The sequence below is a fragment of the Streptomyces sp. NPDC051567 genome (genome assembly GCF_044454165.1).
In the GTDB taxonomy this organism is placed as follows: domain Bacteria; phylum Actinomycetota; class Actinomycetes; order Streptomycetales; family Streptomycetaceae; genus Streptomyces.
On record NZ_JBITDK010000012.1, the window covers coordinates 112579 to 197455 of the forward strand.

70 protein-coding genes, 1 pseudogene and 1 riboswitch (1 of these 72 cut by a window edge) are annotated in these 84877 nt (G+C 73.6%); of the genes and pseudogenes, 33 read left to right on the forward strand and 38 right to left on the reverse strand.

What is annotated here, in order from left to right:
• On the forward strand, positions 1-269 hold the 3' portion of the coding sequence (fdhD, locus tag ACIA5F_RS16135) for a formate dehydrogenase accessory sulfurtransferase FdhD (protein ID WP_399353256.1). Its footprint begins 610 nt before the window's first position; only the last 269 of its 879 coding nucleotides appear in the window; the start codon falls outside the window, past its left edge; it ends in the stop codon at positions 267-269.
• A gap of 34 nt (positions 270-303) precedes the next feature.
• Here fdhD and ACIA5F_RS16140 read toward each other — a convergent pair whose 3' ends face one another.
• Both ACIA5F_RS16140 and ACIA5F_RS16145 read right to left on the reverse strand, forming a co-directional pair.
• Entirely contained in the window at positions 304-738 is a 435-nt protein-coding gene (locus ACIA5F_RS16140) for a (2Fe-2S) ferredoxin domain-containing protein (protein WP_399353258.1), read from the reverse strand.
• A gap of 9 nt (positions 739-747) precedes the next feature.
• Positions 748-1815, reverse strand: coding sequence for a bile acid:sodium symporter family protein (locus ACIA5F_RS16145; protein WP_399353260.1), 1068 nt, complete (start codon positions 1813-1815; stop codon positions 748-750).
• Between the two features lie 125 nt (positions 1816-1940).
• Here ACIA5F_RS16145 and ACIA5F_RS16150 point away from each other — a divergent pair, with 125 nt between their 5' ends.
• Positions 1941-2792, forward strand: a complete 852-nt coding sequence (locus ACIA5F_RS16150; protein ID WP_399353262.1) for a LysR substrate-binding domain-containing protein — start codon at positions 1941-1943, stop codon at positions 2790-2792.
• Positions 2793-2924: 132 nt separating this feature from the next.
• On the forward strand, positions 2925-4751 hold the full coding sequence (locus tag ACIA5F_RS16155; RefSeq protein ID WP_399353264.1) for an AMP-dependent synthetase/ligase: 1827 nt from the start codon (positions 2925-2927) through the stop codon (positions 4749-4751).
• 222 nt (positions 4752-4973) lie between these two features.
• Here the strand turns inward: ACIA5F_RS16155 and ACIA5F_RS16160 are convergent, their stop codons facing one another.
• Positions 4974-5279 (reverse strand): 4a-hydroxytetrahydrobiopterin dehydratase, encoded by a 306-nt coding sequence (locus ACIA5F_RS16160; protein WP_399353266.1) that lies wholly within the window; start codon positions 5277-5279, stop codon positions 4974-4976.
• Between the two features lie 762 nt (positions 5280-6041).
• Between ACIA5F_RS16160 and ACIA5F_RS16165 the strand changes: the two genes are divergently transcribed.
• Complete coding sequence (locus tag ACIA5F_RS16165; protein ID WP_399353268.1) at positions 6042-7469, forward strand: NAD(P)/FAD-dependent oxidoreductase; 1428 nt, start codon at positions 6042-6044, stop codon at positions 7467-7469.
• Positions 7470-7605: 136 nt separating this feature from the next.
• On the opposite strand, the gene ACIA5F_RS16170 is transcribed toward ACIA5F_RS16165, so the two are convergent.
• The gene (locus tag ACIA5F_RS16170; protein ID WP_399353396.1) at positions 7606-8451 is read right to left on the reverse strand and encodes a bifunctional 5,10-methylenetetrahydrofolate dehydrogenase/5,10-methenyltetrahydrofolate cyclohydrolase; all 846 of its coding nucleotides are present in this window, start codon (positions 8449-8451) and stop codon (positions 7606-7608) included.
• 106 nt (positions 8452-8557) lie between these two features.
• Positions 8558-8652: riboswitch (ZMP/ZTP riboswitch) on the reverse strand.
• Between the two features lie 79 nt (positions 8653-8731).
• Here ACIA5F_RS16170 and ACIA5F_RS16175 point away from each other — a divergent pair.
• The gene (locus tag ACIA5F_RS16175; RefSeq protein ID WP_399353270.1) at positions 8732-9493 is read left to right on the forward strand and encodes a class I SAM-dependent methyltransferase; all 762 of its coding nucleotides are present in this window, start codon (positions 8732-8734) and stop codon (positions 9491-9493) included.
• A gap of 214 nt (positions 9494-9707) precedes the next feature.
• Positions 9708-11282 (forward strand): RNA polymerase sigma factor, encoded by a 1575-nt coding sequence (locus tag ACIA5F_RS16180; RefSeq protein WP_399353272.1) that lies wholly within the window; start codon positions 9708-9710, stop codon positions 11280-11282.
• A gap of 82 nt (positions 11283-11364) precedes the next feature.
• On the opposite strand, the gene ACIA5F_RS16185 is transcribed toward ACIA5F_RS16180, so the two are convergent.
• The 4 genes and pseudogenes from ACIA5F_RS16185 to ACIA5F_RS16200 all read right to left on the reverse strand — a co-directional run bounded on the left by ACIA5F_RS16185 (position 11365) and on the right by ACIA5F_RS16200 (position 15664).
• Positions 11365-12663 carry an amino acid permease gene (locus ACIA5F_RS16185; protein WP_399353274.1) on the reverse strand — a complete coding sequence of 433 codons (1299 nt, stop codon included), beginning with the start codon at positions 12661-12663 and terminating at the stop codon, positions 11365-11367.
• A 327-nt stretch (positions 12664-12990) separates the two neighbouring features.
• A complete protein-coding gene (locus ACIA5F_RS16190) occupies positions 12991-14721 on the reverse strand; it encodes an alkaline phosphatase family protein (protein ID WP_399353398.1) in 1731 nt (576 codons plus the stop codon).
• A 45-nt stretch (positions 14722-14766) separates the two neighbouring features.
• Positions 14767-15045 (reverse strand): annotated as a pseudogene (locus ACIA5F_RS16195) (phage holin family protein); the annotation flags it as partial.
• Positions 15046-15259: 214 nt separating this feature from the next.
• Positions 15260-15664, reverse strand: a complete 405-nt coding sequence (locus tag ACIA5F_RS16200) for a hypothetical protein (protein ID WP_399353276.1) — start codon at positions 15662-15664, stop codon at positions 15260-15262.
• 152 nt (positions 15665-15816) lie between these two features.
• On the opposite strand from ACIA5F_RS16200, the gene ACIA5F_RS16205 reads away from it, so the two are divergent.
• On the forward strand, positions 15817-16593 hold the full coding sequence (locus tag ACIA5F_RS16205; RefSeq protein WP_399353277.1) for an MBL fold metallo-hydrolase: 777 nt from the start codon (positions 15817-15819) through the stop codon (positions 16591-16593).
• A gap of 59 nt (positions 16594-16652) precedes the next feature.
• Complete coding sequence (locus ACIA5F_RS16210) at positions 16653-17213, forward strand: DedA family protein (protein WP_399353400.1); 561 nt, start codon at positions 16653-16655, stop codon at positions 17211-17213.
• 40 nt (positions 17214-17253) lie between these two features.
• Here ACIA5F_RS16210 and ACIA5F_RS16215 read toward each other — a convergent pair whose 3' ends face one another.
• The 3 genes from ACIA5F_RS16215 to ACIA5F_RS16225 all read right to left on the reverse strand — a co-directional run bounded on the left by ACIA5F_RS16215 (position 17254) and on the right by ACIA5F_RS16225 (position 20412).
• Positions 17254-18315, reverse strand: coding sequence for an MBL fold metallo-hydrolase (locus ACIA5F_RS16215; RefSeq protein WP_399353279.1), 1062 nt, complete (start codon positions 18313-18315; stop codon positions 17254-17256).
• A 101-nt stretch (positions 18316-18416) separates the two neighbouring features.
• On the reverse strand, positions 18417-19643 hold the full coding sequence (locus ACIA5F_RS16220) for an aminotransferase class I/II-fold pyridoxal phosphate-dependent enzyme (protein WP_399353282.1): 1227 nt from the start codon (positions 19641-19643) through the stop codon (positions 18417-18419).
• Positions 19644-19839: 196 nt separating this feature from the next.
• Positions 19840-20412 carry a TIGR03086 family metal-binding protein gene (locus ACIA5F_RS16225; protein WP_399353284.1) on the reverse strand — a complete coding sequence of 191 codons (573 nt, stop codon included), beginning with the start codon at positions 20410-20412 and terminating at the stop codon, positions 19840-19842.
• A 238-nt stretch (positions 20413-20650) separates the two neighbouring features.
• Here ACIA5F_RS16225 and ACIA5F_RS16230 point away from each other — a divergent pair, with 238 nt between their 5' ends.
• Entirely contained in the window at positions 20651-21505 is an 855-nt protein-coding gene (locus ACIA5F_RS16230; protein ID WP_399353286.1) for a class I SAM-dependent methyltransferase, read from the forward strand.
• Positions 21506-21717: 212 nt separating this feature from the next.
• Here the strand turns inward: ACIA5F_RS16230 and ACIA5F_RS16235 are convergent, their stop codons facing one another.
• The 5 genes from ACIA5F_RS16235 to ACIA5F_RS16255 form a co-directional block, all read right to left on the reverse strand.
• Complete coding sequence (locus tag ACIA5F_RS16235) at positions 21718-22617, reverse strand: arginase family protein (protein ID WP_399353288.1); 900 nt, start codon at positions 22615-22617, stop codon at positions 21718-21720.
• 358 nt (positions 22618-22975) lie between these two features.
• On the reverse strand, positions 22976-25000 hold the full coding sequence (locus tag ACIA5F_RS16240) for a prolyl oligopeptidase family serine peptidase (protein WP_399353290.1): 2025 nt from the start codon (positions 24998-25000) through the stop codon (positions 22976-22978).
• Positions 24997-26346, reverse strand: a complete 1350-nt coding sequence (locus ACIA5F_RS16245; protein ID WP_399353291.1) for a M20/M25/M40 family metallo-hydrolase — start codon at positions 26344-26346, stop codon at positions 24997-24999. The genes ACIA5F_RS16240 and ACIA5F_RS16245 overlap by 4 nt, the downstream gene beginning before the upstream one ends.
• Positions 26339-27172 (reverse strand): M55 family metallopeptidase, encoded by an 834-nt coding sequence (locus ACIA5F_RS16250; protein ID WP_399353293.1) that lies wholly within the window; start codon positions 27170-27172, stop codon positions 26339-26341. The genes ACIA5F_RS16245 and ACIA5F_RS16250 overlap by 8 nt, the downstream gene beginning before the upstream one ends.
• A gap of 197 nt (positions 27173-27369) precedes the next feature.
• Entirely contained in the window at positions 27370-27843 is a 474-nt protein-coding gene (locus ACIA5F_RS16255) for an SRPBCC family protein (RefSeq protein ID WP_399353295.1), read from the reverse strand.
• A 356-nt stretch (positions 27844-28199) separates the two neighbouring features.
• Here ACIA5F_RS16255 and ACIA5F_RS16260 point away from each other — a divergent pair, with 356 nt between their 5' ends.
• Together ACIA5F_RS16260 and ACIA5F_RS16265 are read left to right on the forward strand one after the other, a co-directional pair.
• A complete protein-coding gene (locus ACIA5F_RS16260) occupies positions 28200-29831 on the forward strand; it encodes an alpha/beta hydrolase (RefSeq protein ID WP_399353297.1) in 1632 nt (543 codons plus the stop codon).
• Positions 29832-29925: 94 nt separating this feature from the next.
• Positions 29926-30342 (forward strand): RidA family protein, encoded by a 417-nt coding sequence (locus tag ACIA5F_RS16265; protein ID WP_399353299.1) that lies wholly within the window; start codon positions 29926-29928, stop codon positions 30340-30342.
• A gap of 49 nt (positions 30343-30391) precedes the next feature.
• On the opposite strand, the gene ACIA5F_RS16270 is transcribed toward ACIA5F_RS16265, so the two are convergent.
• Entirely contained in the window at positions 30392-30946 is a 555-nt protein-coding gene (locus ACIA5F_RS16270) for a HEAT repeat domain-containing protein (protein WP_399353301.1), read from the reverse strand.
• Between the two features lie 488 nt (positions 30947-31434).
• Between ACIA5F_RS16270 and ACIA5F_RS16275 the strand changes: the two genes are divergently transcribed.
• From ACIA5F_RS16275 to ACIA5F_RS16325, 11 genes are all read left to right on the forward strand, one after another.
• Positions 31435-33231, forward strand: a complete 1797-nt coding sequence (locus tag ACIA5F_RS16275) for a 3-hydroxyacyl-CoA dehydrogenase family protein (RefSeq protein ID WP_399353303.1) — start codon at positions 31435-31437, stop codon at positions 33229-33231.
• 157 nt (positions 33232-33388) lie between these two features.
• Positions 33389-34222 carry a TetR family transcriptional regulator gene (locus tag ACIA5F_RS16280; protein ID WP_399353305.1) on the forward strand — a complete coding sequence of 278 codons (834 nt, stop codon included), beginning with the start codon at positions 33389-33391 and terminating at the stop codon, positions 34220-34222.
• 496 nt (positions 34223-34718) lie between these two features.
• Positions 34719-36056, forward strand: coding sequence for a crotonyl-CoA carboxylase/reductase (gene ccrA, locus ACIA5F_RS16285; protein ID WP_399353307.1), 1338 nt, complete (start codon positions 34719-34721; stop codon positions 36054-36056).
• 14 nt (positions 36057-36070) lie between these two features.
• Positions 36071-38143 carry a protein meaA gene (locus ACIA5F_RS16290; RefSeq protein ID WP_399353310.1) on the forward strand — a complete coding sequence of 691 codons (2073 nt, stop codon included), beginning with the start codon at positions 36071-36073 and terminating at the stop codon, positions 38141-38143.
• A complete protein-coding gene (locus ACIA5F_RS16295; protein WP_399353312.1) occupies positions 38140-39168 on the forward strand; it encodes an HpcH/HpaI aldolase/citrate lyase family protein in 1029 nt (342 codons plus the stop codon). Before ACIA5F_RS16290 ends, ACIA5F_RS16295 begins: the two co-directional genes overlap by 4 nt.
• A gap of 4 nt (positions 39169-39172) precedes the next feature.
• The gene (locus ACIA5F_RS16300; RefSeq protein WP_399353314.1) at positions 39173-39685 is read left to right on the forward strand and encodes a MaoC family dehydratase; all 513 of its coding nucleotides are present in this window, start codon (positions 39173-39175) and stop codon (positions 39683-39685) included.
• A gap of 2 nt (positions 39686-39687) precedes the next feature.
• Positions 39688-40893, forward strand: coding sequence for an acyl-CoA dehydrogenase family protein (locus ACIA5F_RS16305; protein ID WP_399353316.1), 1206 nt, complete (start codon positions 39688-39690; stop codon positions 40891-40893).
• A 186-nt stretch (positions 40894-41079) separates the two neighbouring features.
• The gene (locus ACIA5F_RS16310) at positions 41080-41736 is read left to right on the forward strand and encodes a phosphatidylserine decarboxylase (protein WP_136212902.1); all 657 of its coding nucleotides are present in this window, start codon (positions 41080-41082) and stop codon (positions 41734-41736) included.
• Entirely contained in the window at positions 41723-42583 is an 861-nt protein-coding gene (pssA, locus tag ACIA5F_RS16315; protein ID WP_399353318.1) for a CDP-diacylglycerol--serine O-phosphatidyltransferase, read from the forward strand. Before ACIA5F_RS16310 ends, pssA begins: the two co-directional genes overlap by 14 nt.
• 140 nt (positions 42584-42723) lie before the next feature.
• Positions 42724-44208, forward strand: a complete 1485-nt coding sequence (locus tag ACIA5F_RS16320; protein WP_399353320.1) for an AlkA N-terminal domain-containing protein — start codon at positions 42724-42726, stop codon at positions 44206-44208.
• A 15-nt stretch (positions 44209-44223) separates the two neighbouring features.
• Positions 44224-44721, forward strand: a complete 498-nt coding sequence (locus ACIA5F_RS16325) for a methylated-DNA--[protein]-cysteine S-methyltransferase (protein WP_399353322.1) — start codon at positions 44224-44226, stop codon at positions 44719-44721.
• A 39-nt stretch (positions 44722-44760) separates the two neighbouring features.
• Here ACIA5F_RS16325 and ACIA5F_RS16330 read toward each other — a convergent pair whose 3' ends face one another.
• The 3 genes from ACIA5F_RS16330 to ACIA5F_RS16340 all read right to left on the reverse strand — a co-directional run bounded on the left by ACIA5F_RS16330 (position 44761) and on the right by ACIA5F_RS16340 (position 47523).
• On the reverse strand, positions 44761-45189 hold the full coding sequence (locus ACIA5F_RS16330; RefSeq protein WP_399353323.1) for a hypothetical protein: 429 nt from the start codon (positions 45187-45189) through the stop codon (positions 44761-44763).
• Between the two features lie 36 nt (positions 45190-45225).
• On the reverse strand, positions 45226-45726 hold the full coding sequence (locus ACIA5F_RS16335) for an NUDIX domain-containing protein (RefSeq protein ID WP_399353325.1): 501 nt from the start codon (positions 45724-45726) through the stop codon (positions 45226-45228).
• A gap of 75 nt (positions 45727-45801) precedes the next feature.
• Positions 45802-47523, reverse strand: a complete 1722-nt coding sequence (locus ACIA5F_RS16340; protein WP_399353327.1) for a BCCT family transporter — start codon at positions 47521-47523, stop codon at positions 45802-45804.
• 152 nt (positions 47524-47675) lie between these two features.
• On the opposite strand from ACIA5F_RS16340, the gene ACIA5F_RS16345 reads away from it, so the two are divergent.
• Together ACIA5F_RS16345 and ACIA5F_RS16350 are read left to right on the forward strand one after the other, a co-directional pair.
• Entirely contained in the window at positions 47676-48818 is a 1143-nt protein-coding gene (locus ACIA5F_RS16345; protein ID WP_399353329.1) for a glycerate kinase, read from the forward strand.
• A 647-nt stretch (positions 48819-49465) separates the two neighbouring features.
• A complete protein-coding gene (locus ACIA5F_RS16350) occupies positions 49466-52396 on the forward strand; it encodes a SpoIIE family protein phosphatase (protein WP_399353331.1) in 2931 nt (976 codons plus the stop codon).
• A gap of 33 nt (positions 52397-52429) precedes the next feature.
• Here the strand turns inward: ACIA5F_RS16350 and ACIA5F_RS16355 are convergent, their stop codons facing one another.
• The 6 genes from ACIA5F_RS16355 to ACIA5F_RS16380 form a co-directional block, all read right to left on the reverse strand.
• Positions 52430-53848, reverse strand: a complete 1419-nt coding sequence (locus ACIA5F_RS16355) for a phytoene desaturase family protein (protein ID WP_399353333.1) — start codon at positions 53846-53848, stop codon at positions 52430-52432.
• 96 nt (positions 53849-53944) lie between these two features.
• Positions 53945-54769: an inositol monophosphatase family protein gene (locus ACIA5F_RS16360; protein WP_399353335.1), complete on the reverse strand. Its 825-nt coding sequence runs from the start codon at positions 54767-54769 to the stop codon at positions 53945-53947.
• A 130-nt stretch (positions 54770-54899) separates the two neighbouring features.
• A complete protein-coding gene (locus tag ACIA5F_RS16365) occupies positions 54900-55544 on the reverse strand; it encodes a dihydrofolate reductase family protein (RefSeq protein ID WP_399353337.1) in 645 nt (214 codons plus the stop codon).
• A 255-nt stretch (positions 55545-55799) separates the two neighbouring features.
• A complete protein-coding gene (locus ACIA5F_RS16370; RefSeq protein ID WP_399353402.1) occupies positions 55800-56717 on the reverse strand; it encodes a tetratricopeptide repeat protein in 918 nt (305 codons plus the stop codon).
• Positions 56654-58033 carry a tetratricopeptide repeat protein gene (locus tag ACIA5F_RS16375; protein ID WP_399353339.1) on the reverse strand — a complete coding sequence of 460 codons (1380 nt, stop codon included), beginning with the start codon at positions 58031-58033 and terminating at the stop codon, positions 56654-56656. Before ACIA5F_RS16375 ends, ACIA5F_RS16370 begins: the two co-directional genes overlap by 64 nt.
• 792 nt (positions 58034-58825) lie before the next feature.
• On the reverse strand, positions 58826-59026 hold the full coding sequence (locus ACIA5F_RS16380; protein WP_399353341.1) for a trypco2 family protein: 201 nt from the start codon (positions 59024-59026) through the stop codon (positions 58826-58828).
• A 344-nt stretch (positions 59027-59370) separates the two neighbouring features.
• Here ACIA5F_RS16380 and ACIA5F_RS16385 point away from each other — a divergent pair, with 344 nt between their 5' ends.
• The gene (locus ACIA5F_RS16385; protein WP_399353343.1) at positions 59371-59832 is read left to right on the forward strand and encodes a protein phosphatase; all 462 of its coding nucleotides are present in this window, start codon (positions 59371-59373) and stop codon (positions 59830-59832) included.
• 49 nt (positions 59833-59881) lie between these two features.
• On the opposite strand, the gene ACIA5F_RS16390 is transcribed toward ACIA5F_RS16385, so the two are convergent.
• Both ACIA5F_RS16390 and ACIA5F_RS16395 read right to left on the reverse strand, forming a co-directional pair.
• Positions 59882-60187 (reverse strand): LLM class flavin-dependent oxidoreductase, encoded by a 306-nt coding sequence (locus tag ACIA5F_RS16390; RefSeq protein ID WP_399353404.1) that lies wholly within the window; start codon positions 60185-60187, stop codon positions 59882-59884.
• A gap of 114 nt (positions 60188-60301) precedes the next feature.
• Positions 60302-64147, reverse strand: coding sequence for a hypothetical protein (locus ACIA5F_RS16395; RefSeq protein ID WP_399353345.1), 3846 nt, complete (start codon positions 64145-64147; stop codon positions 60302-60304).
• Positions 64148-64331: 184 nt separating this feature from the next.
• Here ACIA5F_RS16395 and ACIA5F_RS16400 point away from each other — a divergent pair, with 184 nt between their 5' ends.
• Positions 64332-64511: a hypothetical protein gene (locus tag ACIA5F_RS16400; protein ID WP_399353347.1), complete on the forward strand. Its 180-nt coding sequence runs from the start codon at positions 64332-64334 to the stop codon at positions 64509-64511.
• Between the two features lie 204 nt (positions 64512-64715).
• Positions 64716-64844 carry a hypothetical protein gene (locus ACIA5F_RS16405; protein WP_399353349.1) on the forward strand — a complete coding sequence of 43 codons (129 nt, stop codon included), beginning with the start codon at positions 64716-64718 and terminating at the stop codon, positions 64842-64844.
• A gap of 336 nt (positions 64845-65180) precedes the next feature.
• Here the strand turns inward: ACIA5F_RS16405 and ACIA5F_RS16410 are convergent, their stop codons facing one another.
• On the reverse strand, positions 65181-66509 hold the full coding sequence (locus ACIA5F_RS16410) for an HD domain-containing protein (RefSeq protein ID WP_399353351.1): 1329 nt from the start codon (positions 66507-66509) through the stop codon (positions 65181-65183).
• Positions 66510-66622: 113 nt separating this feature from the next.
• On the opposite strand from ACIA5F_RS16410, the gene ACIA5F_RS16415 reads away from it, so the two are divergent.
• The 5 genes from ACIA5F_RS16415 to ACIA5F_RS16435 are packed head-to-tail and all read left to right on the forward strand — an operon-like array spanning position 66623 to position 71841.
• On the forward strand, positions 66623-68251 hold the full coding sequence (locus ACIA5F_RS16415; protein ID WP_399353353.1) for a type I-E CRISPR-associated protein Cse1/CasA: 1629 nt from the start codon (positions 66623-66625) through the stop codon (positions 68249-68251).
• The gene (casB, locus tag ACIA5F_RS16420; protein ID WP_399353355.1) at positions 68248-68898 is read left to right on the forward strand and encodes a type I-E CRISPR-associated protein Cse2/CasB; all 651 of its coding nucleotides are present in this window, start codon (positions 68248-68250) and stop codon (positions 68896-68898) included. The genes ACIA5F_RS16415 and casB overlap by 4 nt, the downstream gene beginning before the upstream one ends.
• Positions 68895-70283, forward strand: coding sequence for a type I-E CRISPR-associated protein Cas7/Cse4/CasC (locus tag ACIA5F_RS16425; RefSeq protein WP_399353357.1), 1389 nt, complete (start codon positions 68895-68897; stop codon positions 70281-70283). The genes casB and ACIA5F_RS16425 overlap by 4 nt, the downstream gene beginning before the upstream one ends.
• Positions 70280-71119, forward strand: coding sequence for a type I-E CRISPR-associated protein Cas5/CasD (cas5e, locus tag ACIA5F_RS16430; RefSeq protein ID WP_399353359.1), 840 nt, complete (start codon positions 70280-70282; stop codon positions 71117-71119). Before ACIA5F_RS16425 ends, cas5e begins: the two co-directional genes overlap by 4 nt.
• Positions 71116-71841 (forward strand): type I-E CRISPR-associated protein Cas6/Cse3/CasE, encoded by a 726-nt coding sequence (locus tag ACIA5F_RS16435; protein ID WP_399353361.1) that lies wholly within the window; start codon positions 71116-71118, stop codon positions 71839-71841. Before cas5e ends, ACIA5F_RS16435 begins: the two co-directional genes overlap by 4 nt.
• 476 nt (positions 71842-72317) lie before the next feature.
• Here ACIA5F_RS16435 and ACIA5F_RS16440 read toward each other — a convergent pair whose 3' ends face one another.
• From ACIA5F_RS16440 to ACIA5F_RS16480, 9 genes are all read right to left on the reverse strand, one after another.
• Positions 72318-73316, reverse strand: a complete 999-nt coding sequence (locus tag ACIA5F_RS16440; RefSeq protein WP_399353363.1) for a TIGR03842 family LLM class F420-dependent oxidoreductase — start codon at positions 73314-73316, stop codon at positions 72318-72320.
• A gap of 27 nt (positions 73317-73343) precedes the next feature.
• Entirely contained in the window at positions 73344-74744 is a 1401-nt protein-coding gene (gene hydA, locus ACIA5F_RS16445) for a dihydropyrimidinase (protein ID WP_399353364.1), read from the reverse strand.
• Between the two features lie 13 nt (positions 74745-74757).
• Positions 74758-76053, reverse strand: coding sequence for an aspartate aminotransferase family protein (locus tag ACIA5F_RS16450; protein ID WP_399353366.1), 1296 nt, complete (start codon positions 76051-76053; stop codon positions 74758-74760).
• Positions 76050-76892 carry a nitrilase-related carbon-nitrogen hydrolase gene (locus ACIA5F_RS16455; protein ID WP_399353368.1) on the reverse strand — a complete coding sequence of 281 codons (843 nt, stop codon included), beginning with the start codon at positions 76890-76892 and terminating at the stop codon, positions 76050-76052. The genes ACIA5F_RS16450 and ACIA5F_RS16455 overlap by 4 nt, the downstream gene beginning before the upstream one ends.
• A gap of 275 nt (positions 76893-77167) precedes the next feature.
• Entirely contained in the window at positions 77168-78973 is a 1806-nt protein-coding gene (gene ggt, locus ACIA5F_RS16460) for a gamma-glutamyltransferase (protein ID WP_399353370.1), read from the reverse strand.
• 190 nt (positions 78974-79163) lie between these two features.
• Positions 79164-80510, reverse strand: coding sequence for a cytochrome P450 (locus tag ACIA5F_RS16465; RefSeq protein ID WP_399353372.1), 1347 nt, complete (start codon positions 80508-80510; stop codon positions 79164-79166).
• A 42-nt stretch (positions 80511-80552) separates the two neighbouring features.
• On the reverse strand, positions 80553-81098 hold the full coding sequence (locus tag ACIA5F_RS16470) for a hypothetical protein (RefSeq protein WP_399353374.1): 546 nt from the start codon (positions 81096-81098) through the stop codon (positions 80553-80555).
• Positions 81095-82540, reverse strand: a complete 1446-nt coding sequence (locus ACIA5F_RS16475; protein WP_399353376.1) for an ATP-binding protein — start codon at positions 82538-82540, stop codon at positions 81095-81097. Before ACIA5F_RS16475 ends, ACIA5F_RS16470 begins: the two co-directional genes overlap by 4 nt.
• Positions 82537-83232, reverse strand: a complete 696-nt coding sequence (locus ACIA5F_RS16480) for a response regulator (RefSeq protein ID WP_399353378.1) — start codon at positions 83230-83232, stop codon at positions 82537-82539. Before ACIA5F_RS16480 ends, ACIA5F_RS16475 begins: the two co-directional genes overlap by 4 nt.
• Positions 83233-83423: 191 nt before the next feature.
• Here ACIA5F_RS16480 and ACIA5F_RS16485 point away from each other — a divergent pair, with 191 nt between their 5' ends.
• The gene (locus ACIA5F_RS16485) at positions 83424-84695 is read left to right on the forward strand and encodes an Ig-like domain-containing protein (RefSeq protein ID WP_399353380.1); all 1272 of its coding nucleotides are present in this window, start codon (positions 83424-83426) and stop codon (positions 84693-84695) included.
• Positions 84696-84877 lie beyond the last annotated feature (182 nt).

Consider the following 84877-nt stretch of genomic DNA (forward strand, 5'->3'; position numbering starts at 1 on the left):
CGTTCCGGGCCGGGCTGCTGCCGTTGACGGACGCGGTCCTGCTGGTGTCGGGGCGGGCCTCCTTCGAGCTGGCGCAGAAGGCCGTGATGGCGGGCGTCCCGGTGCTCGCGGCGGTCTCGGCCCCGTCCTCGCTGGCGGTGGACCTGGCGCTGGAGACGGGGCTGACGCTGGTGGGGTTCCTGCGCGGCGGGGACATGAACATCTACGCGGGCGAGGAGCGGATCGTCGTCCCGGCGCCGTCGTCCGGCCCCCTGGGTCCCCTCGTCTGAGCCCCCCGGGCCCTCCAGCCCGGGCATCTACGGCTCAGGGCCCGCCCCGGCGGCGGGTCCGGCGGGACGGGGGCTGCCCGGCCGGGGCCGGGGGGTCGATGCGGTGGAGGTCCAGGGTGGGCGGGAGCGGGGTGACGCCGGGGCCGCCGGACCCGGCCCAGGCGATGATCCCGTCGGTCGCGGTGTCGTCCAGGGCCCGGCCGAACCAGGCCGCGCGGGCGCCACGGCGGCGGGCCTCGGTGGTGGGCTGGACCACGATGACGTTGGCCTGCGCGCACGGGCCGAGGCAGTCGCTGGTACGGACGGCCAGGCGGCCCCCGGAGGCGGCGGCGGCCTCGCGCAGCCGGGCGAGCTGGCCGGCGTGGTCGGAGCCGGGGTTCTTGCGGGGGTCGCCGCAGCAGCAGCCCCGGCAGACGACCAGGGTGCAGGGGCGTGCGGCGTGGGCGGCGGTCGGACGTATCCAGGTCACCGCCGCACGCTACCCGCCCTGCGGGGCGGGGTGTCGGGCCGTGCGGGAGACCTCCGCCACATGTGCGGCGGGGAGTTGGACGAGGTCACCGGCCTCGTCGGCGGCCCGGGCCTCGGGGTCGGCGGCCCGGCGGCGGGCCAGGACCGCGCAGACCATCAGCTGCATCTGGTGGAAGAGCATCAGCGGCAGCACGGCGAGGCCCGCCTGGTCCCCGAACAGCACGCTGGCCATGGGGAGTCCGGCGGCCAGGCTCTTCTGCGACCCCGCGAGCTGGACGGCGACGCGGTCCGCGCGGCCGAACCCGAGGCGCCCGGCCCCGTACCAGGTGACCAGGAGCATCAGGGTGAGGAGCACGGCTTCCACCGCCAGCAGGGCGGCGAGGCGCGGGACGCTCACCTGGTGCCAGATCCCGGCGGCCATGCCCGCGCTGAAGGCGGCGTAGACGACGAGCAGGATCGAGCCGCGGTCGACCAGCCCGATGACCTTCTTGTTGCGGGTCAGGAAGGCGCCGACCCAGGGGCGCAGGAGCTGGCCGAGGAGGAAGGGCAGGAGGAGTTGGAGGGCGATCCGCAGGACGGAGTCGAACGAGAAGCCGCCCGCGACGCCGAGGAGGGCGGCGGCGAGGAGGGGGGTGAGGAGGATTCCGGCGAGGCTGGAGAAGGAGCCGGCGCAGACGGCGGCGGGGACGTTGCCGCGGGCGATCGAGGTGAAGGTGATGGAGGACTGGACGGTCGAGGGGACCAGGCAGAGGAAGAGCAGGCCGGTGTGGAGCTGGGGGGTGAGGAGGGCGGGGACCAGGCCGTGGGCGGCGAGACCGAGGAGGGGGAAGAGGAGGAAGGTGCAGACGAGCACGGTGAGATGGAGCCGCCAGTGGCGCAGGCCGTCGAGGCTCTCGCGGGTGGAGAGGCGGGCGCCGTAGAGGAAGAAGAGGAGGGCGACGGCTGCGGTGGCGACGCCGCCCGCGGCGGTGGCGGCCGTGCCCCGGGCGGGGAGCAGGGCGGCGAGGCCGACCGTGGCGAGCAGGGCCAGGACGTACGGGTCCAGGGGCAGCCGGGCGGGGAGGTGCGGGCGTCGCATGGCGGACTCACTCGGTCTCGGGTCGGGGGCCTCCCATCGTGGGGGGTGGGGCGGTCATCGGGAAACCCGTGCACCGCACTCACTGTCATTCCGTTCCGTGATGGCTCCGCACTACCATGGGCGCAATGTACGACCCCGTCCAGTTGCGGACCTTCCTCACCGTGGCCCAGACGCTCAGTTTCACGCAGGCCGCGGGGCGGCTCTGCGTGGGGCAGTCCACGGTCAGCCAGCACGTGCGGCGGCTGGAGGAGGCGACGGGCCGGCCGTTGTTCGTCCGGGACACCCACCGGGTGGAGCTGACGGAGGACGGTGAGGCGCTGCTGGGTTTCGCGCGGACGATCCTGGCGGCGCACGAGCGGGCGGTGGCGTTCTTCGCCGGGACGCGGCTGCGCGGGCGGCTGCGGTTCGGGGTGTCGGAGGACTTCGTGCTGACGCGGCTGCCGGAGATCCTGGAGGGGTTCCGGCACGAGCATCCCGAGGTGGACCTGGAGCTGTCGGTGGAGCTGTCGGGGACGCTGCACGAGCGGCTGGACGCGGGGCGGCTCGATCTGGTGCTGGCCAAGCGGCGGGGGGCGGGCGACGAGCGGGGCCGGCTGGTGTGGCGGGACCGGATGGTGTGGATCGGGGCGGAGGGGCTGCGGCTGGACCCGGACCGCCCGGTTCCGCTCATCCTCTTCCCGCCGCCGGGCATCACCCGGGCGCGCGCCCTGGAGGTGCTGGAACGGGACGGGCGGGCCTGGCGGATCGCGTGCAGCAGCGGCAGCCTGAGCGGGCTGGTCGCGGCGGCGCGGGCCGGGCTGGGCGTGATGGCCCACACCCGCGGGCTGGTCCCGCCGGGGCTGGTCCGGATCGCGGGCCTGCCCGAGCTGGGGCCGGTGGAGTTCGCGCTGCTGCGCGGGGCGCGGGTCTCCCCGGCCGCCGAGGCGCTGGCCGCGGCCGTCCTCTCGGGCGCGGACCGGCTCAGCCGCACCGCCTGACCCGGCGGCGGCCGGGGCCGCACCCGGCCGGGCCGGGCCTTCGGCGGGGGGTCTTGTGGCGGGGTCCGCCGACTGATCCACTGCCTGGAGGCGCGGGGTGGCGTCGCCGCGCCGCGCGGAGAGGAGCGGGGCTTGCGCGAGATCACCGTCCCGCCGGTCGTCACGGGCGCGCCCGTCGGCGGACTGGCCGACGCAGTCTTCCGCCACGCCCGCCAGGAACCGGGACGGGTGGTCCTCGGCCGCAAGACCGGCGGGGTGTGGCGGGACGTCACCTCCGGGGAGCTGGCCGCCGAGGTGCTCGCGCTCGCCAAGGGGCTGCTGTCGCACGGGGTGGGGTTCGGGGACCGGGTCGCCGTCATGTCCCGTACCCGGTACGAGTGGACCCTCTTCGACTTCGCGCTGTGGGCGATCGGCGCCCAGCCCGTCCCCGTCTACCCGACCTCCTCCGCCGACCAGGTGCGGTGGATCCTCTCCGACTCCGCGTGCACCGCCTGTGTGGTGGAGGACGAGGACCAGGCCATGACCGTCGGTTCCGTCGTCGAGGACCTCCCGCTGCTGCGGCGGCTGTGGCAGCTCGACGCGGGGGCCGTGGACGGACTCGTCGCCGACGGGCACTCGGTCGCCGAGGAGGCCGTGCACCGGCACCGGGAGGCCGTGACGCCCGACGCCGTGGCCACCGTCATCTACACCTCCGGGACCACCGGCCGGCCCAAGGGCTGTGTCCTGACCCACGCCAACTTCATGTACGAGGCCGACACCCTGGTGGGCCGCTGGGAGTCCGCCTTCCGGGCCGGGCCGGGCGAGCAGCCGTCCACGCTGCTCTTCCTGCCGCTGGCGCACGTCTTCGGCCGGATGGTGGAGGTGGCGGCCGTACGGTCGCGGGTGAAGCTCGGCCACCAGCCGGTCCTGGCGGCGGCCGAACTGCTGCCGGACCTGGCCGCGTTCCGGCCGACCTTCGTGCTGGGGGTCCCGTACGTCTTCGAGAAGGTCTTCGCGACGGCCCGCCGCACGGCGGAGGCGGAGGGGCGGACGGGGCCCTTCGACCGGGCGGTGGAGACGGCCGTGCGGTACGCCGAGGCGCGCGAGCACAAGGTCTTCGGCCGCGGGCCCGGCCCCTCGGCCGCGCTGCGGGTGGAGCACCGGCTCTTCGAGAAGCTGGTCTACGGCAAGGTCCGCGAGGCGCTGGGCGGGCGGGTGCGGCACGCCATGTCGGGCGGGTCGGCGATGCCGCGGCGGCTCGGGCTCTTCTTCGACGGCGCCGGGATCACTGTGTTCGAGGGGTACGGGCTGACCGAGTCGTGCGCGGCGGCCACCGCCAACCCGCCGGGCGCGACGAAGTACGGCACGGTGGGCCGGCCGATCCCGGGCAGCACGGTGCACATCGCGGACGACGGGGAGGTCTGGCTGTACGGGCGGCACGTCTTCGCCGGGTACCTCAACGACCCCGGCGCCACGCGGGAGGTGCTGCGCGGCGGCTGGCTGGCGACCGGGGACCTGGGGCGGCTGGACGAGGACGGCTACCTCACCATCACCGGCCGCAAGAAGGAGATCCTGGTGACCTCCAACGGCAAGAGCGTCGCGCCGGCCGCCCTGGAGGAACGGGTGCGTTCGCATCCGCTGGTGTCGCACTGCGTGCTGGTGGGCGACGACCGGCCCTACATCGCGGCGCTGGTCACCCTGGACATGGAGGCGGTCGCGCACTGGCGGTCGATGCGCGGCCGGCCGCGACCCGGACGGGCGGCGGAGCTGGCGCACGACCCGGAGCTACGGGCGGAGATCCGCCGGGCGGTGGTGGCCGCGAACACCCTGGTCTCGCAGGCGGAGTCGATCCGTGCCTTCCGGGTGCTGGACGGGCAGTTCACCCAGGAGCGGGGCCTGCTGACGCCCGGGGCGGAGCCCCGGCGCCGGGCGATCGAACGGGCCTACGCGCGGGAGATCGCCTCCCTCTACGAGCGGTGACCGGACCGGCGGCGAACGGGGTCCGGCGGGTCCCGGACGGGTTCCGGAGCGGGCCGGGCCGGTGGGGCGAGCGGCGGGAACACGGCGCGGGAGGGGCCGGTCGTCGCCCCTCGTACGACGCCGCGCGGCGGGCGGCCCCGGCCGCCGCCCGTGGGGACACCGGACGCGCGCGGACCCGTAGCCGGGGGACGGGGCCATGAGGTGCCGGTGCCGGTGCCGGGGTCAGTTCGCGCCGTGGGCGGGGGCGAGGGACTCGACCCGTTCGGCGAGCGCGAAGTCGGCCTCCGTCACGACACCTCCCGCGTCGTGGGAGTTGGCCGTCAGCCGGACGGTGTCGTAGCCGAGGGTGAGGTCCGAGTGGTGGTTCAGCTCCTGCTGGACGACGGCGATGTGGGCGACGAACGCGCTCGCCGCGAAGTGGCCGCCCAGCCGGTACGTGCGCAGGATGCGGTCCTCCGCGAAGGCCCAGCCCGGGAGGTCCCGCAACCGGTCCTCGATCTCCTTCTGCGACAGCGGCTCGCTCGGCATCGGCAGGCTCCTTCTCCCCGTGAGGTGGAGTCAAAGGTTCCCACAGCGCCCGCCGGTGCGTGCCGGGCGCGCGCGCCCGGCACGGGTGTCCTCCCCCGCCTCCGGCCCGGCCCGGACGGTCACGGCGGGCGGGCCCCGGTACGGCCGTGCACGCCCTCTTGACGCGCGATGCTCGAAAACATCCGGGGTCCCCTGTTCCGGCGCGGAGCGGCGGGCTACGCTTCCACGCAGCCCAGACCGCTCGAACGTCCTGTCGACCTACGGAGAACCCCAGGTGCGAGCCGCCCCCCGACCCGACCTCGCCGCGGCCGGGTTCCTCGCCCCGGCGGAGCGTCCGGACCGGCTCCCGGGGGCCGCCCCGGGGCCACAGGCCGGGAGGGTCCGGCAAAGAGCCCGGCCGCGTCCTTCGGGCCGCGCCCCGGCACGGTCCTGAGGGGCTGCCCGCCGCCGCCCCGCCGGGAACCGTTCCCCGCGGGGAACGTCTTCGACGTGACGTCGTCCGTCCGGCGCGCGGCCGGGCGGACGGGGCTCCGAGGACGCTCCCCCGGGCCGCCCCGCGCATCCGCCCCGCACCCCGGACGGGCGCCGGGCACCACCCGGTGACCGTGCCCGACGGCCGCCGTGGCCCCGGGCCGTGCACCCGGGCCGGACCGGCGGCGGCGCCGGAGCCCTCCGGAGACCGCACCGGGCCGGCGCCGCTCGCCGACGCCCCTTTCACGCCGATGCCCCGCGCACGGCCCTGACAGAGAGCACGACACGACGATGACCCCTTCCCGCCCGCCCCACCACGCCGTCGTCATCGGCGCCAGCATGGCCGGCCTGCTGGCCGCCGCCGTCCTCGCCGAGCACGTGGCGACGGTCACGATCATCGATGCGGACACCCTGCCGGAGGGCCCGGCGCCCCGGCGCGGGCTCCCGCAGGCCCGCCACGTCCACATCCTGTGGTCCGGCGGGGCACGTGCCGTCGAGGAGATCCTCCCGGGCATCGTCGGGGAGTGGCAGGCCGCGGGCGCGCTCCGCCGCAGCCTGCCCACCGACCTCGTCACCAAGGCCGCCCAGGGCTGGATTCCGCGCTGTACGGAGAAGCAGTTCAACATCTCCTGCAGCCGTGATCTCCTCGACTCGGTGGTCCGCGCCCGGGTGACGGCCCTGCCGGGCGTCTCCACCCTCCAGCGCGGCCGGGTCCGGGGGCTTCAGGGCACGGCGTCCCAGGTGACCGGCGTACGGGTCGACACCCCGGACGAGGAGGGCCGCGTGGTCGCCGCCGACCTGGTGGTCGACGCGAGCGGGCGCGGCTCGCGCGCCCGCGCCTGGCTCCAGGAACTCGGGGTGAGCGGCGTCCGGGAGGCCCGGGTCGACTCCGGCCTGGTCTACGCGACGCGGATCTTCGAGGCGCCCGCCGGAGCGCACGCGATGGGCTTCCCGATCGTCAACGTGCAGTCCGACCCCCGGGTGCCCGTCCCCGGCCGGACGGCCACGATCGTGCCCATCGAGAACGGCCTGTGGCAGGCCACGCTCTCCGGGACCCGGGGCGGCCAGCCGACCGGCGACCCGGACGCGTTCGTCCCGTTCGCCAAGAGCGTCCGGGACCCGATCGTGGGCGAACTCCTCGACGGCAGGAAGCCCCTCACGGACGTCGCCGTCACCCAGGGCACCGCCAACCGCCGGGTCTACTTCGAGAAGGCCGTCCTGCCGGACGGCTTCTTCGCCGTCGGCGACTCGGTGGCCACCTTCAACCCGCTCTACGGGCAGGGCATGACGGTCGCCGCGCAGGGGATGCTGGCCGTGCGTTCCCTGCTCCGCGCCCGGGGGCTCGCCGGGCCCGGCTTCAGCCGCGAGGCGCAGCGGGCGCTGGCCCCGCAGGTGGGCACCGCCTGGGAGCTCGCCACCTCGCAGGACATCCTCTATCCCGGCGCCACCGGCATGACGCCCCGGGCGGGCTCCGGGCTGCTCAACGGGTACGTGAGCCGGCTGATGACCGGGGCCACCACCCGGGAGAAACTCACCGCCGCCCTCTTCGAGGTCCTCACGATGAGCAGGACGCCCGCGCACTGGCTGCGCCCCTCCGTGGTCTGGGACGTCGTGCGCGCCTCGGAGCGGGGCGCCCTGACGGGGCCGCCGCTGAGCGCCGCCGAGCGGGCCGTCGCCGGGCTGGACCAGGGCCGGGACCCCGTCGGCCGGGCCCGGTGACGGGCGGCCCGGCGCGGGGGGCGGCCCGGTGGGTGTGAGGGGCGGCGCCGGCCGGGACCGGCGGGGGCCCTGAGGCCCACCGGGCCGGGCCGGGTGCCCGTCGCGGGGCGGGACCGGGGCCCGGCGGCGGGGCGGGTCAGAGGTCCGCGAGCGCCAGGCCGGCCTGGGCGGCGGCGGCCTGGACGGTCTGCTCCAGCAGCACGGCGATGGTCATCGGGCCGACCCCGCCCGGCACCGGGGTGATCAGCGAGGCGCGGGCCGCGGCCGAGGGGAAGTGGACGTCCCCGACGTTGCCCACGTTGTACCCGGCGTCCAGCACCACCGCGCCCGGCTTGATGTCCTCGCCCCGGATGAACTCGGCCTTGCCGACGGCGGCGACCAGCACGTCCGCCTGGCGCACGATCGCGGACAGGTCACGGGTGCGGGAGTGGCAGTAGGTGACGGTGGCGTTCTGCTCCAGCAGCAGCATCCCGACGGGCTTGCCCAGGATCGCGCTGCGGCCGACGACCACGGCGTGCTTGCCGGTCAGGTCCACGTCGTGAGCGGCGAGCAGGCGCATGATCCCGCCGGGGGTGCAGGAGACGAAGCCCGGCAGGCCGAAGCCCATGGCGGCGAAGGAGTGCATGGTGACCCCGTCGACGTCCTTGCCGGGGGCGATGGCTTCAAAGGCGGCGCGCTCGTCGATGTGGTGCGGGACGGGGTGCTGGAGGAGGATGCCGCTGACCTCGGGGTCCTCGGAGAGCGCGGTGAGGACCGCCACCAGTTCCCCGGTGGTGGTCGTGGCGGGCAGCTCCACGTGGCGGGAGGTGATCCCGGCCTTGGCGCAGCGGTTCTGCTTCATCCGGACGTAGGTGACGGAGGCGGGGTCCTCGCCGACCAGGACGGTCGCGAGACAGGGCGCCGTGCCGGTGCGCGCGGTGAGCTCCGCCGCGAGGGCGGCGGTCCGCTCCGAGACGCGGCGGGCGAGCGCGGTGCCGTCCATGAGCCGGGCGGTGCGGGCGTCGGAGGCGGTGGCCTCGGAGGCGGTCGGGGTGTCGGAGGCAGTCTGGGCGGTCGTCACGGGGGTCTCCTGAACGTCGCTGCGGATCGCGGTTCGCCCAGGCGCGCGGCAATCGGCGTACGGGAAGCACGCCGGGCCGCTCCCCGGTGGTGATCCACCCGAACGCCAGTCACGGCCCGCCGCGCAGTCTAGTCGACGTGCCGTGCGGCCGGCCGGGGCGTACCGGGTGGAGGAGCCGGTCACCGGCTGGGAGGATCGGGGCATGACGCGCACTTTTGACCACCTCGTCGCCGAGGCCGAGACGGTGTCGGTGGACGGCTGGGACTTCTCCTGGCTCGACGGCCGTGCCACCGAGGAGCGCCCCTCCTGGGGCTACCAGCGGCTGCTCGCCGAGCGGCTCGCGCGGGTGGACTCCGTCCTGGACGTCCAGACCGGCGGCGGCGAGGTCCTCGCCGGGGCCGGGCCCCTGCCCCGGCTGACGGCGGCCACGGAGTCCTGGCCGCCGAACATCGCCAGGGCGACCCGGCTGCTGCACCCGCTCGGGGCGGTCGTGGTCGCGGACACGGACGAGCCGCCGCTGCCCTTCGGTGACGGGGCCTTCGCGCTGGTGACCAGCCGGCACCCGGTGACGATCTGGTGGGACGAGATCGCGCGGGTGCTGGCGCCGGGCGGCACCTACCTCTCCCAGCAGGTCGGTCCGGCGAGCGTCTTCGAGCTGGTCGAGTACTTCCTCGGCCCGCAGCCCGAGGAGGTCCGGCGCGGCCGGCACCCCGGCGACGCGGTGGCCGACGCCACGAAGGCCGGGCTCGACGTCGTCGATCTGCGCTCGGAGCGGCTGCGGACGGAGTTCCACGACATCGGAGCCGTGATCTACTTTCTCCGGAAGGTGATCTGGATGGTTCCCGGCTTCACCGTCGGTCGGTACCGGGACCGGTTGCGCGAGCTCCACGAACAGATCGGACGCGAGGGTCCGTTCGTCGCGCACACGGCTCGTTTCCTCATCGAGGCCCGTAAAAAAGGCTGATCGAAAAGGCGGACGCGGCCACGCCGGATCGGTTGCGCGGACACAGCGTGGCGCAGGTCACTCAATTCAGCGCGTAACGAATCGACTCGGGCATGCGATGAACCGACAGGTGTCCTCGCGCGGCCCCGGAATACAGACCCCCCTCGGGTCTGTTTCCCGAGTCCGCGCGATGATGTCCCGCCCACCCCTTACTGTCCGCAACGAGAGGCTCCTTGTGTCGCTCAGCCCGTCCCGTACGTTCCCTCCGGAGATCGCCGAATCCGAGGCCCTTGTCGCGCTCGTGGAGCGTGGCCGCGAGCAGGGTCACATCAACGGTGACGACGTGCGCCAGGCCTTCGAGGCCGGCCGCATCCCGGTGGACCAGTGGAAGCGGGTCCTGCGCAGCCTGAACCAGGTTCTGGACGAGGAGGGTGTCGCCCTCCACGTCAGCGCGGCCCCCGCGACCAAGGCTGCCGCCAAGAAGCCCCGCAAGGCGGCAGCGGCCCCGGCACGTACCGTGACCAAGAAGGCGGCCGCCGCGCCGCGCCCCATCGGCGCGCGCAAGACCGCGGCCACCCCCGTCGCCGCCGCGGCGGCGATATCGGGAGAACCGGGCGCCGTGTCCGAGGACCCGGCGGACGCCACCGCGCCCAAGAAGCGCGCGGTCAAGAAGACCGCCGTGAAGAAGACCGCCGTGAAGAAGACCGCCACGGCGAAGAAGGCCGGGGCCAAGGACGCCGACGAGGGCGAGAGCCCGGCAGCCGAGGGCGAGGACTGGGCGGCCGAGGACATCGCCGACGACGCCGAGGAGGAGACCCCCAAGACCGGCGGCACCCAGGGTTTCGTCCTGTCCGACGACGACGAGGACGACGCCCCGGCGCAGACGGTCATGGTGGCCGGTGCCACCGCCGACCCGGTCAAGGACTACCTCAAGCTGATCGGCAAGGTGCCGCTCCTCAACGCCGAGCAGGAGGTGGAGCTCGCCAAGCGCATCGAGGCGGGCCTGTTCTCCGAGTACAAGCTCGAAGAGGAGGAGGACCACAAGCCCGCCTTCAAGCGTGAGCTGGAGATCCTCGTCGAGGACGGCCGCCGCGCCAAGAACCACCTGCTGGAGGCCAACCTCCGCCTCGTGGTCTCCCTCGCCAAGCGGTACACGGGCCGCGGCATGCTCTTCCTGGACCTGATCCAGGAGGGCAACGTCGGTCTGATCCGCGCCGTGGAGAAGTTCGACTACACCAAGGGCTTCAAGTTCTCCACGTACGCGACCTGGTGGATCAGGCAGGCGATCACGCGCGCCATGGCCGACCAGTCGCGCACCATCCGCATCCCCGTGCACATGGTCGAGATCATCAACAAGCTCGCCCGTGTGCAGCGCCAGATGCTCCAGGACCTGGGCCGCGAGCCCACCCCGGAGGAGCTGGGCAAGGAACTCGACATGACCCCCGAGAAGGTCATCGAGGTCCAGAAGTACGGCCGTGAGCCGATCTCCCTGCACACCCCGCTGGGTGAGGAGGGCGACAGCGAGTTCGGTGACCTCATCGAGGACTCCGAGGCCGTGGTCCCGGCCGACGCGGTCTCCTTCACCTTCCTCCAGGAGCAGCTGCAGTCGATCCTGGGCACGCTCTCCGAGCGTGAGGCGGGCGTGGTCTCCATGCGGTACGGCCTCAACGACGGCCAGCCGAAGACCCTGGACGAGATCGGCCGTGTGTACGGGGTCACCCGTGAGCGCATCCGTCAGATCGAGTCCAAGACCATGTCGAAGCTGCGCCACCCGTCGCGCTCCCAGGTGCTGCGCGACTACCTGGACTGAGCGGGCCCGCACCACGGACCGGGGCCCCGGAGGATCTTCCTCCGGGGCCCCGGTCCGTTTCCGGCTCAGGCGGTGACGCGGCTCAGGCGTCGGCGCGCTTCCGCCGGGCGGCCATCACCGCGTGGACGAGGATGCCCGCGAAGAGGAACAGCACGCCCTGGTGGACGGCGGCGTAGCCGGAGCCCGCCACCAGCCACATCGAGAAGCCGAAGGCCAGGCAGGCGACGCAGGCGTCCCGGACCAGGCGGCCCCGCCGGACGCGCTCGCCCTGGCCGGAGACGAGGAAGTAGATCTGCGCGGCGGTGGAGAGCAGGTAGGGGACGGTCGCCGTGAAGGTGGTGACCAGGACCAGGGTCTCGAAGACGCCCGCGGCGGCGGCCGTGTAGTTGTAGACGGTCAGCGCCGAGGCCAGGACGACCGTGACGCCCACGCCCACCACCGGGACGCCCCGCCTCTTCGTCCCGAAGACCTTCGGGAAGAGGCCGTCCTTGGCGGCGGCGTACGGGGTCTGCGCGCTGAGCAGGGTCCAGCCGTTGAGGGCGCCGGTCATCGAGATCACGGCCGCGCAGGCGACCAGGGTGCCGCCCCAGCTCCCGCCGAACATCGCGTTGACCGCGTCGCTGAAGGGGGCCTGGGAGGTGACCAGCGTGTCGTGGGCGACCAGGCCGAAGACGGAGAGGGTGCCCAGCAGGTAGACGGTGGCCGCCCCGGCCGTGCCCAGGATCGTGGCCCGGCCGACGTTGCGGGCCGGGTCGCGGACCTCGCCCGCGCTGACGGCGGCGGACTCGACGCCCAGGTAGCTGAAGAGCAGGATCGCCGCGGCGGCGGAGACCGCGCCGACCGCGCTCTGGTCGGTGGCCCGGAAGGGGCCGAGGTTGGCCGGGTCGAAGAAGAAGAGCCCGCCCACGGCCACGAGCAGCAGCGGGGCGAACTTCAGCACGGTGGAGACCAGTTGGACGGCGCCCACGTACCGGGTGCCGGCCAGGTTGGCGAGGGCCGGGAGCCACTGCACGGTGAGGGCGGCCAGACACATCGACCAGGTGTGCTCGCCCACGGCCGGGAAGAGCACGACGAGGTAGCCGACGGAGGCCACCGCGAGGGCCGCGTTGGAGACCCAGGTGGTGATCCAGTAGCTGTAGGCGGCGAGGAAGCCGGCGAAGTCGCCGAAGGCGGCGCGGGCGTAGACGTACGGTCCGCCGGTCTGCGGGTGCCGTTCGGCGAGGCGGCCGAAGACGAGGGCGAGGGCGATCGCGCCGAGGGTCAGCACGGCGAAGGCGACGAGGCTGATGGTGCCGAAGGGGGCCACCGAGGCCGGGAGGAGGAAGATCCCGCCGCCGATGATGTTGCCCATGACGAGGCAGGTGGCGACGGGCAGGGACATCCGAAACGTGTAGGGCTTGGAAGTTCCCTGGTCAGCTATGGTTTCGGGCGTTCGGTTGCGCCTCGTGAGCATGGCGGGGTGGTGCCTCTCGATGGTGCTGATCATCCGATTGGTGCCGGACGCCCCATATGCTCGACCAGGCGCGGAAGCCGCTCCAAATCGCCGCATATCGTCCTGTTCGCCACCTCATGACGGCAAGATCCTGCGCCCGCCCCCACCCGCGGACGAAAGATCGGCACCACCCACCCGTGAAGACCCGCCCGCCCCGGGTCCACCGGGACCCCCGCCGCACCGCTCGGACCGGCCCGGGGAACGGGGGCGGGGAGTTCAGCCGGGGGTGGTGCCACTACCGGGGGCCGTGGGGGCGGGGCGGGGGGTGTTCGGCTCGGTCAGCCAGCGGCGCAGGACGGTGTGGACCGCCTCCGCGCCGACCAGCTCCGCGCCGGGGCCCGGGTCCGGCGCCGTGCCCGGGGCGGGTTCCGGGAGGGGGGACGACAGGTCCGTCGGCCACATCAGGAACGGGTGGCCCTGTTCCCCGCCCAGGCCGCCGTGCGAGCCGATCTGCTCCTCGAACGCGTGCACCTCGCCCGTCGCGGGGTCGTACGCCGAGTTCACCATGATGTCGGCCACGTGCGGGAAGGAGTCGGTCCGGCGCACGGCCTCGGCCGCGCCCGGCCCGAAGGGCGCCAGCAGCGCCTCCGCCTCGCCCGGGACGTCCAGCCGCGCGCGGGCCCCGTCCGCGCCCAGCACCACCCCGTCCACCAGCAGGAACCCCACGCCCGGGTGGTTGGCCAGGGTCGCCAGCAGCGCGGGGTGCGCGCGCTCGATCCGTTCCCGCGAAGCCCGCCCGGGGAGGTCCGGGAAGGAGATCAGCCCGAGGTTGCCGGAGGCCAGCACCACCGGGTCGGGGCCGGGCTCCGGGTGGGCCTCCTCGCCCGTCTCCTCGACCGGCCGGTGCAGCGCCGCCCGGACCGCCGCGCGCGCCTCGGCCCCGCTGCGCGTGCCGTCGGCCCGGCGCGGGACCGGCAGCCCGCAGCCCGCGCGGACCAGGTCCTTCAAGGTCAGCCCGTACCGGCCGAGGAAGGTCTCCCCCGGGCTCTGGCCGTGGTCCGAGAGCAGCACGATCCGGTACTCCCGGGGGGCGTGCTCGGCGACCCGGGCGAGCAGTGCCAGGCTCCGGTCCAGGCGGGTCAGGATCTGGTCGGTGTCCCGGCCGCGCGGGCCCGAGTGGTGGGCGACCTCGTCGTAGGCGACCAGGTCGGCGTAGACGGCGGAGCGGCCCGCGAGCATGTCGCCGAGGACCGCGGCCACCACCACGTCCCGCTCGATCACCGTCGCGAAGGCCCGGATCAGCGGGTACAGCCCGCCCCGCGCCACCCGCGGCCGGTCCCCGCGCGTCCGGGCCCGTACCGACTGGCCGATCTCCCGGCCCACCTCGGCGGCGAAGGACAGGGCCGTGCGGACGGCGTTGGCGGGGTCGGAGAAGTACGCGAAGTAGCCCGCGCGGGAGCGGTTGCCCCGGTCCCGCCGGGCCGAGACCGAGAGGACCAGCGCCAGCTGGTCCGCGCCGCCGCTGAAGAGGTTGCCGCGGCTGGCACCGTCCCGGGCGAGCAGTCCGGCGTTCCCGGTGCGCAGGGCGGCGCGCCGCTGGAGTTCGGCGGCGCTGCGGGGCCGGTTGCAGACCATCACGTCACCGGTCTCCTTCTCGTACCAGCGGAAGGCCGGCACGTCGAAGGTGGAGCCGTGCAGGATGCCGAGCTGGCTGGCGCCGGTCTGGCTGGACCAGTCCGTGCGCCAGGGCATGACCCGGTGGCTGCGGTCCAGCCAGCCGGCCACGGTCGGCATCAGGCCGCGGCCCGCCGCGTGGCGCAGCTCCTCGTACCCGACCCCGTCGAGCTGGAGGAGGACCAGGCCGGGCGGGGAGGCGCCGGCTCCGGGGGCGCCGGTACGGGGCTGCCGGCGGCGGCGGCGGTCGGCGAGCCGGTAGAGGCGGCGCCGGTAGGCCTCGTCGTCGCGCACCGCGAGGGCGGTGGAGGTCGCGGAGGCCACGGCGGACATCACCGCGGCCACCACCACCGCGGTCTCGGGGGCCACCTGGCCGCGCCCGGACGGGATCAGACTGAGCGCGATCAGCAGCAGCGAACCGTTGAGGAAGAAGACCAGCAGCCCCAGGACCAGCGCGGGCACCAGCAGCAGGGCCCGGACCAGCACGGGCCAGACCAGGGCGCTCAGCAGGCCGAAGGCCCCGGCTCCCCAGGCGGCGGTCAGCCCGATCTGGGTGAGGGAGTCACCGTCCCCGGAGCGGAGTTCGAAGTCCGGCAGGATGCCGGCCAGGACGAGCATCGTGAGCGTGGACACCACCCACACCACGGTCACCCGCATCAGGGCGCCGCCCGTGGCCCGCCACCGTCCTCGCGACACTCCGTACCCGCCTCACCGCCTCGGCCCGCGCCCCGCCCGCGGACCCCCGTCCCGTCCCAGGCTCGCACAGCGGAGCCGGAGCGGCCGGATGGCGCACACGTGTACGTACGCGGGTGTACGTACGCGGGTGTACGTATCACGGGTGTACGTCCGGGTGCGGGCACCCTGGTCCGGGTCAGGTGCCGTCGTAGCCCGCGGTCGGCATGGACAGCCTCCGGTGGACCTCGGCCTTCATCGCCGAGGTGTAGCGCGGCTCGTCGTGCCCGGCGGTCTCCAGCCGTACGCCGCGCCGTTCGCACTCGGCGGTGAACTCCTCGACCGAGCGCAGCGCCCGCGCCAGGACGTGCGGGCTGGCGGCGACGAACAGGTCGGCCTGTCCGGCGTCGATGTCGGCCCAGAGTCCGCAGTGGTCGAAGCGCAGCCCGTAGAAGAGCAGTTGCCGGGTCACGACGTACCCCCGGTCGGCGGCCCAGCGGGCGCACACGGCGTGCTGGCCCCGGGTGTCCACGGCGAAGGGGTCGGCGTCGAGGTCCTCCAGCGGGGCCAGACTGGAGATCACGGCCACGCGCAGCTCATCCATGCGGCCCGACCCTACTCCGGTCCGCCGCCGTGCAGGAGAGGGGGGCGGGCCCGCGGTCCGGCAGGCGCGGGCCGGTGAACCTTCCGGGGCGCGGCACTACGCTCGGAGGGTCAGAGGCCGCAGGGTCCGGGGTGTCGAAGGAGGGAGGCCGGATGCCGGTGGAGGTCACCTGGTGGGGGCATGCCACGTGCACGGTCGAGGATTCCGGGGTCCGGCTGCTGACCGATCCGCTCTTCGCACGGCGCCTCGCGCACCTGCGGCGGCGGCGCGGGGCGGTGCCCCCGCCGGAGGCCGCCGTGGCGGACGCGGTACTGGTCTCCCATCTGCACGCCGACCACCTGCACCTGCCGTCGCTGGCGCTGCTGGCGCCCGGAACCCGGCTGCTGGTGCCGCGCGGGGCGCGCCGCGCCGTACCCGGCCTCGACCGGACCGCCGGGGCGGGCGCGCTGGTGGTGACGGAGGTCGCGCCGGGCGACGAGGTCCACGTCCGAGGCGGCGTACGGGTACGGGCGGTCAGCGCGCTCCACGACGGGCGGCGGCTGCCGTTCGGGCCGGTGCGCGCGCCGGCGCTCGGGTACGTGGTCGAGGGCGCGGCCCGGACCTATTTCGCCGGGGACACCGGGCTCTTCGACACGATGGCCGAGGAGGTCGGGCCGGTGGACGTGGCGCTGCTGCCGGTGGGCGGCTGGGGGCCGTACCTGGGCCGGGGGCACCTGGACGCGGGGCGGGCGGCGCGGGCGCTGGCCGCGCTGGCACCGGCCGCGGCGGTGCCGGTCCACTACGGGACGTACTGGCCGGTCGGGATGGACGCGGTGCGCCCGCACGAGTTCCACGCGCCGGGCGGGGAGTTCGCGCGGTGGGCGGGGCGGCTCGCGCCGAAGGTGACGGTACGGGTGCCCGCGCACGGCGAACGGGTGCGGCTGCCGTGACCTGGTACGAGGTGACGGCGGCGGCCGGACGGGCGGTGCCGGAGACGGCCCAGCAGGCGGTGGGCTACCCGGCGCTGTTCGTCCTGGTGGTGCTGGGCGCGCTGATGCCGGTGATCCCGACGGGGGCGCTGGTGAGTTCGGCGGCCGTGGTGGCCTTCCATCAGCGGTCACTGCCCTGGGGGGTGCTGCTGGTCTTCGGGGTGGCGGCGGCGGCCGCGTTCGCCGGGGACCTGGCCCTGTACTGGCTGGGGCAGCGCGGGGTGCGTTCGCGGGGCGGGTCGCGGTGGCTGGAGGCGCTGCGCGGCCGGGTCACGCCCGAGCGGCTGGAGCGGGCGCAGGGCAAGCTGGACGCGCACGGGACGCAGGTCCTGGTGGTCTCCCGGCTGGTTCCGGCGGGCCGGATTCCGGTGATGCTGGCCTGTCTGCTGGCGCGGCTCCCGCTGCGCCGCTTCGCCCGGGGCGACGGGCCGGCCTGTCTCGCCTGGGCGGCGACGTACGGGCTGATCGGCATCGTGGGCGGCTCCCTCTTCTCGGAGCCGTGGAAGGGCGTGGCCCTGGCGGTCGCCCTGACGCTCCTGATCAGCGGGGCCCCGGCCCTGTGGCGGCGGCTCCGGCACTGACCGGGCGCGGCGGGGCCCTCGCGGGGACCCGCCGGGTGTCTCACAGGGTGCGGGAGGCGCCGATCGGGAGGTCCCAGAGGTCCTCGCGGGGCAGTCCCGCCCGGGACCAGGCCGCGCGGGCCCGGTGGAGGGGTTCCATGACCGGTTCGGCGGAGAGGACGAAGGTGGCCCAGTGCATGGGGGCCATCCGGCGGGCGCCGAGGTCCAGGCAGGCCCGGACGGCCTCCTCCGGGTCGGTGTGGACGTCGCCGAGCCACCAGCGCGGGGCGTAGGCGCCGACCGGCAGGAGGGCGAGGTCGATGCCGGGGTGGTGGCGGCCGATCTCGCCGAACCAGTGGCCGTAGCCGGTGTCGCCCGCGAAGTAGACCTTCCTCGGGGCGGGGCTGCGGGTGTCGGTGAGGACCCAGCCGCCCCACAGGGTCCGGCAGGTGTCGGTCAGGGACCGTTTCGACCAGTGGTGGGCCGGGACGAAGTCGAAGCGCACGCCGTCCAGTTCGGCCGATTCCCACCAGTCCAGCTCGGTGACGCGGGTGAAGCCCCGGCGGCGGCACCAGCGGGCCAGGCCGGCCGGGACGAAGAGGGCCGTGTGCCGGGGCAGCCGCTTGAGGGTGGGGGCGTCGAGGTGGTCGTAGTGGTTGTGGCTGATCACCACGGCGTCCACCGGCGGCAGGTGCGCCCAGCCCACCCCGACGGGTGTCATCCGGGCCGGGGTGCCGAGGATGCGCCGGGACCAGACGGGGTCGGTCAGGACGGTCAGCCCGCCGGTCCGCAGCACCCAGCTGGCGTGTCCGGCCCAGGTGACGCAGACCGTGCCGGGGGCGACGGCGGGCAGCGGGGCGGGCGCGTACGGCAGGTCGGGGATGCCGCGCAGCCCCTCGGGGCCGGGCCGGAAGGCGCCCTCGCGGGCGAGCCGGGTGAAGGCGCGCAGGCCGGGCAGCGGGGTGGTCAGCCGGTCCGCGAAGGAGCGGGGCCAGAGGCGGAGCTCACCGATCGGGCGCGGGGCGGCGGGGCGCGCGGGCGGGGCCGGGCGGACCGCCGGGCGCGGGGCGGCGGCGGGGCGGGCGGGCCCCGCGGCGGCGGGGGCGTCCGTCTGGTCCCTCATCGAGAAGTCTCCGTTCACCGCGGGTCGGGCGTCGGGGGCGGCTGCTTCGGGCGGGGCGGTGGAGTGGCGGGGCGGTGGGGGCCGGTCCGGCGGCCGGGGGGTCAGGCCAGCGCGGCCAGGACCGATCCGAGGAGGTCCAGGGAGCGGCGTACGTGCGGGAGGGCGAGCGGGTCGCGCGCGGTGAGCGCGGCGAGCCGTTCCTCCGGGGTCGCCCCGAGCAGCGGTCCGGTCGACAACCGCACCCGCAGCGCGCCCAGCTCGTCCGCGAACCGCTGCCCGCCGGGGGCGGGGGCGCCGAGTCTGCCGCCGAGCCAGTCCTCCAGCTCCATCGCGTCGCCGACCCCGTGCCGGGCCAGTCCGGCGCGGAGCGGGGTCAGGTCGGCGTAGAGGTGCCGGCCGGCCTGCGGGGGCCGGGCCAGTGCCCCGGCGGCCAGCAGTTCCCGGTGGGCGGCGGCGGCCACCGTGCCGTGCAGGGCGGCCGAGGCCCTGGCCCGTCCGGCGACGGCTTCGGGCTCGTCCAGCGCGTACGCGGCGGCGGTGGCGACGGGTCCGGCGGTCAGGGCCCCGGTGGCGGTGAGGACGTCGAGGGCGCGGGCGCGCAGCCAGGTGCCGCGCGGGGTGCCGGGGAAGCGGAGCACGGCGGCGGGCCAGGCGGCGGGCAGCAGGGCTCCGGAGAGGTCGACCAGGACGGCGGCCCGGTCGGGGAGCATCTCGGCGGGGCTGAGGACCGGGGTGTCGCGTGGCCGGTGCACGGTGTCGCGCCAGCTCTCGTCGCTGACGACGAAGAGCCCGGCCGAGGCGGCGGCCTCGCACGCCTCGCGCAGCGTCTCGGGCGGCGCCACGGTGGCGGTCGGGTCGTCGGCGACCGAGAGCAGCAGCACGCGCGGGTCCCCGCCCTCGGCGCGCACCCGTCGTACGGTCTCCAGCAGGGCGTACGGGTCGGGCACGCCGCCGCACGCCGCCGGGGTCGGCACGTGGTAGGCCCGCCGTCCCAGCAGCCGGACCTGCGGAGTCCACCAGGCGGGGCACGGCCGGGGCAGCATCACGTCGCCCCCGTACGCGCCGAGCAGCGCGAGCAGCAGCGCCGGGGCGCCGGGCCCGGCGGCCACGTTCTCCGGGGCGGTGGCCAGCCCGCGCCGCCCCCAGTACCGGCACGCGGCCTCGCGCACGGGCTCGCCGCCGCCCGGCGGTTCGGGGGTGGCGGCGTCCGCCGCCGAGGTGAGGACGGCGGCGAGTTCGGGCGGGACGGGCAGGCCCGGCTGGGGTCCGGGCGGGCCGTACCGGACCGGACCACGGCCTTCCGCCGCCGTGCGCTGCGTCCCCGCCACCGTGTCCCGCCTTCCTGGCTCGTCCGGTTCCGTCCGGTTCCGTCCCGCTTCCGTGTCCCGCCGGGTCCGCCGGTCCGCCAGTTCGGCCTAGGGCCAGCCCTGCCCTGCCCTTTATACGATTGTTTGCCGGGGTATGCCTGTCGTCGTCCCGCTCCACCGGGGCCCACGGCCCGAGGACCCCGCGGCGCCCGCGGTCTCAGTCGAGCCTCCCCATCAGCGCGAGCAGCCGGGTCTGCGCGCTCGCGCCCGGCGGCGCCTGGAGCGGCGGGGCGAACATGCCGCTCGCCGCCAGCTCGGCCGCGTGCGGCGCGACCTCGCGGGCGCAGAACGCGACCAGGTCGTCCGGCAGCCGCTCGTCGGCGCCGATGGCGCGGGAGAGGTCCCAGGCGTGCACGGCGCAGTCGACGGTCAGTTGCGCGCAGTACTCCGACCCGGGCACGGGCCCGTACGAGAGCCCGACCGTCCGCTCCAGGGCGCCGGGCGCGGCGAGGGCGGTGTGCGCGGCGGCCGAGGCCCGGTCCCAGGCCCCGGCCGGGTCCTCGCCCAGCACGTCGCCGGAGAAGGCGTCGCCGAGTTCCCCGGCGCTGCGGCCGTCGGTGACCAGCGGCTCCACCCAGAGCTGCTCGGCGGTGACGTGGCCGACCAGCTGCCGTACGTTCCACAGCGTGCACGGGGTCGGCGCCCGCCACTGGTCGGCGCCGACGGCCCGTACGCGTTCGCCGAAGAGCCGCAGCGCCTCGGCGTGCGCTCCGAGCGGGGTGTCCGGCATGGCTCTCACCGTCCCGTACCAGGTGACCGGCCCCCCGGCCCACTCTCCTCGCCCTCGCCGCGCCCTGCCACCGCCCTCACCCGGCGCCCTTCGGCGGAAAGGCACGTGTCCACTTGTCGGAATGCTGGTCTCACCTGTCGAACCTTCCTCTACCGTGAGGCGCGCGGCACCCGGCGCCCGGAGCGCCGACGGGAACAGACGAGGACGACGGAAGACGAGACGACGAGGGAGTCGGGTCATGAGAGAGACGGCCGTCTACACGCACGGGCACCACGAATCGGTCCTGCGCTCGCACCGCTGGCGCACCGCCGCGAACTCGGCCGCCTATCTGAGCGGCGCGCTGCGGCCGGGCCTGTCGGTCCTGGACGTCGGCTGCGGGCCGGGCACGATCACCGCGGACCTGGCGGAGCTGGTGGCGCCGGGCGGCCGGGTGACCGCGGTCGACGCGTCGCGGGACGTCCTCGGCCAGGCCCGGGAGTACGTGGCGGGGCGCGGCCTGAGCGGGGTGGAGTTCGCCGTCGCGGACGTCCACGCGCTGGACTTCCCGGACGGCTCCTTCGACGTGGTCCACGCCCACCAGGTGCTCCAGCACGTCGGCGACCCGGTCCAGGCGCTGCGCGAGATGCGGCGGGTGTGCCGGCCGGGCGGGATCGTGGCCGCGCGGGACGCGGACTACGCGGCGATGGCCTGGTACCCGCGGGTGCCGGGTCTGGAGGAGTGGCTGGGCCTGTACCGCCGGGTCGCCCGCGCCAACGGCGGTGAACCGGACGCGGGCCGCCGGCTGCGGGCGTGGGCGCGCGCGGCGGGCTTCACGGCGGCGGAGGTGACCTCCTCGGCGACGGCCTGGTGCTACGCCACCGAGGCGGAGACCGCCTGGTGGTCACGGCTGTGGGCGGACCGGACGACGGCCTCCGCCTACGCGGACATCGCCGTCCGGGGCGGGCACGCCACCCCCGGCGAGCTGGCGGCCGTCGCCGCTGCCTGGCACACCTGGGGCGCCGCGCCCGACGCCTGGTTCTCGGTGCTGAACGGCGAGATCCTGTGCCGCGTGCAACGGCCGGAGCCGGAGCCGCCCGCGCGCGACGCCCCCTGACCGGGGCCGCCCGGCCCCGCCTCCCTCACCCCGGCCGGAGCGGGCCCGGCCCGAGCGGCGGCGCGGCAGCCCGGCGCGCGGGCGCTCGTCCGGTCCGTGCCCCCCCGGCAGCCGCCGCACAGGGGTTCCGCCGATCACCACCGGTCAGGATTGCGCGAAGCCCCGCGCCCGGCCGCTTCCCGGACCCGGTGGCAGGTGTCAAGTGTCAGATGTCAGGTGAAGGAACCGGCGACGAGGTCGGCGAGGAGCGCCGCGCCGCGCCCGTCCGGGTCCAGGTCGGGGTCGTAGATCGTGACGTTGAGCCCGACGCAGCGCGGGGAGCGCACCAGCACCCCGAGCAGTTCGGCGAGTTCGTCGGGGATCAGGCCGCCGGGGTCGGGGCTGTCCACGGCGGGCATCACGGACGGGTCCAGCACATCGGCGTCCAGGTGCACCCAGAACCCGGCGGTGTCCGGCGGGTGGAGCCCTTCCAGGGCCGCCCGCGCCACCGGTCCGGCGCCGTACTCGCGGATCTCCCCCACGGTGGCGGCGGAGATCCCGGCGGCGCGCAGCTCCGGGAGGTCGGGGTCCTCGTCCCGGAGCCCGAAGAGCCGTACGTCCTCGTCCCGCAGGTAGGGCGAGAGCCCCTCCAGGTCGGCGAGGACGGCCTGGCCGCGCCCGGTGCCCAGGGCGAGTTCCTCCCCGGCGGCGGCTCCCACCGGCCCGTTCACGGCCTCGTTCCCGGCGTGGCGGAAGTCGGCGGAGCCGTCGATCGCGGCGAGTCCGTACCGGCCGACGCGGCGCATGGCCAGGGAGGCGCCGAGCTGGATCGAGCAGTCGCCGCCGAGGACGACGGGGAACTCCCCGGCCCGCAGGTGCCGTTCGATCCGGTCGGCGAGGGTGACGGTGTAGGCGGCGAGGGCCTCGGCGTGGAAGACCCCGTCGCCCTCCTTCCAGTCGCCCCGGTCGTAGCGCGGCGGGACCACGACGCCGCCCTCGCGCGCGCCGAGCCGGGTCAGCAGCCCCTGTTCGCGCAGGGCTCCGGCCAGCTTGTACACCCCCGGCACGGTGCCGGGGGCGGGTGGGCGCAGGCCCAGGTTGGACGGGGCGTCGAGGAGTACGAGGGTACGCATGCCCCTCATCCTGGGTGAGGTTGCCGTGCGGGGCCAGCGGTTTCGGCGGTCAGGGCCCGGCGTTCGTGGTCGCGCCGGGCCCCGCCGACGTGGAGGAGGTCCGGGGAGAACCCCGCCCGCCGGGGGCCCGCGCCCGGCGGCGTGGGCGAGGGAGCCGCAACGGAAGGCGCCGCGCACGATGTTGTCGATGCCGACGGCGGCGCCGGTGGCCCGTTCGCGGACGAGGAACCCGGCCCGCGCCTCCCCCGCGATCAGCGGGGCCGGCCGGGCCTCGTACGCCCCGCCGGTGTCGGGCGGGGCCTGCCACGGGTGGTGCGGTGCGCGGCTCTCGCGCACGCGTGCGGCGTCCGGGCCCAGGTCAGGGTTGCAGGGGCAGGTTCGGGATGTCGTCGCGGGTGAAGCCGAACACCTGGGAGTACAGGGACAGTTCCGCCTCCAGGGCGCGGACCATGGTCGGTGCCCGCCGGAAGCCGTGGCCCTCGCCCTCGAAGGCCACGTACGCGTGCGGGACCGGGCGGCCCCGGATCGCGGCGAGGAACCGCTGTGCCTGCGCGGGCGGGCAGACCCGGTCGTCCAGCCCCTGGAGCAGCACGAACGGGGCGGTGATCAGGTCGGCGCGGGCCACCGGGGAGCGTTCGCGGGAGCGCTGCGCCAGGGTGTGCCCCGGTCCGGCCAGGCCGTCCACGTAGTGGGACTCCAGGTCGTGGGTCTCCTCGGCGAACCCCACCAGGTCCAGGACCGGGTAGATGATCGCCGCGCAGGCGTAGAGGTCGGTGGCGGCCAGGGAGGCCGCCGCCGTCCAGCCGCCCGCGCTGCCGCCGCGGACGGCGAGCCGCCGCGGGTCGGCGGTGCCCTCGGCGGCCAGGGCCCGCGCCACGGCCGCGCAGTCCTCCACGTCGGCCACGCCCCACTGTTCGCGCAGCCGCTCCCGGTAGGCGCGCCCGTAGCCGGTGGAGCCGCCGTAGTTGACCTCGACGACGCCGATGCCGCGTGAGGTGAAGTAGGCGATGTGCAGGTCGAGTACGGGCGGCACGTGCGCGGTGGGGCCGCCGTGCGCCCACACCACGTACGGGGGCAGTTCCCCGGCGGGGGCCCGCAGGACGGGGTGGTGCGGCGGGTAGATCTGGGCGTGGATCTCCCGGTCGCCGGGGCCGCGGAAGGTGCGGACGCGCGGCTGCGGGTAGTAGGCCGGGTCCACCGGGTCGGGCCGGGCGGCGCCGATCGCGCGCGCGTGGCCGGTGGCCGTGTCGACCTCCACCACCTCGTACGCGCTGCGCGGGCCGGCGGCGACCCCGTAGACCCGGGTGCCGCTCACGGCCAGCGTCGGCTGCCAGGCCGTCCACGGCCCGGCCGCGTCCACCAGCTCGCCGGCGGGGTCCAGGAAGCCGAGCACCTGGGCGCCCCGGCCGTGCAGGACGGCGACGACGCCTCCCCCGGAGCCGGTGGCGGGGAAGGTGTCGCCGGGGAGGGGGGCCAGCCAGCGCAGTCCGGGCTTCCACAGCGGGCCGCCGAACTCCTCCTCCCGGGGGCAGAGCGGGACCGCCACCGGGTGCGCGCCGGGCTCGGTGTCCACCCGGTACGGGTTCCACCAGCCGCTGCGGTCGCTCACCGCGAGGAGGCTCCCGCCGGGCGTCCAGTCGGCCTGGGCCACGGACTCCCCGGGGCCGCCCAGCACGGTGCGGGCCCCGGTGAGGGCGCCGTCCCCGGTGACCTCGGCGAGTCTCAGCTCGGTGCCGTCCCAGGGCATCCGGGGGTGGTCCCACACCAGCCAGGCGGCGCGGCGCCCGTCCGGGGAGAGCCGGGGCCCGGTGGTGAAGCGGTGCCGGTCGTCCGTCAGTTCCCGCACCGCGCCCCGGTCCCCGGCGGCCGACCCGTCCAGCGGTACGGCCGCCAGGACCCGGCGCACCTCGGCCGGGCCCGGACCGGTGAACTCCTCCAGCACGCACCAGACCTCCTCGCCGCGCACCACCGGGTCGGCCCAGCGCAGGCCGGCGCCCACCCGTGAGACGGGGGTGAGCGGCCGGGGGGCGGGGCTGCCGGGCGCGTCCGGCGCGTACGCGTACAGGCGTTGGTCGGCGAAGTGGACGAAGACCAGCAGGGGCCCGTCCGCCGCCCGCCCGGTGCCCGCCCAGGGCAGGGCGCCGTACTCGGTGAACCGGCTGCGCACGTCCCAGGGCGCGGGCAGGGCCGTGGCCGGGGGGCGGCCGTCCGCGGGGCGCCGGACCAGGGTGCGACGGCCGCCTTCCTCGGGCCGCGGCTCGGTCCACCACACCTCGGCCCCGACGGTGCCCACGTATTCGGGGTGCCCGTCGAGGGCGGCGGCGAGGGAGGCGTCGACGGGTGAGGGCCAGCTGCCGTAGGGCCCTTCCGGCGCGGCCGTCACAGGGTCCGCAGGGCGTGGTCGAGGACGCGGACGCCGAAGTGCAGGGCGTCGACGGGGACGCGTTCGTCCACGCCGTGGAAGAGGGACCAGTAGTCGAAGCCGGGCGGCAGTTTCAGCGGGGAGAAGCCGTAGCCGGTGATGCCGAGCCGGGAGAACTGTTTGGCGTCGGTGCCGCCGGCCATGCAGAAGGGCACCACGTGCCCGTCGGGGTCGAAGCGTTCGACGGAATCCCGCAGAATCCCGAACGTCCGCCCGTCCACGGGGGCTTCCAGGGCCCTCTCGCGGTGGTGGAACTCCCAGGTGACGTCGGGTCCGGTGAGTGCGTCCAGGGTGGCGGCGAACTCGGCCTCGCCGCCGGGCAGCGTCCGGCCGTCCACGTACGCGGTGGCCTGGCCCGGGATGACGTTCAGCTTGTAACCGGCGCTGAACATGGTCGGGTTGGCGCTGTTGCGCAGGGTGGCCTCGACGAGGGTGGCGGAGGGGCCGAGCGCGCGCAGGAGGGAGTCGAGGTCGGCGCGGGGGCCGGCCGGGTCCGTCTGGAGGCCCTGGAGGGCGGCGAGTTCGGTGAGGCAGGCGGTGACGGTGCGGGTGAGCCGGACCGGCCACCGGTGCTCGCCGATGCGGGCCACGGCGGCGGCGAGGCGGCTGACGGCGTTGGCCCGGTTGGGTTTGGAGCCGTGGCCCGCGGTGCCGTGGGCGGTCAGCTTCAGCCAGGCGGTGCCGCGTTCCCCGGCCGCGATCGGGTAGAGGGCCCGGCCGGGGCCGGTGTGCAGGGTGAAGGCCCCGGACTCGCTGATCCCCTCCGTACAGCCCTCGAAGAGGTGCGGGTGCCGGTCGGCGAGGAAGCCGGAGCCGTCGGCGGCGCTGTCCTCCTCGTCGGCGGTGTAGGCGATCACGATGTCGCGGCGCGGCCTCGCCCCGGTGCGCGCCCAGGCCCGGACGACGGCCAGGACCATGGCGTCCATGTTCTTCATGTCCACCGCGCCCCGGCCCCAGACGACCCCGTCGCGGACCTCGCCGGAGAAGGGGTGCACGCTCCAGTCGGCGGCCTCGGCGGGGACCACGTCGAGGTGGCCGTGGACGAGCAGGGCCTCGGCGCCGGGGTCGGTGCCCGCGATCCGGGCCACCACGTTGGTGCGGCCGGGGGTCCGCTCCAGCAGGACCGGCTCCAGCCCGGCCCCGGCGAGCCGCTCGGCGACGTACTCGGCGGCCGGGCGTTCCCGGCAGTCGCCGCCGCCCCGGTTGGTGGTGTCGATCCGGATCAGGCCGGAGGTGAACTCGACGGCCTCGTCGAGGGCGGCGCCGTCCACCGGCGTCATGACGTCCGCTGCGGGCATCTCAGCCATACTGCTCCTCCACGGCGGCCAGGACGACCGTCGTCACTGCTTTGAAGGTCCGGATTCCGTCGTACATCGTCGCACTGGTGTACGTGACCTTGCGTTCCCCGGCGCGCTCGACCCCGGGGACCAAGGTGGCGGCCATCGCCAGGTGTTCGGCGTCGAACTCCGTGTCGACCGTGAACGGGCCGCCGGAGCGCGGGCGGCGGCGGACGGCCAGGGCGGTGGCCTTGTGGGCGGCGGCCCGGATGTCGGCGGCGGTGCGGGCGGGGGTGCGGCAGCGGGCGGCGTAGCGCGAGACGTGGTCCTTGACCGCGACGGTCACCGCGTCCGGGGCGTATCCGGCGGCGTCGGCGCAGGTCAGGTCGTCTCCGGTGACGAGGACGACCGGGACTCCGTACTCGGCGACGACATGGGCGTTGAGCAGCCCCTCGCTGGCGCGGACCCCGTTGACCCAGACCCCGGTGACGGAGTTGGCGAGGTAGGTGTGGGCGAGGACGCCCTCGGCGCCGGCGCCCGTGTGGTAGCCGATGAAGGCGATCCCGTCGACGTCCCCGTCCTGGACGCCCTCGACCATGGAGAGGGACTTGTGGCGGCCGGTGATCATCTCGGCCCGTGCGTCGAGCCGCTCCAGCAGCAGGTTGCGCATGGTGGAGTGGGCCTCGTTGACGACGACCCGGTCGGCGCCGCCGTCGTAGAAGCCGAGGACGGCGGCGTTCACGTCGGAGGTGAACAGGGCCCGGCAGCGCTCCCACTGCGGTTCCCCGGGCAGGACGTCGCCGGGCCAGGTGACGCCGGTGGCGCCTTCCATGTCGGCGGAGATGAGGATCTTCATCGGGCCCCCGGACGGTCGGTTGCGCACGGCCGACCGCGGCGGACGGCCCCGCGCGGCGGTGTGATCGCGCACGCAGGGCCCCACCCTAACCGGACGGTCCCCGTGGGCCCCGGGGCCACGCCCGGGGCCCACGGGGACCGCGCGGCGGCTCGCGCCGCGCCGGGAACTCCACCCGATCCGGTGAGCCGCCGCCCGGCTCAGCTACCGGTGCCGGTGTTGGTCTCGGTGCCGGTCTCGGTGTTGGCGGCCAGGTTGGCCAGGAGCGCGTCGTAGATCCGGCCGAGGCCCTTGGGGGCGAAGGTGCGCTCGAAGAACCCGCCGACACCGCCCGCGCCGTCCCAGACGGTGCTGACGACGACCTTGGAGCTGCCCTCGCCGGCCGGGGTGACGGTCCAGGTGGTGACCATCGAGGAGTTGCGGTCCTTCTCCACGAGCCGGCCGGTGGTGGGCTCGGTGACCTCCAGCAGGCAGTCGCGGACCCGCTTGCTGGTGGCCTGGAGCTTCCAGTGGACCAGGGTGCCCTCGCCGTCCCCGCCCTCGCGCACCTCGTACGCGCTGAAGTGCTCGGGCAGCAGCTTCTCCCGGGTCCCGCTGTAGTCCGCCAGCGCGTCGAACACGGTCTCCGCGTCAGCCGCGATGATCCGCTCCGTGGTGGCTTCGACCTGCGCCATGGCTGTTCCTCCAGCTGTTGTGATCACTCAGCAGTGGTGATCGCTCGTCACGGCGAAGCCAACCACCTCGGGGGCGGGTGCCCAAATCCGGGGTGGAACAGGACGCACCACATGATCACGGGAGCATTCGCCGCCGGTCCCGCTCCGCCGACAGGCCCCGGGTACTCCATCTGCGGGCCGGACCGCCGCAGGGGGTGCGGCCCGCACGGGCGGGCCCGCGCCCGGCGGGACGGGGCGGCCGGCGTTCCCCGGGGCCGCCGAAAGGTCATCACATCGGGCCAACAACGGACACAATCCCGTCTTCCCGGCACGGTTTCCGGGACGATTCCGCCCAGAACCCTCGGCTGGGAGGCCCCATGATCCGCGTGACCCGCCCGACGATCCGCCCGGCGCGGACGGACCGCCCGACGAACCGCCTGGCGAACCCCCCGGCGGTCCGTCCCTCACGGCGGCGCGCCGCCGTCCTGCTGGCGGTCTCCACCGTCGTCGCCGCCCTCGCGGGTCCGGTCACCGCCGCCCCGGTGGCCCCCGCGCCCGCCGCACCGCGCTGGACCGACTGCGCGACCCCCCGCTACCCGACGCTGCAGTGCGCCTCCCTCAAGGTCCCGCTCGACCACGGCGACCGGGCCGGGCGGCAGATCTCCCTCGCCCTGACCCGGGTCCCGCACACCGCCGCCGTCTCCCAGGGGCCGCTGCTGGTCAACCCCGGCGGTCCGGGCGGCAGCGGCCGGAGCCTCGCCGGGTACATCGCCTCCGCCCTGCCCGAGGAGGTGGCCGCCCAGTACGACGTGATCGGCTTCGACCCCCGGGGCGTGGGCCGCAGCGAACCGGCCCTGGACTGCGGGGGCGGCCACTTCGCCCCCGTACGGCCGGACTCCGTACCGCGCGACGCGGCGACCGAGCGGGCCAACCTGGAACGGGTGCGGTCCTTCGCCGAGTCCTGCCGGAACAAGCACGCGGACGTGCTCCCGTACATCGGCACCGTCTCGGCCGCCCACGACATCGAGGCCGTGCGGGTGGCCCTGGGCGCGGAGCGGATCAGCTACTACGGCTACTCGTACGGGACCTACCTGGGCGCGGTGTACGCCCGGCTCCACCCGTCCCGGGTACACCGGCTCGTCCTGGACTCGGTGGTCGACCCGGCCGGGGTCTGGTACGAGGACAACCTCGCCCAGGACCGCGCCTTCGACACCCGGCACAAGGCGTTCCTGGCCTGGGTGGCGAAGTACGACGCCAGCTACCACCTGGGCACCGACCCGGCCGGGGTCGAGGAGCGCTGGTACGCGATGCGGCAGTCGCTGCGCGGGAAGCCGGCCGGGGGCAAGGTGGGCCCGGCGGAACTGGAGGACACCTTCCTGCCGGGCGGCTACTACAACGGCTACTGGCCGCACCTCGCCGAGGCGTTCTCCGCGTACACCGTGGGCAAGGACCCGAAGCCGCTGGTGGCGGCGTACGAGCGGTTCGGCGCGGTGGAGCCCTCGGCGGGCAACAGCTACAGCGTGTACACGGCGGTGCAGTGCCGGGACTCGGCCTGGCCGAAGGAGTGGAACCGGTGGCGCGCGGACATGTGGGACACCTACGCCGAGGCCCCCTTCATGACCTGGAACAACGCCTGGTACAACGCCCCGTGCGCGTTCTGGTCCGGGGAGTCGCTGCGGGCCCCGGACGTGACCAACACCGAGCTTCCGCCCGCCCTGCTGCTCCAGGCCACGCAGGACGCGGCGACCCCGTTCAGGGGCGCGGTGAGCATGCGGGAGAAGCTGGCGGGCTCGGTGCTGGTGACCGAGGAGGGCGGCGGCAACCACGGCGTCTCGCTGAGCGGCAACAAGTGCCTGGACGAGAAGGTGGCGGCGTACCTGACGACGGGGAAGGCGGCGGACGCGGCCTGCCCCGCCCAGCCGGAGCCGAAGCCGGCCGCGGTCACCCGCGCGGTCCCGCCCTCGGCGGGCGGCACGGCCCTGCACGGGATGCTGGGCTTCCGGGGCTGAGCCGGGTACCGGGCCCGGGCCTGTGCCGGGTCCGGACCGGGGCTTCCGGGGCCGGGGCTTCCGGGGCCGGGCCGCGCCAGGCATGATCGTCGCCATGAGCACACCCGCGCAGCACCTCACCCGTATCGCCGCCCCGGAGGGCGTCGCCCCCGGTACCGGTTACAGCCATGTCGTCCTGGGCACCGGCACGTTCGTCGCCGTGTCCGGGCAGTGCGCCTTCGACGAGAAGGGCGAGGTGGTCGGCGCCGGTGACGCGGCGGCCCAGGCCCGGCAGGTGTTCGAGAACCTCCGCCGGTGCCTGGCGGCGGCCGGGGCGGGCTTCGACGACGTGGTGAAGCTGACCTACTTCGTCACCGACGTCGCCCACCTCCCGGCCGTCCGGGAGGCCCGGGACGCCGTCATCCCGGCGGACCGCCTCCCGGCCTCCTCCGCGGTCCAGGTCGCGGCCCTGTTCCGGCCCGAACTCCTGCTGGAGATCGAGGCGTTCGCGGTCGTCCCGCAGGCGGGCTGAGCCGCCGTCCCCTGCCCCGGGTCCCGCCCCGGACCCCGCCGCCGGGCGTTCAGCCCGGGCGGCGCAGGGCCCCGGCCGCCGCCACCGCCAGCCGGGGGTGGGACAGGGCGCGGGTCAGGACCTCCCGGGCGCGGGGGTCGGCGAGGGCGCCGAGTCCCTCGACGCAGGCCAGGGCGACCCGCCCGTGCGGGTCGTGCGGCGTGAGCAGCCGGGACAGGCAGGCGATCAGGGCGGGGGCCGACTCCGGGGCGCGCAGGGCGGTCAGCAGCCGGACCGGGTGCAGGGCGTAGGCGGTGCGCAGCGGGTTGGTCGCCAGGGCCGCCGCCGCGCGGGCGGTGCGCGGGTCCCCGAGGACGGCCAGGGCCCGCGCGGCGGCCTCGCAGCGCGGCGGGTCGCGGTGGTTCAGGAGCAGCACCAGGGTCTCGAAGGCGCGCCGGTCACCGGCCAGCCCGAGCCGGTACGCGGCCAGTTCGCGGGCCCACAGGGGCCGCCCGGCCTCGGTCAGGGCGGCGGCCAGGGCGTCGGTGTCCGCCGCGAGCAGGGCCTCGTACTCCGGGGCCCGCCCGGCCGCCTCCGCCCGCAGTCGCTCCAGCACGTCGGTCACCCGCCCACCCTAGGTCCTGTCGTCGAAGTTCCGTCCGGCCGGCGGGCGGACGACGCCGCTTTGAAGACACTCCCCAGGCCAATACCTTTCACCCCATGCCCGGTTCGGGGTGATCCGTGGGGGAACAGTGCGTGCCGGGGTGGGCGGCGCAGGTCACATCTCCCGTCTCTGGCCAAGTGGTTACCGGGGAGTTACTGTCCCTTCAACACGTACGAGGGCGGCCTGGTGACGCAGCCGCCCCGTGCCGTCCGGTCCGGTGCCCGAGGCGCCTCCCGGGTGTCCCCGCGCTCCTGCGGCGGGCACCGAGGCTCCCTCACGTCACGCTCGTACCGCTCGTACCGCCCCGCGCAGTAGCCACGGCGTGGCCCCGGGACAGGGTCCGCCGCTCAGGTCGTGTCGCGAACGCGGCACGCTCTCGCCCCCGGGCATCCCGCGTGGCATCCGCACGCCGCGCCCCAGTCGTCACCCTCTCCCACTGGAGTCCCTCGATGGACCGTCCGTCCAGTCAGTCCGCCATCCGGACCGTCGCCGTCGTCGGCCTCGGCACGATGGGCACCGGCATCGCCGAGGTCCTCGTCCGGGCCGGCCGTGAGGTCGTCGGCATCGACGTCGACGGCGCCGCCGCCCGCCGGGCCGTCGCCTCCCTCGCCGCCGCCACCGCCCGCTCCGTCACCAAGGGGCTCCTGAGCGAGCCCGAGCGGGCCGCGGTCATCGACCGGTTCCGCGTCTCCACCGCGCTGGGTTCCGCGGCGGAGGCCGATCTCGTGATCGAGGTGGTGCCCGAGTCGTACGAGCTCAAGCAGCGGGTGCTGAACGGGCTGGACGCGGTCGTCCGGCCCACCGCGATCCTGGCCACCGGCACCGACGCCCTGTCGGTGACCCGGCTCGCCGCCGGGTCCCGCCGCCCCGAGCGGGTGCTGGGCCTGCACTTCTTCAACCCGGCCCCCGCGATGAAACTGGTCGAGGTGGTCTCCTGCGTGCTGACCGACCCGGCCGCCGTCGGGGCGGTCACCGCGCTCGCCCGCGAGCTGGGCAAGGAGCCCGTCGCGGTCGGCGACCGCCCCGGCTTCGTCGCCGACGGCCTGCTCTTCGGCTACCTCAACCAGGCCGCCGCCATGTACGAGTCGACGTACGCCTCCCGTGAGGACATCGACGCGGCGATGCGGCTGGGCTGCGGCCTGCCCATGGGGCCGCTCGCGCTGCTCGACCTGATCGGCCTGGACACCGCCCGGACGGTCCTGGAGGCCATGTACGCCTCCTCCGGCGACCGGCTGCACGCCCCGGCCCCGGTCCTGGGGCAGCTCGCGGCGGCCGGTCTGACCGGGCGGAAGGCCGGGCGCGGCTTCTACACGTACGAGCGGCCGGGCGGCGGTGCGGTCCTGCGGGACCCGCGGACCCCGCCGGAGGGGGCGCGGCCCGCCGGGGGCCGTCCCGTCGCCTCGGTCGGGGTGGCCGGTTCGGGGACGATGGCGGGCGGGATCGCGCAGGTCTTCGCGCGGGCGGGGCTGCCCGTGGTGCTGGCCGCCCGGAGCCGGGAGAAGGCCGGGGCGGCGAAGGCGGCGGTCGCGAAGTCGCTGGCCCGCGCGGTGGCCAGGGGCCGGCTGACCGGGGAGGAGGCGGCGCGGACCCTGGACCGGATCACGGTGGCCGGTTCCCCGGAGGCCCTCGGGGAGGTGGACCTGGCGGTGGAGGCGGTGGCCGAGGACCTGGCGGTCAAGCAGGAGCTGTTCCGGGCCCTGGACACGGTCTGCCGGCCGGGGGCGGTGCTGGCCACCACGACCTCCTCGCTGCCGGTGATCGAGGTCGCCCGGGTGACCTCGCGCCCGCAGGACGTGATCGGGATGCACTTCTTCAACCCGGCCCCGGCGATGAAGCTGGTCGAGGTGGTCCGGACGGTCCTGACCGCCGACGATGTGCACGCCACGGTCCACGCGCTCTGCGGGAGGGTGCGCAAGCACCCGGTGGACTGCGGGGACCGGGCGGGTTTCATCGTGAACGCGCTGCTGTTCCCCTACCTCAACAACGCGGTCAAGATGGTCGAGCAGCACTACGCCGGTCTCGACGAGATCGATACGGCGATGCGGCTGGGCGGCGGCTACCCGATGGGGCCGTTCGAGCTCCTCGACGTGGTCGGCCTGGACGTCTCGCTGGCCATCGCGAAGGCCCTCCACCGGGAGTTCCGCGATCCGGGCCTGGCCCCGGCCCCGCTGCTGGAGCAGCTGGTGGCGGCGGGCTGCCTGGGCCGCAAGACCGGCCGCGGATTCCGTGAGCACGCCCGGCGCTGACCCGCCGGGCCACGAGCCGGATGCGTGGGGAGGGCTGCTCGGGCCCGCCGGCCCGGACCGGCGGGCACACCCTCCCGGGGAGCACTGTGTGCCCAGTGCCTGCCCTCCCCCGCATCCCACCCCCGCGCGGCCCCCGCAGGCGCGCTCCCCGGCGCGGATGAAGTACGTTCGCTCCATGTCCCGGCCCGCCAAGACCTCGCCCCGCGCCCCCTCCGCCTCCGACGCCCCGGAGAGCGCGGCCGGCACCCGGGCGGCCGCCCAGCGGCTCAAGATGCGCCGTGAGCTGGCCACGGCGGCGATGGAGCTGTTCGCCACCAAGGGGTACGAGGCGACGACGGTCGACGAGATCGCCGCGACCGCCGGGGTGGCGCGCCGGACCTTCTTCCGCCACTTCCGGTCCAAGGAAGAGGCGATCTTCCCCGATCACGACGACACCCTGACCCGCGCCGAGGCCGTCCTGGACGTGGCCCCGGCGCACGAGCACCCGCTCGACACGGTGTGCCGCGGGATCAAGGAGGTCATGAAGATGTACGCCGCCTCGCCGGCGGTGTCGGTGGAGCGGTACCGGCTGACCCGTGAGGTGCCGGCGCTGCGGGAGCGGGAGATCGCCTCGGTGGCCCGCTACGAGCGGCTGTTCACCCGGTACCTGCTGGCCCACTTCGACGAGCAGGACCACCACGACGGCAACGACGACCCGCTGATGGCGGAGGTGGCCGCCTCTGCGGTGGTGACCGCCCACAACCACGTGCTGCGGCGCTGGCTGCGCGCGGGCGGCCAGGGGGACGTGGAGGGGCAGCTCGACCACGCCTTCTCGATCGTCCGCAAGACCTTCGGCTCGGGGATCGGCGCGGGCCGCACCCAGGGCTCCGCCGCGCCGGCGGCGCCCGCGGCGGTCCGCACGCGGGGCGAGGTGCTGGTGGCGGTGGCCCGGACGGACGCGCCGCTGGACGAGGTCATGCGGACCATCGAAGAGGCCCTGCGCACCAGGTAGGCAGCCAGGTGGGCAGGTAGGACAGGCAGGGCAGGCAGCCAGCACGTAGGTACCGGACAGCGACTTGTGTCACAGGAGGCCGTCCCCGTCACGGGGGCGGCCTCCGCGTTTGTCCGGCTTGCCCCTACTCGCGGGTAACTCTGATCGATCATCGCTCATCTGCGCAGGTCAATCGGCAGATGAGAGAAACTTTTGGCACGGGGTGCCTTGTCGAGTGACACGGGGTGCCATACGTTGAATCTCGTCCGGATGTCCCCGCGGCCCACGCCCACTCGGCACGGAACGCGCCCCGGACGCCTGCGTCACCAGGCACCCCGCACGCCCCATCACGGCGTCGCCCGCACCACCGCACCCGCCGGACCGACGGCACCCGCACCGCCCACCGCGGCCCACCACACCCCGCAGCACCACCCACACGCACCCACCCACACGCACCCCGCGCACCCCTCGCGCGTCCCTCAGCGCACCCTCTTCAGCGCTCGCCGGAGGCACTACCGTGAAGGACATCCTGGACGCGATCTCGTCGCAGTCCGCCACCGCCGCAGACTTCGCGGCCCTGCCGCTGCCCGACTCGTACCGCGCGGTCACCGTGCACAAGGACGAGACGGAGATGTTCGCCGGGCTCGCCACCCGCGAGAAGGACCCGCGCCGCTCCCTCCACCTCGACGAGGTCCCCGTGCCCGAACTCGGCCCGGGCGAGGCCCTGGTGGCCGTCATGGCCTCCTCGGTCAACTACAACTCCGTGTGGACCTCGATCTTCGAACCGGTGTCCACCTTCGGCTTCCTGGAGCGGTACGGGCGGCTGTCGGAACTCACCCGGCGGCACGACCTGCCCTACCACGTCATCGGCTCGGACCTCGCGGGCGTCGTCCTGCGCACCGGCCCCGGCGTCAACGCCTGGAAGCCGGGCGACGAGGTCGTCGCGCACTGCCTCTCCGTCGAGCTGGAGTCCTCCGACGGCCACAACGACACGATGCTCGACCCCGAACAGCGCATCTGGGGGTTCGAGACCAACTTCGGCGGCCTCGCGGAGATCGCCCTCGTCAAGTCGAACCAGCTGATGCCCAAGCCGGACCACCTCAGCTGGGAGGAGGCCGCCTCCCCCGGCCTGGTCAACTCCACCGCCTACCGCCAGCTGGTCTCCCGCAACGGCGCCGGCATGAAGCAGGGCGACAACGTCCTGATCTGGGGCGCGAGCGGCGGACTCGGCTCCTACGCGACGCAGTTCGCCCTCGCCGGCGGCGCCAACCCGGTCTGCGTGGTCTCCAGCCCGCAGAAGGCACGGCTCTGCCGGGCCATGGGCGCGCAGGCCGTCATCGACCGCAGCGCCGAGGGCTACCGGTTCTGGAAGGACGAGCACACCCAGGACCCCAAGGAGTGGAAGCGCTTCGGCAGCCGCATCCGCGAGCTGACCGGCGGCGAGGACGTGGACATCGTCTTCGAGCACCCGGGCCGCGAGACCTTCGGCGCGAGCGTCTACGTCACCCGCAAGGGCGGCACCGTCGTCACCTGCGCCTCGACCTCCGGCTACCACCACGAGTACGACAACCGCTACCTGTGGATGTCCCTCAAGAAGATCGTCGGCTCGCACTTCGCCAACTACCGCGAGGCATGGGAGGCCAACCGCCTGGTCGCCAAGGGGAAGATCCACCCCACCCTGTCCAAGGTCTACCCCCTGGCGGAGACCGGCCAGGCCGCGTACGACGTGCACCGCAACCTCCACCAGGGCAAGGTCGGGGTCCTCGCGCTCGCCCCCGGGGAGGGCCTGGGCGTGCGCGACCACGAGCTGCGCGCCCGGCACCTCGACGCCATCAACCGCTTCCGCGGCGTCTGAGGCAGGGACCGGGGATGACCGAGCGTCACACCGGGCGTCACAAGGACCGGCCCTGGCTCATGCGGACGTACGCGGGCCACTCCACGGCCGAGGCGTCCAACGAGCTGTACCGCCGCAACCTCGCCAAGGGCCAGACCGGCCTGTCGGTCGCCTTCGACCTGCCGACACAGACCGGCTACGACCCGGACCACGTCCTCGCCCGCGGCGAGGTGGGCCGGGTCGGGGTCCCGGTCTCCCACCTGGGCGACATGCGCAAGCTGTTCCAGGACATCCCGCTGGAGCGGATGAACACCTCGATGACGATCAACGCCACCGCCATGTGGCTGCTGGCGCTCTACCAGGTGGCCGCCGAGGAGCAGGGCGCGGACCTCTCCCGTCTCCAGGGCACCACCCAGAACGACATCGTCAAGGAGTACCTCTCGCGCGGGACGCACGTCTTCCCGCCCGGCCCGTCGCTGCGCCTGACCACGGACATGATCGCGTACACGGTGAACCACCTCCCGAAGTGGAACCCGATCAACATCTGCTCGTACCACCTCCAGGAGGCCGGGGCCACCCCGGTCCAGGAGATCGCGTACGCGATGTCCACCGCGATCGCCGTCCTGGACTCGGTGCGCGACTCGGGCCAGGTGGAACCGGAACGTTTCGGCGAGGTGGTCGCCCGGATCTCCTTCTTCGTGAACGCGGGCGTCCGCTTCATCGAGGAGATGTGCAAGATGCGTGCCTTCGGCCGCATCTGGGACCAGGTCACCCGCGAGCGCTACGGCATCGAGGACCCCCGGCAGCGCCGCTTCCGCTACGGGGTCCAGGTCAACTCGCTGGGCCTGACCGAGGCCCAGCCGGAGAACAACGTCCAGCGGATCGTCCTGGAGATGCTCGCGGTCACCCTGTCCAAGGACGCCCGCGCCCGCGCCGTGCAACTGCCCGCCTGGAACGAGGCGCTGGGCCTGCCCCGGCCCTGGGACCAGCAGTGGTCGCTGCGCATCCAGCAGGTCCTCGCCCACGAGAGCGACCTGCTGGAGTACGAGGACATCTTCGCGGGCTCGCACGTCATCGAGGCCAAGGTGGCCTCCCTGGTGACCGAGTGCCTGGCCGAGATCGGGCGGATACAGGAGATGGGCGGCGCGATGGCGGCGGTCGAGTCCGGGTACCTGAAGTCCCGGCTGGTCTCCTCGCACGCCGAGCGGCGGGCCCGGATCGAGACCGGCGAGGACAAGATCGTCGGGGTCAACTGCTTCCAGCAGACCGAGGAGAACCCGCTCACCGCCGACCTGGACGGCGCGATCATGACGGTGGACGGGTCGGTGGAGGAGCGGATCGTCGGGCGCATCCGCCGCTGGCGCGCCGAGCGCCAGGAGTCCTCGGACCGGCAGGGCGGCGGCGACCCGTTCGTCTTCCCGACCGTCGGCCAGTGCCTGGACCGGCTGAAAGAGGCCGCGGCCGGGACCGAGAACCTGATGGAGGCCACCGTGGAGTGCGCCCGCGCCGGGGTCACCACCGGGGAGTGGGCGAGTGCCCTGCGGGAGGTGTTCGGCGAGTTCCGGGCCCCGACCGGGGTCTCCTCGGCCCCGGTGGCGGTCACCGCCGAGGAGGGCACGCCGATGGCCGCCGTCCGCGCCAAGGTGGCCGGTACCGCCGCCGAACTGGGCTGCGGGCGACTGCGGCTGCTGGTCGGCAAGCCCGGCCTGGACGGACACTCCAACGGCGCCGAGCAGATCGCCGTCCGGGCCCGCGACGCCGGTTTCGAGGTGGTCTACCAGGGCATCCGGCTGACGCCCGAGGAGATCGCCTCGGCGGCCCTGGCCGAGGACGTGCACTGTGTGGGACTGTCCATCCTCTCCGGCTCGCACGGCGCGCTCGTCCCGGACGTGCTGGAACGCCTGCGGGCCGCGGGGGCGGGCGACCTCCCCGTCATCGTCGGCGGGATCATCCCGAACGCCGACGCCGTGGCGCTCAGGGCCGCCGGGGTCGCCGCCGTCTTCACCCCCAAGGACTTCGGCATCACGGAGATCATCGGCCGTATCGTCGACGAGATCCGCAAGGCCAACCAGCTCGCCCCCCTCATCAGCACGGAGGTTCCCGCATGACCACTCCCCACCCGTCGCCCGCCACCGCCCTGCCCGGCCTCCGCTCCGCGTCGGACACCCCCGGCACCCCGGTCGACCGGCTGCGACCGCGCCGTTCCTGTCTGGCCGTACCGGGGTCGAACCCGCGGTTCCTGGAGAAGGCCCAGGGGCTCCCGGCCGACCAGGTCTTCCTCGACCTGGAGGACGCCTGCGCCCCGCTCGCCAAGGAGGGCGCCCGCCACACGATCGTGGACGCGCTGAACAACGGCGACTGGTCGGGCAAGACCCGGGCGGTGCGCGTCAACGACTGGACCACGCAGTGGACCTACCGCGACGTCATCACGGTGGTCGAGGGCGCCGGTCAGAACCTCGACTGCATCATGCTGCCGAAGGTCCAGGACGCCCAGCAGGTGGTCGCCCTGGACCTGCTGCTGACCCAGATCGAGAGGACGATGGGCTTCGAGCCCGGCCGGATCGGCATCGAGGCGCAGATCGAGAACGCCCGGGGCCTGGTGAACGTGGACGCGATCGCCGCCGCCTCGCCGCGGCTGGAGACCATCATCTTCGGCCCGGCCGACTTCATGGCCTCGATCAACATGAAGACGCTGGTCGTGGGGATGCAGCCGCCCGGCTACGGCGCCGACGCCTACCACTACATCCTGATGCGCATCCTGATGGCGGCCCGCGCCAACGACCTCCAGGCGATCGACGGCCCCTTCCTCCAGATCAGGAACGTGGACGGCTACCGCGAGGTGGCCGGGCGCGCGGCGGCGCTCGGTTTCGACGGCAAGTGGGTGCTGCACCCGGGCCAGGTCGACGCGGCCAACGAGGTCTTCTCGCCCGCGCAGGAGGACTACGACCGCGCCGAGCTGATCCTCGACGCCTACGACTGGTGCACCTCCGAGGCGGGCGGCCGGAAGGGCTCGGCGATGCTCGGCGACGAGATGATCGACGAGGCCAGCCGCAAGATGGCCCTGGTCGTCGCGGGCAAGGGCCGCGCGGCCGGCCTCAAGCGCACCACCGAGTTCGAGATCCCGGAGGCGTAGGGCCATGCAGTTCGGACGCACGTACGAGGAGTTCGAGGTCGGGGCGGTCTACAAGCACTGGCCCGGGAAGACGGTCACGGAGTACGACGACCACCTCTTCTGCCTGCTGACCATGAACCACCACCCGCTCCACCTGGACCGCAACTACGCCGAGAACACGACCGACTTCGGCAGGAACGTGGTGGTGGGCAACTACGTCTACTCGCTGCTGCTGGGCATGTCGGTCCCGGACGTCTCCGGCAAGGCCATCGCCAACCTGGAGGTCGAGTCGCTGCGCCACGTGGCGCCGACCTTCCACGGCGACACGGTCTACGGCGAGACCACGGTCCTGGACAAGACCCCGTCGAGGTCGAAGGGCGACCGCGGGATCGTCCACGTCGAGACCAAGGGGTACACCCAGGACGGGACCCTCGTCTGTGTCTTCCGGCGCAAGGTGATGGTCCCGAACGAGACGTACGTCGAGGCGCGCGGCGGCGAGCAGCCCGGCCGGCCTCAGCTGAAGGAACAGGGGAAGTAGCCATGGCCCGACTCGCCCAGACCGCCGGCCTGACCGAGGTCCAGCGGGAGATCCTCAAGACCGTCCGGGAGTTCACCGACAAGGAGATCATCCCGGTCGCGACCGCGCTGGAGCACCGTGACGAGTACCCGCAGGAGATCGTCGACGGCCTGAAGGAACTCGGCCTCTTCGGGCTGATGATCCCGGAGGAGTACGGCGGTCTGGGCGAGTCGCTGCTCACGTACGCGCTGTGCGTGGAGGAGATAGCGCGGGGCTGGATGTCCGTCTCGGGCATCATCAACACCCACTTCATCGTGGCCTACCTGCTCAGGCAGCACGGTACGCGGGAGCAGCGGGACCACTTCCTGCCGCGGATGGCGACGGGCGAGGTGCGCGGCGCGTTCTCGATGTCCGAGCCGGCGCTGGGCTCCGACGTGTCGGCCATCACCTCGCGGGCGGTGCGGGACGGGGACGCGTACGTCCTGAACGGCCAGAAGATGTGGCTGACCAACGGCGGTTCGTCCACGCTGGTGGCCGTCCTGGTGCGAAGTGACGAAGGCCACCCCGAGGGGACGGCCCCGCACCGGTCGATGACGACGTTCCTGGTGGAGAAGGAGCCGGGCTTCGGCGAGGTGCGTCCCGGTCTGACCATCCCGGGCAAGATCGACAAGATGGGCTACAAGGGCGTCGACACGACCGAGCTCATCATGGACGGGCTACGCGTTCCGGCCAATCGGGTCCTCGGCGGCGCGACCGGCCGGGGGTTTTACCAAATGATGGACGGGGTAGAGGTCGGACGCGTCAACGTGGCGGCGCGTGGCTGCGGGGTCGCGCAGCGTGCGTTCGAGCTGGGTGTCTCCTATGCCCAGCAACGTCACGCTTTCGGCAAACCCATCGCCGAGCACCAGGCCATCCAGTTCAAGCTGGCGGAGATGGCCACCAAGGTCGAGGCCGCCCATGCGATGATGGTAAACGCAGCACGCAAAAAGGACTCCGGGGAACGAAACGACCTCGAAGCAGGGATGGCGAAGTATCTCGCCTCCGAGTACTGCAAGGAAGTGGTGGAGGACGCGTTCCGCATCCACGGCGGCTACGGGTTCTCGAAGGAGTACGAGATCGAGCGCCTCTACCGGGAGGCGCCGATGTTGCTGATCGGTGAAGGAACCGCTGAGATCCAGAAAATGATCATCGGGCGACGCCTGCTGGAGGAGTACCGGCTCCAGGGCTGAAAATCCCTTTTGCTATAGATCGTCCATCGGTCTGTCGCAGAAGAGTCACTGCCAGTCACTGGCCGAGGGCCATCGACTCGGCTTCTGGCTTGCCCAGTTGTCGTGCGCAACCGATAGCATTCCAGTACAGCCGCCGTCCCGTCCCCCCGTTTGCGGCGCGGCAATCACCCGCTACGAAGGTCATCCATGCCCCACAGCCAAACCTCTGCACCTCGCGTCGGCCTCCTCGGTGGACGTCTCGCACGCGGAGCATCGCCGTGGCTTCTGCCGACCGTCGCCACCGCGGCGCTCAGCCTCACCCGGGCGCGCAAGTCCGGGCGCTGGGCCGCGGCGGCCGTGCCCGCCACCGCGCTCGCGGCGGGCATGCTGTGGTTCTTCCGCGACCCCGAGCGAGAGATCGCCCAGGGCCGCGTCATCTCCCCCGCCGACGGAGTGGTGCAGAGCATCATGCCGTGGAAGGACGGGCGAACCCGGGTCGCGATCTTCATGAGCCCGCTGAACGTCCACGTCAACCGCGCTCCCCTGGCCGGCACCGTGACCTCCGTGGAGCACATCCCCGGCGGCTTCGTCCCGGCGTTCAACAAGGAGAGCGAGAACAACGAGCGCGTCGTCTGGCACTTCGACACCGAACTCGGTGACATCGAGATGGTGCAGATCGCCGGCGCCGTGGCACGTCGCATCGTCCCGTACCTGCCGGCCGGTACCAAGGTGGAGCAGGGCGAACGCATCGGTCTGATCCGCTTCGGCTCACGCGTCGACATCTACCTTCCCGAGGGTGTCGAGGTCGCGGTCGAGGTCGGTCAGGCCACCACCGCGGGGGTGACCCGAATTGACCGTGACTGACCCTGAGACTCCCGCCACCGGCTGGGTGCCCGAGCCTGCCGAGGAGGAGTCCGCCGAGGACGACATGCCGCTCTCACTGCGGCTGTCGATAGCGGACACCCTCACCCTCGGCAACGCGACCTGCGGATTCATGGCGGTGTACTTCACCACCACCGGAATCCTCATCCCGCACCTGACCGGCAGCAACGAGACGGGCATGGCCCGTCACAGCGCCGCGACGGCCGTGATACTGATGCTGCTCGCCGCGGTCTTCGACCTCTTCGACGGCATCGTGGCCCGCAAGCTGCGCAGCTCCCCGATGGGCGCCGAGCTGGACAACCTGTCCGACCTGATCAGCTTCGGCCTGGCTCCCGCCTACTTCGTGCTCGTCTACGGCATGGTCGCCGACGACGCGCACCAGAAGATGTCGGCGCTGGCCGCGATCGTGGTGCTGCTCGCCGTGGTGCTGCGGCTGGCCAGATTCAGCTGCGTGACGATGAAGGACGGCATGTTCCAGGGCATGCCGAGCCCCTTCGGCGCGCTCACGGTCGTCTCGATCGTGCTGCTGGAGCTGCCGTTCGTTCCCACCCTGCTCGCGATCGTCGGGGTGGCCTGGCTGATGGTGAGCCGGGTCGAGTACCCCAAGCCGCGGGGTGTCCTCGCGGTGGCCATGCTCAGCTGGATCGTCGGCGCGATGGGGATGCTGGCGGCCTGGGCGTTCGACGCCCCGGGCGGTCAGCTCCTGCTCCAGACCGGCTGCGCGCTCCAGATCGCGCTGGCCGCGACCATCCCGCTCTTCGCGACGACCCGGAAGGCCAACACCTTCCGCCACAACCGCCGCGAGGCCAGGGCGGCCGAACTGCCGTAGGCCGCGTCCGCGGACATGGGTGAGGCCCCGGGTACCGATCGGTACCCGGGGCCTCCCGCGTATCTCCGGGCGGTGGCGGCGGTAACCTTGATGTCGGAAAACCGCCAGCCTTGTCCACCCCGTCCCGGGATGCTGGAGCCATGTACACCGACACCGAGCGCTGCGTGCGGGCCGTGCGGTCGAAGGACGCCCGTTTCGACGGCTGGTTCTTCACCGCCGTCCTGACCACCCGGATCTACTGCCGGCCCAGCTGCCCCGTGGTGCCCCCCAAGGCCGAGAACATGACCTTCCTGCCCAGCGCCGCCGCCTGCCAGCAGGCCGGGTTCCGGGCCTGCAAGCGGTGCCGGCCCGACACCAGCCCCGGCTCCCCGGAGTGGAACGCCCGCGCCGACGCCGTGGCCCGCGCCATGCGGCTCATCCAGGACGGGGTCGTGGACCGCGAGGGGGTGCCGGGCCTGGCCGCCCGCCTCGGCTACTCCTCCCGCCAGGTGGAACGGCAGCTCTCGGCCGAGCTGGGCGCCGGCCCCCTGGCCCTCGCCCGCGCCCAGCGCGCCCAGACCGCCCGGCTGCTCGTCGAGACCTCCGGGCTCCCGATGGGCGACGTCGCCTTCGCCGCCGGGTTCTCCTCCATCCGGACCTTCAACGACACCGTCCGCGAGGTCTTCGCCCTCTCCCCCACCGAGCTGCGCGACCGCGCCCGGCGGGCCGGGCACCGCAAGGACGCGCCGCCCGACGTCCCGGGCATCCTCGCCCTGCGGCTGCCCTACCGGGCCCCCCTCAACCCCGACAACCTCTTCGGCCACCTCGCCGCGACCGCCGTGCCCGGCGTCGAGGAGTGGCGCGACGGCGCCTACCGGCGCACCCTGCGCCTGCCCTACGGCACCGGCATCGTCGCCCTGACCCCGCAGCCCGGCCACATCGGCTGCCGGCTGGCCCTCACCGACCTGCGCGACCTCACCATCGCCATCAGCCGCTGCCGCTGGATGCTCGACCTGGACGCCGACCCGGAGGCCGTCGACGCCCAGCTGCGCGCCGACCCGCTGCTGGCCCCGCTCGTGGACAAGGCCCCCGGGCGCCGGGTCCCGCGGACCGTCGACGCGGCCGAGTTCGCCGTACGGGCCGTCCTCGGCCAGCAGGTGTCCACGGCGGCGGCGCGGACGCACGCGGCCCGGCTGGCCACCGCGTACGGGGAGCCCGTCGAGGACCCGCGGGGCGGGCTGACCCGGCTCTTCCCCTCCCCGCAGGCGCTGGCCGGGCTGGACCCGCGGGCGCTGGCCCTGCCGCGCAGCCGGCGCGCCACGCTGACCACCCTGGTCTCGGCGCTGGCCGACGGCTCGCTGCCGCTCGGCATCGACAGCGACTGGGAGGCCGCGCGGGCCCGTCTGTCGGCGCTGCCCGGCTTCGGCCCGTGGACCACCGAGGTGATCGCCATGCGGGCGCTGGGCGACCCGGACGCCTTCCCTGCCTCCGATCTCGGGGTCCGGCGGGCCGCGCGGGGTCTCGGGCTGCCCGCCACCCCCGCCGCGCTGACCGCCCGCGCGGCCCACTGGCGGCCCTGGCGCGCCTACGCCGTCCAGTACCTGTGGGCCACCGACAGCCACCCGATCAACCACCTGCCCGTCTGAAAGGCGCGTACGAGCATGAACAGCACCAAGCGGCACACCGTCGTCGACAGCCCCTACGGCCCGCTCACGCTGGTCGCCACGGACGGCGTCCTGAGCGGCCTCTACATGAGCGGGCAGCGGCACCGCCCGGCCGAGGAGTCCTTCGGCGAGCGCGTCGCCGCCGCCGAGGAGCCCTTCGCGGAGGTGGCGCGGCAGCTGGCCGCGTACTTCGCCGGGGAGCTGACCGAGTTCGACGTGCCCGTCCGGCTGGAGGGCACCGACTTCCAGCGCGACGTGTGGGACCAGCTCCTGCGCATCCCCTACGGCGAGACGTGGACGTACGGGGAGCTGGCCGCCCGGCTCGGCAGGCCGAACGCCTCGCGCGCGGTGGGGCTGGCCAACGGGAAGAATCCGGTCGGCCTGATCGTGCCGTGCCACCGGGTGATCGGCGCCTCGGGCTCCATGACCGGCTACGGCGGCGGGGTCGAGCGCAAGGTGCGCCTGCTGGCCTTCGAGTCCGGCGCCCGGGACTGAGCCCGGGTCACCCGGACGGGAGCAGGCGGTGGGGGACGGTCAGACGACCGTGAGCGGGACCAGCAGGGCGAAGGCGGCGCCCGCCTCCACCGCGTAGCCGAACAGCGAGGGGTGCTGGACGGGGGCGGCGAGCAGCACCACGCTGTTGCGGGCGGCGGCGGCCTCCACCCAGTCGGCGTCGGCGCCCAGGTTGCCCTGGTACCAGCCCTCGCAGGAGCCGGGACCGCTGACGGCGAGGAGGTCGTCCTCGCGGCGGTAGAAGGCCTGCCAGTCGGCGGCGGGGGCGGACCAGCCCTCGAAGTCGGAGAACTGGGCCCAGCCGCCCTCGCGTATCGCGGTGTCGAACAGCCAGACCGGCATGCCCTCGGAGGTGACCTCACCTCCGGCCTGCTCTTCGGTGGTGAAGTGGACCATGGGGAGGGCGTCGGGTCCGTCGGCGGTGCTGGGCCAGGCATACATGGTGATCATCTGATGATTCTGTCCTGCTCGAAGGGGGACGGGGTGTCACCGCGCCGCCGGGCGGCGGCCGTTCTCCAGTTCCGCCGCGCCTTCGCCCGACAGCGCGATCCGGTGGGCCTCCGCCACGCGCGGGCCGAGCGGGCCGGGGAGGTGGGCGGTCAGCTCGGCGGGCTCCACCAGCCGCCAGGAGAGCAGTTCCTCCTCCTGGAGCCGGATCGCGGCGAGCCGGCCGTCGTCGAGCACGCCGCCGTCGTAGACGTACGCGACCAGCGGCGGCCGGGCGGAGCCGAGGGTCCAGTCCACGGCGAGGAGCCGGCCGGGCGGCAGGTCGATCCCGATCTCCTCGGCGCTCTCGCGGCGGGCCGCCGCCCGCGGGGTCTCGCCCCGGTCCGACTCGACGGTGCCGCCCGGCAGGGCCCAGCCCTCACGGTAGTTGGGCTCCACCAGCAGGACCCGGCCGACGGTGTCCCGGTAGAGGACGGCTGCCCCGGCCAGGACCCGGGGCAGGCTCGCGATGTACTGGGCGTAGTCATCCGTGGTGGTCACGGCGCCACCCTAACCGGCCGCCCCGGACGGCCCGGTCCCAGGGCTGGTGCTGTGACCGGCACAGCACCAGAGCGCTCAGGAAGTGCCCGGACCGCCGCCGTCCTCGCGGTCGCGGCCCTTGGACTCGGCCACGCGGCGCAGCCGCGGGTGGCGGGCCGGGCCCTGCTCGGTGATGGCGTCCCCGACCATGGCCTTGACCGCGTCCCGCAGCCCGTGCAGGGCGTGCTGGCGGGCCGGACCCGCGCCGGGGTCCTCGCGCAGCTCCTTCACCAGGGCCCAGCAGAGCAGCAGCATGACGACGACGAAGGGCAGCGCGACCAGGATGGTCGCGGTCTGGAGGGACTTCAGCCCGCCCGCGACGAGCAGGACGGCGGCCACCGCGGCCATCAGCACGCCCCAGGTGACGACGAGCCAGGTGGGCGGGTGCAGCGAGCCCCGGCTGGTGAGCGAGCCCATCACCAGGGAGGCCGAGTCGGCGCTGGTGACGAAGTACGTCATGACCAGGACCATCGCGACGTAGGAGGTGACGGTGGAGAGCGGGAGCGCGTCGAGCATCGCGAAGAGCGAGGCCTCCGTGCCGTCCTTGAGCTTGAGGGCGAAGTCGACGGCGCCGGTGGAGTCGAGCCGGATCGCGGTGCCGCCCATCACGCAGAACCAGACGACGGTGGCGCCGCTGGGGACCAGCAGGACGCCGATGAGGAACTCGCGGATGGTACGGCCGCGCGAGATCCGGGCGATGAAGGTGCCGACGAAGGGCGCCCAGGAGAGCCACCAGGCCCAGTAGAAGATGGTCCACGCGCCCAGCCACGCGCTGTCGGTGAAGGCCCCGGTGCGGCTGGCCATGGGCAGCAGCTCGTGGAGGTAGCCGCCGACGCTGGAGGGGATCACGTCGAGGATGTAGACGGTGGGGCCGAGGACGAAGACGAAGAGCATCAGGGTGCCGGCCAGCACGATGTTGACGGTGCTCAGCCACTTCACCCCCTTGTGCAGGCCGGAGAAGGCGGAGAGGACGAAGGCCGCCGAGAGCGCACCGATGATGATCAGCTCAAGGCCGGTGGAGTCCTCGACGCCGAGGGTGAGGTTGAGGCCCTTGGCGACCTGGAGGGCGCCGAGCCCGAGGCTGGTCGCGGTGCCGAAGACGGTGGCGAAGACGGCGAGCAGGTCGATCAGCCGGCCGGGCCAGCCGTCCGCCCGCTCCTGGCCCATCAGCGGGACGAAAGCGGAACTGAGGCGGTTGCCGCGGCCCTTGCGGAAGGTCGCGTAGGCGAGGGCGAGACCGGCGATGCCGTAGATCGCCCAGGGGGTCAGCGTCCAGTGGAAGAAGGAGTACTCCATGGCCGCGAGGGCGGCGCGGCCCGTGCCCGGCTCGGCCCCGGAGGCCGGGGGCGGGGTCAGGTAGTGGGTGAGCGGCTCCCCGACCCCGTAGAACATGAGGCCGATGCCCATCCCGGCGCTGAACATCATCGCGATCCACGCGAGGTTGGTGAACTCGGGCTCCGAGTCGTCGGCGCCGAGGCGGATGCGGCCGAACCGGCTGATGGCGAGCACGACGCACATGACGAGGAAGACGTCGGCGGCGATCACGAACAGCCAGGCGAAGTTCTCCAGCACCCAGGCGAGCGCCGTGCTCGACACCGTGTCGAAGGAGCCCTTGGCCAGCGCCGCCCAGGCCACGACGGCCAGCACGGCGATCACACCCAGGACGACGACGGCGCGGTCGGTCGTGCCGTCCGCCGGGGCGCCCGCCGCGCCGTCAGGAGTGTCCGGATGTGGCTGTTCCAGTGAATCCGTGCTCATGTGGCCACACTATGCAGGCGTATATCCGTATTTAGAGCGAGGGCGCGCCGGGTGTGCGCGCGGTGTGGTGTACGCCACCCATGGGCACGGGGCGATCCTCCGGTTACGCTCGCCGGGGCGCGACGCACGTTCGACAGCAAGGGATCAGCAGGGTGACGAACGGAGCGGTACCCGCGCGCGTGCTCATCGCGGCGGACAAGTTCAAGGGCTCGCTCACGGCCGTGGAGGTCGCGGAGCGGGTGACGGCCGGCCTTCGCGGCGCCGTGCCGGGCATCGAGATCGAGACCCTCCCCGTCGCGGACGGCGGCGACGGCACGGTCGCCGCCGCGGTCGCGGCGGGTTTCGAACGCCGGGAGGTACGGGTCACCGGGCCCCTCGGCGACCAGGTCACCGCCGCCTTCGCGCTGCGCGGGGGCACCGCGGTGGTCGAGATGGCGGAGGCGTCGGGGCTCCAGCTCCTGCCGCCGGGCGTCTTCGCGCCCCTGACGGCCACCACGTACGGCTCGGGCGAGCTGCTGCGGGCCGCGCTGGACGCGGGCGCCCGCTCGATCGTCTTCGGCGTGGGCGGCAGCGCCACCACCGACGGCGGCGCGGGCATGCTGGCCGCGCTCGGCGCGGTCCTGCTGGACGCGCGGGGCGTGCCGGTCGGTCCGGGCGGGGCCGCGCTGGCCTCGCTGGCCTCGGCCGACCTGTCGGGCGTCGACCCCCGTTTCGCGGACGTGGAGTTCGTCCTCGCGAGCGATGTGGACAACCCGCTGACCGGCCCCGAGGGCGCGCCCGCCGTCTACGGCCCGCAGAAGGGCGCCTCCCCCGAGGACGTGGCCACGCTCGACGCGGCGCTGACGCACTTCGTGGCGGTGCTGGAGAAGACGGTCGGTGTCCGCGCGGCCGAGTACGCGCTGCTCCCGGGCGCGGGCGGCGCGGGCGGCATCGGCTACGCGGCGCTGCTGCTCGGCGCGGCGTTCCGTCCCGGCATCGAACTCATGCTGGAGGTACTGGGCTTCGCGCCGGCGCTGGAACGGGCCACGCTGGTCATCACCGGGGAGGGTTCGCTGGACGAGCAGACCCTCCACGGCAAGGCTCCGGCGGGGGTCGCGGCGGCGGCGCGGGCGGCGGGCAAGGAGGTCGTGGCCGTCTGCGGCAGGCTGCTGCTGACCCCGGAGGCGCTCCGCGCGGCGGGCATAGGCCGGGCGTACCCGCTCACCGAGCTGGAACCCGACCCGGAACGCTCCATCCGGAACGCGGGCCCCCTGCTGGAACGGATGGCGGCCCGCATCGCCACCGACCTGCTCTGACCGGGCCGCCGGCACGGGGCTGACCGGACTGACCGGACCGGGCGCGCCTGGGCCGACCGGGTCCGGGGCCGGGCTGACCCGGCTCCGGAACCGGGGGTCGCCCACGCGGGGCCGGGCGCCGGGGCCCGGTCCACCGGGCCGGGCCCCGGCCGGGTCCGGGACCCCGCCTCCAGCGGAGCCCTACGGCCACCACGGCCGTCCTCCGGGGGACCCGCCGGGCCGGATCACCCCGGCCCCCGGCCCCGGCGCGGCGCGGGCCGCCCGTACCCCGGCACGGGCCGTCGCCGACCGGACGGCCGAAGGGGCGGGCCGCGGTGCGGGACGTGACCCGCGCCGGGCCGCGCGTCCGCCCGTACGGGGCCCGGTGGGCCGGGGAGGCCGCGCGCCCGGCCGTCCCGCCGTCCGCCGGGGAGGCCTCGTGTCCCGGGCCGGTGGCCTCGGGGCACCGGTCGGCCGGTGGCCGTGACGGCCCGTCGCACGTGTCCCCGCAACGGGGGGGCCTTCCGTCGACGCGGCGCGCCGTACCGGCCTCCAGGACCCGCCCGGCGCCCGCGCACCGCCCCGCACCGCCCCCGCGCCACCCGACTCCCCCGCAGCCGCGCCCCGCAGCCGTCCCCAAATCCTGGCGACAGTGTTAGAAATGGCTCATGACCGGACGTTTTGGTCGAACCGGGGAATGGCCTCCCCGGCAGCCGACCGGGCAGGACTCGCGCCTGCTCTCGCGCCTGTCCCTGGGGGCGCGCAGCGTCGCCGGTCAGGTCTTCGCCCTCCAGGCGGTGATCGTGGTGCTGCTGGTCGGCGCCGCCATGGTGGCCCTCGTCGTCCAGGTCCGCTACGACAGCGAGCACGACGCCGCCCACCGCTCCCTCGCCGCCGCCGAGGCGTTCGCCCATGCGCCCGGCCTCCCGGCGGCCCTGAAGTCACCGAACCCGACGGCCGAACTCCAGCCCCTGGCCGAGGCCGCCCGCCGGGCCTCCGGCGTCGATTTCATCGCCGTGATGGGCACCAACGGGGTCCGCTACACCGACGCCCGGCCCGAGCTGATCGGCAAGCACGCCGAAGGGGACCTCTCCCGCGCCGTGGCCGGGGAGTCCTTCACCGAACTCTTCAAGGGCACGCCGACCGACGCGGTCCGGGCCGTCGTCCCCGTCCGGGACGCCCGTGGCACCGTCGTCGGCCTGGTCGCCACCGGCATCGAGGTCGAGAACGTCGGTGACGTCGTCGAGGGGCAGCTGCCCCTGCTCCTGGGGGCCGCGGCCCTCGCGCTGCTCCTCGGCATGGGCGGCGCGGCCCTGGTCAGCAGACGGCTGCGGCGCCAGACCCGCGGCCTGGGCGAGGCCGAGATGACCCGGATGAACGAACACCACCAGGCCGTTCTGCACGCCGTCCGCGAGGGCGTGCTCATCATCGGCGCCGACCGGCGGCTGCTGCTCGCCAACGACGAGGCCCGCAGGCTCCTGGACCTGCCGTCCGACGCCGAACAGCGGCACGTGGACGAGCTGGGCCTGGACCCGCGCACCACCGCGCTGCTCACCTCCGGCCGGGTCATGACGGACGAGGTCCACCTGGCGGGCGACCGGCTGCTCGCCGTCAACGTACGGCCGACGGAGCCGTACGGGGGCCGGCCGTACGGCTCCGTGATGACGCTGCGCGACTCCACCGAGCTGGTCGCGCTCTCCGGGCGGGCCGAGGTGGCCCACGGCCGGCTCCAGCTCCTCTACGACGCCGGGGTGCGGATCGGTACGACGCTGGACGTGGTGCGGACCGCCGAGGAGCTGGCGGAGGTCGCGGTGCCGCGCTTCGCCGACTTCGCCTCCGTGGAGCTGCTGGAACCGGTGCTGCGCGGGGAGGAGCCCTCGGGCGCCCCGGGCGCGCACAGCGAGATGCGGCGGACGGCCCTGATCGGCGTGCGCACGGACGACCCGCCGCTCCAGCCGGTCGGCGACGTCATCCGGTTCGTGGTGCCGACGACGCCGATGGCGGCCGCGCTGGACACCGGGCGGGCCGTGCTCGAAGCCGATCTGGCCACCGCCGACGGATGGCAGACGCAAGACCCCGAGGGGGCCCGCGCGGCCCTCGCGTACGGGCTGCACTCGCTGATCGCCGTGCCGCTCCAGGCGCGCGGGGTGGTCCTGGGCATGGCCAACTTCTGGCGGGCCGACACCCCGGAGCCCTTCGGGGAGGAGGACGTGTCGTTCGCGGAGGAGCTGGTGGCGCGCGCGGCCGTCTCCATCGACAACGCCCGCCGCTTCACCCGTGAGCACGCGGTGGCCGTGACGCTCCAGCGCAGCCTGCTGCCCCGGGTGCTGCCCGAGCTGAGCGCCGTGGACGTCGCCTTCCGCTACCTGCCCGCGAAGGCGGGGGTGGGCGGGGACTGGTTCGACGTGATCCCGCTGCCGGGCGCGCGGGTGGCGCTGGTCGTCGGTGACGTCGTCGGGCACGGGGTGCACGCCGCGGCCACGATGGGCCGGCTGCGGACGGCCGTGCACAACTTCGCCCGGCTGGACCTGACCCCCGACGAGGTGCTGGAGCACCTGGACGAGCTGATCGACCGGCTCGACCAGAACGAGTCGGAGACCGGTCCGGACCGGGTCGGCGGCGAGGTCGGTGACGGGGCCGTGGGTTCCGGTACGGGCGACGGGACCGGTGAGGGGGCCGCCGGCACGGCGGGCGACGGGACCGGCGGCGGTGACGGTACCGGTGGCGGCGCGGGGGACGGCGAGCCGCTCAGGGTGACCGGTGCCACCTGTCTGTACGCCGTCTACGACCCGGTCTCCGGGCACTGCGCGATGGCCAGCGCCGGGCACCCCGGACCCGCGCTGGTCCGCCCCGACGGGGGCGTGGAGTTCCCGGAGCTGCCGGCCGGGCTGCCGCTCGGCGTGGGCGGGATGCCGTTCGAGACCACCGGGTTCGAGCTGCCCGAGGGGTCCCGGCTGGTCCTGTTCACGGACGGGCTGCTGGAGGGCCGGGACCGCGACTTCGACACCGGTCTCGAACTGCTGCGCGAGACCCTCTCCCGCCCCGGCCGCAGCCCCGAACAGGCGTGCTCGGACGTGCTGGCCGCGCTGCTGTTCCCCTCTCCGGCCGACGACATCGCCCTGCTGATCGCCGACACCCGGCGGCTGGAGCCCGGCCGGATCGCGGAGTGGGAGGTGCCCGCCGACCCGGCCGCCGTCTCCCGGGTGCGGGGCGAGGGCGCGGCGCGGCTCGCCGCGTGGGGGCTGGAGGACCTCTCCTTCGCCGCCGAACTCGTCCTGAGCGAGCTGGTCACCAACGCCATCCGGTACGGGGGCTCGCCGGTCCGGGTCCGGCTGCTGCACGACCGGAAGCTGATCTGCGAGGTGTCGGACGGCAGCAGCACCTCCCCGCACCTGCGGTACGCGGCCACCACCGACGAGGGCGGGCGCGGGCTGTTCCTCGTCGCCCAGTACGCCGAGCGGTGGGGCACCCGTTACAGCGGGCGCGGCAAGGTCATCTGGGCGGAGCTGTCGCTGACGGGGGGCGCGGAGCCGGTGTCCGCGGCCGGGCTGGACCTGGACGCGCTCGACCTGGACGGGCTGGAGGACCTGGCCTGGTGACCCGCCCGGCCGGGCGGGCGGGGTGCGGGCCCGTCAGGTGCCCGCGCGCAGGTGCCGCCAGACCGCCTTCGCCGCGTTGTGGCCCGGCATTCCGTGCACGCCGGGGCCCGGCGGGGTCGCCGAGGAGCAGAGGAAGACGGCCGGGTGCGCGGTGGTGTACGGGGAGAGGGACAGCTTCGGGCGGAGCAGGAGCTGGAGCCCCGAGGCGGCGCCGCAGGCGATGTCCCCGCCGATGTAGTTGGGGTTGCGGGCGGCGAGTTCGGGCGGCCCGGCCGTGGCGCGGGCCAGGACCAGGTCGCGGAAGCCCGGCGCGAAGCGCTCCAGCTGGCGCTCGACGGCGTCGGTGAGGTCGCCGGACCAGCCCGCCGGGACGTGCCCGTAGGCCCAGAACACGTGCTTGCCCTCCGGGGCCCGGCCGGGATCGACCAGGCTGGGCTGCGCGGTGATGAGGAAGGGGTTACGGGGGGCCCGGCCGCCCGAGGCCAGTTGCAGGGCGGCGTCGATGTCACGGGTGCGCGGGCCGATCTGGACGGTACCGGCCCGGCGCGGCTCCTCGGCGGTCCAGGGCACCGGGCCGTCCAGCGCGTAGTCGATCTTGAACACGCCGGCCCCGTAGCGGTAGCCGTCGTAGACGCGCCCCAGCCGGGCGATCCGGGCCAGCGCGGTCGGCGAGGTGTCGAAGACGTAGGCGCGGGCGGGCGGGAGGTCGTCGAGCCGCTTGACCTCGAAGCCGGTGTGGATCGTGCCGCCGAGGTCGCGCAGGTAGGCGGCGAGGGCGTCCGAGAGGGACTGGGAGCCGCCGCGCGCCATGGGCCAGCCGCCCGCGTGCGCGGCGAGGGCGAAGACGAGGCCGACCGCGCCGGTGGCGATGCCGCCCAGCGGGGCGATGACGTGCGCCACGAGCCCGGCGAACAGCGCCCGCGCCCGGTCGTCGCGGAAGCGGCGCAGGAGCCAGGTGGAGGGGGGCAGTCCGACGAGCCCGAAGCGGGCGAGGGTGACGGGGTCGCGGGGCAGCGCGGTGGACGGCAGCGACATGAAGTCCCGGGCCAGGGTGTCCCATTTGCCGAGGAACGGCGCCACCAGCCGCCGGTAGGCGCCCGCGTCGCGCGGCCCGAAGGAGGCCGCCGTCTGGGCGACCGAGCGGGAGAGCACGGCGGCCGTGCCGTCGTCGAAGGGGTGCGCCATGGGCAGGGGGGCGTGCAGCCACTCCAGCCCGTACCGCTTCAGCGGCATGGTGGCGAAGACCGGCGAGCCGGCCCCGAGCGGGTGCACCGCCGAGCAGGGGTCGTGCCGGAAGCCGGGGAGGGTCAGCTCCTCGGTCCGGGCCCCGCCGCCGACCGCCTCGGCGGCCTCGAAGACGGCCACCGAGAAGCCGCGCCGGGCCAGTTCGACGGCGGCCGTCAGCCCGTTGGGCCCGGCCCCCACCACGACTGCGTCGAGGATCGACGGCACTTGCGACTCCTTCGTCCGGCTCCAGTGCGCCCCAGGGTATTGCTCCCGGCCTCCACCGCAGGACCGGCCCCCGCGGCCCGCGCGGGCGGCGTCGCCCTACGCCCCCTTCAGCAGTTCGCGGATGCGGACCGCCGTGGCCTCGTCACGGCCCACCGCGAAGGGCAGGACGTTGTCCCGGTCCACCCGGAAGGGGACGTCCGCGACGGTGCTCTGCGCCCCGCCCGCCTCGGCGACGAGCAGCAGCCCGGCCGCGTGGTCCCAGGCCGAGGGCCAGGTGAAGGCCAGTCCGTCGCTCTCGCCCCGGGCCACCTTCAGGTACTCCAGGCCCGCCGAACCGCACGGCCGGGCGGCGACCCCGGGGACGTCCAGCCGGGCCAGGGCCCGCTTGTCCTCCTCGGAGGTGTACAGCGGGTGGGCCATGGCCACCCGCAGCACGGCGCCCGGCGCGGGCGACCCGCTGTGGATGCGCTCGCCGTTGACGTACGCGCCCTGCCCGCGCACGGCGGTCGCCAGCTCGTCCAGGACCGGGGCGAAGGTCCAGGAGGCGAGTATCTCCCCCCGGTGCGCGAGCGCGACGAGGGTACAGAAGCCGGGGTCGCCCCCGACGAACTGCCGGGTGCCGTCGACGGGGTCCACGATCCACACCGGGGCGTCGGCGCGCAGGGCCCCGTACACCGTGGGGTCGGCGTGCACGGCCTCCTCGCCGACGACCGCGGAGCCGGGCAGCAGCCGGGTGAGGGCGGCCGTGAGGTGCTCCTCGGCCTTGCGGTCGGCGGTGGTCACCAGGTCGTGCGGACCGCTCTTCTGGTCCACCTCGTGGTCGGCGAGCTGCCGGAACCTCGGCATGATCTCGGCCGCCGCCGCTTTGCGGACGGCTTCCTCGACGGCGGACAGGTCATGGGCCAGGAATTCATCGATCATGCCTCCCAGCAAAGCACGCCGGGCTGACAAACCCCACTGACATGCCCCGCCGCCGGGCCCCACCGGCACATCCGTCCGGGCCGCCCGCCGGGCGGCGGAGCGGTCGGCCGGGGCTGCCCTGAGGGCCCGGTCACTTTCGCCAGAACAGGTGGTGCGTCACCCCGCTCGGGCTGGGAACGACCTCCAGGTGGAACCGGTCGAGCAGCTCGTCCGGGGACTCCCAGAGCCGTACTCCGGACCCGAACTCCACCGGCGAGACCGCCACGTGCAGGGTGTCGACGAGGCCGGCGTCGAGGAACTCCCGGATGGTGGTGACTCCGCCGCCGAGCCGGACGTCCTTGCCCCGCGCCGCTTCCCGCGCCTGTTCGAGGACCGTGGCCGGGTCGCCGTCGACGAAGTGGAACGTGGTGTCGGAGAGCGTGAACGAGGGACGCTTGTGGTGGGTCATGACGAACACCGGGGTGCGGAAGGGGGGCTCGTCCCCCCACCAGCCCTGCCACGCGTGGTCCTGCCAGGGCCCGCGCTGGGGCCCGAACTTGTTGCGGCCCATGATCTCGGCGCCGATGTTGCGGGCGTAGTCCCGCGTGAGGTAGTCGTCCAGGCCCCGGCTCCCCCCGGGTTCGGTGCGCCTGGGCCAGCTCGCCGTGGCACCGGCCCAGGCGAACAGCTTCTCGGGCTCGACATGACCGAAGGGCCTCTCAAGGGTCTGGTCCTCACCGGCACCGATACCGTCACTCGAAACGGTGATGTTCTGGACTCTCAGTAGCTGAGTCACGTGTTCCTCCTGTGTCGCCGACAACGGTGGTGAGACTTGCCGGACCGGGAAAACTCATCGCTACGTCCACAGCCGGTCCGAGGCTCGGCCACGCGGTGTCCCCGCCTGTGAGGTGTACGCGGTGTGGGCAGGCTCCTGGGATGAGGGGGCGTCCACCCCTGCGGAGCCTTTCACGTCCTGCGGTCCGGTCGCCCTGGCCGCAGCGGTTCGTCCGTCGTGTCCTCACCCGCCGACACCCCTCGACCCGCGCAGGTCCTAGAGCGTGTGCAGCTCCGCGGACAAGCCCTCCTGCTCGGCGGCGCCGATGCGGGTGAAGAGGGTCAGGGCCCTCTGGAGCAGCCCGGCGGCGAGGTCGGGCTCACCACGAGAGCGCTCGTACCGGCCCAGGCCCGCCAGGGCCCGGGCTTCCTCCAGTGGACTGCCGAGGGTGCGCGCCAGGGCCGCCGCCTCGCGGTGCAGGTCCTCGGCGGTGGCGTCGGCCTGGGCGAGCCGCACCTCCCCAGGTCGTTCAGCAGCGCCGCACGACCTTGCCGGTCGCCGATCTCCCCGCAGAGGTCCCGCGCGGCGGTCAGGCTCCGGATCGCCGCCTGCGCACGGCCCTCCAGCTACGTGCGTGGCGCCCTCCGCCCGGAGGGCTCCCGCCATCCCACGACGATCGCCCAGAGCGGTGACGACGGCCAGGGCCTGACCGGCCGCCACAGCCGCGGCGGGCGCGTCTCCCCGAGCGATCCGCACGAAGGCCAGGTGGCACAAGGCGTGCCCCTCCGCCCGTTTGTCGCCCAGCACCCGTGCCGTCCCCAACGCTTCCTCGTGCGCCTCGGCGGCGTCCGCCCACTGTCCGGTGCAACGCCGCACCGCACCGAGGTAGTTGAGGCTGTAGACCTGTCCCCGCCGATCGCGCAGTTCCCGTGCAGTCTCCAGCGCCTGCGTCTGGAGCCGATCGGCCTCCACCGGGTCACCGGCCAGCAGTCGTACGGCGCCCAGGGCGTTACGGATGTAGACGCCGCCCCGCTGGTCGCCCACTTCCTCCGCGAGTGCGAGAGCCCGCCGCATGTACTCCTCGGCCTCGGCGTACCGGCCGGTCTGCCGGAGCACCACGCCGAGGTTGTTCAGCGCCGTCGCCCGACCGCGCCGGTCCCCCGCGGAATCGAACAGTTCGACCGACTCGCGCAGTTGGGGTTCGGCGGCGGTGTAGTCGCCCCCTCAGCCGCTGGACGACCCCCCCAGTAGTTCAGGGCGCTGGCGGCGCCTGCCCCGTCGTCCAGTTCCCGGAAGATGGCGAGTGCGCGCCGGTGCGCGTCCGCCGTGGCGGGATAGTGACCGGTCTGCCCGTGGACGACGACGCCGAGGTCGTTGAGCGCACGCGCCTCACTCCTGCGGTCGTCGAGGGCGTGATGGAGCTCCATGGCCTCGGTGAGGTTCCGGGCCGCCCCCTCGTAGTCGCCGGTCAGCCGACGCACCAGGGCCAGGTTGCCCAGGGCGACCGCCCGGCCCGGACCGTCCCGCAGGCCGGCCTCGCGGTCCACGGCGGTCTGGTGCAGGGCGATCGCCTGCTCCCAGGGACCGGCCAGCCGCAGGAAGCCAGCCAGGGAACCGGCGAGCGCCACCACGCGTGATCCCCGGCCGTGATCCCCGCAGTACCGTGCGCAGGCCAGCAGGTTCGCCGTCTCCGCGCCGAGCCAGGCCATCGCCTCCGTGCGGGCGGCCCGGTCGGCCGCCGCGCCGGACGGCCACTGCCCGGTGACGACCTCCGACGACGCCGTGGCGGCACGCTCCTCGTAGTACGCGAAGAGCCTGTCGAGCGCGGCCTCCTTGGTGGGCTCCGGGTCCGCCTCGGCGAGGGTGCCGGAGAACTCCCGTACCAGGTCGTGCATCCGGTAGCGGCCAGGAGCGGACTCCACGACCAGGTGTTCGTCGTAGAGGACCTCCAGCAGGTCCCCCGCCTCCACCGGATCGAGATCGTGCAGGGCGGCGGCAGTGTCCGCACTGTACTCGCTGCCGGGGTGGAGGCTGAGCAACCGGAAGAACCGCTGCCGGTCGGCGTCGAGATTCCGGTAGGAAAGCTCGAAAGCCGTGGCCACCGCGGTGTTCCCCGCGTGCAGGCGGGCGAGCCGGCGGCGGGTGGCGGAGAGCGACCGGGCCGGGTGGGTGAAGGACCATGACGGGTGGTTGCGTATCCGGCCCGCCACCAGTCCCAGCGCCAGCGGCAACTGCCCGCAGAGTCTGGCCACCTCTTGGGCGGCTGCCGTCTCGTCCGCTCCTTCGGGCATGCGGCGGGACAGCCGGCACAGCATGGACACCGCGTCCTCCAGAGTCAGCGTGTCCAGCGCCAGCACCACCGTGTCGGGCAGATCCGCCAGCCTCCGGCGACTCGTGATCAGGACCAGGCACTCGGCCGCGTTCGGCAGCAGGGGCTCCACCTGGTCCTGGTCCACGGCGTCGTCGAGGATGAGGAGCACCCGTCTCCTGGCCAGCCTGTCCCGCCACATGGCCGCCCTGGTGTCGAGAGTCGAGAGTCGAGAGCGGATCGGTTCCGTTCGGTATCAGCTCCTGGGCCACGCCCGTGGCGGCCAGCAAGGAGGCGAGCGCGTCGGAAGGGTCCACCGGGGACTGGCCCGGTGTGTGGCCGTGCAGGGGGAGGAACAGCTGGCCGTCCGGGAAGCGGTCGGCGAGCTGGTGGCCCACGTGCACGGCGAGGGCCGTCTTGCCGACTCCCGGCATGCCTCCGATCGCGTGGATGTCGATGACCTGGCCACTGATCGGACGAGGTGAGAACCGACTCGGCGAGCCAGGCCAGTTCACGGCTACGACCGACAAAACTTGCCAGGTCTCGTGGGGAGGCGGCCGGAGCGCACGCCGCTGAGCGGGTTGACCACGGCGGCCACCTGGTCGGCGTCCGTGTCACTCCGGGTGGCCAAGGCCTCGGGGAAGCCCGCGAGCTGCACCTGGACGCCCGGTTCGTCGCTGTCCAGCCTCCCCCAGACCACGGGACGGGGCGCCGGAGGAGGAATCCAGCCGGGTGAGGTGATCTCCAGCAGGGCGGCATCGACCCCGTGGTCCGGCCCGTCGTGGCGCGCCCAGGCGCCAGCCGGGCCGCCAGCGGCGATCCACCTTCCGGCGGATCGTCGAGGAAGCGAATCCGGAGAGCGCTTTCGAAGCGGCCGTCCGCTCCGCGTACGACGTGCGCCGCCGTCAGGACCAGCCGGTCGGAGACGAGATAACCGCTGCCCCGGCGCCGGGACGCCCAGACCTCGACGAGTCGCCCGCGCTCCACGGTGCGTTCAGTCCGACCGGCCGGGCAGCCAGCGCGTCGCGGAGACCTCGGCGTTCCCCCCGGTCGCACTGTTCTTGGGGTTGAGCACCAGGGTCACCCGGTGGCCGCTGCCACTGCTCACTTCGCCCTTGCCGCCGGCCGACACGACCCCCCAGCGCAGTCCGGCATCGACTCCACCCGTCCGGCGGAGATCGACCTGGAACTCCATCTCGATCGGCCCCAGCTCGAACCGGAGCTGTTTGCCCGCCCCTGCGCCATCGCCGTCTCAAGTTCGGCCCTCAACTGCTGGACGGCTTCGGCAAGTCCGACCCAACCCACTGTCCACGGTTCCCCCTCGTCATCCGGCAGGCGTGCAAAAATTAGTCCAGCGGCCCGGCTCTGAACAGCGTCATCCGAGGAGTTTCTGGACCGTTTCCAGCCACAGGCGAACCAGGCCGGACGAGTCCGCCGCAGGAGCGCGCGCCTCCGTCTGCCGGGCCTCGGCTCCGCCGGGACGACCAGGACACGCAGGAAGGCCGGGCTTCGACCCGCTGACCGGCCGGAACGGGAGTCATGTTGACCGAACAATGGAACACCGACACTCCGGGAGTGGTCCGGCTTCCCTCGGGACGGCTGATCCGGGGCCGGGGACTGAGACATGGCCTCCCGGAGGGCCGGACGCCCACGCTCGCCGTCCATTTGACGGACCACCGGCCGCCCGAACCGCCCTGGGAATCCCTGTGGGTCCCCTGGCGTGACTTCTGGCTCCCCACCGACCCCGACGAGGCGATGCGCACGCTCCGCCTCGCCTACGAGCGGGCCGCGGGCGAACGCGTCGAGGTCTGCTGCGGGGGCGGGGTCGGACGGACCGGTACGGCGCTGTCCGCGATGTGTGTCTTCGAGGGCATGGCCCCCGGGGAGGCCGTCGCCTGGATGCGGCGCAACTATCACTCCCGTGCGGTCGAGGTGCCCTGGCAGCGGCGGTTCATCCGCCGTGTCTTCGCCGCCGACACCCCCGGCTCGCGCCCGTCGTAGCCGCGCCAGCGACCCCGGCGTGCGCGCCGGGGGCGCTCCGTCGCAAGCGTCAGCCCGCCGCCAGCGCCGGGATGACGTGCTGTCCGTACGTGTCGATGGTGGCTTCGCGGGCGTCGTGCATGGCGTAGACGGCGAACTGGTCGACGCCGAGGTCGCGCAGGGCCCGGAGTTTGTCGATGTGGGCCTCGGCGGGGCCCAGGAGGCAGAAGCGGTCGACGATCTCGTCGGGGACGAAGTCGGCGGACGGGTTGCCGGTGCGGCCGTGGTGGCTGTAGTCGTAGCCGTGGCGGGACGTATCGTCGGCGAACCCGACCTCGCCCTCCCGGGCCCCGCGTACTGGGCCCACCCCACCCAGGAGCGGGAAACTGAGGTCGGGAGCTGTGGGCTCCCTGCGACCTCGTCATTCCCGCAGGTACGGGAGTCAAATCATGGCGCAACGCCACTCGGTCGGCGAGATCGGGTCAACCGTTCATGGGCCGGCGCCGCGAGCAGGGGTTCGAGAAGCCGGTTCGAGACCCAGGCTGGCGAAGGTGATGTCGCGAAGCTGAGGCACCGCGGCAGCAGCCATCCGCGCAAGTACGGGCAGGACGCTGTACCAGTCAGGGCTCTTCAACGCCTCACGCAGGAATCTGCCCGCCTGCGGACCATCGTCGGGAGCATCCTTCGAGGCAGCCAGAGCCAGGGCTCGCAGCACCAGCGTGAACGGGTCCGGACCGCCCCCGTGAGCAGTCGGCGCCAGCTGTACGGGGACACGGGCCAGGTGGCCTGCGACAGAGGCGAAGCCCGTCGCACGGCGCTCCGGATCGGCAGTACGGGCTACTGTCCGCCACGCCGCTTCGGTGTCTCCGAGCAATGCGTGGAGAACGGCGACACCGGCCGTGGGGAACTGCTCCTCGTGACCGATGCTGCCGGCTCGCGCGAGCCACTCCAGCTGGACGTCAACGTCCCGGCCCTCGCCTGCCCGCAGTACGGCATCGACGAGGACCGTCCGGGGCAACCACTCCTGCTGGTCCTCGCGGGTGTAGTCCCGCGCGCCGTTGACCGCGCTGCTCAGCCGCTCGCGGCAGGGCCCGTCCGCTCGCGCGGAAGCCGTTAGCAGTGCGCCGAGTTCCCCGAGGAGAGCGGCCAGCCGACGCGGCAGGTCCCTGGTCGCCTCCAGCCCTTCCCGTACGTCGTCCACGATCTTGCCCGCGGCGGCCGGGTCGTGAGCGGCCAGCCCTTCCGCGACGGCAACACGCGCCTTCACCGCCCCCAGCCGCCACAGGCCTCGTCGGGCGGGCTGCTTCGGCTTCGTCCCCTCGATCAGATCCAACGCCATGTCCCCCTCACCCGCGTGTGCCAGGGCCTGGGCCGCGAACGCCCAGGTCGGGTCGTCGGTGGCCTCCGCCGCGATGCGGGCCGCTTCGTACGCCGCTTCCTGCGCCAGCCTGCGTGCCTCGGCGGCGCGCCCCGAGTCGGCGTGCGCCATGGACATCGCGGCGACGGCGCGGACCCGCTCGCCCGGGCCGCTCAGTGCGGCGACCAGGGTGTCGGCGTCCGCGGTCGCCCCATCTCGTACCAACGCGCCCGCGAGGGCGGAAAGCCACGGCAGGGAGGCTTCCGCCCCCACACCGGTTTCCGAGAGGAGGCTGAGTGCCTGGTCCAGGCAGTGCCGGGCTTCCTGCTCCCGGCCTTGTTCGGCGAAGGCCACGGCTTCACGGGCCAGTCGTCCTGACTCGCCTGCTTCGTCGTTGTCGGAGTCGTCGGAATCACCGATACCGCCGGTGTCGTACGCGGTGTTCGCGCGGGCGATGATCGAGTCCGCGAAGTCGACTCCGTCCCGATCCGGATCCTGGTCCTGGCCTCGGTCCGTACAGGTGCCGCGAAGGTCCTCCGGCACACCCTCCAGAAGCTCCCTGACCCGCTCTGCCGGAGTACCGGTGTCCATCTGTGCCCTGACGAACCGAACCAGCGTCAGACCGAAGCCGAGTTCCGCATGTGCCCGGTCCGGCGCCGACAGCGAGGTGGTCTGCCGGCAGGCCCATTCGACCCGCTCTGCGGCCAGGGCCACCAACGCCCGTGCGTCATCGGGGCGGGCGGCGGCCAGAGCCGATGCGGCAAGCGACAGAACGTCGAGGTATGCCAGCGGTCGGGAGCCCGCCCAGACCGCACGTGCGTGTTCGAGGATGCGGTCGTGGAGGTGGTCCGCCCGGTCCGGGGCAGCCAGGGCGAGGGCCGCCCACAGTTGCACCGGGGTGGCCCGGTCGGCGGCGTCGGCCGGTTCGGCGAGCTCCGCCAGTGCCTCCACCTCCTCTTCCAGTTCGTCCAGGAGCTGCGACGCCAGCGCCGGTTGGTTCGAGGACAGCAGGGTCGCCGCGTCCGTCCACGCCTCGTACCTCTCGGCGCTCAGCCCCCTCGTCCGACGGAGCACGTCCGCGCCGGCCTCCTCCTGGCCCGTGCCCATCAAGGCCGCTGCCGCCCGAGCAACGGCAGCCTCGGCCTCGTCGCCGCCGACGCCCCACGCCGACGTCTGCCGACGGGCGGCCACGGCCCATCGCAGGGACTCCCTCGCGGTTTCCTGTGCCGCCTTCCGGGCCTGGTCGTCGCCTTCGATGCCGGCCAGTGCACAGGCCACGTCGGCCAGTGCCCTTGCCTTCGCCCCGGGGTGGGGCAGCTCCAGCGCCAGCGTCCTGGCCCGTCGGACATCGCCGAGGTAGGCGAGGGCGCGGGGAATGTCTCGCGGCAGGGATCGAGCCTGCCGCAGGAGCAGCGTGCGCGACAACGCAGCCGCCGCCAGGACGTTGAGGCTTTCCGGGGTGTCGTCGGTGGCCGTGCCGGCGGCCAGTTCGATGTCCGCGAGGGCGAGGTCCAGCCCGAGCCCCGCCACTTGCCGCCGTTGGCGGCGGGGATCGAACACCAGGCCGGCCAGTCGACCGGGCTCGCCGCTCTCCCGCGCCAGACGGGAGTAGCCGGTCAGGAGGTAGTTCGGGGTGTCGTCCGGCCAGCCCCGCTCGCGGTACCGGTCCGCCCAGCGGTGGAGTCGGCCTTCGTACTCCGCAAGTCCATCGGTGCCGAAGTTCTGGGATGCCACGCGCCGGAGTTCGTCGTGCGCGAGTACGTACGTACGAAGCGCGGGGTCGTCGCCCCAGACGGGGCCGCTCGGGGCAAGGTGATCGGTCACGTCCGGACGCATGCTGCGACCCGCGACACTGCCCAGAAGCTCCACGACGTCGTACGGCAGAGTCGTGGACCCCATCAGACGGGCCAGGTCTTCGCCACTGAGGGCGCCCCTGGCCGCCGCGAGCAGGGCCAGCAGGGGCCGACCCACCTCACGGTCCTTGAGGAGGGTCTGCAAGTCCCTCATCACCATGTCCCGGATGACGGAGGCCACCGGGGAGACCGTCAGGCGGCGTACGACGGCGGGATCCCGCAGCGGGTGGTCCTCGGGCACGTCGGCCGGCAGGGGCGGGTGCTCCCGCCCGGCCACCACTACGCGCATGCCAGGCGGGAGCGCCTTCGGCAGCATCGCGGCGATACTCAGACCGCCGTCCTGCGGTGCGGCGGCTTCATCCAGGCCGTCGACGACGAGCAGCAGGGTACGGCCGAGGGAGCTGCTGGCGCGCGCGGCTGCTTCGTAGAGGGATTCCAGACCTGACGGCGCACGCTTGCCGACCAGGGTGGCGAGCTGCCGGCACATCGTCGTGCGGAAGGTGTCGGGGTGGTCGGTGCCGAGGCGTCGGGCGATGAAGTACGGGACGACGTCGACCCCGGCCGGCCGGTACGGCAGTACGAACCAAGCCAGGAGGGCCGACTTTCCAGCCCATGGCCCCGCCTGCACGAAGGTGTAGGAGGGGGCCTGGGCGTCGCGGTCGGTGGTGAACGCCGAGAGTGTGTTCAGTACGTCGAGGCGGTCCGAGAAGTCCCGGGGGAGGAAGTGCTGCCGCACCTCGGCCTCGTCGCCGTAGAACCGGCCGCCGGAGTCCGCGTGGCTCTGGGGGCCGGACCCGCCCTGCCGGGACTTCCGCCCGTGATCCGCGGCGGCAAGGAGCGACCGCCAGTGCCGTTTGCTGTTGGGCCGGTAGTCCGGAGAGACCCTGGCGGCCTCGTCCTCCAAGTACTTGACCAGCGCCCAGAGGGTGGGCTGGTGGCGGTCCGAAGGCACTGAGCGCCCGTGGCGCCAATCGCTGATGCTGCGGTCCGAGACCACGAAGTGGCGCTTCTTCAACGCGTCGACGACGTTCCCTTGCGTGAACGTGCTTCGACGGCCTCCGCGCGCTGCCTCGTACAGGGCGTACAGCGCACGCGCGAAGTCCGAGCCCGCCGGTTCCTGCACCAACTCGTGGCCCCCAGCCGCTGTGTCCGTAACTTCGCCGGAAACTTTCTACTGCCTATCTGACCAGGCTACTTGCGCCCGATCCGGCTGTCCGGTCATCGCCGGAAGAGCTCCGGTCCCGGAACGTCTGAGGAACCGAAAGCCCGGCGGTCAGATCCGCTGGGCGACCCGAACGAGGGGTCCCACCATGTCCATGCTGCTCTCCATTCTCCACGACGGGACCGCGCTGGCCGCCGCCACCGGCCTGACCTACGCCGGCGCCGTCGTCACCGTGGCCGCCGCCTCGGTCCTCTCCCGCAGCCCGGAGCGCCGGCGCGACGCCCGGGCCACGCTGACGATCCTGATGCGGCGCCGCCCGCCGCGCTGAATCGCCGCGCAGACCTAACCATTCCGAGTTTGAAGCCAACCTGGAAGTCGGAGTTGTTGGGTCTCTTCGTCTTCGTCACGTCGAAACGGCCTCCACCGGAACCCGATTCATGTCACCCTGGTTCCGAGAGGCGCCTCGCCGCGCCTCCTGCATGGGAGCGCACCGGCGATCCTCGCCGGGGCACGTTGATGCAGGAGGCAGCAGGTGAAACGCCGATTAGCTGAGCGGCTGCAGGAGCTCAAGCCCTTTGAGCTCGCGGTGATGGGTGTCTTGTGGCTGGTGCTGGAGCTCGTCTCCGCAGTGCTCGCCAAGCTTGTGGACACCCTGTGGTGAAGGTTGTTACCCGGCGTTTCCGCCTCGCCGGGTAACAACCTCCTGTAGCCGCTCCTGGGTCCGTGCCTCGCTCCAACGAGGCACGGACCGTTGAGCAGGAGGGCCGATCGGGCGACAGTCTGCCTGTCGGTGTACCGACGAACGATGGATCTTCGGGAATGGTCCAGTACCGGACCACGAGCGTAGAGCAGGTGGTCGAATGTCACCACGGGCCAGTCCCCATGACGTCGGCCGTACCGCTCGCCTTGCTGGTGCCGCATCGCTCAACGGCGCTATTCTCAGGGCCACTGCACTGCTCCCCGCCTGAGCGGGGATGGACCGTCGGACTTGTTCGGGCTACGACCCGATCTCCCCGCACTCGCGGGGATGGACCCCGTTATGAGCAGAGCCCCGAGCCCCCGCACCGGCGGGGACGGCGGAGGGCAACTCATGCCCTCGGCAGTCCCGCGACGGGGTCGTACCGGACCTGCCCAGCCGGGCCCGGACACACACGTGCCCGTCCCGTCGAAGAGCGCCACGTGGCTCCGGTCGAGCGAGGGGTGGCCGGACGCGGCCGGCCAGGTGTGTGGCATCGACGTACCACGCGGGACGTTGTGGGTCGTTGGCGCGGTGACGGTGGTGGCGGCCGAGCCGCTGGACCAGCCGGTCGATCGGCGCGAGGTCAGACACCAGGTGGTCGAAGTCGAGGTCCAGGGACTGCTCGATGACCTGGGTCGCGATCACCAGCATCCTGCCGGGACGGTCCGGGTTCGGCTTGCCCGCCTGCCGGACCTCGGCATCGGTGGCCGGCCCGAGCATCGCCGTGAGCCGCTCCTCCAACGGCTGGCGGTCACGCGGCAGCATCCGGCCGTGCAACAGGACGACGTCCTGCGGATCCCAGCCGTACTCCGCCGCCTGCGCCCGGGCCTGTTCATAGAGCGCGACGGCCGTGTCCACACGAGTCCGGACCACGCCGACGTATCCTCCGTCCCGGGCCTGGTCGAGGAGCCGGGCCGCCAGTTCCCGCGGTCCGGGGTCCGTTCGAGGACGACCGTCGTGCGGAGCGGTTCCACCTCGCCCGGCGGGGGCCCGCTCCTGCGGACGCGACCCGCGGCGTCGACGACGGTGACGGGCCCCCGCGTCGGCCAGCCATTCCACAGCCGCGCCGAGCAGTTGCTGCTGGTACAGCTCGTAGGCGTGCGCCTCGTCGATGACGATTTCCTGGGACCGGCACTCGGTACCGTCGCCCGTGTCCGGACAGCGGCAGCTGAGCAGGCCGGGGAGCGTCAGGGTCGTGATGTGTTCGTGCCGGGCGTTCTGGACTCCGGCCCAGGTTCCGGGGAGGGGAAGCCCCGCCGCGCAGGCCTGGTCCTCCCACAGCCCACGTTCCCGCCGCATCCGGTCCGTGGTTCGGCGTCCGGTCGCGAACCGGCAGGCAGACAGGGGCGATGCCTTGCCCAAATCGTGCAGGGCGGCGAGAAAAGCGACCGCAGCCCGTGCGGCCCGGTGGTCGCCTGCTCCGAAGCCCACGGTGAGCCGGTCTCGCGCCGGATCGGGCAGGTAGCGGTCCCAGAGTTCGAGCGTCACGGCGTCGACGTCCAGCAGGTGTGCGATCAGCGGATTCCATACGGGCCCGCCGACCTCGGCGGGCATCCCGTCACGATCGGTTTTGCCGCAACTCCACACTCAAGTGCAGTCGTTGAAGTTTTACAAACCTGCCATACCGCCCCAATTCACGTGCTAGATTCCTGCTTCATTCCAGCAAGGAACCGTTATGAGCAGAGAGCGAACGATGCATCTTGGCTGAATCACGCACTCCGCCTCGCGGTGGGGCACGTCCCCAGTGGGACCCCCGGCACCAAGCATGCGCCGAGGCACTGACACTGAAAGGAGAGAGGGTCGAGCGGAGCTTGATCGGCCTCCTGGAGGAAGCCGACGGACTGCGGTCCGTGAGCGGGTCCACCCCGGGTGAACAGGTCGCTCTCCTCGAATACCTCCTCGCCATCTGCTACGCCTCCGAGACCTATCCGCAGTCGAACGCCGACTGGCGCAGCTGGGTCGAGGGCAGCCAGTCGCTCGGTCAAGCCGCCCAGTGGCTCGCCCGGCGACCGGAGGACGAGATCTGGGACCTGTTCCACCCGACCGAACCGCTCGGCCAGAACTCGCTCCTCGCCCCCTACCTCGACCAGCGCGGAGCAGGACCGGCACAGGTGGTCATCGAACATTCGGGCGACTACAACCTGCTTTTCGACCACCACCACTTGGAGCACCCGCAGCTGTTGTCTCCTGCCGAGGCATTCCGGGCCATGCTCACCCAGCACGTCTACGGTCCGGCCGGCCGCGCGCGGATCTCGGGCAAGGAGACACTCGGGCCCACGATCACGAATCTGGCCGTCGGTCGGCTCAGCGGCCGTATCCGTGTCCTCGCCCTCGGTTCGACCCTGGGCGAGACCCTGCGCCTGAACCTGATGCCCTCCGCCGACCTCCCGGGTGAGTTCAACCGCTCCTGGACCGTGGGCAAGCAGGCGCGGCGCGGATTCCGGACGAAGCCGGAGGGCCGCCCCGTGAGTGGCCCGGCCGACCTCCACAGCGCGCTCGGCCGGTCCATCCTGATGCGTCCCACCGTCGTGCCCGAATCAGGCGAGGTCATGGTCGACCGGGTGCTGATGGGCGCCGGCGAGCTGCTCTCGCTCCAGACCGTGCACCTCCAGGACGCCGTCTATGCCAGGACCGTCCAGGGGATCAAGAAGCCGCTGTGGCCGTCGGCGGCCCGTGCCTTCTGGCGCGACGCGCACGCCCTGTACGCCGCCGTGAAGGACGCGGAGAAGCCGAACCACGCCGACCGGCGCGTGGACCTCTACGGACGCCTCGCCCTGTTCCCCGGCCCCGACGCGCTCCGCGGACCGGACAGCCCACCGGTCCGGCGCATCCAGCTCTGGGCCGTGGGGCTCGTGGCCAAGCAGGCCACGGCTATCACCTGGGTGTCCGGTGTCTTCCCGTTCGCGCCCGGTATGGGCGCGGTGCTGTGCCACGCTTCGAGTCGGGGATCGGCGGTCGCCGAGTACGTGGCGACGAGCCTGGGCAGGGCCGCCTACGCCGCCTGGGAGATCGCGTACCCGAACCCGAAGCCGAGTGACCAGTCCGGCCAGATCGCCCGCTTCGACGCCCGGTGGAGGCACTGGGAGGCGGCCGAGGATCCGTTTCGCATCCTGCTGGAGGAGACCGCCGCGCGGGAGCCGGTGGAGAGGTGCCTCCTCGACTACGCGTCCACCCTCACCGACCAGGCCCGCGGGTTCCTCACCAAATCCCTCGACTCGCTGCCGCGCAATTCTCAGGGCTTCCAGGCGCGCGCCGCGGCCCTGCGCCGCTTCGAGGACGAACTGGCGAGCCCGAAGGCTCCGGCCGAACTCCATGGGGAGAAAGCATGAGTACGGAAACCGAGCCCGAGGTCATGACCGAAGCCGAGGCCGAGGGCGGATCCGGGGCCGCGATCCCCTCCCAACATGCCTGGGAGGAGAAGGAACCCAGCGAGCGCCTCACCGCCTGGCTCACCTCCCTGGTGCGCAACCGGGAGTACGGCCAGCTCGCGGACCTGCGCCGGCCTCGGGTACGGACGAACACCCGTATCCGGGCGGGTTGGTTCGACCCCGACCGCCGGGAGGTGTTCGAGGAGGTGGCCTTTCTGTTCGCCGTATATCACCGCGGCGCGTCGAGGCCCTCGTACGGGTTCGGCAGCCTCGGCTCTGCCACGCGCCGGATCGGCGGCGGCGCCGGACGGGGTCCGGGCGATCCCGGAGCGAGTCGGCTGATCGACCGGATCGTCTCCAGCCGTCGGATCCCGTGGCGCCACCTCCAGCACGCGGTCGCCCGCCTGCGTTCCTGCGACCAGGCACCGCCCGACTGGACCCGGCTCGTGGACGACCTCGGCCGCTGGAACGACCGCAGGGCAGCCGTCGCCGACGGCTGGGCCGTGGACTTCCACGAGCCGCCGCCCCGGCCCGGCGACAGCGTCGGCAAAAACGTCCCGACGGCCGGCAAGACCGCCGACACTACCGAGAAGGGCACCACCAAGTGACCGCTCCTGCCGCAAGCCAGTACCTCTCCCTCCACCTCCTGGAAACACTCGTCGCGGTACTGCCCGTACGCGACGAGAACGGCTCTCCCAAGTCGATCGTCTACGGCGGCGCCGAACGGCACATGATCACGAGCCAGGCCCGGCGCCGCGCCGAACGGGTCCACGCCCGTGACCGCGCCAACGCGGGCGTCGGCGCCCTGGCTGGACACAGCACAGGAACCCGTACGCGCGAGTGGGCACTGATCACCGCTCGCGCCCTGGCCTCCGAGTACGGCTGGGACAAGGACGAGGCGGTCCGGACGGCCCGCGCGGTCATCGAAGCGACGGGGCTCAAGTTCGGTGATCCCGCCAAGAAGACCGTGGCCAACCTGACCAAGGTGCTCCTCTTCGCACCGTCCGATGCTGGTGCCCGCATCGCCGCTCACATCGCGGAGCACCACCAGGCGATCAGGAGCTGGACGGACGCCTATCTGGCCGCGCAGACGGCTGCCGCGAAGCCCAAGCGGGGCAAGAAGGCCGCCGCACCGGCTGATCCGTACGGCTCCGACGGCGTGGACGCCCCGGAGGCGGAAGGCACGGTCGACACCAAGTCGCTCCCCCCGCTGCCGGCCGGGACCCGTGCGGCGGTCCTCACGGCTCTCGCTCCCCGCGACGCGATCGACATCGCGCTCTACGGACGGTTCCTGGCCGAGATCCCCGATTCCCCCAATGTGGACGGCGCCGTCCAGACCAGCCACGCCTTCACCGTCCACGAGGCCGAACAGCTCGACGACTTCTACGCCGCGGCGGACGACGCCAAGCTCGACCGCAAGAAGAACGCACTGGATTTCCTCGACTCGGCCGACGACGCGGGCGCCGGCATGACCGGCTACCAGTCCCTCATCTCAGGAACCTTCTACCGGCACGCCGTACTTGACCGCCGCAAGCTGCGGAGGAACCTGGAGGCGGCGGGCATGAGCGCGGAGGAGGCGGAGCGGGTCTCGGTCGCGGCCGAGGCCGAGTTCGTCAATTCCTTCGTGGACGCGTTCCCCGAAGCGAAGAAGAACTCCACCGCCTCCACCGGCAGCCTGCCCGCCCTGGTACTCGCCTTCGAAGGGGAGCGGCCGTACAACTACGCGGCGGCCTTCCAGCGCCCGATCAACGAGAGCCCGGTGGACGAGAAGGACCGGACGCGCAGGGCTGATGAGCGCAAGGGGGGCGACGGTCCGGCGGGGCCGGCGGCGGTGGAGCGGCTGATTGGCCACCATGTGTTCGTCAGCGGCCGCCGCGGCGACATCGCGACCGGCCGCGTGCTCACGTACGACCCCCACATCGACGAACTCCTGGACGGCCTGAAGGAACTCGGCGCGACGAAGGTGACGTCCATCAAGGGGCTGACGACATGACGCACGTCCTCCTCCTCCGGCTTGCCGCTCCCCTGCAGTCCTGGGGGTCGGTGTCCCGGTTCTCACGCCGCGACAGCCACAGCCGCCCCACCAAATCCGCGGTAATCGGCCTGTGCGCCGCCGCCCTCGGACGAGACCGCACGGACCCGATCGACGACCTCGCCGCACTGGAGTTCGGCGTCCGGGCGGACCACCCCGGGACCCCCGTCCGGGACTATCACTCCGTCGGCTCCGGCCGGTACCCGCTGCGCCCGCGCGACCTCATCACCGACCACCGGCGTGCTGCCGCCGTCTCGGAGAGCACGGACGCCGCCACCGGCGACAGCTTCGGCCATCACGAACTTGCCGGCTGGTACGGAGCCCCGAAGAAGACCACGGCCGATCCGGTCTCGGGCGCCCTGGTCTCCGGCGAACTGTCGCGTACGGCCCTGATCACCGAGCGCTGGTACCTGTCCGACGCCGCCTTCGTCGTCGGTCTCCAGCACTCAGAGAGGGCACGGCTGGAGGAAATCGCCCACGCCTTGGAACACCCGAGTCAACTCCTGTGGCTGGGACGTAAATCCTGTCCGCCCTCCGGCACGGTCGCCGGGGACATCCTGCCCGGTACCCTCGCGAAGGCCTTCGCCGCCAAACAGCTCCTGCCCCGCCTTGACGGCCCGGTGTCTGGGCGGCCATGGGCATGGATCCAGACCCCCGCAGATGATCCCGGGGCATCCCCTGTCAACGACCAGCCGGTCAGCTTCCATCCGGCCCGGCGGACCCACACCACACGGTGGGAGATCCGCACCCGTGTCGCCATCGCCCCGACCGCCACTGAATGGGACATCTTCCATTGACCACCACACGCACCGCGGCGGCGGCCCGCTTCGTCGCCACCCACTCCGTCCTGACCCTGGACGCCCGCCACCCCTACGTCGCCAAGTCCCTCATCGACGCCCAGGAGATGCACCGCACGGTCATGAGCGGATTCCGCGGCTGGGTCGAAGACGGAGACACTGCGGCCCGCTCACAGATGGGTGTGCTGTCTACGTGGTCGGTCGACCTCAAGGCCGCCGCTCTCGTCTTGGTCGTGCAGTCGCGGGTACCGGGTGACTGGAGCCGCATCCCCCGGGCCGCCCTCACCGGCAAGCCGCACGTCCTCACCGTAGACCGCACCTACAGGACCGGGGAGACCCTGGGTTTCCGTACGGTCGTCAACCCGACCCGGAGCAAGCCCCCGGGCAAACCTTCCTCCGAGAAAGTCCGCGGTACGCGCATCGCCCACACCAACCCGAAGCATGTGAAAGGCTGGTTTCTACGACGCCTCCAAGGCGAAGCCGAGGCAGCGACCGCCGAGGACGGCGTCCTCCGAATCGGCGCCAGCGCCGAACCGGACACCCTCTCCATCCGCATGCTGCCAACCATCTCCAGCGCCGACCGGCATAAGGGCCTACGCATCAACCGAGCCGAAATCCGAGGCAATCTTGTGGTCACCGACCCCACATCCCTGGTCACGACCCTGACCAACGGCCTCGGCCATGCCCGCGCGTACAGCTGCGGCCTCCTCCTGACCCGTTGAAGCTGATCCGTCGTGGCTCCGGGCACGCGTCTGCGGACAAAGACCTGGAGCCACGACCCCCACCTTCGCGGGGGCGCATGTCCAGCACCGGTTGAGGTAGTCCCAGGCACCGCTTCCTCTACTCGGCTGTCACGTGGAGACGGATCCCAAGGTGGGAGTCCTCTTCACCCAGCGGCGGGTCTTCCGGGAGCAGCGGATCCGGATTATGCGGCGCGCGTGGCCGGATCCACCCTCTCAGGTTCGGGGAGCGGTCAGCGAGAGGTTTGCCGCGCCGTGGCGGGCGAGCTGCTCCCCATGCACGCGGGGATGGTTCCTCGACCCGGGCGACCTGGCCCTACGTACGGCGGGAGGTCGCATCCTGCGGGATCGAGCTCGGGGCGGAACCCGCCCGGCACCCTCGAAGGTATCCGCACGAGAGCCGTCGGCAACCTGCTGCGGGGCCGACCTCCTGGTCGGCCCCGCGCCCCTCGCGAGAGTCAGACAAACGCCGGGATGACGTCGGAGCCGTACGCGTCGATGGTGGCTTCGCGGGCGTCGTGCATGGCGTAGACGGCGAACTGGTCGACGCCGAGGTCGCGCAGGGCCCGGAGTTTGTCGATGTGGGCCTCGGCGGGGCCCAGGAGGCAGAAGCGGTCGACGATCTCGTCGGGGACGAAGTCGGCGGACGGGTTGCCGGTGCGGCCGTGGTGGCTGTAGTCGTAGCCGTGGCGGGACTTGATGTACTCCGTCAGCTCCTCGGGGACGATCGCGGAGTGTTCGCCGTAGCGGGAGACCAGGTCGGCGACGTGGTTGCCGACCATGCCGCCGAACCAGCGGCACTGGTCCCGGGCGTGCGCGAGGTCCTCGCCCACGTAGGCGGGGGCCGCCACGCAGATGGTGACCGCCGCCGGGTCGCGGCCGGCCGCCGCGGCCGCCTCCCGGACGGACTTGATCATCCACTCCGTCAGGTACGGGTCGGCGAGCTGGAGGATGAACCCGTCGGCCTTCTCTCCCGCCAGGGCCAGGGCCTTGGGCCCGTACGCGGCCATCCAGACCGGGAGCTTGCCGTCCGTGATCCACGGGATGCGCAGCGGCTTGCCGTCGACCTCGGCCTCCCGGCCCTCGGCGAGGTCACGGATCACGTCGATGGCCTCGCCGAGGCGGGCGAGGGTGTTGGGTCTGCGCCCGGCGACCCGCATCGCCGAGTCGCCGCGGCCGATCCCGCAGACGGTGCGGTTGCCGTACATGTCGTTGAGGGTGGCGAAGGTGGAGGCGGTCACCTCCCAGGTGCGGGTGGACGGGTTGGTGACCATCGGGCCCACGATCAGCTGCCGCGTGTTCGCCAGGATCCGGCTGTAGATGACGAACGGCTCCTGCCAGAGCACGGCCGAGTCGAAGGTCCAGCCGTAGCGGAAGCCGTTGCTCTCGCCGCGCTTCATGAGGCTGACGACCTGGGAGGCGGGCGGGTCGGTCTGCAGGACGAGGCCGAAGTCCATGGGGCGGCTCCTTGCTGCGTGCGGTGCTTACAGGTACTGGCAGGTGGAGCGGGGGACGAAGGTCCCGTGGCCGGTCCGGCCCGTGTACTCGCGCCGGTCGATGACGAGTTCGCCCCGGGACAGGACCGTGTCGACGCGTCCGGTGATCCGCTTGCCCTCGTACGCCGAGTAGTCCACGTTCATGTGGTGCGTCCCGGCGGAGATGACCTGCTCGGCGTGCGGATCGTAGAGGACGATGTCGGCGTCGCTGCCCGGTGCGATGGTGCCCTTCTGCGGGTAGAGGCCGAACATCCGGGCCGGGCTCGCGCAGGCGATCTCGATCCAGCGGCGGCGGCCGATGTGCCCGTCCAGGACGGCCTGGTGGAGGAGGTCCATCCGGTTCTCCACCCCCGGCAGCCCGTTGGGGATCTTCGAGAAGTCGCCCCGGCCCAGCTCCTTCTGGCCCCGGAAGCAGAAGGGGCAGTGGTCGGTGGAGACCACCTGGAGGTCGTTGGTCCGCAGGCCCCGCCACAGCGCCGCCTGGTGCTCGCGGGGCCGGAGCGGCGTGGAGCAGACGTACTTGGCGCCCTGGAAGTCGGGCTCCTCCAGGTTGTCCGTGGAGAGGAAGAGGTACTGCGGGCAGGTCTCGCCGAAGACCGGCAGGCCCTTGTCCCGGGCGGCGGCCAGTTCGGCGACCGCCTCCTCCGCAGAGACGTGCACGACGTAGAGCGGGGAACCCGCCACCCGCGCGAGCTGGATCGCCCGGTGCGTGGCCTCGGCCTCCAGCAGGACCCGGCGGACCTCGCCGTGGTGGCGGGGATCGGTCTCCCCGCGCGCCAGGGCCTGTTCGACCAGGACGTCGATGGCGATGCCGTTCTCCGCGTGCATCATGATCAGCCCGCCGTTGCCCGACGCCCGCTGCATCGCGCGCAGGATCTGCCCGTCGTCGCTGTAGAAGACTCCGGGGTAGGCCATGAACAGCTTGAAGGAGGTGACGCCCTCCTGGACGAGGAGGTCCATCTCCTTCAGGGTCCCCTCGTTGACGTCCGAGAGGATCATGTGGAAGGCGTAGTCGACGGCGCAGTTGCCGTCGGCCTTGGCGTACCAGGTGTCGAGCCCCTCGCGCAGTGCGCGGCCCGCGCTCTGCACGGCGAAGTCGACGATGGTGGTGGTGCCGCCCCAGGCGGCGGCCCGGGTGCCCGTCTCGAAGGTGTCCGAGGCGGCGGTGCCGCCGAAGGGCAGCTCCATGTGGGTGTGGGCGTCGACCCCGCCGGGGATGACGTACTTCCCGGTCGCGTCGAGGATGCGGTCGGCCGTCCAGGCCCCGGCCGCGGCCGAGCCGTGTGCGGCGAGCGCCGCCACCCGGCCGTCCTCGATCAGGACGTCGGCGTGCAGCTCGTCCGCGGCGGTGACGACGAGCCCGCCGCGGATCAGGGTGCGGTGGGTCATGGCTCCCCCGGGGCTAGGCAAGGACGCGCAGGGCCTGGGCGAGGAGGGCGGCGCCCTCTTCCGCCTCGGCGACGGTGAGGGAGAGCGGGGGCGCGATCCGCAGCACGCTGGTGTCGTGGCCACCGCCCTTGCCCAGGAGCAGGCCGCCCGCGCGGGCGGCCTCCAGGACGGCGGTGGCGGCCTGGGGATCGGCCTCGGTGGTGCCGGGCCTGGTGAGTTCGATTCCGGCCATCAGGCCCCGGCCGCGGACCTCCCGTACGGCGGGCACGGCGGCGGTGACGGCGCGCAGCCGCTCCAGGAGCAGGCCGCCGACGCGGCGGGCATTGCCCTGGAGGTCGTGTTCCAGCAGGTAGGCGAGGTTGGCGAGGCCGGCCGCCATGGTGACGGGTGAGCCGCCGAAGGTGGAGATGGAGTGGGTGTCGAGGCAGTTCATCACCTCGGCGCGGGCCACCACCCCGCCGATGGACATGCCGTTGCCGATGCCCTTGGCGAAGGTGAGGATGTCGGGCGGCCCGTTCTGGGCGTGGGCCTGCCAGCCCCAGAAGTGGTCGCCGGTGCGGCCCCAGCCGGTCTGCACCTCGTCGCTGATCCAGAGGATGCCGTGCCGGTCGAGGACCTCGCGGAAGGCTCCGTAGAGGCCGTCCGGAGGGGAGGTGAAGCCGCCGACGCCCTGGACGGGCTCGGCGATGAGCGCGGCCACTCCCCCGCGCGCCTGGCCGAGCACGTCCTCCAGGTCCGCGACGGCGGCGGCGGTGAACTCGGTGTCGGACAGCGCCGCGAAGGGGCCCCGGGTGCGGACCGCGCCGTGGACGTAGTACGTCTGGAGGGGCGAGAGGCTGGTCGGGGACCAGCCCCGGTTGCCGGTGACGGAGACGGTGGAGAAGGACCGGCCGTGGTAGCTGTTGCGCATCGCGAGGATCTGGTTGGAGCGGCGGTACGCGGTCGCCAGCAGCAGGGCGGTGTCGTTGGCCTCGGTGCCGGAGGTGGTGAAGAAGACCCGGGCGTCGGGGATGGCGGACAGGGCGGCGACCCGCTCGGCCAGCTCGATCATCGGCCGGTTGAGGTAGAGGGTGGAGGAGTGGACGATCCGCGCGGCCTGCTCGGAGACGGCCTTGGTGACCTCGGGCAGGGCGTGGGCGGTCATCGTGGTGAGGATGCCGCCGAAGAAGTCGAGGTAGCGGTTGCCCTCGGAGTCCCAGACGTGGCGGCCCTCGCCGTGGGTCAGCTCGACGGGCCGGTCGTAGTAGAGCGCGAGCCAGTCGGGCAGGACGGCGCGGTGGCGGTGGTGCAGGGGGGTCGGATCGGTCACGGCTGTACGAGCCCTCCGTAGGCGTCGGGGCGGCGGTCGCGGTAGAAGGCCCACTGGTTGCGGACCTCTTCGATGAGGCCGAAGTCGAGGTCGCGGACGAGGAGTTCCTCCTCCTTGTCGCCGGCGACCTCACCGACGAACCGGCCGCGCGGGTCCACGAAGTAGCTGGTGCCGTAGAAGTCGTTGTCGCCGTACTCCTCGCGGCCGACCCGGTTGATGGCGGCGACGAAGTACTCGTTGGCGACGGCGGAGGCGGGCTGTTCGAGCTGCCACAGGTGGGCGGAGAGCCCCCGGGAGGTGGCGGACGGGTTGTAGACGAGCTGGGCCCCGGCCAGGCCGAGCGCGCGCCAGCCCTCGGGGAAGTGGCGGTCGTAGCAGATGTAGACGCCGACCTTGCCGACCGCGGTGTCGAAGACGGGCCAGCCGAGGTTGCCGGGGCGGAAGTAGAACTTCTCCCAGAACCCTTTGACCTGCGGGATGTGGTGTTTGCGGTACTTGCCGAGGTAGCTGCCGTCGGCGTCGATGACGGCGGCGGTGTTGTAGTAGAACCCGTCGGACTCCCGCTCGAAGACCGGGGCGACGATCACCATGCCGGTCTCGCGGGCGAGGTCCCTCATCCGGCGGACGGTCGGGCCGTCCGGGACCGCCTCGGCCCACCGGTAGTGCTCGGGCTCCTGGACCTGGCAGAAGTAGGGGGCGTTGAAGACCTCCTGGAAGCCGATGATCTTCGCGCCCTGCGCGGCGGCCCGGCGGGCGTGCTCCTCGTGTTTGGCGATCATCGACTCGGTGTCTCCGGTCCAGGTGGCCTGGACCAGCGCGGCGCGGACGACATGGGTCATGAGCTGCTCCTCGCGACGGGAACACCGGCTTCTGCGCACGTGGACGGGTGCGTAGGGAGTAGAACGTAAGCGTCGTCACACCGCGGGGCAAGACCGCCGTGCGCGGTTGGAGCAACCGGTCGCGATACGCCTTCCCGCGATCGTCCGCGATCAGGGAACGGCCGGTTCGCGGCCGGGCGCCGCGCGGGTCACCCGGCCGGAGCACCCCGGCCACGGCGCGGCGCGGCCCGGCCCGGTGTCCCCGGGCCGGGCCGCGCGCAGGTACGTACGGGCCCCTACGGTCGCCCGTGCGGGCGGACGACCATCGCCGAGCCGCCGCCCCGCCGGGTCGTCTCCGCCGCCGCCAGCCAGCGCCCGTCCGGCAGCCGCTGGACTCCGGTGGCCGCGCCGATCTCCGGGTTCTGCCGGAAGCCCTGCCCGATGGCCTCCAGCTCGGCCCGCACCGGGCTGTTCCACAGCCCCGGCTCCAGCTCGGTCGTCGTCTGGTTGCGCTGGCTGGCCCGGGGCGCGGCGATCGCGTCGACCAGCGGCAGCCCCCGGTCCAGGTGGCCGGTGAGGGCCTGTAGGACGGTGGTGATGATGGTGGCGCCGCCCGGGGAGCCCACCGCGAGGACCGGACGCCCGTCCTCCAGCACGATCGTCGGGGCCATGGAGGAGCGCGGGCGCTTGCCGGGGCCGGGCAGGTTCGGGTCCGGGACGCCGGGCGCGGCCGGGGCGAAGGAGAAGTCGGTCAGCTCGTTGTTGAGCAGGAAACCGCGGCCGGGGACGGTGATCGCGCTGCCGCCGGTGGACTCGATGGTCAGCGTGTAGGAGACCACGTTGCCCCAGCGGTCGGCGACCGTCAGGTGGGTGGTGTTCTCCCCCTCGTACGTGGTCGGGGCGGCCTGCCCGGTGGTGGCGCAGGGCACCGGTCGGCGCGGGTCGCCCGGGGGCAGCGGGCTGGTCAGCGCCCTGTCCGGCCGGATCAGGCAGGCGCGCGAGTCGGCGTACCGCTGCGAGAGCAGTTCCCGCGTGGGGACGTCGACGGCGGCCGGGTCACCGACCCAGCGGCCCCGGTCGGCGAAGGAGATCCGCGACGCCTCGATGAAGTGGTGCAGGTACTGGGTCTCGGAGAGGCGGCCGAGGTCCGTCCGCTCCAGGATGTTCAGCGCCTCGCCGACGGTGGTGCCGCCGGAGGAGGAGGGGGCCATGCTGTAGACGTCCAGGCCCCGGTAGCCCACCCGGGTCGGGGCCTGGTGCTCGACCTCGTACGCGCGCAGGTCGCCGGTGGTCAGGTCGCCGGGGCGGACGACGCGGGTGGCGGCCGGGTCCACCGGGGGCGTGCGCACGGCCCGGACGATGTCCTCGGCGATCGGGCCCCGGTAGAGCGCGCCGGCGCCCTTGCGGCCCAGTTGCGCGTAGGTGGCGGCCAGGTCCGGGTTCTTGAAGGTGGAGCCGACGACCGGCAGGGCGCCGCCCGGCAGGAACAGCGCCGACGAAGCCGGGAAGTCCTTGAACCGGTCCTGGTTGAGGGCGGTCTGGGCCCGGAAGGTGGCGTCGACGGTGAAGCCGTCGCGGGCCAGTTTCTCGGCGGGCCGCAGCAGCTGGGCGAGCGGGCGGGTGCCCCAGGCGTCGAGGGCGCTCTTCCAGGTGGCGGGGGTGCCGGGGACGCCGACGGCCCGGCCGCTGGTCTGGCCCTGGTCGAAGGGGATGGGGACGCCGTTCTCCTGGAACAGCGTCTCGGTGGCCGTCGCCGGGGCGGTCTCGCGGCCGTCTATGGTCTCCACCCGGCGGGAGCGGGCGTCGTAGTGGACGAAGTAGCCGCCTCCGCCGATGCCTGCCGAGTAGGGCTCGGTGACCCCGAGCGCGGCGGCGGTGGCGACCGCCGCGTCCACGGCGTTGCCGCCGGAGCGCAGGACGGCGATGCCGGCCGCGGTGGCGTCGGCGTCGACGCTCGCGACGGCTCCGCCGTAGCCCGCGGCCACCGGGACCTTCGCCGGGGCCGGTCCCGGGTCCGTGGGCGGCGGGGCGGCGGCGCCGGTGGAGACCAATGCCCCGGCGAGGGCGACGAACACCAGCTGACGTGCGGCGGGACGACGCATCCGTACCTCCAGTCGACGGCCTGTCAGAACGTGTCCAGGCCCGGCTCGGCACTGTAATCGCACAGGCCCTCCCGCGTCAGGGATGCCGGGGCGCGGACTCTTTCCGCCTACTGCCGCCTACTGCCGCCTGCTGCCGAAGGGGGTCGGCTCCGACGCGTACGGCCCGGTGCGGCGGAGCCGGTGGCGGGTGTCACCGGGCCGGCCCGGACACCCGCAGCGGCAGCCGGGTGATCCCGTTGATGAAGTGGGAGACCAGCCGGCGCGGTTCGCCCGCGAGTTCGGGCGGGGGCATGACGGTGCGCCACTCCTCGTGGAGGACGCGGAGCTGGAGCCGGGCGAAGTGGGCGCCGAGGCAGACGTGCGGGCCGTCGCCGAAGGAGACGTGCGGGTTGGGCGTGCGGCCCAGGTCGAGGCGGGCGGGGTCGGTGAAGACGCGCTCGTCGTGGTTGGCGGAGGCGTGCAGGACGACGACCTTCTGCCCGGCCCTGATCCGCCGCCCCGCCAGTTCGGTGTCGACGGCCGCCGTGCGGCGGAAGCTGAGGACCGGCGGGTGGACGCGCAGCAGCTCCTCCACGGCCGGGCCGTACGCCACGTTCCCCGCGGCCAGCCGGCGGTAGGCGCCGGGGTCGCGGGCGAGGGCGAGCAGACCGCCGGGGGCGGCGGCGCGTACGGTGTCGTTGCCCGCGACGGTGAGCAGGAAGAAGAACATCTCCAGCTCGGCCGGTTCGAGTCCGGCTCCGGCGAGGGCGCTCATCACGTCGTCGCCGGGGTGCGCCCGCTTGTGGGCGGCCAGTTCGCGGGCGTACGCGAACATCTCGCCGAGCAGCGCCGGGGAGCGGGGGTCGAGCGGTCTGCCGTCCGGGCCCCGGAGCGGGTGGGGGGCTTCCTCGGGGTCCTGGTAGCCGATGACCCGTACGGTCCACTCCAGCAGCAGCGCGCGGTCGGCGGCCGGGACGCCCAGCAGGTCGGTGAGGTTGAGCAGGGCGTACTCGTCGGTGACGGCGCTCACGATGTCGCGGGAGCCGTCCTCGGCGCCGTCGCGGGCGGCGGCGAGCAGGCTCCGGGCCCGTTCGCGCGCCCGGTCGGCGAAGGCGTCGACACGGGCGGGGGTGAAGGCGCGGGCGACGAGGCGGCGGAGCCGGCCGTGGTGGCCCGCGTCCGCGCCGTGGCCGCCCGCGCCGGGGTCCTGGTTGAGCGGGGAGCGGCGCAGGAACGGCAGGTCGGCCGGGTCTGGGTCGCGGATCTGGGTGGCGCCCAGCCAGGAGGAGTACGTCCGGTGGTCGCGCAGGACACGGACGACGTCGGCGTGGCGGGTCACCGCCCAGAAGCCGGGTCCGGCGGGCCAGCCCCCGATCTCCGGCTCCTCCTGCCAGGCCACCGGGTGCCGGTCGCGCAGCAGCCGGTAGCGGGCGTACGGGACGCCTTCGGCGTAGACGCGGGGGTCGAAGACGTCGGGTACGGCTCCGCTCCGGCCGGTGCGGAGGCCCGCACTCCGGTCCGTTCCCCGGTCCGTTCCCCGGTCCGCGCTCTGGTCCATGGGCCCACGGTGGTGTCCGGCGGGCCTTCGCGCAAGGGGTGGTCAGCGGGCGGGGGCGCAGCGGGCCGGTTCGAGGGTGGTGTCGGTGCCGACGAGGGTGACCTGGGCGTCGACGTCCGGGCCCGTGGTGGAGGAGAGGCTGCACACGAGCTGGCGGCGGGCGGGCTCGGAGAGGTCGCGGACGGCGAAGGGCAGCCGGGCCCACAGGGCGTCCTCGGCCGTGTGTTCGACACTGCTGCGGCCGAGGACCTCCTCGCCGGTGAGCAGGGGCAGCCCGGTGGTGAACCCGGCCTCCCGCTCCCGGGGGCCGGGGCCGGCCAGCAGCCGCACGAGCAGTGCGGTCGGCGACAGCACGAGGCGTTCGTCCTGCGGGAACGCGACGGCGCGGCCCTCGGGCGAGAGGAAGTAGAGCAGGGCCCCGGCCCCCGGGGGTCCCGCCTCCACGTGCGCGGCGGGGCCGCTGCCGATGACCCCGGTGGGGGTGATCCCGCAGCCGGTGAGCAGCAGGGGCCCCAGCAGCGCGGCGGCGGCCACGGGCCGGGCGCGGGGCCGCACCAGAGGGTGGTGCCGGGTCAGGGGCCGGGTCATCCGTGGGCCTCCAGGGGCATGTCGAGGGTGAACACGGCTCCCCCGGCGGGGGCGTTGGCGGCGTGCAGGGTGCCGCCGTGGAGACGGACGTTCTCCAGGGTGATGGCGAGTCCGAGGCCGCTGCCCGCCGAGCGGGTGCGGGCCGCGTCGGCCTTGAAGAACCGGTCGAAGATGTGCGGCAGGGCCTCGGGGGCGATGCCGGGCCCGCTGTCGGCGACCTCGATCAGCAGCCGGTCGCCGTCCGGCCCGGGGCCGGTGCGGACGGTGACCGTGACGGGGGCGCCGCCGTGCCGGAGGGCGTTGCCGACGAGGTTGGCGAGGACCACGTCGAAGCGGCGCGGGTCGAGCCGGGCGCGGACCCGTCGCGGCAGGACGGTGACCACCTGCCCGTCGTCCCAGCGGCGGAGTTCGAGGCTCTTCTCCACGGCCTCGGCGATGTCCACGTCGTCCAGGTTGAGTCCGGCGGCGCGGGCGTCGAAGCGGGAGATCTCCATGAGGTCCTCGACCAGGACGGCGAGTTTGCCGGTCTCGGCGCTGATCAGCCGTAGGGCGGCGGCCGTGTCGGGGCCGAGTTCCTCGGCGTCCTCGTCCAGCACCTCGGTGACGGCGAGCATTCCGGCGAGCGGGGTGCGCAGTTCGTGGGAGACGTCGGAGGCGAAGCGGCGGGCGCGGGTCCCGGCGTCGCGCAGTTCCGTCACCGACTCCTCCAGGGCGCGGGCGGTCTCGTTGAAGGTCCGGGCGAGACCGGCGAGTTCGTCGGAGCCCCTGACCTCGATCCGGGTGTCCAGGTGGCCGCGGCCCAGGTGTTCGGCGGCGCGGCGCATGTCCCGTACCGGCCGCAGGACGCTGCGGGCGGCGAGGAGGGCGGGGACGAGCGCGACGGCGAGGCCCGGGAGGGCGCCGGTGCGGGCGGCCCCGACCATCAGAGCGACCGTCTGTTCCTCGGTGACCAGGGGCATGGTGGCGTAGAAGACGGCCCCGGTGGGGCTGCGGAGGCCGTTGTGGGTGAGGACGGCCGGGACGGCGACGGTCAGGACGGGGGCGCCGGAGCCGTCCGTCACCCGCTGGAAGGCCCCGTGCGGGGTGGCGCCCACCTCGTCGCGGAGGGCGTCGGTGACCACGGTGGAGACGGGGCGGCCCGGCTGGGAGGAGGCGCGCAGGGTTCCGTACTCGGCGAAGACGGTCCAGCGGTGCGGGGTGCCGCGCCGGGCGAGTTCGGTGGTGACGCGCTGGAGCTGTTCCTGGTCCATCGGCAGGTACAGGGCCTGCTGTTCGATCCGGGCGCGGAAGGAGCTGACGGCCGTGTCCTGGCTCTGCTTGAGAATGGCGTTGCGGGCCTCGCGGTAGGTGAGGGCGGCCGTGCTGACGGCGCTGACGGCGGCGACCAGCAGGAAGGCCGCGATCAGCCGGGTGCGCAGGCCGAACGGTGCGAGACGTCTCACCCGCGCTCCCCGACCGGGCCGAAGCGGTAGCCGAAGCCGCGCACGGTCTGGATGTAGCGGGGCGCGGACCCGGGCTCCTCTATCTTGAGGCGCAGGCGGCGTACGCAGGCGTCCACGAGCCGGGCGTCGGCGTGGTAGCTGTGCTCCCAGACGTGCTCCAGGAGCCGGCGGCGGGAGAAGACCTGTCCGGGCGCGGCGGACAGGTGCAGCAGGAGCTTGAGTTCGCTGGGGGCGAGCGGGAGCGGTTCGCCGTTCCTGGTGACGGTCAGTCCGGCGCGGTCCACGGCGAGTTCTCCGTGGAGTTCGGCCTCGGGGCGGCCGGGCGCCGGGTCGCCGAGGCGGCGCAGCACGGCCCTGATCCGGGCCTCGACGACCGCGGTGCGGGCGGGTTTGACGATGTAGTCGTCGGCTCCGGCCTCCAGGCCGACGACTATGTCGACGTCGTCGCCGCGCGCGGTGAGCATGATGACCGGTATCTGGCTGGTCTCGCGCAGGCGGCGGCAGACCTCGACGCCGTTGATCCCCGGCAGCATGAGGTCGAGGAGGACGAGTTCGGGGCGGAACCCGCGCAGCAGGGCGAGCCCCTCCTCGCCGGTCCCGGCGGTCGTCACCTCGTGGCCCCGGCGGCGCAGGCCGAGCCGGACTCCTTCCCGGATGGAAGGGTCGTCCTCGATCAGCAGTACGCGTGGCATCGGTTCAGTATCCAAGGTCCGCCGGGGAGTTCCGCCACCGGCCGGGCACACGGGGGTACCCCGCCGCCGGGCGGTGGCGGGGGTGCCGTGTTTCACGGGTTTTCGGGCTGCGGTCCATGTCACAGCGGGAGGAAGGAGATTTCCGGCGGAATCCGCAACCGGAGGCCGCTGCTTCGACTCTCTCCTTTCAGATGATCGTCATTTCGGAGGGGTTTCCGTTGAGCCGTACACGCCGTACCGCACTGTCGCGCAGCCAGGCATTCCAGGGGCGCCGCCGCCAGGCCGCGCTGGCCGGTACCGCGCTGCTGGCCGCTGCCGCACTGACCGCCTGCGGGGGCGGCTCGGGCGCGGGCGCGGACGGCAAGGCGGAGATGAAACCGAAGGACAAGCCGACGACGGCCATGGCGATCTCGGTGAACCTCACGGGCGATCAGGTGAAGGCCGGGGAGCCGGTCAAGGTGACGCTCGCCGAGGGCAAGCTGGCCCAGGTGAAGGTCACCGACTCCAAGGGCGGCGAACTGGACGGACGGATAGCCGACGACGCCAAGAGCTGGGTCTCGGAGCGCAACGCCGTCCCCGGCGCGGAGTACCAGGTGGCGGCGCAGAACACCGAGAGCCAGAGCGCGAACGCGCAGTTCAGGACGACCGCCGCGGACAAGGTGAACAAGGTCACCATCAAACCCGGCAAGGACTCCACGCTCGGCGTCGCCCACCCGGTCTCGCTGGTCTTCGACAACCCGGTGAAGAACAAGGCCGCGGTGGAGAAGCAGCTCAAGGTGACCACCTCGAACAACACCGAGGGGTCCTGGGGCTGGTTCAAGGACCACTCCGGCAGCGACCGGGTCGACTGGCGGCCCAAGGAGTACTGGAAGTCCGGGACCGAGGTGAAGGTGGAGATGAACCTCAACGGGGTCGACTCCGGTGGCGGTTACTTCGTCCGGGACTACGCCACCAACTTCAAGATCGGCAAGGACCGCCGGATGGAGGTCAGCCTCGACACCAAGCAGATGAAGGTGATCGAGGACGGCCAGCTCGTCAGGACGATCCCGGTCTCGTCCGGTACTCCGGGCGGCAAGAAGGCGTCGTGGTCCGGGAAGATGGTGCTCATGGCCAAGGAGGGCACGATCCGGATGGACTCCCAGACCGTGGGCCTGGGCGACGCCTACGACAAGATGGTCGACTACTCGATGAAGCTGACCCCGTCGGGCACGTACGCGCACGCGGCGCCGTGGAACGCGGCCAACTTCGGCCGCGTCAACGCCAGCTCCGGCTGTATCGGCATGAGCGACGCCGACGCCAAGTCCTTCTACGCCATGGTGCAGGTCGGTGACCTCTTCGAGGTCACCGGCAGCGGTTCCAAGGGCATCGCCCCGATCGGCAACGGGTACGGCGAGTGGAACAAGACCTGGGACGAGTGGAAGCAGCTGAGCGCGCTGAACGGCGCCGCCGCCCAGACCGGCTGACCCTCGTCGGGGAGCGCGCGGCGGGGGGGGGGGGGGGGGGGGGGGGGGGGGGGGGGGGCGCCGGGCCCCCCCCCCCCCCGGGCCCCGCCGCCCCCCCCCCCGCCCCCCCCCCCCCCCCCCCCCCCCCGCGCGCGCCGGGGGGGGGGGGGGGCGGGGGGGGGGGGGGGGGTGGGGGGGGGGGC

Coding starts and splice junctions, on each gene's coding strand:
- ACIA5F_RS16145 (WP_399353260.1), bottom strand. CDS start 1,815: ATGCGACGCCCGCACCTCCCCGCCCGGCTGCCCCTGGACCCGTACGTC.
- ACIA5F_RS16150 (WP_399353262.1), top strand. CDS start 1,941: ATGTACGACCCCGTCCAGTTGCGGACCTTCCTCACCGTGGCCCAGACG.
- ACIA5F_RS16160 (WP_399353266.1), bottom strand. CDS start 5,279: ATGCCGAGCGAGCCGCTGTCGCAGAAGGAGATCGAGGACCGGTTGCGG.
- ACIA5F_RS16165 (WP_399353268.1), top strand. CDS start 6,042: ATGACCCCTTCCCGCCCGCCCCACCACGCCGTCGTCATCGGCGCCAGC.
- ACIA5F_RS16170 (WP_399353396.1), bottom strand. CDS start 8,451: ATGGACGGCACCGCGCTCGCCCGCCGCGTCTCGGAGCGGACCGCCGCC.
- ACIA5F_RS16175 (WP_399353270.1), top strand. CDS start 8,732: ATGACGCGCACTTTTGACCACCTCGTCGCCGAGGCCGAGACGGTGTCG.
- ACIA5F_RS16185 (WP_399353274.1), bottom strand. CDS start 12,663: ATGTCCCTGCCCGTCGCCACCTGCCTCGTCATGGGCAACATCATCGGC.
- ACIA5F_RS16190 (WP_399353398.1), bottom strand. CDS start 14,721: ATGTCCGCCGTGGCCTCCGCGACCTCCACCGCCCTCGCGGTGCGCGAC.
- ACIA5F_RS16200 (WP_399353276.1), bottom strand. CDS start 15,664: ATGGATGAGCTGCGCGTGGCCGTGATCTCCAGTCTGGCCCCGCTGGAG.
- ACIA5F_RS16205 (WP_399353277.1), top strand. CDS start 15,817: ATGCCGGTGGAGGTCACCTGGTGGGGGCATGCCACGTGCACGGTCGAG.
- ACIA5F_RS16215 (WP_399353279.1), bottom strand. CDS start 18,315: ATGAGGGACCAGACGGACGCCCCCGCCGCCGCGGGGCCCGCCCGCCCC.
- ACIA5F_RS16225 (WP_399353284.1), bottom strand. CDS start 20,412: ATGCCGGACACCCCGCTCGGAGCGCACGCCGAGGCGCTGCGGCTCTTC.
- ACIA5F_RS16230 (WP_399353286.1), top strand. CDS start 20,651: ATGAGAGAGACGGCCGTCTACACGCACGGGCACCACGAATCGGTCCTG.
- ACIA5F_RS16235 (WP_399353288.1), bottom strand. CDS start 22,617: ATGCGTACCCTCGTACTCCTCGACGCCCCGTCCAACCTGGGCCTGCGC.
- ACIA5F_RS16245 (WP_399353291.1), bottom strand. CDS start 26,346: ATGGCTGAGATGCCCGCAGCGGACGTCATGACGCCGGTGGACGGCGCC.
- ACIA5F_RS16250 (WP_399353293.1), bottom strand. CDS start 27,172: ATGAAGATCCTCATCTCCGCCGACATGGAAGGCGCCACCGGCGTCACC.
- ACIA5F_RS16255 (WP_399353295.1), bottom strand. CDS start 27,843: ATGGCGCAGGTCGAAGCCACCACGGAGCGGATCATCGCGGCTGACGCG.
- ACIA5F_RS16260 (WP_399353297.1), top strand. CDS start 28,200: ATGATCCGCGTGACCCGCCCGACGATCCGCCCGGCGCGGACGGACCGC.
- ACIA5F_RS16265 (WP_399353299.1), top strand. CDS start 29,926: ATGAGCACACCCGCGCAGCACCTCACCCGTATCGCCGCCCCGGAGGGC.
- ACIA5F_RS16275 (WP_399353303.1), top strand. CDS start 31,435: ATGGACCGTCCGTCCAGTCAGTCCGCCATCCGGACCGTCGCCGTCGTC.
- ACIA5F_RS16280 (WP_399353305.1), top strand. CDS start 33,389: ATGAAGTACGTTCGCTCCATGTCCCGGCCCGCCAAGACCTCGCCCCGC.
- ACIA5F_RS16290 (WP_399353310.1), top strand. CDS start 36,071: ATGACCGAGCGTCACACCGGGCGTCACAAGGACCGGCCCTGGCTCATG.
- ACIA5F_RS16295 (WP_399353312.1), top strand. CDS start 38,140: ATGACCACTCCCCACCCGTCGCCCGCCACCGCCCTGCCCGGCCTCCGC.
- ACIA5F_RS16300 (WP_399353314.1), top strand. CDS start 39,173: ATGCAGTTCGGACGCACGTACGAGGAGTTCGAGGTCGGGGCGGTCTAC.
- ACIA5F_RS16305 (WP_399353316.1), top strand. CDS start 39,688: ATGGCCCGACTCGCCCAGACCGCCGGCCTGACCGAGGTCCAGCGGGAG.
- ACIA5F_RS16310 (WP_136212902.1), top strand. CDS start 41,080: ATGCCCCACAGCCAAACCTCTGCACCTCGCGTCGGCCTCCTCGGTGGA.
- ACIA5F_RS16320 (WP_399353320.1), top strand. CDS start 42,724: ATGTACACCGACACCGAGCGCTGCGTGCGGGCCGTGCGGTCGAAGGAC.
- ACIA5F_RS16325 (WP_399353322.1), top strand. CDS start 44,224: ATGAACAGCACCAAGCGGCACACCGTCGTCGACAGCCCCTACGGCCCG.
- ACIA5F_RS16330 (WP_399353323.1), bottom strand. CDS start 45,189: ATGATCACCATGTATGCCTGGCCCAGCACCGCCGACGGACCCGACGCC.
- ACIA5F_RS16340 (WP_399353327.1), bottom strand. CDS start 47,523: ATGAGCACGGATTCACTGGAACAGCCACATCCGGACACTCCTGACGGC.
- ACIA5F_RS16350 (WP_399353331.1), top strand. CDS start 49,466: ATGACCGGACGTTTTGGTCGAACCGGGGAATGGCCTCCCCGGCAGCCG.
- ACIA5F_RS16360 (WP_399353335.1), bottom strand. CDS start 54,769: ATGATCGATGAATTCCTGGCCCATGACCTGTCCGCCGTCGAGGAAGCC.
- ACIA5F_RS16375 (WP_399353339.1), bottom strand. CDS start 58,033: ATGTGGCGGGACAGGCTGGCCAGGAGACGGGTGCTCCTCATCCTCGAC.
- ACIA5F_RS16380 (WP_399353341.1), bottom strand. CDS start 59,026: ATGGAGTTCCAGGTCGATCTCCGCCGGACGGGTGGAGTCGATGCCGGA.
- ACIA5F_RS16385 (WP_399353343.1), top strand. CDS start 59,371: ATGTTGACCGAACAATGGAACACCGACACTCCGGGAGTGGTCCGGCTT.
- ACIA5F_RS16400 (WP_399353347.1), top strand. CDS start 64,332: ATGTCCATGCTGCTCTCCATTCTCCACGACGGGACCGCGCTGGCCGCC.
- casB (WP_399353355.1), top strand. CDS start 68,248: ATGAGTACGGAAACCGAGCCCGAGGTCATGACCGAAGCCGAGGCCGAG.
- cas5e (WP_399353359.1), top strand. CDS start 70,280: ATGACGCACGTCCTCCTCCTCCGGCTTGCCGCTCCCCTGCAGTCCTGG.
- ACIA5F_RS16440 (WP_399353363.1), bottom strand. CDS start 73,316: ATGGACTTCGGCCTCGTCCTGCAGACCGACCCGCCCGCCTCCCAGGTC.
- hydA (WP_399353364.1), bottom strand. CDS start 74,744: ATGACCCACCGCACCCTGATCCGCGGCGGGCTCGTCGTCACCGCCGCG.
- ACIA5F_RS16455 (WP_399353368.1), bottom strand. CDS start 76,892: ATGACCCATGTCGTCCGCGCCGCGCTGGTCCAGGCCACCTGGACCGGA.
- ggt (WP_399353370.1), bottom strand. CDS start 78,973: ATGCGTCGTCCCGCCGCACGTCAGCTGGTGTTCGTCGCCCTCGCCGGG.
- ACIA5F_RS16465 (WP_399353372.1), bottom strand. CDS start 80,510: ATGGACCAGAGCGCGGACCGGGGAACGGACCGGGGAACGGACCGGAGT.
- ACIA5F_RS16470 (WP_399353374.1), bottom strand. CDS start 81,098: ATGACCCGGCCCCTGACCCGGCACCACCCTCTGGTGCGGCCCCGCGCC.
- ACIA5F_RS16480 (WP_399353378.1), bottom strand. CDS start 83,232: ATGCCACGCGTACTGCTGATCGAGGACGACCCTTCCATCCGGGAAGGA.
- ACIA5F_RS16485 (WP_399353380.1), top strand. CDS start 83,424: ATGATCGTCATTTCGGAGGGGTTTCCGTTGAGCCGTACACGCCGTACC.